Consider the following 115,343-nt stretch of genomic DNA (forward strand, 5'->3'; position numbering starts at 1 on the left):
AGAACCTGAGCCTGAGCCAGAGCCAGAACCAGAACCAGAACCAGAGCCAGAACCAGAACCAGAGCCAGAACCAGAGCCAGAACCAGAGCCAGAGCCAGAACCAGAGCCAGAGCCAGAGCCTGAGCCTGAGCCTGAGTCAGAACTTGAAGAAACGTCAGAGCCTGTGGCTAGTACTAGTCAAAGCCAAACGAAAAATGCGCCGTTAGATGCGAGTCCAGATGGCAATGCCAGTTCGACTCAAAGTAAGATGACGACAGGCATCGGGACGAATAGTTTTGCTGCAGGTGGCGGCGGTGGCGCTAAGGGAGAAGTCTCTTATGGCAGTCTAGTAAAGGCTAAAATAGCCAGTAAAAAAGTCTATCCTAGGGCATCTAAGAAACGAAACGAAACGGGTTTGGTATTGGTGCAAGTGACTATTTCATATACTGGTGAATTAGTAGAAGTGAAGATAGTAAAGAGTTCAGGGTTAAAACGTTTAGATAGGGCAACATTGAAAGCCGTAAAAAGAGCAGCTCCTTTCCCTGCGCCAACGCATCTAGCCTCAGGTCAGAACTATGTTAGTAGAATTCCAGTAGAGTTCTTATTAAGGTAGTAGAAGAGTTCTTTGGGTGTCTTTGAGCGTTCTAGAGGCAAAAAAGCACTTGTAAGTCATCACTTAACAAGTGCTTTTGGTAAAGGCTATTTTGAAGGTGACTCCTTCGTCTAGCACTTATGGTGAGTCATGGTTTGTCATGTCTTTTGGAATTAAGTCCATTTCAGTTAAGACTTCATTTGCCGCACGAAATGCCTGCTGTAAAGCCGGTGCGCCACAATACACGCCTGTGTGAAGTAGAGCTTCTTTAATTTCGATTAGGGTGCAGCCATTATTAATTGCACCACGAATATGACCTTTAAGCTCTTCTGGTGCTTTTAAAGCAACTAAGCAAGACAAGGTTAGTAGGCTTCGTGTTTTACGGTTAATGGCATTGCTTTGCCATACGCTTCCCCAGCAATGTTCATTGATATAGTTTTGCATGTCTTCAGTGAACAAGTTGCTTTGATCCATTGCTTTATCAACAAAAGCATCACCCATTACTTCACGACGTGTTTGTTCACCTGAATTCATCTTGGTCACCACTTATACATAATTAATTTCGTTCTGTTACAGTATTAATAGCATTAATGAAGCAGGTTTTAGTAATAGATAATGATGATACTTAAAATAAATATGATTCATGTGTTTGATAAGTGATCAGTCGTTTTTGTTATGTGAAATAAAACTGAAAGAAGTTAGATTAACTTTTTAGAAAGCGTGCTCTTTTAGCGGGTTAAAGCTGATAAAGGTATGGGTAAAGGTTGCAGCTAGAAAGGCCTCTTCTAAAGGGATAGAGACCTGATGTTTAGCGTTGAGTATTTAGTAAAGGATATTTGGAGCTTAAAGTCTGGGAGCGAACAATGTTTTGGCGCTTTTTCCAGGGATTTCCTTCGCTAATTTAGGCACTAGATAACCTGGTAACTTAGCGGCTACTTTTCCCATTAAGGTTTGAGCTTCATCCAAAGAAATATCAAAATGCGCAGCCCCTTCGACTGAGTCGAGAGTGAACATATAATAGGGCAGAATATCTGCATCAAATAAGGCTTCACTCAAGGCCACTTGGCTATCACAAGTATCATTAATGCCTTTTAAGATAACCCCTTGATTAAAGAGTTTTACTCCCGCTTTTACAAGCTTTGACGCAGCTTGGCTAACAGCATCATCAATTTCATTTGCATGATTTATATGCCATACCATCACGACTTTTAAACGGGTTTCGTCCACCCAATTTAATAACTCATCATTTATCCGAGAGGGAATAACAACGGGGAGTCTGGTATGGATACGAATACGTTTAATCTGCGGCAGGCTTTCCAATGTTTTTATCCGGCTAGCTAGCTGCTTATCTTTTATCATTAAAGGGTCACCGCCACTTAAAATGACCTCGTTAATTTCTGGATGAAGTTTTAGGTAATCAAGCAGTGAGCTCCACTCGTTTGATGATAGGTGATTATCTGCATAAGGAAAGTGACGACGAAAACAATAGCGGCAATTAATGGCGCAACTGCCAGAGGTAATAACAAGTATTCGACTTGAGTATTTGTGGACCAGTGCTTTTTGCGGGTTGTGCTCTTTTTCCGCAAGAGGGTCTTTTACGTAGCCGGGAAGCTTAAGCATCTCTTGCTCAAGAGGCAATATCTGCAACAATAAAGGGTCGCGTAAATTCGCTTTTTCAATTCTTTCTAAATAAGGCTTAGGTACCATTAAAGGAAAGCTTTGGTGGGCAGTTTGACCTTTTGTTAGCTCGGCTGAATCAAGTTCAAGGGCATAGGCTAAAGCATCAAAACTTTTAATTGCAGCTTTAATTTCTAATAACCAGTCTGGGGTGTCGTCTAAGGGTTTTAGGCTTATCTGATCTTGAGGCTGGTTAACTGGCTTGGCTTGATTGAGCATAAAAATAGAGAGCTAGTAGTTGAGTTGTCGGAATTATCTCTGTTGCATCTGGGTCTAAGCAAGTAGAACCCACTTTGCTTATTCAAAAAGTCGAAAAAAACATGGCAATCGGCCCAATTACTCGGTTTTTAGTTAAATTGGGCCTTCTTAGTGACCATGAAGGCGAGTTTTTCTCCGCTTTCCTAGGGTTATTATAGCCTTGCATCTAATGTATAATCGGCAGCAACTTGAATACGGCGTGCCTAGTTTTTGCTTTGGCTGTCTATCTAATATTAACCGTCAGCAGCTCAGGCTGGGTGATTGAAAGAAGAGAATCATAATGGGAATTTCTGCTAGTGATATGCGTAATGGTACTAAAGTCATGGTCGATGGAGATCCATGTGCAGTACTAGACAATGAGCACGTAAAACCAGGTAAGGGTCAAGCCTTTAACCGCTTGAAACTACGTAACCTTAAGTCTGGACGTGTTTGGGAGCGTACTTTTAAATCAGGTGATTCTTTAGACGCTGCTGATGTAATGGATACGGATATGGAGTATCTATATACAGATGGTGAGTTCTGGCACTTTATGGCAACAGATGGTTCTTTCGAGCAACATGCAGCAGATGAAACCGCAGTTGGCGAAAACGTTAAGTGGCTAAAAGAGCAAGAAAAGTATGTGGTTACTCTGTATAACGGCTCTCCACTTGCTATCGCACCGCCAAACTTTATTGAGCTTGAAGTAACTGAAACCGATCCTGGCCTTAAAGGCGATACAGCAAACGGTGGTTCTAAGCCTGCTTATCTATCTACAGGGGCTATGGTGCGTGTACCTTTATTTATCAATATTGGTGAAGTGCTAAGAGTTGATACACGTACTGGTGAATATGTGTCACGTGCTACAGGTAAGTAATATCTGTTAAGCGCCAAACAAAAAGAACGAGTGTCAATGCACTCGTTCTGGATGTTTAACCTAGTCTGGCTATTCAGTTATTATTGCTTTAACAGCCGAAACCATTAATACATCAATTTGTGTTATTCGTTTGTATGAGAGTCAGGTTTTTAGACTGACTTAAAGGCTAATATTTTTCTATATTAGGCTCTATATAAGCTTTTTGTTGGCAGGACCTATTTGTTTTCAAGTCTGTTAACAAGTCCCTTATGCATTAAGAGATCTCTTGCTCTTCACTCAGGCGTGCCAATTTAATCATTTTCTCTTGATCAAACCTCACTAATATCTTGCCATCATTGATGCTAACCAAACTCACCTTAAGTTTATTTGAATTAGCTGAGTAAACAGAAAATGAACAAGCTATTTTCTGTTGCTTCTTGAGGTGAGCGGCTTTGATCGTCTCACCGGATGCAAACAACATTAGCACGACTAGTTTGCATTAAAAGCAAATTCCAATCTCTAATCTGCTTTTCTAGGACGAGTTTAAAACCCTTATTAAAGATGGGTTTAAGGTGCTTTGCACCTATGCCTACAATCAGATTAACTTGTTGATAGGCATATTTTAAATGCACTTGATATGAACCACATTACTCCAAGTTGCGCATTTAAAAGAGAATAAATAGCAAAACTCTGACAGTGCCAGAGCTTCGCTGAGGGAAAAGCACAAAGCGGTCAATAGGCCATCGACCCTTGGTGCTTTTCATTACGCAAATTAATCTGCGCGTCTTTAGTATAGTGGATCAATCATGTCCTTTGTCAATAAATTTGTTACTTTTTTATCAAAGCGAGTTTTGCATAGGCTTAGGCTGGTATGGCTTAGGTCGTAATTAGTTTTTGTTTGCGGACATTAAAAAAAGAATGTTATAATTTTTTTCATTTTCACTCATGTTTAGTAAGACTTTATCTATGCCTCATACCGACTTATGGCAGCCCAATGCCAACATGCAAATGCTACAAAAAAGAGCACAATTGTTACGTAACATACGTGAGTTTTTTTGGCAAAGAGACGTTCTTGAAGTCGACACCCAAGCTTTGTCCTTAACGTCTATTAGTGACCCTTATATTGAGGTGCTCACCACAAAAGCTAAGTGCTTGGGCGAGGAGAAAACCTATTACCTGCAAACGTCTCCTGAATTTGCGATGAAACGCTTATTGGCTTCTGGGTCTGGTTGTATTTATCAGTTGTCTAAGGTGTTTAGGCAAGAGGAAGCCAGTAAGCGACATAGTGTAGAATTTACCTTATTAGAATGGTATCGAGTGGGTCTGGATGACAGACAACTTATGGCTGAAATTGAAGAGTTTTTAGTCAGTGTTAGCCTAAACCCAGAGCTTGTTTGTGATTATAAAAGTTACCAAGACGCTTTTTTAACTTATGCCAATCTTGATCCTTTCAAGGTGGAATTGTCAGAGTTACAAGCCTTAGCTCATAAGTGTACTGAGTATGGTTTAGAAGAAACCGACAGGGATGCACTGCTAGATCTCATTTTTAATGCCTTGATTGAACCTAAAATAGGGCAAGATAGGCCATGCTTCATTCATAGTTACCCCGCTTCTCAGGCAGCGTTAGCCAAGTTGAAGTTTGGCTTTGATGGTATTGAAACGGCGAAACGCTTTGAGCTTTACTGGAAGGGGATGGAGCTTGCTAATGGCTATCATGAATTGACCGATGCCCAAGAGCAGGCCAAGCGCTTTGACATGGACAATGAACAAAGAAAAGCACAAGGTAAGCCAGTTCGAGCGTTAGATACAAACCTATTAGCCGCTTTGGAGTCTGGTTTACCTAATTGTGCGGGTGTCGCCATTGGTATTGATCGTTTGCTTATGGTGCTGAGTCAAACTGACGACATCGAACAAGTCATGCCATTTGCCAAACAAAGGGTATAGCTAGAGAGGAAGGGAGTAAGTAGCTCCCTTCCTATTAGGGCTCATTCATATTTATCAAATGAAGGATGAGGCTCAGTATTAAACTTATTCCAAGCATCAATGTTGATAGGCTCGCTTAAATGGAAGCCCTGCAAATAATTAACTCCCATGTCGACTAAAATATCCTGAACAGCCTGATTATGAACAAATTCAGCTTGAGTTTTTATACCAAGAGAATGGGCTAAGCTATTGATGTGGCGAACTAATATTTGTAGTTTTGGATCCACATCTATGGTGCGAATAATACTACCATCTAGCTTAAGCACGTCCGGTTGTAATTCTATTAGCTTCTCTAGATTTGAATAACCCGAACCAAAGTCATCAATTGCTAACAAAGCGCCAGCCTCTCTAAACTCAGAGACAATTGAGCTGATCCATTGATAATCTTGTATGCTTTCAGATTCCGTTATTTCTAATATTATTCTGCCTTTTACGTCATTCTCTCTAAAAAACTGTCTTAGGGCTTTAAGGGTGTTGTAGTGCTTAAAGTCCATCACAGAGAGGTTGAGCGCTAGGTGGCTTGTAGGGTCTGTTTTCAGTAATTGGCCACAGGTTTCTAGCACCTTAATAGTGATTTTTGGATACAGCTGAGTTTGTTTAATCAGGTCTAAGAAGCTGGCTGGGCCTATGACTTTGCCATCAATTTCAGCTCTAATGAGTGCTTCACCACCAACACAACGGCCGGTTTTAGCATCAAAATAGGGTTGGATATAAGGGTAAACATTATCTTCATCCAAGGCCTGTTTAATTTTTACGATCCAATTAAGGTTATCTTTTTGTTTATCAACTTGATCTAAATCGCCATTCCAAAAGGTAAGGTGATTAGTTTCATGGGCATGGCGTCTGGCTTCATTCGCCTTGATAAGTAAGTGTTCTTTTTTACAGAGCAGTTTGCCTGTGCTTCCAAAAATAGAGGCAATGCCTACGGACAAACTCAAGTTGATTTCATCTGTGGCCTGACTGGTTGTAAAGAAGGGGTTGTTTTCCACATCTTCACTTAAACGGCCCATAAACTTATTCACTTTACGAGGAGGCATATCGGTTTGCAGAAGCACCGCTACCTCGTTGGCAGATACTCGATAACAAGAGAAATCCAAGGAAAGAAAGGTATCGCCCATTCTATTTTTTAAATAGAGGGATAACTGGGCGAGTAAGTCATCGGCCACATCATAACCATACTGTTCATTGATTAGGCGGAAATTACGAATTCTAAAGAGGGTTAAGTGTGCTTTATGATCACTTTCTTCTGACGATTGTAAGCGGCTGAGAAGAGCAAAGCGGTTCATTAGCCCTGTTTGTGAGTCATAGAGCCAATCTCTTGAGTCGGAGTCTGTGTGCTTAGCTAAATGCGTTAGGGCATCTTTTTCTTGAGATAAATCTTTAAAAACATTATTCATTAAATTGAAAATGGAAGCCAAAGAATTATCGATTTCTTGTGTTTTGATACAGCCATTTTGATGACGTGATTCGGCAGAGGTTTCACTCAAACCTATGTAGGTTAAGGCATGTTGCAGGCTTTTTGTTGACGCTTCTGAGCTGAAGAACTCACCAAAGCAAAAGGTACCATTGAGTTCTTTAACCTGACTTAACAGCGTGAGCTTGCTGTTATCATTAAGCACCTCTCCTTGGTCTCGGCTGATGCAATTAAATACAAAAAGGCTTTCTGGCGGCTGACGATAAAGCTGATTTAATTTATCTAGCGTGCCTTGTATTGAAGGCCAAGGGTGGAAGTAAACAAATTTTACCTGAGCACCTATCGGCAGAGGTTCACTCATTAAAATGCCGCCATTGTCGGTAAAATTAAGTGGAACAGAGTGCACTTCTCTATGGCTGGTTTTGTATTTTAGGGCGAACAGATTCATGACTTTAATGTCTGTACTGCTGCCATTGCCTAAATACCGATTAAATACTTGCTGTGCAGGTAAATGATCAATTTGCTGTAAAACGTTGCCCTTTATGGCTGTAATACGCATCTTCTTGCCGATATCTATGCTATCCACAAAGGCATCGTTATCGACATAGAGTTTATCTGACTCTAACGCAACCATAACGGCATGCTGCTGTAATAGTTGGTCTTGGTAGAGAACCCAGGTTTTTTCACTTTTAAATAGACCGGATAAACCACCGCAAAATTTAGTTTTGCTCATCCCTACCTTACTAAAGAGACTAGGGCTGGTGATAGATAAATCATCGGCAAGTACGATCGCCGCAGGAATGGCTTCGCCTTTATGTTCAAGAATGGGGGCAAAAAGCTTCTGACTAGCATCTTCGGCTTTATCTGGGTGTATGCAGGTATAATTATGTATGAGTTTTACATGATCAAAATAGCTGCAAATGAGAGTAACACCCTCTTGCTTAGGTTGACCTTGGTAAATTTGCTTTTCGCTGGACATACCAATGCGGCATGCATTCGGGCAATAATGAGTTAATAAATCAACCCAAACCCTCGTTTGAGCAATATCAGTATTTGCGTAAAACTGAATTAAATCAGGCTGTTTTAAATTAGCTAATACCGCTTCGAGTTCTTGAATTGAGTTACAATGAAAACTTTTACTATGCATGTTTTCTCTATTAGCTCATGGCGCAATTAAGTATTGGTGAATTTAAAGTCTATTTAATTGATTACAATATATTTATTAAAGCTAAAATAAATGACAAGCATTAAGTTGAACATGAATCTAGCCGAGTTGTCCATTTATGTCCTACCTCAATCATACTAATAAATCAGTTTATCTTTTACGTTGGTTATATATTGTACTCTTTAGCATGAGTTTAGTTCTTATGTGGAAAGGTGGGGAAATATTAAAGCAAAAGCAAATAGAAAATTTAAAGCAGTCTTCCAGTGCTGAATTAGCTCAATTAACCAAAGTCATTGTTAGTGCAATAGAAAAGTATCAGCACATGCCGACTTTGCTAGCGAGTAACAGCCGTGTGATTCGTGTATTAGAGCATGGTAGAGCATATGATATCAGGCAGCTTAATGCAGAATTAGAACAGATTAGCCGTATTACCGAAGCCTCAGAGAGTTATATTATTTCACCATCAGGTGTCACCATTGCTGCTTCAAATTATGATCAAGAAACCAGTTTTATTGGTAAAGATTTTTCCTTTAGGCCGTATTTTAAACAAGCCATGGCAGGGCTTTCAGGGCGTTATTATGCGTTAGGAACTACAACAAATAGACGCGGTTATTACTTTTCTTACCCAGTACGAAATGGCCACGAAATAATTGGTGTGGCTGTGGTAAAAGTGGATTTAAGCCAATTTGAATCTCGCCTTAAAAACAATAAATTTAATTTCTTATTGTTAGATCCTGACGGTATCGTATTTAGCAGTTCACGCCGTGAATGGTTATATAAAACCATTAATCAATTAACCCATGAAGAATTACAGCGCATTGTTCAAAGCCGCCGCTATAAAACGCAAGCTTTTGAAAAACTCCCTATCGTGGCAGAAGAGTCGTTTGATGAAGAGGCTAATTTACTGCAGTTATTGGAAGTTAGTAGCACTCTTAAGGGAGAGGAAAAGATAGACAGGATAAGTTACTTGCACTTATCCAGCTCGATTTATTCATTGGGCTTCAAGGTTGATTTATTAATTCCTATTACCTTGATTGAAGAAGAGGTCGCTCTTTGGCGTACCATCTTTATGGCCAGCTTGTTAATTTTGATTCTGGTACTCATTACCGCACGGTTAAGGCGTCGTATGCTAAGTGAGCGTTCACAAGCTTTAGAAATGAGCCGTCATAATCAAGCCTATATCAGAGAAATTATTACGAATACACAGGCGGGTCTTATTACGCTGGATGAAGAGCAAAAAATAGAATCCTACAACCCAGCAATGGAGACTTTAATAGATCATCCTTTGACTGAGCTAATAGGTATGCCTTTTAGTGATTTGTACACCCCAATTTCAGATGATCCAGAGGGTCAATCTAAAGCCTTATTTTCTGAAGTATCAGCTCCTTTTATCGTGACAGCCTCGGAAGGTTTTTTACATCTTAATAGCCAAAGCCCGCGACATAAGCAGCAAGTCGCAGTTGAGATGACCTTATGTAAAATGAACTTACCTAATAGCCTTAAATACTTGGTTACCTTCCATGATATGACAGAGCGTAAGCGGTATGAACAGGAATTGATGCATGCGAGAAATGCGCTCGAACACAGGGTAGTAGAACGTACCTCAGAATTAGAGCTGGCTAACCAAAGGTTAAGAGATGAAATTCAGCACCATAAGGAAACCCAGCAAGAGTTAATTCAAACAGCTAAGTTAGCCGTGTTGGGGCAATTAAGTGCGGGTATTAATCATGAGCTAAACCAGCCTTTAACAGCTATGCGCGCTTTTGCTGAAAACGGACTGACCTTTATAGAGCGTGAGAATATCACGCAAGCAAAAGGTAATTTAAACAAGATAGTGAATCTATGTGGTCATATGTCTGACATTATTTCACGTTTTAAGGTCTTTGCCAGAAAAGGGAATTTTCAACACTCTCCAGTCTCCTTAGATACTGTTATTCAAGGGGCTATGACCATCATGATGCAACGTATTAAAGATGCCGAGATAGAGTGCATTCTCCCTAAAATTAATACAGAGCAAGTGATTGGTGATGTGGTTTTGTTGGAGCAAGTTCTGGTTAACCTGATCGCCAACGCGATTGATGCCATTATGGAATCTGATCATAGCCAGAAACGGATTGAAATTAAAATAGAGCAGCCAGCTCATGATCTTGATAAACAAGACTCTTGGTTAACCATACGCGTTTTGGATTCAGGAAATGGTATGGATGATGTTGTTTTAGCGTCTTTGTTTGAGCCCTTCTTCACCTCTAAATCAGATAGTGTTGGGTTAGGTTTAGGGCTATCTATTAGCCAAAGAATTGTGGAATCCATGGGGGGCAGCATCAGTGCTGCCAATATCACTCAAGGTGAGCATTCTGAGTGCTATAAAGATGTTAATATAGGTGCTGAATTTAGCGTGACTTTAAAAGCCGTTTAATCGAATAGGAGGATGTCGCTTAACATGACTAGTGCAGGTAAGGTGTTATTGATTGATGATGAGTCTATGGTGCGTTCTGCCATTTCTCAAACATTAGAGTTAGAGTCCTTTGAGGTGCTGGAATATGCCAATGGCAAAGGGGTGATTGAAAATCTCTCGATAGACTGGCCTGGCATTATCGTAAGTGATATTAACCTTCCTGGTTTAAATGGTTTGGACCTTTTTGAACAAGTTAAACAGGTTGATGAGAGCATTCCTGTTATCTTTATTACAGGTCACGGTGATATCAGTATGGCGGTTAGTGCCATGCGAGATGGGGCCTATGACTTTATCGAAAAACCTTTCTCCAATGATGCTTTTCTGGATGTGGTGCGACATGCCATGGAGAAACGCAAACTTACCCTTGAAAACCGCCGACTAAGACAAGAGCTACAGGCGCAAAATGCCCCAGGCCCACGTATTATTGGTAATACTGCTGGGGTGAACCGTCTAAGACAAACACTTTTACACGTGGCAGATACGGCGGCAGATATTCTGATTAATGGTGAAACGGGCACAGGGAAAGAGCTGGTGGCACGCTATATACACGAGCACAGTGGTCGCCAAGGTAATCCTTTCGTTGCTATCAACTGTGGTGCTGTGCCTGAATCTATTATGGAAAGTGAGCTTTTTGGCCATGAAAAAGGCGCATTCACCGACGCTAAAACCCAACGTATTGGTAAGTTGGAACACTCCAATGGTGGCACACTCTTTTTAGATGAAATTGAAAGCATGCCCATGTCTATGCAAGTTCGTTTATTACGAGTGCTAGAAGAGCGAAAAGTGGAGCGTCTAGGCTCGAATAAAGGCATAGATCTCGACCTTAGAATTCTTGCTGCGACCAAGGTGGATTTAAAAGAGTTGAGTGAAACAGGAGTGTTTCGACAAGACCTTTATTACCGTCTCAATGTTGTCAGGGTGGATATTCCAAGCCTAAGGGATAGAACTGAAGACATCCCGCTTTTGTGGCAGCATTTTTGTCTGGTTGCTACCGCTCAATATAAGCGTGAATCTGAGCCAGTGACGGCCTCTCGCATGCATAGTTTGATTAGTTATGAATGGCCCGGCAATGTCAGAGAATTGCGAAATCTGGCAGAAAGGTATGTACTTATGGGGGAGGCATGTACTTTTGAGTTTGACCAAATTATCACGACAAATGAACATAACCCTGGTGTCATGACCTTGCCTGAACAAGTGGAGCGATTTGAGAAAACGCTTTTAGAGCAAGAACTAACTCATCAGAAAGGGTCAATAAAAGGCACTATGGATGCGCTTGGTTTACCGCGAAAGACCCTTTACGACAAGATGAGAAAATATGATTTAGATAAGGACTTTTATAAATAAATCATTGGGAGAAAAGATGGTTAGCATTGTAACTTTAGAAGATATTGCCACACTGAGGGAATCATCCGAAGTGGAATGTAAGCTTGCTCAAGGGCGAGATGGTAAGGGGCAATTACCCGATGATATTTGGGAGAGTTACAGTGCGTTTGCTAATACAGATGGTGGCGATATCTTGCTTGGTTTAAAAGAGTTAGATGATGAAACCTATCAATTAGCGGGTATTGAAAATACCGAAAAAGTGATCGACGAGTTATGGCAAGGGCTGAACAACAAGACGGTTACTAATATGAACTTGATCCCTAAAAACTGGATTAAGGTTGTGACTATCATGGGTAAGAATATGATTCACATCTTGGTACCTAAAGCCCCGCCAGAACAAAAGCCCATTTACATTAAAACTGATCCACTTAAAGGAACTTATGTACGTTTAGGTAGTGCGGATATGCAGCAAGATGCCATTACAGTAAGTCGATTATTAGCCGAACAGAAAAAAATACTGGAAGCACAAAGCTAAGCTTTTTTGCTAGAGGTTTAAGCCTTTAAGCTCAGTCATGTTTTAATCAATATAATTCTTTTCCCCTTAGCAGAGTAGACATTCGATGGATGTAACGGCATTTTTAGCTTGGTTCGAGTCATATTTTTTAGCAACTACCTCGCTTAATGTGTTTGTTATCTTGGTTGCTGTTGCCTGCTTTACGTCATTTACAACCGCCGTTTTTGGTGCTGGTGGTGGCGTCATGATGTTAGGTGCTATGGCTCAAGTTTTGCCACCTCAAGTGATTATTCCTTTACATGGAGTTGTACAGCTAGGCTCAAATACTGGCCGCGCTATCATGAGTTGGCGTTATATTGATTGGCGTTTAATTTCACGATTTTTACCCGGTGCTGTAGTGGGTATTTTGCTAGGTAGCTTGCTCTTGGTCAGCTTAACCCCATCGACCATATATCTCACCGTGGCCTTATTTATCTTGTACCTGTGTTGGGGGCCTAAGCTACCTAAGCTGGTATTGGGAACATTAGGCACAGGAATAGCCGCTGCCGTAACCAGCTTTTTAACTTTATTCGTGGGGGCTTCTGGCCCTTTAGTTGCCGCCTTTATCAAGCAAATGCATGCCTGCAAATTCACTACGATAGCGACTTTTGCTGTGGCCATGACAAGTCAGCATTTATTAAAAATTAGCGTATTTTATCAGGTCGGATTTCCACTATTGGACTGGCTGCCTCTGTTGGTATGCATGATCGTAAGTGGCGCCATAGGGACATTTGTTGGATTAAAGGTATTGAAATATGTCTCTGATAAGAGCTTTCACCGTACCTTTAATTTGATTCTAACTGGGTTAGCGTTACGTATGATGTGGCAGGCTTGGGATGCGCTTTAGTTATTTAAAAGAAAAAGTAGGCTTAGTTGCGTACTTTTTCTTTAACAACCAGCTTGATCACGAAATCAGGGCGAAACAGTATCATCCAATAGCTGAGTAATAAGCTTGTAAGACCTGTGATTACCATATGGTTTTGATAGGTTTGCCAGAAGATATATTGGCTAGAAGAGGGAGTATTAAAGCCAGTAAAAATCAGAATAAAAGGCAGAATACAGCAAGCGATAATAAGTAGAAGACTTTTGCTTTTGCAAATTCTTGTCGCCTTCTGCTGAGAGTTCAATGTATTGTGCATAAAATCAACCTTCTTAATCTGTCTTGTTCTGATGCTGTTCTGCTTTGCGTCCATCCTTTGGCAGCAGTAAAAATTTTAAGCCTATTATCTATAACGGCAGCTTATGTTTTTTCTTTATTCATTAGGTTGATATTTATAAATTAAAATAAAGGAGAAAAAATGAAGCCAATGTTGAATTAGGGTGATTTCACTTTTTCTCCATTTTTAACTAATCGGTGAACTCTATGCTGGCTAGCTCTCCATTTTCTTGTCTGACGATAACCGTAGAGAATTCAGGTGTGGCTGAGTAAATCACCATAAAGCGACCCGTAATATAGGCATCGGCGTGAATTGCCCAAGGTGCCATGTGAATGCCATAACCAAAAGGCACCTGAAAGGCGGAGACTTCATCAAGGCCCTCTTCATTGCGTTTACCAATAATAAGGTAACCCCCACAGGTTTCATCTAAAGGCATATGAAAATGAGGCCTATCATGGACTTCGAGGTAAGCGCCACCACCTAATTCTGGCTTCAGTAAATACTCTTGAGGGTAATCTTTACCTACTGAGGTGACGGTTAAAGGAAGGTTGCCGCTAGCATCAAACTTGATCGCATCGCCGATTTTAACTAGACGAGAATGATAATAAGCCAGATGCTCTGGTGTTGCCTCAGCAATGGCAATCTTCAGACTTGCCTCGCCCTTGTTTAATAAATATCGCCCGTTACCACCTAAAATATTGGCGTCGTCTATGGTTAGGTCGACTTTTGCCTGCCAATCTCCAGTAAGCTTACTTCTGGGTGGTGCGATGGGTTGAGGTAAAGGCGCAATGGTAAGATCTTCAGCTTCATACATGCCATCAAGTTGTAATTGATAAACCTTGTTAGGCTGCACATATCCAAGGTAATTCTCTGTTCGCATATAGGATTCAGGGCTAGCCCCTTGGCGATTTACCGTTAAAACAGGTACATCTTTTTGTAGGTCTTCAGGCAGTGATCTTAAACCTGACAAGACATCTTCTTGAACAGTCCAATGGGCTGCTTTCATATGGGGACTCCTTGGGGGTAAAGTGGCGCAATTAATGCGCCACCTGAATTAGATATTAAGCTTGAGAGTGTCGTTTTAGTTTGCCGCTTGTTTTAACTGGACATCATCTGTTTGCGTTTGGTTGTTATGCTCTGTGGTGCTGGTTTTAGCTCTGAATAGGGCAATGCCTAAATAAGCCAGCAGAATAGAAAGTAGCGGGTTAAACCAGTTAAGTAGGGCATAGGGTGCGTAATCTAAAACACTCACTCCTAAAGTTGAGGCAAAGAAAGCACCGCCTGTGGTCCAAGGAATCAAGGCCGTCGTTAAGGTTGCACCTTCTTCTAGAGAGCGTGACATCAGGCTTCTATCTAGCTTGTGTTTATCATAGGCGTCGCCGAATAATTGGCCGCCAAGAATGATAGACATATAAGCTTCACCCATACTCATGTTGCCAAGGAAGCAAGATAGAATCGTTGTGGCTACTAGGCTGGCAGCACGTTTAACTCGGCTTAGAATACTAGAGATAAGCACACGTAAAAATCCAAATTGGCTTAATATGCCACCTAACGCCAAGGCCATAAGGGCTAAAGATAAAGTCCACATCATGGAGGAGATACCGCCACGGCTAAACAACTTATCTAGTGTGCTAATGCCTGTTTCGAATGAACCACCAGAAAAGAGTGAATTGAGTACAGTGGTGAACTGAGCCCCTTGCATCAAGATAGCAATCAAAACAGCGACAACGGCTGCACTCATCATGGCAACTTCGGCGCTGATTTTTTTCAAGCTCATTACTAACATCACAACAAAAGGCAGTAGGCAAATTAGGTTAATGCTGTAGGTGTTTTCTATGCCAGCTAACATAGCATTAAGCTCTGACGCCGGTAGACCATGCTCGGCATAACTCATTCCCATGAAGGAAAAAACAACTAAGCAAACAAGATAGGCAGGGCCTGTGGTGTAGAGCATGCCTTTAATGTGAGTGTATAAATCTGTGCCAGAAGACATGGCAGCTAGATTGGTTGTATCAGAAACAGGTGACATCTTATCGCCAAAACAAGCACCAGAGACAACAACACCCGCCACTAGCGGTAATGGAATTCCCATGGCTTCACCTATTCCCATAAGCACCACACCAGCGGTGCCGACAGTGCCCCAGCTAGTGCCAGTCGCAACCGACATAAAGCTGCATAGAATCAGACCTGCGGGTAAAAAGAGGGCGGGAGATATGATCTCAAGACCATAGTAAATAAGTGCTGCGACTGTGCCGCTTTGAATAAAGGCCGCAATCAGAACACCGATAAGAATGAAAATATAGATGGCGGATAGGGCGCCTTGTATGCCTGAGTTCATGGCATTACGAATAGATTTAAAGCCATCTTGGCTGAGTTTAAGTGCGCTAATGCCTGCGATTAAAAGGCAGATAAGCATGAGGCTATGTAAGCTAGCCTTTAAATAAAACAAGCCTACACCTATGACACACACTATGGCGCCAAAGGTTAGAAAGGATTGCCTAAAACTTGGACTTTGTAGCTGGTTAGACATCTGGGTTCTCCCACTTTATTTTTATATTTAGAGAGCTAAGGCTAGCAAAAGAAAATTCTATCCCCTATCCTAATTTGCTAAACAACCTATTAGAAAAAACTAATGCTTTATGTTTATTTTACCTTCATTTCAATCCTTAAAGATATTCGAATCTGCCGCTAGGTTAGCCAGCTTTACTAAAGCGGCTGATGAGCTAGGAATCAGTCAGGGTGCGGTAAGTCAGCATATTAAGAACCTAGAAATTAGAGCAGGTTTTGACGTGTTTGAACGTACTGGGCGAAGGGTTATTCTCACCTCGTCTGGGCAAGTCTTATTAGATGCAGTAAAGCATGGATTAGGACACATTCAACATACAATTGAAGTTGAAAAACGAAAAAAGCAGGCAAATGAAATCGTTATATCAAGCCAACCAGGCTTTGCGATACGCTGGCTGCTACCGCGTATTATGGCTTTTAATCAGGCTCATCCTAAACTTAAAATCAGTGTAAATACGGTTACCAGCCCTCTGGATTTCTCTTTGTATCATGCTCAAGCTGGGCTCTATTATGGCTCGAAAGAGATTAAAGCAGGTGAGACGGAGAAGCTGTTTGATGAGCACCTGATTCCTGTTTGCTCAGCTAAGTTTGCAGAGCAGCATAAGTTACAGCCACCGTTGAATAAAAAACAACTTGAGAAGTTGGTTAACTTGCCGCTATTAGGTGATTTAAGCCCAGTACCACCGCCTTTTGACGATACTTGGTCCTATTGGGCTAAAGCAGTCGGAATCGATTTGTCGCTGGATCATATTGATCGACAATCCCAGTCTAATATCACTCTGCAACTGGCTGAGTTAGGTCATGGGATAGCGATAGGGCGAACCTCGTTAGTTATGGATGCGATTCAGGCTGGCAGTTTGATTGCTTTAACTCAGGCTGAGGTGAAGAACCCTTGTTATTACCAATTAGTCTCTAATCCCGCCATGCCAAAAAACAAAGCATTGAACACCTTTTCCGCTTGGCTTGAAGTGCAATCAAAAGAGATAAGTGAGTTTAAGTTACTGATTTAAAATAAAAAGTAAAAAACGCCATGACAGGGCAGTGTCATAGCGTTTTTTTATCTTCACTTGTTGGCTCCTTTTGTTAAGAAGCCATTAGTTAGATTGTTTAATGGGGCTAATTGATTAGCTCCGGCCCCATAATGCTGTAAGGCAAGTAAGTTGATAGCGCTGGAACATAAGTTACTATGATCAGGAATACCATTAGTACAGCAACGAATGGCATAGCCGCTCTTACGACTTGTGCCAGACTCATACCGGTAATACCTGAGGTCACAAAGAGGTTGAGGCCGATAGGCGGCGTGATCATACCTATTTCCATGTTCACTACCATGATAATACCTAGGTGGATTGGGTCTATGCCAAGTTGCATCGCAATTGGGAAGACAACGGGTGCCACGATCACTAATAGGCCAGATGGCTCCATGAACTGACCACCAATCAAGAGAAGTACGTTGACAGCAATCAAGAAGGTGAACCAGTTAAAACCAACACCTAGCATCCATTCAGTAATCATTTGCGGAATACGTTCAGAAGATAGGGTATGAGCAAATAATAGAGCGTTGGCAATAATGAACATCAGCATGATGGTGGTTTTTGTACCATCTAGCATTACCTTACGAGACTCACCACCAAACAAGGCAGGGAAAAAAGCGCGCCCCATTTGACCTAGATTACGTGCCCAGATAGGTAGGCCTGCTAACAAACATTTGAACAAAGGTGCATTAATCGCATGACCACGTTTGTAAATGTAGAAAATAGCGAGAGCGACACCCATGATTAGGCCCCAAATAGCACGATCACCAGAGGTAATAGTTTCGCTATCTGCAAGTGCGAAGAAGGATAGGATCTCCCATACTAAGAAGAAAGAGACACCATAAACACTACCATTAAAGCCAACACGGGCAATGGCAGAGTCTGATTCTTCTACCCAAGGGGTATTCTTAAGAGGCCCCATATCGCGGTAAACAAAAAGTGCGATAAAGATAGAGTAAACCGCAGCAACGACCGCGGCTTCTGTTGGTGTGAAAACACCACCATAAATACCACCCATGATGATAACGACTAGGAACAAGCCCCAACCCGCTTCTTTACCACCGCGTACAATATTGCCAAAACCTTTCCAAGGCTCTGCCGGCAGGCCTTTAATACGAGCAACCACATAGATAGCTAGCATCAACATACCGCCTGCTAATAGACCTGGGAAGACACCCGCTAGGAACATACGACCAACAGATACGTCAGTTGCAGCAGCGTACACTACCATTACGATAGAAGGTGGAATCAAAATACCCAAGGTACCTGCGTTGGCGATAACACCAGAGGCGAACTCTTTTGAGTAACCCACTTGGCGCATACCGGCAATAGCGATGGTACCGATAGCCACTACGGTTGCTGGCGATGAGCCTGATAAAGCAGCAAACATCATACAAGCGAGTACCGATGCCATTGCCAAGCCACCACGGAAGTGACCAACAGCGGCAATCGCAAAGTTGATCAAGCGTTTTGCCACACCACCTGTAGACATAAAAGACGATGCCAATATGAAAAACGGGATCGCAAGTAAGGTGTAATGCTGGCCTGCTCCAAATAAGGATAGGGCGATTGATGATAATGAATCGTGAGAGAAAAAGGTCACGAATAAGATAGAAGATAGACCTAAAGATATACCTACAGGTACCCCGATAAAGAGTAACCCTAGCACTAGGCCAAATAAAATTAATGATTCCACAACGAGCTCCTTAGCCGCAAGTTAGATAGGTTAGTCTTTTAAAACGTCTTTATTTTCTTCAACCAGATCTTGTGCTTCGTGACCACTGATCAGCATCTCTCTTTCGCCGTTATAAATGGCAATGAAAGCTTGAATCGAGCGGAAGCAAAGCATGGCTAAACTTATGGGTAAGATCACCAAGACTAACCAGCGGTGAACACGGGGTTTAATGTCTAATAACTCTTGTAGGAATACAGGGTATCTCAGTTCTTCAGAGCCAATGCCAATTTTGAACATCTTGCTCCAATATTCGATGGCGCCGCCTCTTACTTCAACATTCAGTAGAGTCAGCCAAGTAGAATCTAGCAGGATAAAACCATACATCATGGCTGCGAATGCACCAGTGAGGGATAGAAATTTGCGGGTTTTCGATGGCACCGCATTGAGGACAATATCCACACCTAGGTGTAAGCCGGTTTTAATACCATAACTCATGCCCAAAAGGATCAACCAAGAAAACGCGATCGTGGTAAATTCAAGTGCTGCATGCCAGCCAGTATTAAAGCCATAACGGGCAATAACCTGTCCAAACGAAACGAGCATGATGGAGGTAATAACCAAAACCATGAGGTTTTCTTCAGCCTTATCCACGGCGTTAGGATAGCGCTTCTCTAATCCCCAGAGAATCAGAATAAATAGTAATAGATAAAAGTGTGGCCAATATGCCATGACAGTCTCCAGACTCGTATTCAGATAGACGGTAACTTAAAACGGACCTTACCCCACGGATCGAGTCAGCATGGGATAGGGCCAAAAGGAGTGTACTCTCAGTGCTTTATGGAGATAAAACAGTACACAAAACTGGGCGATAGGCGGGAGATGAGGGCCCCACCTATCAGTAGCAGCTTAGGATTCAGCTGCGGCTTTGACTAGGTCTTTACCAATGTATTGGTCAAATTGAGACCAAACTGGCTTCATAGTATCAACCCATTCTTGACGCTGTGCTGGTGTAAGGGTGTTAATCTTACCGCCTGCCTTCAAGATGTTGGCACGGTTAGCCGCTTCTTTCGCTTTAACCGATTGGTTTGCTTCTTGAGTCACATCATTAGCAATTTGCATGAACTGAGCACGAGTACTGCTATCTAGGCTGTCTAGGAACTCAGAAGACGTCATGAACAAGTAAGCTAATAGCTGGTGGTTGGTTTCAGTCACACTGTCTTGTACTTCAAAGAATTTTTTAGTGTAAATGTTAGACCAGGTGTTTTCTTGACCGTCTACAACGCCTGTTTGTAGCGCGCCGTATACTTCAGAGAAAGACATCGCCTGTGGAGAAGCACCCATTGCAGAAATCATTTGTTTAGCAACATCAGAGGTTTGTACGCGGAATTTTAAACCTTCAGCATCACTTGGGACTTCTAGCTTTTTGTTAGCAGAGAAGTATTTCATGCCAGACATCCAGTAGCCTAGACCAACAAAGCCTGCATACTCATCCATCTCAGTTAGCAATTCTTTACCTTCTGCAGATTGAGTGAAACGAATCGCATGGTCCATATCTTTAAAGATGAAAGGTAGGTCGAAAACACCGTATTTATCTGTATAAGAACCGAATTTAGATAGAGATGGCGCTAATAATTGAACATCGCCAAGTAACAGTGCTTCAAGCTCTTTACTATCACCAAACAGCGTTGAGTTTGGATAAAGTTCTACACATAGTTTGCCGTTCATTTCTTTATTAACACGTTCAGCGAACTTGTTAGATGCAACCACTTTAGGGTGAGTTGTACCGCCCGTTACATGGCTAAATTTAACAACGCGTTCACCTGATTCACAGCTAGCTTGAGCGCCAGTGGCAGCAAGTGTTAGAACAGCGGCAGAAAGAGCAAGATTAAATTTTTTCATTTTTATTAGACTCCGACAGGGTACTTATTATTGTTTGTCTGTGTGACTTAACAGAGATTTATCGTCTCTTTTAAGTTGTTAATGCCTTAACTATGAGATTAATGGCATACAAGTTTCTATGTTACGGAGCTGATATAGCAGAAAGGGTGCCAACTTTTGTTTTTGTTTTTAACTTGTTGAATCTTAAGACTATTTTTGTTTTCTGTTAGAGGTGAGGAAAAGCATAGCTTTAGCTATTGGGGGTAATATGACTCATGGAAAAATACGTATGGGTGGAATTTCACCCATAACCATTATTTATCTTTATTCACCTTTTGTGGTGATAGTAAGCTCATGAAATATAAGAATAAAATCTAAATAAGCAAAGAGTTTCAGCTAATTTAATGTAAATGACATTCTTGATTTAGAGATTAAAATACTTGGTTTTTATCTCATTCTAAAAAAAGGGGTAATTCCACCCAAATGCTAATTAATTATTTAAAAACAAAAGGTTATCTTTAAATAAGCTAAGGTTGGAATGATAAAAGATAGAAAAGTGAGTTCTTATCAATAAAATGTGGTTTATTTACATAATTAAGTCATTTATCTTTAATAACTTATCTATAAATTAGCTATGCTAAATAAAATAAAAAATATTTATGATGGGTTTCCTATGAAAGCTCTTTCTGTATTATCTCATTTATTTTCTGGTTTTAAAAAATCTGGCCTGATACTAACTTTCCTTGTTTTTAGTCTCTCTACTCCTATTAAAGCTGCACCCTTGGTGTTTTTGGCAGATCATTTCCCTCCCTACGAATTTGCTAACCCTATGGGCAAGGCCTTGGGCTTTGATGTAGAAGTTATCGATAAAATTTTCAAAGATATAAATCTTGATGCTCAGTTTAAATTTGTACCTTGGAACCGTGTAATCAATACAGTTAAAAAGGGGGAGGCTGCTGGTTATTTCTCTTGTGCTTATAAACCTGAAAGAGAAGCCTATTCCTATTATTCAGATGTTTTAAGTACTGCCACACAAGGTATTATCGTAAAGCGTGGTTTTGATGTGTCTGGTATCCGTTATGTTTCTGATCTTAAAAGGTTGAAAATTGGATCTGTAGAAGGTTATGCCGCGAACCAGTATTTAAAAGATGCCGGGATAGCGTTTGAGAAGATAGGCCATATTAGTAATGCCTTTCCCATGTTATCGCGAGAAAGGTTCGATGCTTTATTTTTAAGTTTAGAAGCGGGTATGTTTCTCGCTTCTGAGGCTGGCTTGAGTGATAAACTGGCTTACATCCCTATGCAGGATATCCCAGTGAGAAAGTATTACCTCTGCTTTAGTAACCAGCTTGAAAACCATAAAGAAATCGCTGAGAAATTTAACAAAAAACTCGCTGAATTTAGAGAAGATGGTACTTATGAAATGATTCATGACAGATACCGTTAATCGAAATAGTTTTCTAGTTGTTAAATGATCGAGAAAGATAAAGTTGAACTTATAACAAATGTAGCGCCACGGACTGCCTAAGCGCCTTGTCTATGGCTTTTTTAGAGAGCAGCTTAAACTGAGCAAAGTTAGCTTCTTTAATGGGGTTTAATACTGCTTCATTTAATAGCGCTATTTCTTGGCTCTGCTCCATTTCTTTTTTTGCTATCACACTACGATACAACTGGGCCCTAATGGTTTCATAGGGTCTGTGGTGGTGAGCGAAGAGTTTAAGGTCATGTTGATCTTTTTCAGCTTCAATTGCTTTGAATGAGGCTGTTTCTATATAGTCTAACTGATCCTTATTGGGTCCTGTTTGCACTAGTGCTTGCGCGAGTTTCTGCTCAATATCTGGGTAGTCTCTGTCTAAATTTTGTTTAAGGTTTGATAAATAGAAGGCCTGATATAAACGCGCCTGCTTTTCAGCTTTGGCATTTAATGGCTTTAACATCATCACAGAGTAACAGCCGCTAGCTTGATCTCTTGCTGTCCCTAAACGAACGCAAATAAAACCATTTTTTTGCCAAAAACTTACCACATCAAAAGTGGCTGCAAAGCTGGTTGATAAAAAGTCGACTTTATCTTCTATTCCTGCCTCGCCTATTTTTGTCAGAAGCTGGCTGGCATAACCTTGTTTTTGTAAATGGCTTTGGCTGGCAATACGACTGATACGCCAATACCGATAGTCACCCGCATCTAAATGGCCTTCATGGGCGAGTAAGGATTGAGGTAATAGGTGGCCTCTTGGGCGTCTAGTGCCCTGTGCTACAGCCAAGGAAAGTGAAGAATCAAGTAAGCCTTCTTCACTAATGATGGCAGTAGAAATGAGCTGGTTATCAGCTTTCATTAGCCAGGTGCTCACGCTAGGGTCATCCAATATCCACCTTATATCATCAGGAGATGTTTGATAGTGGGCGCTCACTAATAGCGAAAAGTATTCGTCTAAAGTTTTCTCTTTATCTAGCCAGTTATCTTGTTTTATTTTTTCAATATTAAGCTTTTTATAGTGAGAAGAAGGTAGGCCTTTATCTGGTTTCCCTTTTAACAACAAAAGGTCACTGATAAAAGCCTCTAGCACATCACCTTTACGCCAGCGTATAGGCTCAGATAAGGTGAGGGTATTAAAGTGTTCGCTCTCTTGCTTTAAATAATCAATAAACTTAATGCCAAATCCTCGGCCAGAACCTTCGTAACCGTGATTTGTTGAGGAAAAAATTAAATGCTTATAAATACTGAATAAAGACGTCAGCATGGGGAGGGGCAAAGCGGCTGCTTCATCAACAATGAGGAAGTCTAGTTTTTTTGGACTATGTATCAAGCTATCGGGTGAAAAGAATAAGTTATGCGCTAAACTTTCTGTCTTTGGACTATTGTCTAATGTTTGAAAATAACTCTTCTCTAATTGCGCAATAGCGGCTTTATTTGGGCCTGTTATTGCAACACTCATCTCTGCTGATATTTGATTGAGTTGTGCTAGAGCAATGCCTAACGCTGTTGATTTTCCTCTTCCTCTATGGGCAAGGACGAAGCTAGCAGATTTATTCTCTAAGGGTGTTTTTCTCTGCTCATTGGCTTTTATCGCAAAGGTTTTTATGGCTTCGATAAGCTGGTTTTGCTCTTTGCTGGGGATAAGGTCTTTCGGGCCTTTTTGAATGCTAGCGAGAGCATGAGGTGCGCTAGTGAAAGTTCCAAGTTTAATATGCTGTATCTTGTTTAGTTTTAACTTGGCTAAAAAATATTCTTTAAAGTTAGGCTTTGCATCTTCGAAAGTAAGCGGCCAAGGCAGATAGCGGGCCTGCTCTTGATCTATGTTATTTAGCCAATGCTTTAAATCTCTTAAGGCAAGTACGAGAACGCCGCCACCTTTAATAGTGCCTGCGATAAGGCTTATGGCAGAAGCAGATAATCCTTCTTCTATATCTAGAAAAACCGCTTCATGGCTTTGTCCTAATACTTGCTTAAGTTTTTTATTAGGGATCGCTTTACAGGTTTCAACTTGAGGGTTTTTGATCGCATGAAATATATCAAGATCTGGTGCTGCTAATATTGGTTGACGTAAGTTTTCGCTTAGGTTGAAAAAATGGTCAAGACACGCATCAAGGTCACCTTCAAGCAGTACAAAATGACGGTGATGATGGGCAGGGTTAATATCAGACATAGACAGGTGTTAGTTGGTAAGCATAATCAAGATGTCTAATCATACTCGTCCATCTAGCTTGTGCTCAAGCAAGATAAAGCGCTAATTATAAAAAGGCCGAGTTCAATCATGAACTCGACCTTTTATACTGCTATTTCAGTTTGAAAGAGCTTAAATCTTGCTGCAACTGTTGGCTTAACGCCTTGATGTTTTGGCTGTGTTGGCCTGATATCTCAGCTTGAGAGAAGGTTTCGCTGGCGCTCGTTTTCATCTCAAGGCTACTGCTTCTTATCTGGCCAGATGCCGCACTCTGTTCTTCTGTCGATGCCGCAACGGAAGACATACGCGCTTCAACTGTGCTGATAGAAGCCTGTATTTGAGCTAGAAGCTCACCTGCTTTACCTGCTTTTTTCACACTATCAGCAACTTGCTGACTGCCAGACGCCATGCTGTTAACCGCTGATTGGCTGTTTTGTTGCAAGCTTTCAACAACCTTGCGAATCTCTTCGGTAGATTGCTGTGTTCTCTGGGCTAATACCCTAACTTCATCAGCAACAACGGCAAAACCACGGCCTTGCTCACCCGCTCTTGCTGCTTCAATGGCAGCATTTAGGGCTAACAGGTTTGTTTGCTCGGCAATAGAGTTGATGACATCAACCACATCACCAATGCTTTTACTGTTTGCTTCCACTTCTTCAATGACATTAGAGGCATGAGTAAAGGCGTTAGATAGCTCACCAACTGTGACTTCAACGTCCTTCATTGCATCATTACCATCATTGGTTACAACGCGTGCATTGACGGTTTCTTCAGACACTTCATTCGCGGTGTTTGCTACATGTTCAATGGAACTTGCTACCTGATCGATCGCAGATGCTACTTGTAAGCTTTCCATTTCGTTTTTACTGGATTGCTGTTTTAACTGGTTGTTAGCCTGATCAATAGAATGAGATGACTCAATTAATAGCTCACTTGAGTTACGTACTTGGGTGATAACCCCGATAAGGCCATCACGCATAGCGGTAATATCACGCTTTAACAGGTCCATTTCATTCTTGCTGTCACGACTATTTAGCGCTTTAAAGCGAAAATCTAGTTGGCCTTGGCCTAATAGTTCTAAGCCTTGGGTGATCTCTTTCATAGGCATAAGCGCACGTCGGATGATGAACCAAAGTAGCGCTGAAAGCAGGATAGCACCAAGAATAGATAGCATACCTAGGTTGATAATATTGCTAATAATAAGACCTTGGTATTCATCACGATAAAGCTTAATCGCAACGACCCAATCCCAACCCTCGATATGTTGGAACACAGCTTTAGAGTGCTCCGCTTGCTGATCACGACCAGCCACTTTGGCTTGATAAATGATGCTGCCTTGTTTGCTTTGATACATTTTTGCAAAGGTGCTTTTTAGCTCAGGGAACTCTTGATAAAGGTTTTTGCCTGTTAGAGTAGGGTGTAATAAGAGTTGGGCTTCGTTCTTACCTGTATCAGTAATATAGACGTAGCCAGATGAGCCGAAAGTCAGTTTGCCTAGAGAGTGATTGATCTCAGCTAGAATATCGTCATAGGCAACACCAATATACAAAATGGCAATGGTTTTACCTGATTTGGTCACAGGCACATACTTAGTCATGTAGTTTTTGCCAAATAGGAAAGCCTTACCCACATAAGCTTGGCCAGACATTAGCATTTGATAACCTGGGTGCTTATTGCCTAAGTAGGTACCAATCGCTCTAGCCCCGTTTTCTTTTTTAAGTGATGTTGTTGCTCTTAAAAAGTCGTTGCCATCACGTACAAAAATCGTCGCAGTCGCTCCAGTTGAACGAGTGAATTGATCAATTTTAGTGAAATTTAGGTTAAGTACTTCACCTTCTAAGGTCACTACAGGGCTATCGAATGCGCCTACCTTAATCGTTTCATTAGGATCAACGTCTAGCGCTTTAAATTCATCGTTTAATACATTTGATAAGGTATGAGTCATTTGCATAATCGAATCATACTGAGCTTCAAGTTGAGTGCTGATTAAGCTAACTTCTTTTACTTGGTTGGTATCTGAAATTTTATTGATCTCTTTATAGAACACCATAGAGACAACTAATAAAAATAGAGAGATTGCGAGTACGACGCTGATAAGCGCACTAATACTTAGCTGTCTTGGCAGTGACCAGCGAGAATAAAAATTGAACATTACCTATCCTTTGTAAGATGAATTTTAACTTCTAGTGAGAATGATTATCATTTGACAATAATTTATATTTATTTTGTTTACATGTAAATGACAATCAGTAACAAAAGTGAGCAATCTTACATTTTTGTTTGTTTTTTGCACTAGAAATTTAACTTAATTTTCTGCTTTTTCGCTTTAAGAACAATAAGGTATGTTTTTAGGTAAGATTTAAGAGGGAAATCGTGATTGATGTGTAAATACACGGAAAAGATCGTTAAGAGGAGCTAAAGGTTTGTATAGAAGACCTTTAGCCCCACATTTTTAGCTTAATTCGAATGTGCTTAGGTCATTTTGTAACTGATTTGTAAGCTGTTTTATTGTTTTAGTATGCTGTTGCGAGGATTCTGCCTGTAGGAAGGTTTCGCTAGCACTGCTTTTTAGTGAGTGCGTGCTGCTACGTATTTGTGAGCTTGCTACACTTTGTTCCTCTGTTGAAGCCGCAACAGATCCCATGCGAATTTCAACTTCACTAATGGATTGTTGAATTTGGGTGAGCAAGTGCCCAGCATCGGCAACCTTATCTATACTCTCTAAAACTTGCTGATTACCTTTCGCCATATTATCCACGGCCGCTTGTGTATTAGTTTGCAGCTTTTCAACCACTTGTCTTATTTGTTCGGTCGATGTTTGAGTCCGCTGAGCTAACACCCGTACCTCATCTGCAACCACAGCAAAACCACGACCTTGTTCGCCTGCTCGTGCTGCTTCTATCGCTGCGTTGAGAGCTAACAAGTTAGTTTGTTCGGCGATGCCATTAATCGTATCAACGACTTCACCTATCCCTTGGCTATTGGTTTCTACCTCTTTAATGATGCTAGAAGCTTGATGAAAGGCTTCTGATAACTGAGCAACAGTCGCCTCAACTGCCTGCATGGCAGAATTACCTTTGCTCGAAATCATGCTGGCATTGGTTGTTTCTTGTGAGACTTGATTAGAGTTATTAGCAACCTCTTCAATGGATTGTGCAACTTGTTCTATTGCAGAAGCCACATGCAAACTTTCTTGCTCACTTTGACTCGCTTGGCTCTTAAGCTGAGAGTTAGCACTATTAATAGACTCTGATGAGGCGATCAAGCTTTCACTTGAATTTCGTACTTGTGTAATGACATTAATTAACCCATCGCGCATGGCGGTAATATCGCGTTTTAATAGGTCGACTTCGTTACGACTTGTCCTAGGGTTTAACGATTTAAAACGGAACGATAGCTGCCCTTTACCCAGCTTAGAAAGGCCTTTGGTGATTTCTTTCATAGGTGCTAAGGCGTAGGCAATCTGCAAGCATAAAGCGAGGCTCAATAAAGCAGCCCCAATAATACTGATGATAATAATAGGCATGAGTTTATCTCTAATCACAGCAGCATATTCATCATCATAGGTTTTTAAAACGGCCACCCAGTTCCAGCCTTCAACATGATGAAAAAAGACTTTAGAAGCCCTCACATCATCGCCTTTGCCTTTAATCTGTAACGAGTAAACAGCGCTACCTTGCTTACTTTGATAAAGTTGTTCAAAGGTGCTTTTTATCTGTGGGAACAAGGTATATAGGCTTTTACCGACAAGACTTGGATGTATTGTAAGAACTGACTCATTTGCCCCAGTGTCTGTGACATAGATATAGCCTGATAGACCAATTTTTATCTCATTTATCTTATCTCTTATGTGAGTAAGTTGCTGGCTATAGTCATAATAGGTAGCTAGTAAAACAGGAGCTTCACCTTGATAGCGAATGACCTGATATTTAATGAGGTAGTCTGCGTTATTAAAACGCTGCTTTAGATAAAGATCCTGACCTTGAAAAAGTGAAGCAAAATCAGAGCTATTGACACTAATTTGCTTTAGGTTTGCAGGGATAGTCAAGCTAGTTAATGCTTCTTGATAGCCGCTGTTGCCATAGGTGTAAAGACTATATTGAACACCACTAAGTTGGGCCATTTTCACTAAATAGTCTGTATCTAATTGAACCCCAGATAGGCTTAGTTTTGTATGCTGAGCGGCTGTGCCACCTTGAGTTTGGGTCAAGGTCGAGAAGTGCTGCTTGCTTTGTTTTGCTTGCACATCAAGGCTCATTCTAATAGCCAGAAAGTCAGACTCTAACTGCTGTGCAATCAGTTTTACTTCTTGAGATTGATGATCCTGAGCTATCTCGTCAATGGCAGTATTAAATACTCGAGTGATAAGTAATAACAAGATCAGAATAAAAACAGACACAGAGAAAAGAGCACCTAAGCCTAATTGCTTAGGTAAAGACATCCTTTTTAACGAGATTTTCATAGGAACTTCCATAATTTAATGAGAATGAAATCTAGGGATGAAACGCCTGCTTAAATCCCTTCATCATTCGATTGAATTTAATTTGAGAACGTACAGCGTGACTATCATATTTATTAATTAGGTGTTTCTAATGCTTGGCTTTAGCTAGCTCATTTGCCGCATAAAAAGCCTAAAAATAAGCGCTTTTTGGTAAGGTTTAAAAGAGATAACTTTTCAAATTTCCTTAATAAATAGGCAGAAATATAAGTGTAATATTCCTTTAAATTGAGTACATCGAATATCGATTTTTTATCCTATTTGATTGATCTTAATCATAAAGGTTAATAGTTAACCTAACGCTAACTGTCTGCTTTTTAGCCTTGGTCATAAGTAACGGCTTTTTCGAGTTTGAGCTTTTTGAGAGGTGAGATGCATTAATGAGCGGCAATCACATAAAAATAATAAAGAGGGACGCATGTTTGAATTTCGCCTGCCAAGCGTTAATCAAGTTCTGAGTTATGTCATAAAAATCATGGGTATCATCACCCTAGGAATAGCATTAATACCTTCTGTATTAATGGCTGAAACACTTAAGCTAACCACAGGAGAGTTTCCACCTTATATCTCGTCTAACAGTAAGCAACTTGGTCCTTTATCCCAGATTGTAAGCTTGTCATTTGAAAGGTCTGGTTATCAAACGCTTATCGATATTAATCCTTGGAATAGGGCGTTAAAAATGGCGGATAAAGGGCGAGTCGATGCCACCTATGCTTGGTCGATTAAAGCGGAAAGACAGGCTGCTTTTTTGTATTCCAAACCTTTATTTATCTTTGAACAAAGGGCGTTTGCGATAAATGAGGCACAACTTGATGTTTCATCTACTGCAGACATTGGAAGTATCAGACTGTGTCGACCACAGGGCTATACCTTGCAGGGACACTCTCAGGTTTTGGTTGATTCTGGTGTAGCAAGTCATTTTAGCCCACCAGATGTGGCGTCCTGCTTTCATATGCTTAAAGCAAACCGAGTTGATATTGTTGTCGTAGATAAACTAGAAGGCTATAGCTATGTTGCTCAAGTTTTTGCCTCTAGCAATGATATACAGGTGCTAGATAAGGTCTTCTTTAAATACTCAAATCATTTATTAGTGTCTAAGCAACATCCCAAAGCAGAGAAATTGATACAAGACTTTAATCTAGGGTTAGATAATTTAATAGCAACAGGTGAATATCAAAGTATTTTGTCGAATGAGCTTGGTCTTTAGTTTATTTTTTGACCTTAAATGAATCTGAATAAGTTCTTATTCTGATAGCCCTTTAAGAGCAAGGTTAAAGACGCTAGAGTAGTAGGCATAGAAGCGCAAAACTCCTTCTTAATTTTGTTTAAATGGATTCAATAAATAGCGTTGTCTTTTGGAGAGTACTAAATGAAAAAGATTAAAAATGAGGCCCAGTTAGCTAAAAAAGCGATTGAAGTGGGTGAAAAGTATGCTCTAAAACGAGGTTATTCAGGCTTTCAAGCCACTATGTCGGCGAATGAAAAAGTAGAAGTTTTATATCGATTATTGGTACAAGATAAGCTCTTGGTTGCTTTACCACCGGATAAAGAAGACTTACCTAATATGAAACATAAACTCGCACTTTGGATCCAAAAAGTGCTACCCAAAGATGACCCATTACTTGCCTAGGGAAGCTGCGAGTAAGTTCTCCCGCCTCAGCGTGTGGATAAAAGCCGCTAGATTTATGGCGAGGAACGCAACTTAATAGTTATTCTATTGATAAGGTCCTCAGCGTAAAGATAGGGCTTTTAGACCACGCCCTTTGGGTCTTTAAATAATACCTACTTGGCATTCAGAAAAAGTAACACCCTGTGTTGTTACTTTTCGAAAGGTACCTACACTGACTTTCTATTAATAAACGCAAAGTAACGCCTTGAATGAAACTTTTTCCCCATACCTTAGAAGAACAGACTGAGAAGAGGTGACTTAATCTCAGGTTCCCTAATTCTTAAGATGATCTGAGTTGAACTCAGATCATCTTCTCTTCCTGCTCATTTCTTAATTCATTTCTGCTGCTATTTGATATTTATTAGGTGTTTATTCAATCTGGCATTTAATTTTTCTTGTATATCTGTTTTTTCATATATATGATTGTTCGTATATTCGAAAATACATATATAAGGAAACACATTTGGATGCCATCACATTATTAAAATGCCTAGGGGATTCAACTCGCTTACGCATCTTACTTTTGACGTTAGAAGAATCAGAATTATGTGTTTGTGAGTTTGTTGAAGCGCTAGATTTTAGCCAGCCTAAAATATCTAGACACCTTGCCTTAATGAAAACAGCTAACCTTTTAAACGATAGACGTCAGGGGCAGTGGATTCACTACCGCATAAATGAAGCCTTACCTCAGTGGGCATTAAACATCATTGATAACGCGGCTGAGGGTTATAAAGAAGTGTTGAAGCTGGATAAAGCGCGATTGGCGAAAATGGGTGATAGACCAGAGCGCGTCATAAAGTGCTGTAACAATGATTAAAAACTAAGTGAGAAAAGAGATGACGATTAAAGTAGGAATAAACGGTTTTGGACGCATGGGTCGCTTAGCATTACGTGCAGCTTGGGATTGGCCTGAATTGGACTTTGTTCAAATTAACGACCCAGCAGGTGACGCGACAACCTTGGCTCACTTGTTAAATTATGACTCTGTTCAAGGGACTTGGCAGCATACCGCTGAGGCCGAGGGTGATGAAATTCACATTGGCAGTAAGCTGATTAAAACTTCACAAAATAAAACGATTGCCGAAACTGACTGGTCTGCTTGTGACCTTGTCATTGAAGCATCCGGTAAGATGAATAAGAAAGCACGTCTTGAAGCTTATCTTGAACAGGGTGTGAAGCGTGTCGTTGTTACTGCACCGGTTAAAGAAGAGGGCGTACTCAATGTAGTAATGGGTGTAAATGATGAGGCCTATGACAAAGAAGTACATAAAATTGTCACAGCAGCGTCTTGTACTACCAACTGTCTTGCACCTGTAGTGAAAGTAATCCATGAGTCACTGGGTATTAAGCATGGCTCAATGACCACTATTCACGATATAACCAATACCCAAACTATTTTAGATGCACCTCATAAAGACTTACGTCGAGCTCGTGCCTGTGGCCAAAGTTTGATCCCGACAACAACAGGTTCTGCTACCGCTATTACTCACATCTTTCCTGAGTTAAAGGGCAAGCTGAATGGCCATGCTGTGCGTATTCCTTTGGCAAATGCGTCTTTGACAGATTGTGTTTTCGAAGTAAATAAGGCCACAAACCAAGCTGAAGTAAATCAATTATTACAAGCCGCAGCAGAAGGTGAGCTTAAAGGAATTCTTGGTTACGAAGAAAAACCATTAGTGTCAGTGGATTATAAAGGTGACCCACGTTCGGGCATAGTGGATGCCCTATCCACCATGGTTGTTAATGATACTCAGGTAAAAGTGTATGTTTGGTATGACAATGAGTGGGGCTATGCCAACCGAGCAGCTGAATTAGCCCTGAAAGTCGGCTTGTCTGATCAATCATAAGTGAGCTAACCCAGAGTCATTGACGATGCAGATGATAGAAAAATTTAAACAATTGCCTGAATTATTCAGGCAATACCTTTTAGTAACAACAAACTATTGGTGCTTTACCTTGACCGATGGTGCCTTACGTATGCTGGTGGTGCTCTATTTTTATCAGCTAGGTTATGGGGCATTAGAGATAGCACTTTTATTTGTTTTCTATGAGTTTTTCGGCGTAGTAACCAACCTCTTTGGAGGCTGGTTAGGAGCAAGAATTGGCTTAAACCGAACAATGAATATTGGTTTGTTTATACAGGTTCTGGCCCTTGCTATGTTGCTTGTACCGCAAGTGTATCTCACGGTTGCTTGGGTAATGGCAGCGCAGGCTTTATCAGGAATAGCTAAAGATCTGAATAAAATGAGTGCTAAGAGTGCCGTGAAATCTCTCGCTAACTTTAAGTTTGATGATAAGGGGCAAAACGCTCTCGCACTGAATGCCGCAGCAGAAGCGCGTTTGTTTAAATTGGTTGCTGTATTAACTGGCTCTAAGAATACCTTGAAAGGTGTGGGCTTTTTCCTTGGTGGCGTCTTATTGGCCTTATTAGGTTTTCAAGGTGCTGTTTTAGTCATGTTATTGCTCTTGGTCGCTATCTTGATTCTAAGCTTGGTACGTCTTAAGCAAGATCTAGGTAAAGCGAAAAACAAACCTAAATTTAAACAGATTTTTTCGAAAAGCCGCGCCATTAATATATTGTCTGCAGCCAGATTATTTTTGTTCTGCGCGCGAGATGTTTGGTTTGTGGTGGCTTTGCCTGTCTATCTTGCTTCAGAAATTGGCTGGGAGCATGAATGGGTTGGTGGCTTCTTAGCGACCTGGGTGATCATTTATGGGTTAGTGCAATCGGGCGCACCTAACTTGATTAACCGTTTTTCAGCAAAAGCGGCAAACGCTTCTAATAAAGAAGCCAAAATGGCTTGCTTCTGGGGCCTAGTGTTAACACTGATTACAGCCTTAATTGCATTAGGTTTAGTCAGCGAACTCTCTGCATTCTGGGTGTTGATGATTGGCTTAGCAGGCTTTGCGGTCGCCTTTGCGATTAATTCCTCTTTGCATAGTTTTTTGATCGTGCACTATGCCAGTGACGATGGTGTTTCGTTAGATGTTGGCTTTTATTATATGGCTAATGCTATGGGGCGCTTGCTCGGTACTTTAATGTCTGGCTACCTTTATCAAAGCTATGGTTTAGAAGCCTGTATTGGCTTTTCAGTCGGTCTGCTATTTGTAGCAAGCATGATAGCTATCGCGTTACCAAATCAAGAAACTAAAGCGAAGCAAACAGCTTAGTTTTTTTACTAAAAGCGGCTTTGATTGTGAATCAAAAGCCGCTTAACTCTTCCTGTAAAACTGTTCATTCTAGTGTTCAACTGAACACTCCTGAACAAGCTGAACACTGATTAGCTGTTCACTTCTCATCATACTTTTTTCATATTTAGTCGTTCGAAAATTAAAAAAATTCAATAAAAACATATGTTTATTTCATTTTTGTGACTTTTGGCACGCCCCTTGAATTAGTCCTAAGACACGTTTTACAAAGTGCAGTACTTTTTGCACACAGTGACAACAACAATAAATAAACTGGAAATACCATGTCTTTGACTCTTGATAAGATAACTAAGGTAGTTGATGGTGAACTGCACATTAATGATGTGAACCTCAACTTCGAACCTGGCTCCTTTAATGTTTTGCTTGGTCGTACACTGGCCGGTAAAACCACTTTAATGCGCTTGATGGCTGGTCTTGAAAAACCAACATCTGGCCGTGTCCTAATGAATGGTGCTGATATGACGGGCGTACCTGTACGTCAACGTAATGTCTCAATGGTGTATCAGCAATTTATCAATTACCCCAATTTAAGTGTCTATGACAATATCGCTTCGCCGTTACGTTTGGCTGGTGATGATAAACAAACCATAGATAGAAAGGTGCGAGAAACGGCAGAAATTCTTCGCATTGAAAACTTCTTAACTCGTATGCCATTAGAGCTATCCGGTGGTCAGCAACAACGTACCGCCATGGCACGCGCCTTGATTAAAGATGCGGACTTAATCTTATTTGATGAGCCCCTAGTTAACCTTGACTACAAGTTACGTGAAGAACTGCGCCAAGAAATGCGCGAGCTATTTAAGGTGCGTAATACCATCGCCGTGTATGCGACGACCGAACCAAACGAAGCGTTAGCTCTCGGTGGTACCACAACTGTGTTACATGAAGGTCGCGCTATTCAGTATGGTGAAACCGCCGAAGTTTATAACTTCCCAGATACGGTTGCCTGCGCAGAGCTTTTCTCCGAGCCACCATTAAATCTGACTAAAGGTGAGATTTCAGACAGTGAAGTGACCTTGGATCAAGCGACTCACTTCCCACTTAATGCTGATCTTGCAGGTCTAGGCCGTGGCAATTACATCTTTGGTGTACGTCCTAGCCATTTAGCACTTTTCCCTGTCAATGAAGACGACTTAGAAATTTCGGTACGTGTTGAACTGGCTGAAATCAGTGGATCAGAAACCTTCTTGCATGTGCGCAATAAGCACCTCTCTTTGGTGTTACATCTGACCGGTATTTACCAATACGAAGTGGATGCTCAAATTAAGGTGTATATGCCAACACACAAAATCTTTGTATTTGATGAAGATGGCAAGATTCTCAAGGTACCAACTCGGTTGCCCATAGTGAATCAGGCAGGCCAAGTTTCAGGAGGTGTTCAACATGGCTGAGATACATTTAAAACAATTGGCCCATAGTTATAGCGCCAATCCTCAAGGTCATAAGGATTATGCCATTCGTGAGATGGACCATGTATGGGAAAAAGGTGGTGCTTACGCATTACTTGGACCTTCTGGTTGTGGCAAATCGACGCTTTTGAACATTATTTCTGGTTTGGTAACACCATCAGAAGGACAGATCTTATTTGACGGCCATGAAGTGAATGCTTTAACGCCGCAAGAGAGAAATATTGCTCAGGTTTTCCAGTTTCCAGTGATTTACGACACCATGAGTGTGTACGACAACTTGGCATTCCCGCTACGTAATGTGGGTAAATCAGAAGCAGAAATCAGCGCTAAGGTAAAAGATATTTCCTACATGCTTGAGTTGGAAGATGTACTCAAGAAAAAAGCGAAAAACTTGACTGCGGATGAAAAGCAAAAGGTATCAATGGGGCGTGGTTTGGTACGTGACGATGTTTCTGCCATTTTGTTTGATGAACCACTAACTGTTATCGACCCTCATTTGAAGTGGAAGCTGCGTCGCAAGCTTAAGCAGATCCACGAGCAATTCAATATCACCATGGTGTATGTAACCCATGATCAGCTAGAAGCTTCCACTTTTGCTGACAAGATTGCCGTTATGTATGGCGGTCAGGTTGTGCAATTTGGTACCCCAAGAGAACTATTTGAAAAGCCTGAGCATACTTTTGTTGGTTACTTTATTGGTAGCCCAGGTATGAACTTCTTCGATGGCAGTTTTCAGCAGAATGAGCTTTATCTTGAAGGCCATAAGGTGGCGCTTGATGACGAGATGAAGAGCAAACTTGCGGTGACGCCTTACCACGAACTTAAGCTGGGTATTCGCCCTGAGTTTGTTGAAGTTTTAGAAGCCGACAGTCCTTTATTAAGCAACTTAGCTAAGAGCGATAAAGGAGCAGACACCTTATTAGAGAGCTGTGAAAACTGCTTTAAGTGTGAGGTTGTTACGGTCAGTGATCTAGGTACCTACAAGATAGTCTCGCTTAAATTAGGCAATACCGAATTTAAAGCACGCTTACCTGAAGAGCAATCAGTGCCTAGCGGTTCTGTGTATGTGCGCTTCCCAGGAAACTGGTTAAAGGTGTATGCGGACGAATACTTGGTTGATTAATCAGAGCATTAATCTCGTTACAACAATGACCTTGCAAAAACTGCTGAGACTTTTGAAATGAATAAAGTAGAAAATAATAAAGCCTGGTTTTTAGTGTTGCCAGTATTTTTACTGGTGGCCTTTAGTGCCGTCGTGCCACTGATGACAGTGGTTAACTATTCGGTACAAGACATATTTGATGCCTCTAACCGTTACTTTGTAGGGGTGGAGTGGTTTAAAGAAGTATTGCGTGACCCTAGGTTGCATGACTCTTTAATTCGTCAATTTATCTTCTCATTTTGTGTCCTACTGATCGAAGTACCTTTAGGTATTTGTGTCGCACTCATGATGCCTAAAGAAGGGCGCTGGTCAGCATTATGCTTGATCTTGCTTGCCATTCCTTTGCTTATTCCGTGGAACGTTGTCGGTACTATTTGGCAGATCTTTGGCCGAGCTGATATTGGTCTGATGGGTTATTCCCTTAATGCCATTGGTATTGATTATAACTATGCGGGTAACTCTGGTGATGCTTGGGCAACGGTTCTATTGATGGACGTTTGGCACTGGACTTCTTTGATTGCCTTACTTTGCTATTCAGGTTTGCGCGCCATTCCTGATGCTTACTATCAAGCTGCACGTATTGACCGCGCATCTGGCTGGGCCATCTTCCGTTATATCCAGCTACCTAAGCTACAAAGTGTATTGCTGATCGGTATTTTGTTGCGCTTTATGGATAGTTTCATGATTTACACCGAGCCCTTCGTATTAACAGGTGGTGGCCCAGGTAACTCAACAACCTTCTTGAGCCAGACTTTGACAACCATGGCGATTGGCCAATTCGACCTAGGTCGTGCCGGTGCATTCTCCCTTATTTACTTCCTAATCATCCTATTGGTGAGTTGGTTGTTATACACAGCAATGACACATGTAGAGAAAGGGGAATAATATGTCGACTAAAACCCTAAATAGCAGCACTAGTTTTGCTCAAGCAGCGCAGAAAAAGAGAGGCATAGCGCTACCTTTCACTAAAGGTCAGGTGGGCATGGTTTGCTACCTACTATTCGTACTTGTCCCTATTTATTGGTTGTTGAACATGTCGTTCAAAACCAACCAGGAAATTTTGGGTGGCTTATCGCTTTTCCCACAAAATTTCACCTTGGATAATTATCGCGTCATCTTTACTGACCCGACTTGGTATAACGGTTACTTAAACTCAATCTACTATGTGTCACTCAATACCGTGATCTCATTGTTGGTTGCCTTGCCAGCAGCTTATGCCTTCTCTCGTTATAAGTTTGTGGGTGATAAGCATTTGTTCTTCTGGTTACTGACTAACCGTATGTCACCGCCAGCGGTTTTCTTACTGCCATTCTTCCAGCTTTATTCAAGTGTGGGTCTATTTGATACCCATATCGCTGTGGCGTTAGCACATTGTTTGTTTAACGTGCCATTGGCGGTGTGGATCTTAGAAGGCTTTATGTCTGGTGTGCCAAAAGAAATTGATGAAACAGCTTATATCGATGGTTATAGCTTCCCGCATTTCTTCGGCAAGATCTTCCTGCCAATGATTCGCTCAGGCATAGGTGTGACGGCTTTCTTCTGCTTCATGTTTAGTTGGGTAGAGCTGTTATTAGCAAGAACTTTGACCTCGATTGATGCCAAGCCAATTGGTGCCGTTATGACGCGGACAATCACCGCCTCCGGGGTCGACTGGGGGGTCTTAGCCGCCGCCGGTTGTTTAACTATCGTGCCAGGTGTCTTGGTTATCTGGTTTGTTCGTAACCATGTAGCTAAGGGCTTCGCCCTTGGTCGAGTATAGGAGAAAGCATATGAACTGGATGGCTTGGACTTTACCTGTCGCAATCTTTTTCGCCTGTATCGCTGGCATTCTTGTACTCATGACGATCAATGAAATTCGTCATCCTGCGGTCGAGCGTAAAGGTTTCTTACCGATTATGACAACACCTGGAGACAGGTTGTTTATCGGTTTGTTAAGTAGTGCTTTTTTCCATCTATTTGTAGTGGGAGTAAGCGAAATCAGTATTTGGTATCCCTTTGGGATCTCAATTGTTTGGCTTTTGTTTGTACTGAAAAAGGGCTAAATCCTTGGCGTTAGCCAAAGCTTGAACCCAGTACATATACACCGCCTCTTATACCTTCTTAAGAGGCGCTAAAAATTTCAAACACAATGAAGCAAGTAGTACGTCAACTAGTGAGGATTATATGAAATACAATAAAAATAAAGTGTATAAATCGGTGCTAATCGCCAGCGCTATTGGAGCCTGCAGCGCGAGCTGGAACCTCTATGCAGACCAATATCAAGATGCAGCTAAACGCTGGATCAGTGACGAATTCACCGTCTCAACTTTATCGTCCGACCAACAAATGAGTGAGTTTGATTGGTTCACTAAAGCAGCAAAACCATACCGTGGTATGGAAATTAATGTTGCTTCTGAGACGATTGCGACACATGAATATGAAGCAAAAGTGTTAGCTAAAGCTTTCTATGAAATCACAGGGATTAAAGTTAACCATGACTTGATTCAAGAAGGTGATGTGGTTGAAAAACTGCAAACACAAATGCAGTCGGATCGTAATATCTATGATGCTTATGTGAATGACTCTGACTTGATCGGTACTCACTTCCGTTACGGTAAAGTGGTACCTATCAGTGATTTCATGGCAGGTGAAGGTGCGCAAGTAACCAACCCTGACTTGGACCTAGATGATTTCATCGGTATCAGCTTCACCACAGCGCCTGATGGTAAAATCTATCAACTACCTGATCAGCAATTCGCTAACCTTTACTGGTTCCGTGCTGACTGGTTTGAGCGTGAAGACTTAAAAGCTCAGTTCAAATCTATTTATGGTTATGAACTAGGTGTGCCACAAAACTGGTCTGCATACGAAGATATCGCTAAATTTTTCTCTGAAGATGTTGGCACAATCGACGGTAAGAAAGTTTACGGTCACATGGATTATGGTAAAAAAGACCCATCATTGGGCTGGCGTTTCACTGACGCTTGGTTCTCTATGGCGGGTGCTGGTGACAAAGGCATTCCAAACGGTCTACCTGTAGACGAATGGGGTATCCGTATGGAAGATTGCCGCCCTGTTGGTTCAAGTGTGGCTCGTGGTGGTGCGACTAACGGTCCTGCGGCTGTTTATGCAACCACTAAATATGTGGATTGGCTACGTAAGTATGCGCCACCAGAAGCTCAAGGTATGACCTTTGGTGAAGCAGGTCCAGTACCTGCACAAGGTAGCGTTGCTCAGCAAATCTTCTGGTATACAGCTTTCACAGCGGGTATGACCTCGCCTGATCTGCCTGTTGTTAACGAAGACGGTACACCAAAATGGCGTATGGCGCCTTCGCCAAAAGGGCCATATTGGGAAGAAGGTATGAAGTTGGGTTATCAAGACACAGGTTCTTGGACCTTGATGAAGAGTACACCTCTTGATCGTCGTCAAGCAGCTTGGTTGTATGCTCAGTTCACCGTATCTAAGTCTGTATCTTTGAAGAAAACGCTGGTTGGCCTAACACCTATCCGTGAGTCTGATATCAACTCTCCTGAGATGACAGCTGCAGCACCTAAACTAGGTGGTCTAGTTGAATTCTACCGTAGTCCAGCTCGTGTAATGTGGACACCGACTGGTGCGAACGTGCCAGACTATCCTAAGCTAGCTCAGCTATGGTGGCAGTACATTGCAGAAGCGGCTAACGGTGAAAAAACACCTCAAGAAGCTCTGAACGGTTTGGCTAAAGCACAAGATAAAGTACTACAACGTCTTGAGCGTGCTAAAGCGCAAAAAGTATGTGGACCTCAGTTGAACCCAATTAAAGATGAGTCTTATTGGTTAAATCAACCTGGTTCGCCTAAAGCGAAACTTTCTAACGAGAAGCCACAAGGTGTAACAGTGCCTTACAACGACTTGTTGAAAGCTTGGTCTGAAGGTCGTGCGAGCTAATCGACCTTCATAGAGATTGACTCTTTTAGAAGTAAAGGAAGGGACGTGCCTTCCTTAAACCTCCGTTGGCCCTCTTAGTTTTAAGAGGGCCTTTTTTATGGTTGAGTTTTACTCAACGACATCCAATCTTGAATTTCCTTCTATTTTAATTGGCTCAATTGCTTTTACTGTCGAGTTATCTGGCTTAAAGCCGAGCTTGGCATTGAGACAAAAACCCTCAGCGAGTACAATGAGCGGCTATCGACTCTCTCGTCATATGAAAATGCGCGTGAGTCTGACTTTATTTACTAATTCTCTATATAGGTGTGTTTAGAAATGCCAGCTAAAACAATGGATGAACTCGTCTCCCTTTGTAAACGTCGCGGATTTATTTTCCAAGGCAGTGAAATCTACGGTGGTATGCAAGGGGCTTACGATTATGGTCCGCTTGGTGTGGAATTAAAAAACAACCTTAAAAACGCTTGGTGGCGTGCCATGGTTTATGAGCGTGATGACGTTGAAGGTCTAGACGCGGCTATCGTACAAAACAAGCTTGTTTATAAGTATTCAGGTCATGAAGATACTTTCACTGACCCTATGGTTGACTGCCACGAATGTAAATCTCGTATGCGTGCAGACCATATGAAAGACATCAAGGTATGTGATAACTGTGGTTCTTCTGATGTAACAGAACCACGTGATTTCAACCTAATGTTTAAAACAAATGTGGGCCCTATGGTGGATGAGGAGTCTTACACTTACCTTCGTCCTGAAACCGCTCAAGGTATCTTTACCAACTTTAAAAATGTGGTTGATTCAACCTCTCGTGCATTACCTTTTGGTATCGCACAAATTGGTAAATCTTTCCGTAACGAAATCACACCACGTAACTTTATCTTCCGTGTACGTGAATTCGAACAAATGGAATTAGAATTCTTCTGCAAGCCAGGTGAAGACGAAAAATGGCACGAGACTTGGGTCGCTTTGCGTAAGCAATGGTGGTTGGATCAAGGTCTTGGCGAAGAAAATATCGAATTTGAATATGTAACAGGTGATGACCTATCTCACTACTCAAAATCAACTGTGGATATCTTGTACAAGTTTCCACATGGTTTTGAAGAGCTTGAAGGTGTTGCTAACCGTACTGATTACGACCTTGGTTCTCACACTAAAGCGCAAGCTGAGTTCGGTATCACAGCGAATGTGAAAGAGAACTCAGACTCTACAGCAAAACTTGCTGTACGTGATTTGGCTGAAAACAAATGGGAAGTGCCATTCTGTATCGAGCCTTCTGCTGGTCTTGATCGTGGTGTATTGGCTGTGATGACAGAAGCCTACACAGAAGAAGATCTAGGTGATGGTAAATCTCGTACTGTACTTAAGTTCAAGCCGCACCTAGCGCCAATCAAAGTTGCTATCATGCCGCTTAAAAAGAACAAGCCTGAGATTGTTGCCCTAGCGAAAGAGCTTAAGAACAAGCTACAGAAGCTAGGTCTAGGTCGTATTCTTTATGAAAACACAGGTAACGTAGGTAAAGGCTACCGTCGTCATGATGAAGTAGGAACACCTATTTGTGTGACTGTTGATTTCGATTCTATCGAAAAAGAAGGCGCACCTGTTACCGTTCGTGACCGTGATACCATGGAGCAAATCACAGTACCTGCTAATGAGTTAGCTGGCTATGTTGTGAACTACTTCATCAACCAAGACTAATTTAAAGCTTTTAAGTTAGCACTTAGTTGATAAAAAAACGCCGCTTAATGCGGCGTTTTTTTATGCTTTGAAGCTAGAGGTTAAAGCGAAATAAAATCTGTTTTCATAAGGAGAATATTGTTGAATACCTTAATTATATATTAAAATATTACAGCCTATTACATTGATGTATAAAGAAATTTCTCAGTAAATATGAGACTATTAAAATAAAAGTCGACAAGGATATTTAGGAATGAAAAAAAGTTTTATTGCTGCGGTAATTGTTGCTGCATCATCTCAAGCAGTAGCTGATAATGTTGTTTATATTGGTGCTGGTGGCCAGCTAGGGACATTTGAGCAAACAAATACTGCAAATTTTGATGGCGCAGACTTTACTGCACTTCAATTAACTTTAGGTGCTTATATTTATGGAAACCATGCACTTGAAGTCAGGTTTACGAATGGTATTAGCGGAGAAAAATTTACACATTCAGGTGATGAACAGACCATTGAAGTAAGTGATGCTACGTCTGTATTCTATCGATATGATATTGAATTAACAGAAAGTACAAAATTATATCCTTTAATTGGTTTCAGTGAAGCTGAGTTTGACGTTGAATATACAAATTCTAGTAATAATAACTATACAATCATAGATTCATCGGGCTTGTCTTATGGACTAGGTATAAATACTGAAATATCAGAAGATGTGAGGCTTTATGCTGAATATATTAGTTATTTTAGCGATGATAAAGAATCTGTAACAATAGACTATACAGGTTTGTCTGCTGGTATAATGGTGTCATTTAACTAATTCAAATGTTCAATGGAAAAAGGCTAGAGTCATCTAGTCTTTTTGATGTTTAAAACTAGGGTGCCACATACAGTTCGCCTAGCACTTCTTTTAGCTTCCCTGTACTTCTTAATGCTTCTAACCTTGTATTAAATCCTTTAATAAAGCCTGGTCCAACGCCACGACAGACAAGAGCATCATCATGAATTGCCACAGGTTGGTCCTTATCAAAATGAAAATGTTTTGGGTCGACTTCTTTAAATGCTTGATAGATATCTGGGGTATAGGCAATCATGGTATCGATTCTATGGATCATTAGCATTTTAAAATTCTGCAATAAACTATTGGTTACTGAAGGGATGAAGTCACCCGCAGCTACGGCTTTACCATAGTTCATTCCTCGTTCTAGACCGACTCTTTTCCCGACTAATTGAGTTAACTTGGTGTAAACCTCGTCTTTCGTCAGACTGAATATATAGGCCTTGGCTCTATTTAGCGGTTGGGTTGCTCTGACTTCGTTTCCAAATGAGTAAAAATCAGGGTTGAGGTTAGCAGGAGATACACAACAATTTGTACAGGTTTTAAACTTATTGCTTGCTCTGTGATTGGGAAGTACTTGCAGTGAAATAGAATGATTCTCTGGAGTAGCAAGCCTAATAACCTGATCGTAAACACCCTGCTTATCATACTGAAACAAGCCAGGAATAAACTGAACATACAGATTGATTGGCTCAGCTTTAATAGCGCTTGGCAAAAGTATAATGCAATACAGGCAGAGGCGTTTAAACATAGTATCCGTCTTTAAGCCGATGAACTTAGCTTTAATACTATGACCTAAAAGGTGAAGTTTCGAATTTCTTTTAGCTTTTTTGAGCGAGTAAAGTAAAGCTTGAGAGGTGACCCACTTTATAAAAAGATAAAGTGGGTCGTATGATGGGGCAATTAACTTGTCTTAAACTTTAAATTTAGTGACAAGTTGTTTTAGCTCATCCGCATGAAGTTCTAACTGCTGGCTAGTTTCATTTGAGTTAGTTGCACCTGTTGCTGTTTGAGTTGCAACCGAAGTGATGTTGTTCACATTAGTACTAATGCTATCTGTTACGCTTCTTTGTTGTTCAGCGGCACTGGAAACTTGAATGATAAGGTCATTTACTTCATCGATATTCTGGATGATGTTAACGAGTTTCTCATTAGCTTCTGTTGTCATTGCTTCGGACTCGTGTGCTCTTTCACTGCCCACTTCCATTGAGTTAACGGCTTCTAGCGCACTGGTTTGAAGGCGTTCAATTTTTTCTTGAATTTCAGCCGTTGAATCTTGAGTACGCTTAGCAAGTGAACGAACCTCATCGGCTACTACTGCAAAACCACGACCCTGCTCACCTGCTCGTGCCGCTTCAATCGCAGCATTAAGTGCAAGTAGGTTGGTTTGGTCTGCAATATCACGAATCACATCCATGACAGTGTGAATCTCTTTACTGTCATGGCTAACTCGGTTGATAACTTCACTGGAATGTTTAACGTCCTGGGCTAGCGCTTCAATCGAGCTATTTGCTTTATCCAATACTTTTTGGCCTTCAGCGGCAATGGCTTTCATTTGGCCTGTGGAGTCAGCGGCTGTAACTGTGTTGTCTGCTACGTTTTGAGCCGTTGCGCTAAGCTCGGTTACTGCTGACGCTAGCTGCATCACATCTTCTTGCTGTTGGCTTGCTCCTGTTAGGGTTTCCGCAGAAATTCGAGCTGACTGAGTTGCATTTCCTGTGATCTGGTCACTAGAGACAATAACCTGCTTTAGCAAAGGTTGAATCTGGTCAAGGAACTGATTACAAGCATCACTAAGTTGGCCTAGTTCATCAACTGATTTGTGCTCAAGTCTATGGGTAAAGTCACCTTGAGCCACTTGTTTCATAAAGCCTGTTAGCTTAACAACAGGTCGAGAAATTTGGCTAGATAGCCACCAGATAACGACGATAGAAATCAGCGTAATGAACAAGCCAACCAGAATAAAGCTGATGTTTTGTTCAAATTGCTCAGCTTGAGTCATTTCGTTTAGCTCAATAAAGTCAGCTAGAACAACGGCTTTAGGTACACTGATCCAAAGAGACCAGTTAGGAATGTTAGCCCCAACCTTGATACTAATCATGGCCTGGAAGTTATCATCTTCAGGGTCATTAATAAGCTCAAAGCTATCTTGGTTCATATTATTTATGATGTGGTTTGCTTTCTTAGGCAAGAAGTCCTTGATGTTATTACCAGTTTCTTCTCCTTCGCTGTCCGATGCTATGCCACCTCGATTACTTAAAATCAAAACACGGCTATGGCCATCATAAAGTTTGTCACTGAGTTGTTTTGAAATTGCTTCTAAGCTTTTGAGAGAGATATCTAGTCCAGTGATACCTACAAATCTTTGATTAATCAAAATAGGGGTTACCAAGGAGGTAAGTAAAGTATCAACACCACCTACTTCATAGATATAAGGCTCAAGTAGGCAGTTATTACGGCTGTCTTTAGAGCAAAGGTAGTATTCACCAACACGGTCAGTCCCATCAGGGCGGCTAGTATCTTCATAACCGACCAAGGGATCAACCTGAGGTTTACCTAGATTAGAACGAGTCCAGTAAGGAATAAAGCGACCGCTGGCATCATAGCCAAGATGGTTTTGATCTTGATACTTTTCATCTTGGTTATCTAATGCATTTGGTTCCCAAAGGGTATAAACCCCAAGAATTTCAGGACGATCTTTAAGCGCACTTTTTAAGATGCCATTAAAGTTATCACGAAGTTGATTCTGAGCCTCTGGCGTCTCTGCACCTTGTTTGAGACTGATAAAGCTGCGCGCTAGGTCTTCATTAATTAAAAAAGCGCTTTGTAATAGGTTAGTTATATGTTCGGCGCTATTTTCCAAGCGACCCTCTAGTTGATCTTCGAACAAATCGAAAAATACATCCTGAGTATTTTCTTGTACCTGCTCCTGTAATTGCTTTGTCGACAAAATAGAGAAAGCAGAAAGACAAAGTATGGCAATTAGTGTTGCAAGGCCAGTGAAGAGTGAGATTTTTAACTGAATTGATTTCATTAACAAAGCTCTCTTGTTTAAAGTTTAATCAATATTGTGTGGGGGAGTAAAAAAGCCTAAGCATTTCAACTGGTTATTGCTTTTATAACGGGACTGTATAAAACATCAATGTAAGTCATTGTTAAAAAGCGGTTGAATTGTAAACAAAATGTTATGCCTGTTCTAGGTTATTTTCCGTTATATGAGATAATTGTCGTTTTTATCTTTTTCGAAAATAAACCTATGTAGGACAACAAGTTGTCGTTTTTAAGCAAATAAAATCTAAGAAGGTGAAAATTAAGCTAAAGAAGTGAACCTGGCTTTTTAAAGAAGAAGAATTTTTGTTAATAAGGTAAATGCAAGGTAAATATATTAAGGATATTTCGTCATGTTAGTGTCTTATTTCTGATTTTTTTATTTATTTAGTGTTTTGGTTATGAGAGATATTACTTATCTAAAAGCGACATGGTTTATATAAAAAAACCATGTACCTAGGTACATGGTTTTTATTTATCAGGATAAACTTAACTGTGAAAGTTATAGGTTAAGTGTGATTTCCTTAGTTGTTACTGCGCCATCGTCGTCAGTGACAGTCAGGGTGATGACTTTCTCGCCTTTAGTTGGGAAAACGTGAAGAACAAAACGTCCTTTTTTCACCTTACCGTTTGGTAGAGTCCAAGTCGTAGAGACGATTTTGCCGTCTTCATCAGAACTCTTAGACTTCAGCATTACTAGACGGCCCAAGTGTTTCACTTTCGCTTTAGCAACAGGTGCGATATTGTCAGGTTCGGTTGGCTCTTCACCCTTAACATTTAGACGAATAATGGCATATTCGTTATTGCCTTCTTGCTCAACAATCTCAACAGACAAACCTTTCTCTGTTAATAAGCGGCCAGAATCTGGTGCTTGAGGAGAGCTGTAGTCTTGATCATCTGAGAAGTAGTGGTTGCCCTCAAGATTGCTATCAATCAATTGGTTACCATCACTTGCAGTTAGAGTGAAAGGTGTTTGTGTCTGCAAAGAGAAAGTCGCATCACGCATTTGATAACGGGTTTGCGCAATCGCATTATCGTTCGCCCAAAGTAGCGCATTTTGGTCTGCATCAACGACACCTAACCAACCTTCGCCAGGGTGATTGCCAACCCAGTTGTCAGAGCTTGAAAGGTCAACATACCAAACCAATAAGCCTGGTTGGAAGTCCATGATTTGATCCATACGCTTGATGTTAGCTAGACCTTCATCAACGCTGTTATGACTACGCCATTGTAGTAGGTAGTAATGTTCTGCCGTGTGGAAACCTTGGTTAATGTTATAGCCGTTATAGCTAAATACATTGTCAGTTTCAGCGTCAGAGATTGTCTCAATAGTGCCATCTGCTACAAACTGAAGGTTATCAAGGTAGAAACCTTCTTCTGTCAAACCGCCGTCAGTGACATACTCAAAGCTTAATGTGATGTCTTGACCTGCCCAAGCAGTAACATCAAATTCAGCATCAACCCAGCCATCAGAAGAACCTGATAGGGCAGGTACTAAACCTGTTCCATAAGGGTCATCCATGGTTGTAATGTTACCGGCAATGGCCTCACCGTTAATTAAGACACGAGCAAAGTCGTAATCCTTCTCGATTGTGAACCAAGCTTTAAATTGAAGGTGAACCTTGCCAGCCGTTGGCACAGTCAAATTTGCAGACATTGAAGAGTTTAGATCATCACCCTTATTTGAGTAATAATGGTTTTCACCTTCAAATGGGGCCACACCGTCAACTTGTTTAAGCGGCAAATCAACACGGACCAAGTTATCTTTACTGTTATCCGTGGTCTGGTGCAGGGTCACAAGTGTTGGGTTATCAGTTAGCTCTTCCAGAGTGAATCTTTGATCATTGATCCAGTTACCACCCATGTATTCTTGTAAGTAAACTTTCGCCCAAGCACTGAATGCACTAGGTTGAGTACCACCAATTTTACCTGCCCAGCTACCTGATGACATGATAGACCAATAAGATACTGGCTCACCTTGTCCTGTGTATTGAGTGTCATACTCATCCGGTAAGCCAAGGTCATGGCCATATTCGTGAGTACATACACCAGCCGCAGCATCGATAGGCTGCATTGTATAATCGTAAGCAACATATTCGCCGTTAAAACGATCAAGGCCACTTGATGTACCAGATAGGGCGTGAACATTACCCAAGTTGTATCTGTGAGACCAAATTGCATCGTCACCTAAGACACCACCACCGGCTTCTTCACCTACTGACGCATGGAAAACCATAAGGTGATCAATCATGCCATCAGGTTCACGGTAATTGCCGTCGCCATCATAATCGTATCTGTCTTCGATATCGAAATCTGCAAGGTTAATATTTGGATCTTTCGCTAGCTGATCAAGTGCCTCACGAACCAAACCTTGTGCATTTATATCATTGTCTGTAGTTGCAGAGTTGCCACCATAAGTTGCAGCTTTTTCACTCGCACGATACCAACCATACACAGCACCATCGACAGAATAGGTCTCACCTGATTCGTCTTCATAGTACTGACGCATAGAAATAAGGTTTTCATCATTCGGCCCTGTGTAGCCTGCAGGTGAGAACAGTAGGTCTTGATAATGATCTGTGCCATAAGTGTCATAAAGCATTTCCGTATGCTCAGATGTCAAACCATTATCGTCCCAAGGTAGATCAGGGAAGTCGATGAGTAGTGCTAGCACTTTATCCGTGCGCATTTCTGGCTCAGTTAAAGCGGCACTTCTTAGTTGTTTATGACCACGGTTTTTGCCAATGGCTTTCAATACACGAGAGCGTTGCTCAAGCATTTTTTTATCTGGATTGTGGCTATCGATTTGGCCACCTTTACGCTTACGTTCTAGTAGCGCTTGTACTGCAGCACGGCGTTCTTCGACGCTAGCATCAGCACTCAGTTCGCCTTTTTTGATAAGCATTTGAGCAAGTTTGTCTTCATTGGCGATGGCCAAATCGGCAACAGGTTGTGCTTGTGTCGGCATGCTAGATAATGCCACCGCCACAGAGGCTGCAATTAGGGTTGTTTTAACCGGAATCATTCGTTAGTCCTTTAGCTAAAATTGGCGTTTTTATTTGCAAAAAACGCCAGCTTGTTTACTGGAATCAGAAACTTAATTGAGTTTTTTGGGACTAACTTGTTCAGGCACTGGCTGACAAGCTGTTTTTGCTTGCGTGTCAGGGGCAGTTTTAGCAGGTTTGTTATGTGCTTTCTTTTGCATTTTCTTTTGTAGATAGTTCTGCAATGCTTGTTGCTGCTCAGATGGGCTTAATTCAGCACAAATGATACCTCTATCTATTAATGATTTGAGCAATCTTTCATCATTAATACTACTAGCGAAAAGTGAAAAAGATGGCTGTAGTAAGGCAACACAGACAAGCGTATAAAAAACATTTTTTTTAAACGTTTGATTCAACTGGCTTTTTGTTAAAGCCTTGAATAAGAAATCACCCATAACGAAACCTAACAAGTTGTTCACAATAAACTCCGCTCTATTACAGTTTTTCACGAGGACTTCGTCAATAAAGTGTAAGCCAGTGTACTATTTATAGACGCATGATATGGCTATAAAACACCCTTTATTTGATCTTGAACGACCGGACAAGATAAGAGATTGTTTTTAAAAAAGCGAATTTTTTTAGCTCCCTTCTTGTTAGGGCTCATCTTCTGGGCTAATGGATACCGTTTTTAAAGACTCGCTAGATAAAGTCAATAAAACGAAAAAATTGATCTAAAAAGACTAACAAAATCGCTTTTACGCGGTCTAATTGCATTTGCTATAACTTATTAATTATAGCTTTAATAATCCATGATTATGTCTCTGTCTAATTATTGAACAAAATATTATAGATTTATTTGGCTATTAAAAACCGTATTTCATTTCGCTTTTTGAGTTTCAAATGAGGTGTCCATTTCTAAGCTTGCGAGTCTGTTTTTGTACAGGCATGATGTTGGCAGACTTATGAAGGAGTGGGTGAGTGGATATTAATTTAGGGTTTGATTTAAAAGCACTTTCTGTCTTTGTATTAGTAGCGGAAACCGGCAATATGTCGCACGCTGCAGAGCGCCTTGGTACCACTCAATCATCCATTTCACAAACCTTATCTAGTCTAGAAGCGAACCTTAAAACTCAACTCATTGATCGCAGTGTTAGACCTTTGGTGATCACCTCTGCAGGTCGTTATTTTTACGATAGGGCCTCTTATTTATTAAAAGAAGCGGCTCAGACTAGCCGTGATATCAAGCAAGAAAATTATGAGCAATTAAGGCAAGTAAATATTGCTATTGTTGATTCTCTTGTGACAGCCGTGGGTGGTCCTATTCTAGATGCAGTAAAGCATAGAACCAGAGAGTGGAGTATTAAAACGGGTTCTTCTCATATGCATGCTCATGGGCTCTTATCTCACCAGCTAGATATCATCTTATCTGACGATGCGTTAGAAGATCACCCTGATCTATGCCGCTTTCCGATTTTACGTGAACCCTTCATCATTGCCTTGCCTAATGACTATAAGGTGAAGCAACTTGACCTAAATAGCTTGTGTCGAGATTTAGACTTTGTGCGCTATTCAGAACATTCTTTAATCGGTCAAACAATAGAAAGGTATTTAAGACGCATTCAATTAGAACCCGCCATGCGTCTCCAACTTGATAATTCCTATGCGATTGCCTCTATGGTATCAGCTGGTGCTGGCTGGACCATTACTAGCCCATTATGCCTGTTCCAATCTGGTATTAAGATGCATCAGGTTCAATGTTTACCATTGCCAGGAGAAAGCTTTGTTAGAGCTTTAACCTTGGTGGCAAGAAACAACGAACTACTTGACTTACCTAAGACGATTGCTAAGGACAGTCGTGCTATTTTAAAAGAGAAATTTCTACAGGAAGTAGGGGCACATTTGCCTTGGTTAGAAGGCCAAATTGTGATTGATTAAGTTTCCAATCGGAAATTTTTTCTCTGTTAGTGATTGTTTTTTAAAGAAATATTCTGACACTATTAATTTTTTTAATAGTACGTTTTTATTTCAAATGATGGTGTTTGCAGCCACTAAAAATAATCTCTTACTATCGAAAGGTATTCAGTTTTCAGCGCTGAATCGCTATTTGAAAATCAGAACAATCGCTTTATCCCGACAATAATTAGTAAAGGAATAGCAAGATGTCAGACAGTAATAGCGCAATGGGCTACGATTCAGTCGCCCAAGAATATCTTCAAAAAAGGCAACTCAAGCAAGGGGCCGCAGGATGGATTTTACTTGCGGGTCTTGGGGTGTCTTATGTTATCTCAGGTGACTTTGCCGGCTGGAACTTTGGTCTAGCGCAAGGGGGGTTTGGTGGCATGCTCATCGCCACTGTCATAATGGGGATCATGTATACCTGTATGGTTTTGTCATTAGCAGAGCTTTCATCGTCATTGCCTACTGCGGGTGGTGGTTATAGCTATGCCAGACGTGCATTAGGTCGTACAGGTGGCTTTTTAACTGGCACCGCCATACTACTTGAATACGCTATCGCACCGGCTGCGATCGCTGTTTTTATCGGTGGTTATTGTAATGAGCTATTTGGCTGGGATGGGGCAAGTGTCTATGCCGCCTTTTATGTGATTTTTATTGGTATTCATCTATTTGGTGCTGGTGAAGCGCTAAAGATTATGTTGGTTATCACCTCTATCGCTGCACTGGCCATTATTGCTTTTATTCTAGGCATGATCCCACACTTTGAAGTCGCCAACCTGATGGATATTTCTGTTGATGCCAGTGCTGTTGGTGCCAGCGCATTCTTACCTCAAGGTTATATTGGTATTTGGGCTGCCATTCCTTTTGCTATGTGGCTTTTTTTAGCGGTTGAAGGTGTGCCATTAGCAGCAGAAGAAGCAACAGACCCAGGCAAAGATCTACCTAGAGGTATTATCACCGCTATGGTGATTTTGTTGGTGTTCGGTGGCTTAGTTTTGGTCTTAGCCCCAGGTGGTTCTAGTGCGGAGTTGATGAAAAACCATGCAGCACCATTAGTTGGTGCACTACAGGCTGTCTATGGTGAAAACTCCATGGTAGCGACCTTTGTTAACCTAGTGGGCCTCGCTGGTTTGATTGCTAGCTTCTTCTCTATCATTTATGCCTATTCTCGTCAGGTGTTTGCCTTGTCTCGCGCTGGCTACTTACCACGCTTCTTGTCTTTGACTGGCAAGCGCAAGGTGCCAACCTTAGCGCTAATTATTCCTGGCATCCTAGGTTTCTTACTCTCTTTAACAGGTGAGGGTGATTTGATGATCACTATGGCCGTATTTGGGGCTACTTTGTCTTATGCCTTGATGACCTTGTCTCATATTATCTTGCGAGTGAAAGAGCCTGATCTTGAACGTCCTTATAAAACGCCGGGTGGTGTGTTCACTTCAGGTATCGCCTGCGTATTAGCGGTTATTGCCTTTATTTCAACCTTCCTAGTTAGCCGTGAAGCGGCGATGTGGTCGGCTGTTTTCTACGGAATCATGGTGGCTTACTTCTTCTTGTATAGCCGTCATCATCTTGTAGCACAGGCACCAGAAGAAGAGTTTGAAGCGATTGCAAATGCCGAAAAAGAGCTGAGTTAAGCGTTCAAAACCTAACAAATAAAGCGATTTTAATAAAAATATAAGCTAAGTCAGAAATATAAGGATGTAAAAAGAGTACTGGTTAAGAGAGCTTAGGATGAGTTCTCTTAACTCTTGAAAGAAGTTAAATGCGTCGCTCGCCCTCCAGTTTTGGTGAGCTGACACTTCATAAAAAGAATATTTCGAACAAGAGTACGACATTATGTTAAATGCAAAAGATGTGAAAACAATTGAAGATGCCAAGCGCATCGTCGATGAACGTAATTTGAGCCATGTGAAAGTCGGTTTATTTGATATCGATGGCATCATGCGCGGCAAGTACATGAGCAAGGAGAAGTTCTTTTCTTCATTGGACAGTGGTTTTGCATTTTGTGATGTTGTACTGGGCTGGGATTCAAAAGACCAGCTTTATGATAATGGTAAGGTAACAGGCTGGGAGACAGGCTATCCAGATGCCCCAGTGCGTATTTTACCTCATACCTGTCGCGACATTGTGGATGAGCCGGGCCAGCTTCTCTTTATTTCTGAATTTGTTGAAGAGGCTGAAAAGGTGTGTCCACGAGGCACCCTGCGTAAGGTCATTGAAAAGGGTAAAGCCATGGGCTTTGATGCTTTTGCGGCCCTAGAGTATGAATTCTTTATGTTTGATGAGACCCCAGATTCCATTCGAGAAAAGGGCTTTCGTAACCTAAAACCTATCACACCAGACTTCTTTGGTTATTCCGTCATTCGCAACTCAGTACACTCTGAGTTGTACCAGCAAATCATGGGGATGGGGGAGTTAATGGATTTCCCTATCGAAGGTCTGCACACAGAAACGGGTCCGGGTGTATTAGAAGCGGCACTTGCTGTAGATGATGCGACCAAAGCGGCAGACAAAGCGGCGCTCTTTAAAACCTTTATGAAGGTGCTAGCGCAGCGTAATAACATGATGGCGACCTTTATGGCTAAGTGGTCCGGAGAATACCCAGGACAAAGTGGCCATATTCATCTCTCTCTGACAAATAGCTCAGATGGTAGTTCAGCTTTTTACGATGCCAATAATAAACACAATATTAGTAAGATTCAGCGTCACTTTATTGCAGGCCAGCAGCGCCTTATGCCTGAATTACTGGCGATGTTTGCGCCAACCGTCAACAGCTATAGTCGCTTGATTCCAGGCTTTTGGGCACCGACTGATGCCACTTGGGGGGTAGAAAACAGAACTACGGCACTACGAGTTATCCCAGGTTCTCCTAAATCTCAAAGGGTGGAATACCGTTTAGGTTCGGCTGATGCTAACCCTTACCTTGCGCTAGCAGCCGCTTTAGGTGCTGGCCTATATGGCATAGAGCATGAACTAGAGCCAGAAGCGCAAGTCAAAGGTAACTCCTACGAACAAACCCATTCGCCAGAATTAGCACTACCTCGTACCCTCTGGGAATCAGCGCAAAGGCTGAAACACTCAGCCGCGGCTAAAGATTTATTCGGCGAAACTTTTGTTGAGCATTTTGCCGCTACCCGAGAATGGGAAGAGCGAGAGTTTCGCCGCCATATTACCGATTGGGAAATGGAGCGTTACTTCGAAATTATTTAGACAGCTTGAAATACCTATAGTTTGAATGAAGAGCATAACCGCTTTAAATACAGGAAATTAGAATGACAAACATGATCAAAACCATCTCACCGATTAATGGTGAGGTTTATGTAGAGCGTCCACTCGCTTCAGTGAATGAAATAGACGATGTCTTAATCAAGGCTAAATTAGCCCAACAAGCTTGGTCAGCAAAGAGCGTGGCTGAACGTGCACAAATCTGTACTGCTGCGGTTGATGCGTTTGTGGCTAACAAAGAAGTGATAGCTAAAGAGCTAACTTGGCAAATGGGGCGTCCTATTCGTTACAGCCAAGGGGAAGTGGGTGGTTATGAAGAGCGTGCCCGTTACATGATAGGCGCAGCAGAAGAGGCGCTAGCGCCGTTACAGCTTGAAGAGAAAGCAGGCTTTACCCGTTACATTAAACGTGAAGCTCTGGGTGTCGTGTTTGTGGTTGCCCCTTGGAACTTCCCTTTTATGACGGCAATTAATGCGGTTATGCCGGCACTAATGGCAGGCAATGCTGTGGTACTTAAGCATTCAGCGCAAACGCCTTTGTGTGCTGAGCGTATGGTTGAATCCTTTGAAAAAGCAGGTCTACCAGCGGGCGTATTCCAATATCTACACCTTTCCCATGCGGATACCGAAAATATTATTGCCTCAGATAAGGTGGATTATGTTGCCTTTACTGGCTCTGTGGCGGGTGGTGAAATGGTGGAGAAAGCCGCTGCTGGTACCTTTAAAGGCACAGGTCTTGAGCTAGGGGGGAAAGACCCAGCTTATGTGCGTTCTGATGCCAATATTGATCAAGCCGTGGATACTGCCATTGATGGGGCTTTCTTTAACTCAGGCCAGTCATGTTGTGGTATCGAGCGTATTTATGTGCACGAGTCTGTCTATGATGAGTTCGTTGAAAAGGCTGTGGCATTGGTAAATGGCTATGTACTTGGTCGCTCTGATGATGAAAGCACAACCTTAGGTCCAGTGGTTAAAGCAAGCTCTGCTGACTTTATTCAAGGCCAAATTGATGAAGCTGTAGCACAAGGTGCGGTGGCACATATTGATAGCAAAGCTTTTGCCATGGCAGAAAAAGGCACGCCTTATTTAGCGCCGCAAGTACTGACCAATGTGGATCATTCTATGCGTATTATGCAAGAAGAGTCCTTTGGCCCTGTGGTAGGTATCCAAAAAGTGACCGATGACGAAGCGGCGATCACCTTAATGAATGATAGTGAGTTTGGTTTAACTGCCAGTGTGTTTACCACAGATGTAGAAGCCGGTATTGCAGTGGGTGAACGTCTTGAAACAGGGACTTTCTTTATCAACCGTTGTGACTACCTAGACCCTGCGCTAGCTTGGACTGGGGTGAAAAACTCAGGTAAGGGCTGCACCTTATCGTCTTTAGGGTATGACTATCTTACTCGTCCAAAATCTTTCCACATCAAACTGCCTTAGTCGGAGCTTTTTATGACATATTCTCAATACACAATGAACTGGAATTATCCGACAGCGGTTCGCGCTGGTGTTGGCCGTATTAGCGAACTAGCCGATGCTTGCCAATCCTTAGGAATGAAAGCCCCACTTCTAGTAACAGACCCAGGCCTTGCGAGTTTGCCTATGGTGACAAATGCTATCGTAGCCTGTGTTGAAGCGGGTTTAGATTGCCGTTTGTTTAGCAATATCAAAGGTAACCCAACGGGTGAAAACGTCAATGATGGCGTAGTCGCTTTTCGTGAAGGTAAGCATGATGGTGTGATTGCATTTGGTGGCGGCTCTGGCCTTGATGCTGCCAAAGCCATAGCCTTTATGTCTGGTCAAACCGCCGATCTATGGTCTTTTGAAGATGTGGGTGATAACTGGAGTAAAGCGATTGAATCAGGTATCGCACCGATTGTTGCTGTTCCAACAACCTCAGGTACTGGTTCAGAAGTAGGACGCGCTTCTGTGATTACTGATGATGCTAACCATGTGAAGAAGATCATCTTCCATCCAAAAATGTTGCCAGAAGTGGTGATCTTGGACCCAGTATTAACCCAAGGTCTACCTGCCAAAATTACCGCCGCAACAGGTATGGATGCTTTATCTCACAACTTAGAAGCTTACTGCTCTCCATTTTATCACCCAATGGCAGAAGGGATTGCGATCGAAGGCATTCGTTTGGTGAAGGAGTACCTACCTCAAGCGGTTGCTAATGGGGATAACCTAGATGCCAGAATGCAGATGCTTGTGTCATCTTCTATGGGTGCGACCGCCTTTCAGCGAGGCTTGGGTGGCATGCACGCCTTAGCTCATCCTTTAGGGGCTTTATATGATGCTCACCATGGTTTATTGAATGCCATCTTGATGCCTTATGTCCTTAAAGCGAACCAAGACGTTATTGCAGAAAAATTGTCTCGTTTAGCCCTTTATATTGGCCTAGAAGGCAGCTTTGATGCCTTCTTACAATGGGTATTAGATCTACGTGAACAATTGGGTATTCCGCACACATTAGCTGCAATTGGCATAGATGAAGAAAAAGCAGAGCTAGTAGGGCGAATGGCCACAGAAGACCCTTCTGCTGGTGGTAACCCGATTAGCTTTACTGATGCTCAATACAGCCAATTATTTAAAAATGCGGTTCAAGGTGTGCTATAGCACCTTGTAAGCTGCAGCCATAAAGGATGCTTTAGATGAAGATTGGATTATTACAATGTGATTCCGTGATTGATGCGCTTCAAGGCAAGCATGGCAATTATCCAGCTATGTTCAGCGAACTGTTTACTCAGCTTGATAGTCGTATTGAATTAACGGTTTTCAACGTAATTGAAGGTGAGTATCCAGAAGATATTGATGCTTTTGATGGGTATGTCACCACAGGTAGTCGTTTTGGTGCCGAAGACGACTTACCTTGGATTACGGATCTGATTAGCTTTGTAAAAACGCTCTACCAAGCTAATAAAAAGCTAGTGGGTATTTGCTTTGGTCACCAAATCATTGCCAAAGCCCTAGGTGGTCAGGTGGTGAAATCGGATAAAGGTTGGGGAGTTGGGGTTTCTGTTAATAAAGTGCTGGAGAAAAGCCAAAATGAGGCTTGGATGCAACCTGCTAAAGCAGAAATGAAACTGATAGTGAGCCATCAGGACCAAGTGGTACAGCTGCCTAAAGACAGCCAAGTACTTGCTGCAAGTGACTTCTGTCCAGCGTACATGTATCGCGTGGGTGATTGCTTCTTATGTGTACAAGGCCACCCTGAGTTTTCAAAATCCTATTCCAATGACCTAATGGAGTCCCGTCGAGATCGCATCCCTCATGATGTGATAGAGGAAGGGCAGTCTTCATTAGAGCAAGATGTGGACGATATCTTGATGACCCAATGGATAGTAAACTTCTTGAAAGCTTAAGCCCTTGACGTTTTAAAGTAAGTGCATAAAAAAGCCCGAACAGCTTTATTGGTTCGGGCTTTTTTGTGCTGATCATTTATCAAGAGCATCTATTCAGAATATTCATCTAAAGGTAAGAGTGCAAAGCAGTATACTTAATGGGCCTCTTTATAATCCAAAATAGTTTGGATTCGCTCTTCAGGTGCTGGGTGAGTTGAAAGGTAATGTTCTAAACCTGATAAGGCCCCAGCTTCTTCGTCGCTATTCATTCTATTTACTTGAGTTAAACGACCCATAATCAAGGCAAAGTTTTCTACATTAATATTTGCAAGTGTAAGCTGTTCTAACGCAAATTGGTCAGCTTCACGTTCAAAGTCGCGTGAATAGGTAAGATCAGTTAATAGGGTTGGTAGGCCGGTGATGATATCAAGCGTATCAAGGTCACCTGTGACTAATAAAATAAAAGCGGTTAACAGGGAGGCCTGAATCGCACGGCGTAAAATATGCTTGTGTTTTAAGTGACCAATTTCATGAAATAAGACAGCAATGATCTCGTCATCGTTCTTGGTTAATTCAATAAACTCGTCAGTAAATACGATAGTACCACCGGGTAAAGCAAAGGCGTTTGCGCCAAAGCCAGAGCGAAACTCTATTTTGATATTTAAATTGTCGAAGCCCTGATAATAGGGCTTCATTAAATACCTAAGCTTGTTTTGTTCTTCTTGTGATAATTCACTCGGTTCTAAAAAGCTATTATCTAATACTGTGAGGCTTTGATCGAACTTAGCTTCAATGACTTCTGGTAAGCTTTGGGCAATAACACTTGTTAATTTAGGAATGCCATAAACAAGGCCAACATAAGATAAGGAAATTAAAGCGAAAGTCGCAATCAGTATGGTGCTTAAATTGGATTCAAGCCTGTGTAAAAAGGAGCCTTTATGGCGTTTTGGCGAAAGGGTATTAGCAAGTGCATCGACACCTTCATTATCATAACTAATAAAGAGTTGATCGTTTTCTAAGGTGATTTCACGAGCTGTATTAGCAACACGAGACTCGATTTGAATCGAGTCCGCATCAAACATAATGAGTTCGTGACCAATGTGCTCTGCACTCGGGCCGTAAAGGTATAGCTTGATACCTCTATGGCTGTTGAGTTCTAAACTAGCTTCATGGCGTTTTGATGATTTACCATCAAGGTAGTAACCCTTAATTCTCATTTATGGCTCTTCTCTAGGGCTAAAAATCTAAACACCGAAGTCAAATGCTTGACCCATTTCTTCACCTAAAGCGCCAACTTCTTGAGCGGGTGCTGCTCTAAAGTTTTCAAGGGAACCATTTACTTCTAGCGATACATTTTGTGCTAGGTATTTAATCATGCGAATTTTTGCCGCAGGAAGATAAAGGCCTAAAGTAACAATTGTTAAAAGTACATTAATTAGAATCACTTTAAATAAACCTGGCATGGTGAAGTTAGCATTAAAATTATGCTCATCAATATGTAGGTTTCTATAAAAGATGTTATTTACCGTTACGATAAAAAAGATAATAAGGAATAGATAAGCAGGTAGAACTATCACAGGTAGGAAGGCTGCAAAAGCAGGTACTGCACTAATAATTCCGAAACCAATTAAACCTAAAACAAGCATGATAGCAGCTGCTACTAATGCAGGCTTACCATAATCCCAAGCTTTGGCGCTAAATTGAAATTGGGTTTTACCGTAAGAAGAGTTGTTTACAAGATAAGCATTAATTTCTTTAAAAGCTTTTGGATATAAAATACCCATGGTGAATATACCCAGCAGCGGCCATAAAATTAAAGCTTTTACTGCTTGCCAATAAGTTGCGCTGAAGCGAAATTGAATATTGTTATAAGAGGTCATACGACGATCAAATGCTAAAGACTGGTTAACAAAGTAAGGAATCGCAATAAATAGTGCTATACCCAATATTGCACCTACAGTAGGCATAAACTGCAAGGCAGTCATGTAAATGATCAAGGCGACAATCGCAATGATACGCCCTTTTAGTATCTGCATTGGGGTCGCAAGATAGCGGAAGTGAGTATTGTTTAGATACAGATTTGCATGTAAATAGCGGTTGTTTCTAACCGTTGCCCAAGCCGAATAAATACCGAAAGTTAATACAGTGAGTAACGCGTTGACTACCCATAATTTGAAATATTCAAACCCCTGACCTCTAAACTCAAAGGGTAAAATATTTTTAGTTTGTGAGTCGTTAATAGGCGTGACGACTTCAGCTGTGACTGATTCAGACATCTAAGCTTTCCTTACTTATGTGATCCATTTTGGGGGGTATTTAATATAAGCCTAATATAGTGCCTTATATTGAGCATTTTTCATATCCCAAGAAAGAAAAATGACATCAAATTATTATATAAAGGATCAATTTTTATTAAAATAAGGTCTAAAGAATGAGTCTAATTGTAAAAAGTATCTAAATTAATTGATATTTATCTTATTAATCTAATTGTGAATATAGCTTCAAATTACTATTAAAAAATGCCGTCCTTGGCCAAAGGGATTTTTTATCCATTTTTCACTTAGCAAACAGGGTTTTTTATTTATAAAAATTATAGTTGTTCAAACTGTTTTAAGATTTTTTCATAGGTACCATTCGCCTGAATCATAATAAAACCTGCGTTAAAGTCATCACGAATTTTTTCAGCATCCTTTATATTTTTAGAAATCATTACATAAAGATCATTCTTTTCAATTGGAGGCTGCACCATGCTTAATTGGCTTGGATCAATGCCAATTTTTCCGGCAATACTTTTCACCACAGATAAGTTATCGGCATATAGATTAATATCGCCTTTAGCCAAGGCTCTTAAACCTTCTTCTGCGCCGTTATAACCCTGAATACTCTCAAAAGGGAAAGCATCAAAACTTTGGCTGATGACCGAGCCTTCCATCTTGCCAATCTTGTATTGGTTGAGCATTTCAAAAGAAGAGTAGAAATCCAGGTCTAGACCTTCTTGTTTGATCACACCGGTTAATACTGAATAGATAGGAATTGAGACGTGATAATCTTGTGCTCTATCTTCAGAATAGTAGGCGCCAACAAGCACATCTTTTTCTCCACTTTTAACCAGTCTCATTGCTTCTTTCCATTGGGTGAATTCAAGCTGGCTTTGATAACCTGATGCTTTAAATGATTCAGAGACTATGGTGGAAATAAAGCCACCTTGCTCTAATTCATTGCCATAAAATGGAGCCCAATTCGTGGTTGTCATAGAGACTTCTTGAGCCTGAGCGAGACTGGCAAAACTTACGGATAAAGCAAAAGCAGTATTGATTAAAGCTTTCATGAATAAACCTCATTTTTATTTTTTTATGTTTAAAAAGCAGTGTTAATACGCGGCGTTTTAAAAGGTGCGTTTTAAGTGTTTCGCAGCCTAACCTAAAAGTTTTTGAGGAATACAATAAAAAGCCAGCGAATGGCTTCGCTGGCTTTATGCGGGTCGTAATTGATTAAAAATTGAACGGGCGTTTAATAAAAAAGCATTTTTTAGAGTGAATAAAATAAGCTTTTGCTTAGACTTTAATCAGCCATATTTTAATTAATTGTGCCTTGGATTAAGTCTTTATCTTCGTTTAATGCATCCCAAAGAAAACGGGCGAAGACTTTTACTCTTTCTGTAGCAACTGAATCTGGGTGAGTAAGGATCCAAGCAGGAATAAACTGCATATCAATATCGGGTAGGCGCTTTAGTTGAGGGTCCTGATCGGCAGTGAAGCTAAACAAATAAGCAAATCCAAGCCCAGCTTTAACTGCTTGCTGTAACGCTAAAGGGTCAGCAATGCTGTGTTGAACTTGGCAGTAAGCATAAGGCGTTGTTTTGATCCAACGGGATAATAAACCATGTTGATTGGCCTTTTCCCAAGATAACCAGCGGGCGCTGGGATTTTTTCCGGTAAAGCTTTGCTCTGCTTCATAATTCAAACTGGCATATACGGCGAGCCCAAAATCAGGCAGTTTACGGCCGATTAAGTGCTCCTCTGGTTCTGCTTGAAAGCGAATAGCAATATCAGCGTTACGTCTGTCTAGGTCAACAATATTATTGTTGGCGTCAATCTCAATATGAATATCAGGGTAAAGAGCTGTGAATTTAACAATATGAGGGATAATCAAATGCTGAGCAATATGGGGCAGCATGGTGATACGAATTGGACCAGATAAAAGTGCATCACGGCCAAAGACTTCTCGCTCCATACTTAAAATTTCACTTTCGACCCTTTCTGCTCTTTCCACCATGGCTTCACCCATTTCGGTCAGAATAAAGCCTTCGTTATGACGAACAAATAGCTTTAAATCCAACTGGGATTCCATTGCTTGTAAGCGTCTAGAAATCGTTGAGTGGCTTACTCCCATTAGCTTTGATGCTGCGCGAACAGATCGCCCCCGATAAATCGCTAAAAAAACTCTTAAGTCATCCCACTCAAATACTTTCATTACTCACCCTAAACCTAGCTTTAATTGATCGCGTAACGCTGGTGCAAAAACGGAACGACGAGTTGCAATTATAGCTAGTTCTGTATTGAAAATGAATTCGTTATCTTAGCCTTCATGACGCAACCTGATCCCAAATCCTCTGCTATTTCACTCTCAGGGGATTTGGGATCCTTGCATGAAAACCATTTTTAACCATGACCTAGTTCATGGAGGGCACATGAGAGATAAGTTTTTTAATTTTGTTGTCAGGCACCCTGTTTGGGTGATTCTGGCATTTTTAGTGTTTGCTTTTGCTGCCGCTTCTGGGGCGCAAAAGTTAGTTTTCAAAAGTGATTATCGAATCTTTTTTGATGATGAAAACCCTCAGCTAGTGGCTTATGAGTCCATGCAGAAAATCTATAATAAAAGTGACAATGTGACTTTTATTATCGTGCCAAAAGGAGACACGGTATTTACCCCAGAGCATCTTAAAGGGCTCACAATGCTGACGAAAGCCAGCTGGCAAATACCTTATTCAACCAGAGTTAATTCATTGACTAACTTCCAGCATACCTATGCCGAAGAAGACGACATGATAGTGTCGAATCTAGTAAATAACCCTGAGTCTTTGACGCCTTTACAGCTAGAAAATATCAGAGAGATCGCACTTGCTGAGCCTCAACTGGTGAATAAGATAGTCTCTAACTCTGGGCATGTATCTGTGGTTGATGTATCGATCAAATTACCAGGGCTTGATCCGACTGCAGAGATTCCAGAAGTGGCTTCTCATGTACGTCAATTAAGAGATGGTTTTTTAGCGACTAACCCAGGAGCACAAGTTTATTTGTCTGGCATGGTGATGCTGAATAATGCATTTGCCGAAGCCTCTATGGAAGACAGTGCCACCTTAATCCCTCTAATGTTCTTAACCGTAATTGTGATTATTGGGGTTTTGCTACGCACTATTTCAGGCACCATAGCCACAGTACTGATTATCTTTATGAGTATTGTGACTGCCATGGGGCTAGCCGGTTGGATGGGCTTTTTCTTGTCTGGTGCATCTGCCTCAGCACCCACCATCATACTGACCTTAGCCGTCGCAGACTGTATTCACATACTCGCGTCTATGTTTTATGAGATGCGTAATGGCGCAGATAAACGTTCAGCTATTTTGACTAGCTTGAAAGTGAATCTACAGCCGATATTCCTCACCAGTATTACCACGGCAATTGGCTTTTTAAGCATGAACTTTTCTGAGATTCCACCTTATCGTGACCTAGGTAATATCGTTGCTATGGGTGGCATGCTGGCCTTTGTTTTCTCTGTGACTATTTTTCCTGCTTTGTTATTGGTGTTGCCGATTCGCGTCAAGGTGAACGCTCAGGCGAAGCAAGACAAGATGAGCAAGTTTGCGGACTTTGTTATTGCTAAACGTCGTCTTCTATTACCACTAGTGAGTGTGGTGGTTGTGGTACTAACGGTTTTTATTCCGAAAAACGTTATCAATGATGACTTTGTTAAATATTTTGATACGAGTGTGCCTTTTAGAGAAGCCACTGACTTTATGCAAGATAACCTATCGGGTATGACTGTCATGGAGTTATCGGTGAAATCTGGCGAGGCAAATGGCGTTAATAACCCGGCTTATTTAAAGCAAGTATCAGACTTTAGTGATTGGTTAAGAACACAGCCAGAAACGGACCATGTAAACACTTTGACTGATGTGCTCAAGCGCTTAAACATGAATATGCATGGAGATGATGAAAGCTGGTATCGCTTACCCGAATCACCTGAAATGTCGGCGCAATATTTGCTCTTGTATGAAATGTCTTTGCCTTATGGCCTAGATCTAAATACCCAACTGAATGTGGATAAATCATCTACCAAGTTGATTGTAACCTTCAAAAACCTAACCAGTGGTGAGTTGGTAGAGCTAGGGGAAAGAGTCGAAAACTGGTTTGCAGTCAATGCCAACCAATATGAATTAGATGTTGCCAGCCCAAGCTTTATGTTCGCTCACATAGGCCAGAAAAGTATTGTCAGCATGCTAGTTGGCACTTTGGTTGCGTTAGTTCTTATCTCTGTCTTGTTAGGTTTTGCACTTAAGAGCTGGCGTTATGGCTTGATTAGCTTGATTCCTAATTTACTTCCTGCAGCTGTGGCGTTTGGTATTTGGGGCATCATCAATGGTCAAATTGGTATGAGTATGTCCATGGTGATAGGGATGACGCTAGGCATAGTCGTCGATGATACCGTGCATTTCTTAAGTAAGTACCTCCACGCCAGACGTAATCATAAAGCGAATGCTATTGATGCTGTGCACTATGCCTTTGGCAATGTCGGCAGCGCCCTGTGGATTACCACCTTAGTGTTAGTCGCAGGCTTTACTGTGTTGGCTCAATCTAGCTTTAAATTAAATGGCGATATGGGGTTATTAACCGCCATCACCATACTTGTAGCTTTGCTCATCGACTTCCTACTGTTACCGCCTTTACTGATCCTTATGGATGAAAAGCGCAAAAACAGCCAGCAAGCAAATACACAATCAGATAGACAACAGACAGACTTAGCTGATCTGTCGAATGCCTAATGAAAATATTGGAGAATAAAATGTTTAAAACAAGTTACCTATTGGGCGCAGCGTTATCTATTAGCCTATTCAGTGCCCCAAGCTTTGCGACGACACAAGCAAGTGAGGAACTTGATCCTGCCTTGGCAGAAAAAGGCAGACAGATATTTATGGAAACGAAAAAAAGAGACGAAGGCTGGGTCGATTTTACCGCTGATATGCTGATGGTATTACGTAATGACCAAGGCCAAGAAAGTGTTCGCGAAGTGAAGATGAAGTCACTAGAGCAGCTTACTGACGGGGATAAAAGTCTGACCATCTTTAATAAGCCTAAAGATGTAAAAGGAACCGCCTTTTTAAGTTACTCCCATGTTGTGGGTGCAGATGACCAATGGTTGTTTTTACCTTCTATCAAACGAGTAAAGCGAATTTCATCCAGCAATAAATCGGGTCCATTTATGGGGTCTGAGTTTTCGTTTGAAGACTTAAGTTCCTTTGAAATCGACAAGTATCGTTATCAATATCTTGCTGATGAGAAAGTTGGTGATTTAGAAAGCTTTAAAGTAGAGCAATACCCTGTGGATGAAAACTCAGGTTATACACGTCGTATTGTATGGGTTGATAAAGATGAATATCGCATTATTAAAATCGATTTTTATGATAGAAAAAATGCTTTATTAAAAACCTTATCCTATAACAATTTCGAGCTTTACCTAGGCCAATACTGGCGTGCGTTAGAGTCTGAAATGTTTAATCATCAAACGGGTAAAAGTACTAGCTTGGTGTGGAATAACTATCAGTTTAAAACTGGCCTAAAAGAGAGTGACTTTAGCCGAAGTTCATTGAAACGTGCTAAATAACGTTTAGTTAATCGCAGGTTCCCTAGACAAATCACTCTTTTCACTTGTTGGAAAGGGTGATTTTGTAAGAAGTAGTTTGATGGTAGGCCATCCATGGCGGATTAGTGTTTTATCTGATTAGCTCTTATTAGCTTTGGTTAAACCTAGCCAAAATTTTATCGTAGGTGCCATTCACCTGAATTTGAATAAAACCTGCATTAAAAGCGTCTCTCAGTTTTTCTGCATCTGGTATTTTTTTAGAGACAAGAATGTAGAGATCATTTTCTTCAATTGGTGGTTGCACCATCTTGAGTGAAGCTGGGTCCATCCCTATATCCGCAGCCACTTGCTTAACAACAGCAAAGCTATCTACATAAAGGTCAATATTGCCTGAGTTGAGCGCTTTTAGGCCGTCATCCACCCCTTCATAGCCAGTTAAGCTTTTAAATGGGTAAGCATCAAAGCTTTTCCCAACAACGGATTGATCTATCTTGCCAATCTTGTATTCATCAAGCATTTCGAAAGAATTATAAAAATCTAACGGCAGCCCATCTTTTTTGATAATACCGGTTAATACCGAATAAATAGGGAGGGAGAAGTGGTAAAGCTTCTCTCTTTCTTCAGAGAAATAAGCACCCACAAGAATATCTTTCTCGCCTGTTTTGACTAACTCTAATGCATTGCCCCAACTGGTGAACTCTAAGTTGCTATCATAGCCAGCGGCTTTTAGAGATTCAGCGACAATAACAGAAATAAAACCGCCGTCATCTAGCTTAGAGCCATAAAAAGGTGCCCAATCTGTCGTCGTTAAACTGATTTCTTTTGCGTGAGTTAAGCCACTAAAACTCAGACTGAGAGTGGCGATTAAACTAATTAAAAGTTTCATCCTTTAGCTCCATAAAATTAAATTTATATCGGCTTATATGAAGATGAGAACTTACTAATCTATAAGCCAGCTAAAGATAAAAGATAGTCAAAAAAAGCGGTTTTATAAATGTGTTCATTTTTTATTGTTGGAATACAGAGAAGAGAGTTCACCTCAGCGATTGTATTTTAGGCTGAGGTGTGTGGTTTTTAACTTGTTACTTACCTAGCCTGCCTCGTTATCCATCTTTTTGCCCAAACGATAACAATCTAAAACAGTAACTAACCAAGTTGAAAATAAGAAAAGGGATAGGTACTCAATAAAGTTTGAGCCATAAAGAGAAGGGCCAGACATGAGCTTTTGGGTAATCAAAATAGGATCAAAGCTCATTTCACCCGCTAAAATTTCTTTAGATATGATATCGGCTTTGAACATAGCTTCTTTCATGATAATGACCAATGAAAGCAGGGTTACCAGCAGGGCCATGCCCCCATGCCAAGGTTTTTCTAAGATAAAATATCCCGCCCCAGGAAACACAGTGGTGCAAAGAAGAGGTGCTTTACGGGACTTTTTCATTTAATAACCTTTGAGTTTTTGTATAGCAATAGTGCTGCTTATTTTAACATCAGATTGAATGTATAAGCGTAAAAAAATTGGCTAGCGACGGCTTGCTAAAGGGGCTTGAAATTGCGCCTTACAATATAACAAGAAGAAGCTGAATGAGGGAAGGGAATGAAGAAGTGAGGTTGAATATTTGTCTTAAAATGATTAAATGCCATCCTTGGCTTATTCTAGAACTTATTCGTTGCTTCCCTAGATTTGGTTAAAGTCCTTCAAAATAGCTTCATAAGTCCCATTGGCTTGAATCTGAATAAAGCCAGCATTAAATGCATCTCTTAATTCGATCGCATTAGGAATATTTTTAGAGATAAGCACATATAAATCGTTTTCTTCTAAAGGTGGTTGTACTAGCTGTAGCTGTGATGAGTCCATCCCTAAATCGGTAGCAACCTGTTTAACAACCGCCACACTGTCTATGTACAAATCAATTTGACCTTGGTCTAGGGCTTTCAAACCATCTGCTACACCAGGGTAACCCGTTAGGCTATTAAAGGAGTACGCATCAAAGCTTTTTCCTACGACCGAACCATCAATTTTACCTAGTTTATATTTGTTCAACTCATCGAATGAATTCACAAAGTTAAGGGGGAATTCTTGTTTCTTGATGACGCCTGTCATTAAAGAATAAATAGGGATAGAAATATGAAAGTCTCTTGCTCTCTCCTCAGAGAAATAAGCGCCAACTAACATGTCTTTCTCGCCCACTTTGACCTTTTCAAAGGCTTCTGTCCAATCACTAAAAACAATATTACTTGTATAGCCAGATGCCTTTAGGGATTCCGCCACTATGGCAGAAACAAACCCACCACGATCCAAAGAGCTACCGTAAAAAGGGGCCCAATCGGTTGTTGTCAGAGAAATTTCTTGTGCTTGTGCAGTGCTAGAAACACTCAAACCAAGAACTAATCCAAGACTTAAACCTAACGTACTCACACCTAAGCCAATGGACCTAGATAGATTTTTTACTCGATCTTTAACACTTAATTTTTGCAACAAAATGATCACCTATTTTTAATTATTTTACTGCCGGTTTATCCGGTCAGTTTGGTGTTACGCCTGCTGCTCACCAGTCACGCAGCAGATGTTTTAATAAGCACTATCTAAGGTATAAAACCTCAGTTGTAACGCTTAAAAATAGCTTAAATAGCGAACACCTTAATTAATATAGAATCTTGATTTGAAATAACTATCGAATGATAAGTGGCTTTAGCGAGGCTGGTATCAAGATAACAAAAGCGCGTTTTTGAAATCTCGGTATATTCAAGGTAAGTTATTAATTTAAAGTAGAATTAGGGTTAAATAGCTTAATCAAAGATAAAGGGAGCGAGCGTTAATGAAGCATGTATTTTGGTTAATAGAAGGTAAGATAGCAGGGCGCTCGGGCCCTAATTTAGATGCTTGGAGCCTAGCAGAGCTTAAAGAACATGGCATTGCGGCTATCTTAAGTGTCAATTTTGCCGAATCGGTTGATAGTAATGAGATGGATAAAGTTGGGATAGTCCATGCCAATATCCCCATGTCGCCAAATGCGCCTGTGCAATTGGGTGATAAAGAAACTTGCTTAGCTAACTTGCCAAAAGCCATGGCTTTTATTGAGACACAAAAAGCGGCAGGCCCAGTGATAATTCATTGTCGTTCAGGCAAGGATAGAACAGGCTTGGTCATGGCAGCTTATCTGATTCAATTTGAAGGTATGACAGCTAAAGAAGCCATGGATAATGTGTTCAGTGTGAGGCCTATCGCCTTTAGCGCAGAGGGGTGGATACCTTTTGCATTGGATGTGTTGGAGAGTTTTGAAGCGTCTTTATAAATAAAGAAAAAGAGCGCTACTCACTTTTGAGTAACGCTCTACTGCGCTTGTAGGAATTTCCTAAAAGTGATTATTACTGAATTAACAAAGCGGTTCTTCACTGTTAACAAACTGGCTCTTCACTGCTAACAAAGCGCCTCTTCATTCCAAGGGGTATCCACTTTTAGAATCGATGCTAAAGTCGGTGCTATCTGAGAGGCTGTCGCAAATTCCACCTCTTGTTGTGGCACATCAGGCCCAACAAAAAGACAAAAACGATAGTCTTCACGAGAACCAGGGCGCATGCCGTGGTTAGATTGATATTTAGATTTTCCGCTAATCTGCCCTGTGCCTTTTAAGTCCCTTTCAAAGCTTGTTAGCGCCCCTTCTTTAGAGGTGAAAACTAAAAGCTCATCTTGCTGATGCTCAGGGATAAAGTCCTTGTTCCAAGTCTCTAAGCCAGCTTCTAGCAATATCTTGGTGACTTGTTCCGCTTCCGTTTGGGATCTAGGGGCGATAAGTAGCATGCCACCTTCACTAGACCAACGTACGCCTTCAGGCAGAATCTGGTCACAATAAATTGCCTCTGTCATCGCCGTATGGCCATGGTCACTCATGATGGCAAAGTTATACTCATCTAACTTGCCTGCTTGTCTTAGTCTTTCTAATAAGGTGCCGACTTGCGCATCAGCTGTGCGAAGCGAATGTTCCATCATAGGATCACCTGCTCCGTACTTATGCAGAAAGTAATCGGTCGCCGCAATTTCTAATAAGATAAGGTCTGGCGCATCATCCGAGCATGCAAGGCCAGCGCCTATGTCTAATAATTGCTGATCAGCCAACATGCCAAAGGTCATCGTCTCAGTCGTATTATAGTTTTGATACTTTGCGCCATTAGGGTTGATCACTCTAGCATCAACTCGGGCTTGATCAAGTTCAGCTAATCGCGCTTGAGTACGTTTACTTAATGCATCCTTTAAAGCTTGATTAGCTTGTGCTTTTTGCTGTTCTTCTATGGATGAGGAGTCATCAGTTCTCGCGCGATTTGTCGTCTCATCAGACCACCAAGGGTCAAGATAAAGGTCACAATCTTGGGTATTCACCATGCCATAACCTAGGCCTGCTACCTTCTTGTTAGCTTGCTTGGCATAGCCTGCCACTGTGGTGGTTAATACATCTTCAGGAATCGCCCAACGAAACTCAGTACCATCCCAAACCTTATTACCATACACTCCATGTTCGGCGGCGGTTTGTCCTGCAATCATAGAGGTACGGCCGGGAAAAGAGGTACCGCAGACTTCAGGTGTTAGGGCTTTCACATAGGTGCCTTGGCTCGCCAAAGCATGCAAGTTGGGTAACCAGGCTTTTGCTTGTACAAATAGGTCGGCGCTGATGCCATCTATCATAATGAGGATAAGCTTACTCATAGACAGAGCTCCTTATACTGACTTAAGCAGCAGGCTGAATTAACAGCTTCTGCATCATAGGAATGTAATGATTCAGGTCTGGTACAGTAAGAGAATCCTGTTTGCCAGCATCATCCCAGTAACGTACTTTTACAGCATCTTGATGATAAGGTTCGGCTTCAAATTGCGCCACTTCATCCGTATTCATTGGGCCGCCTTGTACCGCTAGCGACTCTTTCGATGCCTCAGAAAGCACCTCGTAATACTCAGGTTTTACCGCACATAAATAGCGTTTGCTCGCCACATGTAGACGAATCGCATCGAGTACTCTTTGTGGGAAGTGCCCAGCAAGAAAGTCCGCTGCACTGTCTTCGTGTTCGTTATCTATGCCTTTTTGCAGGCAATCTTCGGCATATTCGCTGGTGTAGTGGCCAATATCATGTAATAGGGCCGCTATGATAAGTTCGTCGTCGGCACCAGCTTGCATAGCAAAAAAGGCAGATTGCAGCATGTGCTCAGCCATGGTGACAGGTTCACCCATGTACCAGTCAGCACCATGGTCGTTAAAGAGCGCTTCTATCTTGGCTAGAATTGAGTTTTCGCTTGTCATTTTTACGTCTCCTTATCTGATTAGTTTGATGTCTTCTTAGCTGATGGGTTTGATGTGACTCGAGCGTCTGTTTCTGTCTGACGAGATAACACAGATTGCAAACTGTATAAGCTATCGACATCCGCATAAGCTCCTTGTAACCAACGGCTGCCAGAGGTCGAAAAAGCCTTTCTAGCGTGGAAAACACGGGTGTTATCAAACATCACAAGTTGGCCTTGTGTGAGCTTGAAATCAATCATGATGCTGGTGCGATTGAGTATCTCAGCATAGTGCTGATAGGCTTTATAGAAGGCTTTCATTTTATGTTTATCGATATTGATCGGGGCAATAGAGCGGTTGTTAAAGCGTACTTTGACCACCTGATCATTATCATTCACTTCAATCAAAGGCACCCGGGACTGAAGGTCAGTGTCTTTATCTTGAAAGCGAAAATTGATCCAAGTTTGGCTTAAAAGGTCAAAATCAGCTTGGCTTTCTTCTCTTAGAATACTGGCCGCTTTAAAGCCATCCCCAAGAATCGACTCGCCACCTTCTACCGTGTTTTCTAAGCAATGCAGTAATTGCACTGTTGGTACAGGGTCGCGATAAGGATTATCCGCATGTAGGCCTAAGCCTAAATTCGTAAAGGCGAGGTTGTTTGGTTCAACTTGCGTTTTCACTTCAAACAACTTGCCGTAGTTAGTGTCTCTGACATAACCAAAGGTGTCGATCACATCAAGAATTTGGCCTTCTTTACAAGGGACATTCTCTAAAATGGCAAAACCATAAAGGGCAAAGTGATCGAATAAAGCACGGCTAGTATCTTGGTTGTTAAGGTAGTCGTCATAGTCGAACACAGACTTATCTGTGCTAAAGCTTGAGTCCCATAACACCTTATTTTGTTCTGAGTAAATATCATTAGCGAGGTGTTTGTCATACGCATTTTGCTCAAGCCAGTCCAAGCTAAAGACACTGCGATGTAGTGGCGAGAAGATAATCTCAACATGCTGATTATCCAATGGCGTGATTGACTCTATACTCACATCTAAAGGAAAGTCAGTCACATTCATAAGGCGCTGGCCACTGTGGGCATCGCGACTCTCGGGCATTTGGCAATGGTCTCTTAACCAGACGGCGAGAAACTCGCTGTTATGACCATCATTCCATTCAATATTTAACTGAGTGCTATCGTGCGCTATTGAGAGCTTATGGCCATTTGCCATTGCAATACTCATGTTTCACTACCTCATTATATTTGCCTTACCACAAGTTAAGCATGCCTGTGATTTGTATGATTATGATGACAAACTAACAGGGATAAAAACATTGAGAATTTCCAAAGTGCTAGTATAGAAATTCTAAAGGCTTCAGTTTTTAATTATGTTAAAAATTGATCCGACACCATAAATATTGCATTTTGATGACGTTTTTATTGCCACAAGAGAATTTTATCTCATCTATGCTATAGAATTGCTAAAATCGAGACAGGATAAGAAAAGGAAGTAACCTCATGCCTCAAGCTCAAAGTTTACCGCCATTAAATGCCCTTCGCGCATTTGAAGCCGCAGCGCGATTACAGAACCTAGCCAAGGCCGCAGCCGAGCTACATGTCACCCAAGGGGCAGTGAGTCAGCAAATTAAATTGCTAGAACAATACCTTGATACCCAGCTTTTTTATCGCAGAGCAAAAGGGCTAGAACTAACTGACAGCGCCAAAGCTTATTTACCTGTTTTAACCCAAGCTTTTACCAATATGCAGGCAACCACCAACGAGCTGTTTGTGTCCGACTATCGTCCCACTATTAAAGTGGCTTGCGGTACCACTTTTGCCCAATGTTGGTTAATGCCAAGATTACCCAAGTTTTTTGCTAAGCATCCAGAGTATCGAGTGAGACTGCTAAGCTCGGCTTGGCCAACAGGTCAGGGTGTTAATGATGCCGATGTGGAAATTTGCCATGGGGAAGGGGGGTTTTCTGGTTATCGAGTACAACGCATTATTAAAGAAGACTGGATGGTGATCGCCAGCCCCAGCTTTATCGAAACGCACCTACCAGAGGGTGAAAACCAATTTAATGACCTAGACCAGATAAAAAGCCTCCCTCTTATTAGCACATTGGGCTTTAAGCTAGGTTGGCGTAACTGGTTTAGTGAGCTAGGTGAAGAAGGCTTTCAGCCAGAACCCTTGTTTGAAAGTAACCACACCTCTACCGCATTAGAAATGGCACAAGCAGGTGTTGGCTTATTACTGGGTTTGTCTTTTTGTTTTCGCATGGCGTTAGATGAAGGTAAGGTGGTTAAGGTGCACGATCACATAATGCCAGCAGAAGGTGGCCAGTATCTGATTCTATCAAATGCCACTATCACACCTAAAGTGGATGCTTTTTGTCGTTGGATGTTAGCAGAGCTAGCGGATCATCCTGATAGAGACAATTTAGAGTGGGGATAGAGATATGATCTGCTTAGGAATAAACTAGGTGTGATGCAGGTGTGAATATAAATAGTGAATACTCACACCTTATCTAGATATTGCTGTTGATTAAACTAACTCGCCTCTGGCAGGGTAGTCTTTTTGAATCGCAAAGTCTATCGCACCTAGTATTTCTTTAAAGTGCGGGCGCGCAAATGGCATAGTGCTGATATTGCTCCAATAAAGGGTATTATCAGGGCGAACAATAAAGATACCAGGTTCTGTAAACTCTTCTGGCTCTTCGATGCCTATGCTAGTTAAACCACGACCTTTCGATCTGTGTAAACCTAAGGCTTGAGATTGCTCAACGCTTAATCCATAACCTAGGTTTAGTCTTGGTAGCTTCCATTCATCAAAAGCAGTTTGTGCTCTTTCATGGGTATCACTACTAATTGTAAAAATATTAACGCCTCTGGCACTAAAATCTTCAGCTAAGCGATTAAGCTCAGTCAAATAGCTCTTACAAATAGGGCAATGTAGACCACGGTAAACCACTAACATGGTGAATTGAGCGGGTTCTTGTTCTGCCAAAGACCAATTATCTTGCAAGGAATGGAACTGCAAAGCAGGCATGGCTTGGCGAGGTTTTAAAACTGTCATAATAAGCTCCTAACTTTTTCAAGGTTGAGTTCAAGAGCAGTAAGACACCCATTCCATTTGGTGATTTTAACTTGATTACCTATTTTCATTCTCATGACTCACTGGCCCAACTAGTGTGGCACCAAAGACTGATTTGTCTAATAAATGATCATCTTTGATGTCTTAGTAGTAATCATAGGGGATCTTGTGTATTTTATTTGTATCAATTTAAATTAAATTTGTAGCAGATAGTACAAAATGGATAGATTAACCACTTTATTGACTCACTTTCGACCGCAAGTGAAATCCGTGTCCTTTTTGCAGCAGCATGAAGACATGCCCCATGAGAAAGATACTGACAAAGCCTTAGATGAGAAGCACCAAGCTTCACAAAAAAGAGTACACCTCTCTCCAGAATCCTCCTATTTACTGTGTGTCTGTCAGGGAAAACTCAGCTTTTTAGAGCAAGAGTTTATGCTAGGAGAGAACGCCGGTGAGTTTACCCAAGGCAGCATCCTCTGGTTAGCCGCAGGCACAGAACTCAAGCTACAAACCTTAGAACAAGAGCAAGACGCCGCCATTCTGGTATGTGAGTATGACTTTGGCTTGTCTAGTCTCAACCCTTTATTGGATACTCAATCCAAGCTGGTGGGCATTAATCAAGAAGATGATATCGCCCTAGCAATACAGCCTATTCTTGATGTACTACAACAAGAGCTAGCAAGGCTCTCATGCGGCTTCCAAGTAGTGAGCGAGCGTCTGGCCGAAGCCTTGCTGGTACAATTCCTACGTTTACTGATGCAGCAAAAGCGCCTGCCCTTTGGTTTATTAGCGGCTTTATCCGACGACAAACTGGCAAGAGCTATAGTAGTGATACACGATCAGCCCGAACAAGCTTGGACAGTAGAAAAGCTCGCCCAACAAGCCGGCATGTCCCGCACCGCCTTTAATAATGCCTTTCGTGACAAGCTAGGTTACACCCCACTTGAATATGTCACCCTTTGGCGCATGAGATTAGCCAACCAAAAACTCAGACAAGGCCAACATAACCTTGCCGCCCTGAGTTTGGAGTTAGGTTATCAAAGTGAAACTGCTTTTCGTCGTGCCTTTAAAAAGAATCTAGGCTTCGCCCCAGGGCAAGTACGCAAACTGCAAAAAGAGGAAAGACTACAACTGCCTTCAGCCTCATAAAAAGCCAGCTTTTCTTGCTAGTAGCAGATTTCATGAAAACTGAATGAAAACAATTGAATAGGGCTTTTTTAGCTGAGATTGAACAATAAATAAGCAAGACTTGGCTTATCTAATAAAAAGCTGAAATAAATAAAGAGAAAAGCCTAAACAAAGCTTGGCAGAAACTCATAAGCTAGATATAATGGCGGCCGTTTTAGGGCCTATAGCTCAGTTGGTTAGAGCATCCGACTCATAATCGGCAGGTCCCGTGTTCGAGTCACGGTAGGCCCACCATATATCAAAGCCTCAGCGGTTAGTGAAAGCTAACTTCTGGGGTTTTTTTATGTCTGTGCTACACCTGTGCTACATTTTATTCCTCCTCCTTCCCTCGTTATACATGAACGTTTTATACGGCTTTCTACAGGCCAAGCTTTTTTAAATAAATTTACTGACGAAGCGATTAGTTGATACGAGTATGAGTTCAGGTATGTCTTTACCTAGTTTGGTTTCAATATGTTTATTAAGCCTGAAGTAAACAATCGAAGAAAAAGACACTATTTAGTGATAAGAAATCGACTTGCATGAATTTGAAGAAAAATCTCTTAGATAAAGACAAATTACTGCAGTTAGCACCCAATGTAAGGGTATATAATGGGAAAAAATTGTAGAAGGAAAGTTATTGTGAAGAATTGAAAAACCAAGAAATAAAGTGATTAGAGTCACAAGACTTCTTGGTTTCCAAATGCCAAATACCTATGCGAGGTGCCTAGCTTAGTCAATTTTGCGGTCGACTAAGTCAATTTTATTCAAAGCCTACTTGATAAGCAATGAAAGTTTACACTAAACGTGCATTGCTCTCTTACTGCTCGTACTAAAAATGTGGCGTTTTGAATTGTTTCTATGCACCTCTTTTTTTATATCTTTGTATAAAAGAGGGCACTTCATGCCAAAAATTAAATCAGCACTAGCGCTGTTACCACTATTATTTGTACTGTCGATTCAAGTTGGCCAAATGTATGATTACGTTATGTTATCCCAAGCTTACGATACTGATTTTTTGATCGTATTAAGCCAAAAGGGAATGGTCATAAAAATTATGTTTAATCGCTTGCGGTATAAAATTAAAACTTTAATCTAATCAAGAAGCGAAAACCAAAGGTCTAGAGATTAGACCTTTGGTTTAGATTCATTCTTTAGTAAGTATTCTAAATTTATTCTGATGTTATTTTTGAAGATTGAGCATGCTATTCACTCATTCTTTTAATGATTTTTTTTATGTTACTCTCTTTTCCTTTCCTAGATTCTCCCTCTTTTAAGATCATGTGGCCTTCTTTTATTTCTGAGTCTACAATTTGTTTATAAGTCATCGTTTTCTTCTTTTCAAAATAACGCTCATCACGCTCTATAAACTTTGAATCAAGTTGTCGCTTTGAAAGTATTAAATCAGAAGCAATAGATAATATTGAAAAAAAGAAAAAAGGATGACGAGATCTTTCATATTGGTTGTCTAGGCATCCTTTCATATAACACTTGTCTATAAAGTCAGTTAGACTTTCAGATGAATAAATATGGTCTTTGACTGTATTATAAATTGGAGGGAAATAAATTTTTATATTATTATCTAACTTAGATTTTAAAATGTCGTTCCAGACGGGTCCTTCAGCATCTAAGATGACTTTGTGAAAACTTGAATCGATAGTAATATGAAAGCTATCTTTATTAATTTCAAAATTTGGATATGATTGACTAGACAGGACTATATCATTTTCAGAGTTATATTTTCGAAAACTAATGAAGTCTTTATATTGCTTTAATGCCTCATCGGAAAGGTTATCAAAAACTTTTCTTGCTTCTAAATATTTTTTGTCTTTATCTGTTTTATCTGCTCGATGTAGGTGACAAACAATATTCCCTTTGTTATGCCTAAAACAATAAGGACAAATCTTATTACCTTGATTATATAGTTTTTTGTGTAGATCCGTTAATACTATATATATGATATTTAAGTTGCTGTCCGTTTTTTTTATTTCTTCAGAACCCATGTCTCCAAAAATATGTTGAACAGTTTTTCTTACTTTTTCAATGTTATTAGTATGCTCGTTGATTTTCTCTTTTCCTAATGGTGAGTCTCCTGACACCCAAAACTCAGAACTCCAATTGGATTCCTCTCTAAAAAATGATAAAGCATCACCAATACCTGATAAATTTATTTTTTCTTTCTCTTCTTTATTTTCAAGTGAGTTAATCTCAAATTCTGGATAAGCAATCACCTCTTCATAAGCTCTAATTGTAGACTCTAATGAGCTAACGATAATATTTTTCAACCTAATCAAGAAGGGAGCTTGTTTATATCTTGCATATGATGAAACGGTAAATCTTGTATCAGTACAATACTCTATTAGCTCTTCTATAGAGCTAATAAGATTATTACTAGCATCATACTTTCTTGTATCAATGATGTTGCTTAAGTAGTTACTGATCTGATTTCCTAGGCTTTCTGAGCTATTTTTTAAATCCATTTTGTTGGTCACTTTTGTCATATTTTAATTGTGAGACTGTTTTAGCCATTTGTCATAATCTATTTTTCGTTCAACACAATCAATAGTTATCAAGTTATAGAGAGCTAAAATATGACGTATCCAAAAACATCAAAACCCCCTTTTCTAAATCGTGCACAAGCAGCTGAATACCTCAATGTTCAGCCGCAAACATTAAGTGTTTGGGCTTCAACTAAACGCTACCCATTGAAGTACATAAAAATTGGCAGTCGTGTTTTTTACAGCAAAACTCACTTAGATGAGTTTATTGAAATGAACACATTTGCAGGGGAGGAAGAGCAATGAGTAATGTCATTAAAGCGAGAGAGTTAGCTGGAATGATTGTTAATGAAAAGCAAGCTGACACAGTTTGGTCTGATGATTTTATGAGCGTTAGAAATACGGAAGAGTACAAAAAAGTTGAGAGTAAACTAATAAGTAAAAAATTAAGAATTCAATCATCAAAAAAATACTTGGGTGAGACAGACCCTAACGCACCTCGGTGTGCATCCTCATACTCGGAAGATTCTCGCCTAAAGCCTTGGTATATAAGGCTTAAAGAGCGTTTCTTCTAGAGCATCGAAGCGCTTTGTAAAAATCTAAAAAAATCTTACTTTTCAATTTATTAGGGTGTGAAATCAACGATTTCATGTCTAAGGGATTCTTATGTCTAAAAATAAACTAGATAAAGCAGTCACTGTTCGATTCTGTTTGAACGATTATAACAAGTTACTTCAACAGGCTGAACAAGAAAACGTAGCAACAGCGGAAATGATACGCATTGTTTGGGCAGAATACCAAAATCACACTAGCTTCACTTTTAAGCTACTTGAGTTAGAAGAAAGGTTATCAAAACGTAACTTTGAAATCGTATCTGCTGTAGCCAACTTAGATGAACAAGAAAAATACCTTGCAGAGCAAAGATTGAAAAACAACCTAAAAGGAGGCTCTTAGTATGTCTTCACCAAGTCGTTTTTACCAAGATTGGGCTTTCTTTTGGACTCTCTTTTGTATTTTTTTCTTTGTGACTTTCTGGTTTACAACATCATTAACATGGCTGATGGGAGAAGGTAATAATTGGGGGGATAAAGAGGCTCACTTCAACGCTTTTCTATCTCTTTTAAAAATGTGGTTGTTTGGAAAATCAGGCTATACATGGGAGAGGTATTGGGGGGTTATCGTTGATAATGAGTGGGTAGTGAAGTTAGCTCTTCATGTTCTTTTACCCGCTTTATTTTCACTTTTAATAGCTTCTTTTTTAGCCATTAAAATGGTTTTAAAGAAAGGTGGAATAGAAAGAGTTCAGCATTTAAATGGTCCAAAATTATATCGATTTAAAGATGTATTTAAGCACTCTAAGAAGATGTATAAAAAAGAAAGAAAGAGTAATAAGTACTTTGAAAAAGGTATAAATTTACACCCAAAAATACCAATTTCTATAATGAGAGAGCTGAATAATTTATTGGTGATCGGCACAACAGGCAGTGGGAAATCGACATTTATTAAATATATTCTAAATCAAGTAATTAAAAGAGGTGATCATGTTCTTATTTATGATGAGAAAAAAGAATATACATCTTTGTTTTATAGTGAAAGGTCTTTATTAATTGCACCATGGGACTCAAGAGGTATTGTTTGGAATATAGGAAAAGATATTTTATCGGAAGAAGACTCCATACTTGTTGCTAATAATCTTATTGCTAAAAGCAAATCAAATGATCCTGTTTGGGACAATGGTGCAAGGCTGATTTTTACAGGAATGTTAATTTACTTAATGAGAACAAAAGAAAATTGGAGTTGGACAGATTTAGCTAACATGCTAAAAACGCCACAAGGTGAGATGTTAGCTATTTTAGAAAAGTACTACCCGATTGCGCAAAGCTTTGTTGTTGAAAATAGCAAAACAACCCAAGGGTTTTATGTCAATTTGATATCTAACCTGAGATGGCTAAATACTTTGGCAAAAGCTTGGGGCAAACAAAGCTCTAACTCATTTTCTATTAAAGAATGGGTAGAGACTTCGCAAAACTCTAAAGCAATAAAGCCTGTATTAATTATTCAATCTGACCCGAGGTATGAGGAAATTGGAGCTCCTCTTTGTAATGCCATTATTTCATTAATGACACAGTTTTATTTGTCTAATGATAATCAAGCGAATCGTAAAACTTGGTTGTTTATTGATGAAATGGCGAATTTACCAGCAAACCCAAGCATTCAAAAATGGTTAGAACTAGCGAGGTCTAGAGGGGCTAGAAGCTGTGTTGGTTTTCAATCTAATAGTCAGGTTTATGAAAATTACGGCAAATATAATGCAGATACCATATTAAATTTGCTTTCAACTGTTATATCTATGCGGGTCGGTTCAGCGGGTGATGAAGCGAAAAATACTTCGCGTATGTTTGGTGAGAGAGAAGTACTGCGCCCAGTCAGTTTAGATAAAAGCGTGCCTTGGGCAAGCAGCAAGGAGCCGTTAGTCAGCGAAGAGGATCTTATACATTTAGAGCAAGCAAATAATAAAGGAGTGCATGGTTATCTAACTGTGCCCAGCTGGAACTCCGTCTATAAGGTCTGCTGGCCGCATTTCACCCAAAAAGCAAAAGCAGCTGAGCACGTGCCTGCAAAATGGTTAAGTGAAAAAACGGTAATAGAGGAGACTCCTCAGCCTAAAAACCGATTATTAAGAAGGGGCTAATATGCTAACTATTTGTCCTGTAAATAATCTTGATTATTACAGTAATCTAGCTGAGGAGGACTATTACTTGGGCTCGGGGGAGCCACCTAGCACTTGGTACGGCTTAGGAGCTAGGCACTTAAATATTCACAACGATATTGTAGACTCAAAGACATATCAAAACTTAATGATGGGGGGCGCGCCTGATGGCGCGCACCTTGTTCAAAATGCATTTGATGAGAAAAGACGAAAAGCATGGGATCTAACTTATAGTGCGCCAAAGAGCGTTAGCTTACTTTGGGCTAGAGCTGATGACAGTCTAAGAGCTGAGATACAAGAGGCTCATAAACAGGCCGTTAGAAGAGGAATAGATTTTATAGAAAGAAATGCGGCACTCACTAGGCGAGGAAAAGCGGGTGAAACATTAGAGCGAAGCGCAGGTCTTGTTGTAGCAACGTTTGATCATTGCACCTCAAGAGACCAAGACTTTCAGTTACATACCCATGCGCTAGTTTGTAATCTTGCTCCGAGGTTGGATGGATCTTGGGGAAGTATTGAGTCACGTAAACTGTATCAGTGGCATAAAGCTGCGGGTGCTATGTATCGAGCTGAACTTGCAAGCCAGATGAAAAGCTTAGGGTTTCAAATAGAAGCTGATAATGAATCTTTTCATGTAGTTGGTGTTGATAAGGGCCTGTGCCGCTATTACTCGAAGCGAACCCAAGCGATTGAAGAAGAGTTAGAGAAAAAGGGCTTAACAACCAGTGCAAGTAAGTCTGGTCAAGCAGTGAAACTTTCAACCAGAGCTCATAAAAAACCGATTAACCATAAAGAACTACTTGAAGGTTGGCAAACAGAGTTGACCAGTCTTGGTTGTGATCAAGAACTTATTAGCAGTATTCAATCCAAAGACCCTGTTAATAGGAAAAGATACCTAGAGACAGCCCCTATTATTGAATCTATCACAGATCAAAAAGCGATATTTAAACCTCAAGATGTCTTTTATAAAGTGGCCGTTGATTCGGTAACGTGTGGGCTCAATGCTAATGATTGTGAACAGCTAACAAGGCAGTCTTTAACAACTAATAGTGTTGTTGAGCTTCAAGCCGAAAGTGCTTACAGCCCACTATATACAACAGAAAAGGTGTTAAAAACTGAAGAGTCCATGCTGAAAATAGCAAAATCAATGTCAAAGCAGAGTTCAAAAAGACTAGATGAGAATCAGATTGATTCGGCAATTTTTAAAGCTGAAAACGAACTTGGTTTTAGATTTGATGATGAACAATTAGAAGCAGCTCATATGGCCCTGAATGGCCCTGATATATCTATCCTTCAAGGCAGTGCAGGCGCAGGGAAGACAACCTTAATGTTAGCGGCAAAACATGCTTACGACGCTCAAAACCTCAATGTGCTAGGTGCTAGTATTGCTAAGAAAGCAGCTGACAATCTAGAACAAGAAACGGGGATACCCTCGGTCACTATAGCCTCATTAATTAGTAAGATTGAAAAAGGGGGCAACCCTCTTACATCATCTGACGTCTTAGTGGTGGATGAAGCGGGTCAACTACCCTGTAACTACCTTCAACAAATTATGTATTGTGCTGATCAAGCTAAATGTAAGTTGATACTGAGTGGTGAAGACAAGCAGCTAGACGCGATTAATCGCGGTGGCTCTCTTAGGTATCTATCCAGCCCTGAAGTCATAGGCACCCAACGTATTGAAAATATACGTAGGCAAAGGTCTAGTTGGGCGAGGGAAGTAGTTGCAGATTTTCGGGATGGTAAAGCTGAAAGTGCTTTAAAGGTGCTTGAACAAAAGGACTGCCTTCATTACTCAAATGATAAGGAGGCAACTAAAGCTAATTTAGTGAAGCAATGGCATGACTATCAAAAAAGTCATCCATACAAAGAGTCTTTAGTCATTGCCCATAGGTGGGACGATGTAAAAGAGCTCAGTAATGCTATTCGAGACATTCATATATCTGAAGGGCGAGTAGGGCGGGAAAACATCTCTTTAGCCTGTAGTGTTGCCGATAAACGTTTTAATACTGAATTCTCAAAGGGCGATAGGGTCAAGTTTTGTCGAAATGACTATAAGTCGTTAGGTGTCTCAAACGGCACTCTAGGCACGATAGAAAGTATTCGAAGCTTAAAGAACAAAGATACTGAGTTTTCTATCAAGGTAGATGATGGCCGCAAGGTTAACTTTTTGGCTTCTGACTATGCTGATGAAAAGGGTACTCATTTATGTCTAGCTTATGCGCTTACTGTGTATAGTTCGCAGGGCACGACTATTGATGGCAATACATTTGTGTATTACACCAAGGGTATGGATAGAGCTAATACCTATGTAGCAGCCAGCCGACACAAGGATGAGTCTCATATCTTCTGTAATCGCCATGAAATAGAAGAGTGCATCCCTGATTCGAGCCGAGATATGTCAAAGCTAGCTCAGAAAAGGGAAGAAATGCTTGTCAGCATGATGTCTAAGGATAATCTAGCGAGTTTGGCTGTGGAAGTTCTTACAGTAGAATATGATAGAAGTTAATTAGAACACTTTGCTTATCTAATTGATCTAGTGATAAAATATTTTTTACTAGAGTTTTGCATAGAGCTTACGGATAAATTTTATAGGTTTTAAATTTTTGTAGGTAAGTCTTCGAGAAGCTAAAATCTAAATGATTAATTTTTACTGTTGGGTCACAAACAGATTGAAAAAGGATTTTAATGAATAATCTAGATCGCTACGAACTTTATTCAGATATTAAGTCATTATTTTTGAAAGATGACTTGGTTGTATTTTATGAAGTTATCAATAAATTTAATTTCTTATTAATAGAATTAAAATCTAACCCTTTCTCAATCTTTTCAGAATCGCATAATGTTCAGTCGAAAAGAAATGAAATTAAAAATAAGATAGCAAACACAACAAAAGAAATCATAAATTTAGGTTCTTTGGCCTTCTATAAAGAAATATTTTTTCTAGAGAGAGAAGTGGAGAAGGTTTCAAATAAAATTAAAACTAAGGAGAATTTATTTTCTGGGGTTTTAGATAAATTAAAGAGTTTTCAAGTTTCATATGATGTTTTTCTAACAGAAAATACGGAAGGGAATTTTCTTAATACTGCGATAATAGCTTCTGAACTGAAAGAAATGATAAATCAATTAAAAAATATCTCACCTGACTTACTTGGTTTAAAAGAAGATATTAATCCGTTAGAAAAGGATAGAAGTTTAAGTTTATATTTATCAAACGTAGAAACTTTAGATTCATTTGCAAAAAAGCTTCAATCTTTTTCAGATATATATAAAGAAGTATTACACCTTAATAATACTTCTGAAATTGATTGTCCGCTAAAATTAGAATACATTGAAAATGGTAGTCTAACACTAAAGGTCTTCTTTGGTAGTGTTGTAGTTACAAAACTAATGACATCATTAATTGATATAGGTGTTGATTATTATCATGATAATTATACGCTGGAAGGAAAGATTACAACAATACATCAGAGCTCTGCTGAGTTAGATAGAATTTTAAAGTTATCAGAACAACTAGAGAGATCTGGAATTGATACCATAGAGATAAAAGAAACTATTAATAAATCTTTAGTTAAAATAGCGAAGAATTTAGATGTTTTGATAAGTGATCAGCCTTTAGTGCTTTTAAATAATAATAAAAAAAATATTGATAAAAAAATGAAAGATTTGTTTATTGAGCAAACAAAAAAAATTGAAAAGTTATAATTTTATTATTAAATGTTTTTAGGTTTTAGTTATGGATGATATTCTAGAAAAATATTATAACAAAAGAAATTTGACTGATGTTTTTGAAAAGCGGCTTAAAAATAAAAGTGGAAAAGGTATTGATGGTGTTGACTCTATTTTGTTTTATAAAAATATTGAGTCGAATTGTGATAATTTAATAAAGAAAATAGCTTCGAATAACTATCGATATACTCCGTATTTGGAAATATTGAAATCTAAAGGTAGAGGCAGAGAACCAAGAGTTATTTCTAAACCAGCACTTAGAGATAAATTAGTATTATCAGTTTTGAAGGATATTTTACATAATACGTTTCCCAATTCAGTTTCTAAAAAACTTCCAAATGTTATTATTCGAGACATTGTTAAAACGATTTCTAAAAATGAAGATAAAGAAGTTTATTTTTTAAAAATCGATATAAAAACTTTTTTTGATAGTATTTGTAGAGACTTATTGCTTAATAATATTAAAACTAAAGTTTCTTCAGATAGCTTATTTTTGCTCTTGAGAAGAGCTATATATAATAAAACAGTACCTATAGATTATCGAAAGAAAGACTCTTCTAAATACCGAAGAGAAAAAGGAGTTCCTCAAGGTTTAGCCATATCAAATGTTCTTTCAAGTATATATTTAATGAATTTTGATGATTTTTTTTATGATAAAGGAATTTATTATGTTCGATATGTAGATGATATACTTATAATTTCGGAAAAAAATGATATTGACTATCTTCATGGAGAAGTAGATAGGCTTATGGGCGAGCTTTCATTAGAAACTCATTCAGACGAAAAAATAGATAAAGGAAAGATTACTAACTCATTCGACTTTTTGGGGTATTGTATAGAGTACCCCAAAGTTAAGGTTAGAAAAGCAACAGAAGAAAGGTTTATTGCTAGCTTAGCTGCATTATTCACAGATATGAAACATAATGCTATTTGGAGAGAAAAGAACTCTAATGGTTTAACTATGGATCAATTAAAAACTGCATTTATTTTTAAACTTAATGAAAAAATTACAGGTGCTATAAGTGATGATAAACGTTACGGATGGGTCTTTTATTTTTTAGAAATTAATGACTTTAGTCTCTTGTATAAAATTGATTTTATAATTAGAGATTTGTTTAAAAGGCTGAAGGTATTTGATTTTACTCCTCCATCAGAACTAAAAAGTTTGGTTAAATCATACTTTGAAGCAAAAAATAGCCCTTATAGTGGCTATATTCATAATTATAACATCTATAATACCAATGAAGAGAAGTTATCTTACTTGATTAAAATGGGTTATATAGTTGAGAAAAGTAATAAATCTTATACCCCTGAACAAATTGATAAACTATTTAATCAAGTTAAAGGTAAAAGTTTAGTGAATTTAGAAGCTGATCTTGGTAGTATGTCATAGCGCACTACCTACATACGATATGTCGTATGAAGGCTCCCATCTTAAGATGATGAGTTAATGTAACCTTCTTTTTGTTATACAATTTTTACTCTTAAGAGTAAAAAGTTAAACTTGTGAAATTATTAGGTAGTGCGTACCATTTTTCAATGGACTTTATTATGAGTGAATTTTTAGAAAAGTTAAAGCATAAAGTATGGAGAACTAAAGGTTGTAGGTTTAATGCTAATAGACGAATTTTAAGAAAACAAAGTATAGTTACTTTTGTTACAACATTCTCTTCTATACACTTACTTGCTATTTCAGTATTGCAACTAACTAACACCTTCGGAATAAGTACAGATAATTCTTCATACCTTTCATATGTTTCAATAATTTTAGCAATAATTATTTTATCATATGGATTACATGAAGGCGGAAAAAATTATGGCCTCCAGGCTGAAAAGCATCATTCTTGCGCTTTGGAAATTGATCAGTTTTATAATAAAATTTTATCTTTAGAATCGAATGTTAATGAGAAAAAATTATCTAAAAAATATGCTTCGTTGCTAGAAAAGTACTCTTTTAATCATCTTCCTATAGATGATAAATATTTTCAAACACAGCATCCGAAAGATTTTGGTTTTGATGATTTTCTAGGTTTTTTTAAAAAACAATTAATCATTTTTCAATATAAAATATTTGATGTTTTGTTTGCTATTCTTTTTTCTTTTCTTCCAGTTATGCTTACCTTTCTTATATTGGTTTGTGACTTTAATTATTAAATTAAATTGGAGTTTAAAGTGATATATTTAAATAATGATGAAGCAAATCAGGAGAAATATTTTTCCTTTATCAACGATGTTGTTGGGATTTTAGCAATAACTCTTTCAGCTACAGCCTTGCAATTTAAGCATCCTCAGCCTTTTGCATATTTTTTTATATTTGTTTTGTTTTTATGGACTGTTTCAAAAATAAAAAACTATTCTGCGTTTGCTAGAATCAATCGTAAAAAGTATAAAGGCTTTATAGGTGGTTCTTTTTTAATTTGGAAAATGAAAATATACTTGTTAGGTTTTATATCGCTTACTCTTATTGCATCAGGGCATTTATCAACAGAAAGTATTTATACCGTTCTAAATTTAAAATGATTTAGAAAGACTTAATTAAAGCGAGCTTTTCTTCTGGGCTCATCTGACTTAACAGCTCTCTAATATCAACTTCAGCGTTTTTTTCCTTATCCCTCTTTGGTCCATTGAGCAAGCTGTCCTCAATCGCTTGAGAGGGTTCTCTCAGTTCTTCAGCCGTTAATACTGTATAGCCTGCGGTAACATCATTTCTTTGGGTCTTGTGGTTCAGTAGCCTCTTTATAGTGTATGTCCCGACTCTTAATAGCTCTGCGGTACTGGTAAAGGTTCTACGCAGGTCATGCAGAGTGAATTGAATACCTGTTTCATTCACTATCCTTGCAATACACTTTTTCGGCTCTCTGATATAACCGTGTTCATTGTCAGCTTGAAAGACGTACTCATTGTTAGTCTCAGCTTGTCTGCGTTTAAAGATGCTTAAAAGATGGTCTGATATAGGAAGTTCTAGCGGACTTCCGTTTTTAGTTTCTTCAACATAAAAAGAGCGTTCTTTAAGGCTCACTGTTTTCCATTGAAGGGATAGTAGCTCAGTCTTTCTTAATCCTGTAAAAAGCGCCATTTCAACAAAATCACAAACAGCCCTCATAAAACAATCTGATTCAGAACGTATTTTATCTAGTCCCGTTAATAGAGGCTTAATCTGACTCTTAGTGATGCGAGTTTGTTTTCTGGCAACGTGGTTCCATTGCTTCCTGTGGCTCAGAATTTCAACAGGGTTGTATAGAAAGATAGGTCTGTCTTGCGCGTTTTTATATTCAAACTTGGCAAAGTTAAATAGTGCTCTTAGAACCCGCATACAATAATCCGCTTGAGCCTTACTGCTTTCAGTAAGAAACGCGTGCCTATCTTTGATTTGTGTTTCAGTAATGTCAGCGATAGGTTTGCTTTTCCAATCGTCTAGATAAGTTCGCATGATTTGATCATAACCACGCAAACTTGAAGTGGTGAGCTCCTTTTGTGAGATGTAATCTTGATAGACTTCTAATAAAGTGATTTTTGATTTGGCTTCAATTCGTGCCTGAACATTTGGGTTGATGCCATGAGCTAATTTATCAAGTACAGCTAATGCTTTTTTACGGGCATTCTCAATACTAACGGCAGGGAACTGACCAAGGGTGACACTTACAGGTGCGTTTTTACCTTTTACTCTTTTGTAGACACGAAATGACTTTCGACCAGAGGGTAGAACTTCAATTAATAGTCCATCAATTTTGGTGTCTTTTACACGAATTCGCTTATCAATTGCTTCTAGTGAATTGATGGCTTCTTTGGTGAATTTAACGTCCATTTTGATCTCCTGATTTTGTTTCTGTGCTACATCTGTGCTACAAAATCTATCAAAACAGGTAGACGTCTACAATCCTTTATCAAAAAATAATTTCTATAAGTGTTTGAAAATAAAGATAAAATATACGTTTATCAACTTCCGTATAACTGCGTCAATGAGTCAAAATAGAAACTCATAATCGGCAGGTCCCGTGTTCGAGTCACGGTAGGCCCACCATATTAAAAACCGCAGTTGATTTATCAGCTGCGGTTTTTTTTATGTCTGTTTTCTAATTCGTAGATAACTTCTTATTCTCCTTCTTCCCATGTTATTAAGAAAAGGCTGGTTATTCTTCTTACTGGTTTTTACTCTCTTGAGATACTTTTATTGAGCTGGAGCTCAATGGTATACATTACCACGCAGAGCATGGTAACGAGGTGGTTCACTTGCTTAAAAATTGGGTTGAGGCACCTAATTCACTAGGTCTTTTCTTATTTTTTTATCTACTATGATTCTGCCTGCGATAAAGTACCCAATAGAGCTGTAAATATACGGCTCTATTGGGTTTTTAAGGTTAATTTAATCACTCGTTTTTTTAGGTTTTTCTAGCGATAAATTTTTAGCTATATTTTCTCTGAGATGAGTTTACGCTACTTTTCTTGTTTGATTTCTTGCTTGAGTAACAGGCTATCGACGTACATGGCTTTGCACATGGCAATCATCATTAAGCCTAGGATCATAGCAAAGGGCAGTGCGCCTATTATCATGGCATTTCTTAGTGCTTCCATAGGGTTGTTATCGCCTGCGGCTAAAAGCAGAGTACCAATGACGGCAGTGAGGATGGCTCCCCAAACAATGCGATGCTTAATGCCTGCATCTTGATCGCCACCTGACATGATTGTATTCATAACAAGAATACCCGAATCAGCCGAAGTGATTAGGAATGTGAGAACCAAAATGACGCACATAATATTAACCAGTGCTAAAAACTCACCTTCTAATAAGTAGCCTAACGTTATAAATAATTTATTTGTATTTGAAGCGTCAATAATTGATCCATCTGCAACGCCACTTAATTCAAGGTCAATCGCTGTCGCACCTAATATTGTCATCCAAGCAAAGCAAACCAAAGAGGGTGCGATGACACAGCCTAAAATGAATTCACGAATCGTCCTACCTTTTGAAATTCGAGCAAGGAATAAGCCGACAAAAGGCGCATATGCCACCATCCAAGCCCAATAAAAGGTTGTCCAGCCTGCTTGCCATGCAAATTGACGGCCTTCATTTCCTGCTATATAGGCTTGTTTAAGAGTACTTTCATCAAGTGCTGCTGCATTATCGGATAAGCTTGATAAGAAGCTTTGATAACTTCCCCAAGCATTCGTTGAGTTAGCGAATAGTTCGCTTGAAAATGCTTTTGCAGATTCAGGGATGAGATCTAAATATTGAGATTCATTCATTGGTAAATAGGCATTAAATGATAGAGAAATATAATGCAAAATATAATCAACAAACGCAGTGCCATAGGTGGTCATCGCAAAGAAAAATGAACCAAAGAAAACGAATATTAATAACAAGAATATAGATAAAATTAAATTAAGGTTAGAAAGGTATTTAACCCCTCTTCCGACACCTGATACAGCAGAAACAATTGATAAAATCATGATTAATGCTAAGCCAGCGATTAACCCTGCATTACTGGGTGTTGGTATATCGCCACTGATATTCATGATCCATTCAATGCCAGTAATAGTATAAATACCATCAATTAACTGGCTCACACCAAAACCAATTGTTGTTGATACAGCCAGAATAGTGGCAACAACACCTAATATATCAACGATATGTCCCAATACACCATTTGCATATTTACCGATTAAAGGTGCTAAAGTCGATCTTAATGTTAGAGGCATTCCTCGGGTATATGAACAATAGGCTAATGCTAAACCGACAATGACAAACACGCCCCAAGTATGAAATCCATAATGAGCAAAGGTATAACGATAGGTAGGTAAGAGAGCCTCAGCCGTATTGGCCTCAACTTCTTGAGCTAATATTGCGGGGTTAGATGCCCAAAGGCCTAAGGGTTCAGCGGTCGAAAAAACCATTAAGCCAACACCTAAACCGGCCCCAAACATCATTGAAAACCATGAGAAGGTTGAGAATTCTGGCTTATCACCGGGCAAGCCCATTACGCGTTTTCCTATTGAAGGAACAAGCGCAATAAAAATGAGAAAGCATGAAAAAAGGCCAAATAAGATGATATAGAAGGCATTAAAGTTTTCGAGTAGGGACCACTTTATGCTCCCAAGTAAGTTGTTAGTTGACTCTGGCCACAAGAGGGCCCAAAGCGCTAGGGCAATAATAATACTCTTACTTCCTAGGGCGATTGGAACACTATAGTTTTGATAAAACCCCGTGTCAGACTTTTTTATAACAACATCAGTAAACTCTGGTTTTATCATATATTTCTCTCATTATTTTATTTATTAGAATTAAAAAACTAAACAGACAAGAGTAATTATACAAAGACGTAAAAGTTATTAAATTTCGCGAATTTAAAGTAAATTGAAACTAGTTTAAGCGAGTTTATGCTCTTAAAGCGAAGGTTAGAATGTATATGTTTTGATTAGATCTAAATACTTCTATAAGTACATTAATAAAAAATATTGATTGATAAGTTTATCTTAAGAAAAGATTAAAAACTGTATTTTATAAGGTTTAACTCAGGCTTTTTATTCGCTTAATACAGATATTATTGTGGTTTATTCTTTCAGAGTTGTCGAATCTGACCGTCTAGATCGAGATACCTAATTTGGTGCTGGTCTTGGCTTTACCATCAATGTTTTAAAATAAATATAAGCCGTACCAGCGAGGCAGATACACGCCATGGCGATCATCAATAATATGAGGTAGTTAACGCTAGGTTCATACTCAGAAGAGATGGCCGAGCCTATGACGATATAAGATGAGGTTAAGGTGCCGTAGATGGCGGCAGAGTAGCCTGTTTTCGACTTATCTACCTTCATGAAGGCATAAACAAGGGCATAGCAGTGGACGACACTTAGGGCAAAAATAAAGGCTGAGTAGCTTAGAGAAAAGAGAAGGATAAACGCCATACCTTGGGTTAAGGTACTTAGGTAGCTAATCAATGCCGCCAGAATAGACAAAGAGCTCCATTTAAATAGCCCCTGCATTACATTTGTTTCTCTTAAAAACCTTAGGTAGTAAAGCCTCGCGAACACAGATACCAATATTAATAAAAAGCAGATGATGCCAAAGTTTAACGAGCTGAGCTGTGCCTCTTCTATGAAGATGAAAGAGGCGATTTGATAAAAAATTACCATGGCAACCACGGCGCTAATGCTGATAAAAGAGCTGATGGTAAATACTAAGTTTGTCAGCATGGCTTTGTAGTTTGTGTATGAGGTTTTTACAAAGTAGGCAAAGCGCATTTTTGTTACGGCTTTATCGGTTTGTTTAGCCGTTTGGGGGAATAAAAAGTAGGTCGAAACAAAGAGGATAAAACCAATAAAGGCCATGCTGCTAAACACTTGATGCCATTGGCCAAACTGGATGATAAGGCCGCCCACTATAGGAGAAAGAGCAGACATGAGAGTAAAACCCAGTGAAGAGAGTGGCATGATGGTTTTGAGTCTGTCTTCTGATACCAGCTCCCTCGCTGTTGCAAAGCCAATAACATACATGGAGGCACAGCAAGCCCCTTGAATAAAGCGATATACATATAAGGTTTCTATCGCATTGGTGCTGACTATGGCGAGGCTTGTTAGGCTAAACACGGCACTCGTGGCTAATAAAACTTTACGCTTATCATAATGGGAAATGAGCGCCCCAAAGAAGAGTTGGCAGCTCCAAAAGCCAATGGCAAATAAGGTGATGGTTAACTGAACTTGGTAAAACGGTGCTTGAAAAAGGCTTTTAATTTGCGGTAAAGAAGGGGCGTATAAATCAAGCGCAAAAAAGTACATGGACACTGTAATGACAAGAAAATAGATAGATTTCTTTTCTAGCAAAGAGAAGGGCTTGTTGTTTTCCATTCAAATAAAATCCAATACCTGGGTGTGTTTCTCTTCTGTCTTAATTGGCTTAAGTAATCGGTTCGAGTCATTGGCTTAAATGCTTGTGCTTTCTTTCATGAAGCCTTTGCTGATTCTATCCTACTCTATTCCTGTCAAAGAGTAAGCCTGTGCTTCTGATGATTATCTTGAATATGATATGTGTGATGAGCGAGTTGTGAGCATGGATAACACAGAAGAAAGTATCTGGCTCCCAAAATATTTCTGGGTGAGCCTGAATCAAAATTATATTTTTGCTTTAACGTCATTAAGTTAGAACGATAAAAAGTGTACTATTATTCAATTAACTGATGTGTCTTTAAATATCAGTACCTAGTTACTAACGTCTTGTTACTAAATAGGTAAATTGAGCTGAATCCGACTATGGACCCAATGAGAGATGAATAAACAGAATTTTGCCGATAACCTTAGATTACTCTGCAATTATAAAAAATCTATCTCAGAAGTGTGCCGCGAGTTGGAGATTAACCGCCAACAATTCAATAAATACTTAAGTGCTAAAACCACGCCTTCTGGCAATAATTTACGCCGTATCTGTGACTACTTTGGCTTAGAAGAGCACGAGATTTATCTGCCCCATGAAGAGTTTGAAGAGATCATCAGGGTTAGACCAGTTCATGAGTTGAATCTCGCTTCCATGAATCGCCCTGAGTTGCATATTATTGACCAGCTGATGACAAGTTCGACCATGGATTTGTCCAAGTACGAAGGCAGCTATCACATTTATTATTACTCCACCTCTTTTCCGACCCAGATCCTCAAGGGTTACGGCATGATATTCAAAGAAGATGGGCGCTATTTTATTAAGTGGATAGAGCGCCTTTCGCAAAAAGACAAATCTAGTCATAACGATTTTATTTATAAGATTAAAGGCATGGTGACAGGCTTAGGTAACCGTATTTTTATCAGTGGTTACGAAGAGCTACTGCAAAACGAAATGATACATGTGACCTTGTTTCCGACTTATAAGAATAAGGTGTCTCTGTTATCGGGTTTGATGTTAGGTGTATCAGGAACAGATGCTAGAGAACCTGTGAGCCAAAGGGTGATTCTGTCCTATTTAGGAAAAAACTGTAATCACAAGGAAGCCTTAAAAGCATGCGGCATTTTTGAAGAAGATTCCGGTGAGATAGAAGAACAGATTCGTAAACATATAAGTAATGATCTCGACCCTGAAGAGAAGGTGTTTTACGCAAGGCCACTCTAGTTTCTCGTTCAATTTCAATCTATAAAGCCCCTTATCAATGACTTGATAAGGGGCTTTTTAATGTTGTTATTTCTCGCTTATTTATTTTCTGAGCTACGCACTGGCAAAACATCATAATCGGCTAAGGTATCACGTCGATAAGGAATCTCTTTTCGTACCTTGCTGATCACCTCTCTGTCGACTTCAACAAGATGGAAAGCTTCCTCTTGCCCAAAGATGAGTGGTTGTACTTTATTATCCACCCAAGGCGGGCAAATAATGGATTGGCCAAAATGATCGCCACTTTGGTTGATGCTCATAAAATAAACCTGATTCTCTAGGGCGCGGCTCACCACAAATTGCTTCCAAGTATGGAAGGACAAGTCTTGGGCGAAGGCCACAGGATGCAAGATGACATCGACTGAGAACTCACCACACAGACGTCTGATGAGTTCTGGAAAACGCATGTCATAACAAATGATAATGCCAGCACGCACGCCATCCACTTCAAATACAGATAAGTGGTTGCCACGCTTAAAGTATTTAAGCTCAGCCGCATCACCGTATTCGGCTGTGTGTATCTTGTCATAATGGGTGAGATACTCACCATTACGGCCTAAAGTCACTTGGCTAATATAGGCATCACCGTCTTCTTTACGAGGCATGCCATAACAAATAGCCACCTTATTTCTGCGACAAAAACTGGAGAACTTGTCATAGGTTTCACCATAGAGCTCTTCACTAAAGGTGTCTATGTTCTGAAAGTTTTCAGCCGAATACTCCATGGTGGAAAGCTCGGGCAAAACGACCAAATCCACGCTTTTATCTTTCAACTCTGTCTCTAATTTAGTGATAACAGTGTCGATGTGTTGTAGTTGTTTTTCTCGGCTATCTATCGCCGGAATATGAATCTGACAAGCTAATATACGCATACCAGAATGACTCCATTAGGTTTATTTAATAAAGCGTGTTTATTAAAAATTGCTTGATAAAAAGAATTTCAAATCTTAGTGACTAGCCTAAAAGCAGCTCAGGTAAAAAGAGTGATAATTCTGGAATAAAGGTGGTTAGCATAAGTGTGGGTAACCAGGCGAAAACGATAAAAATCAAGGTTGGTTTCATCATCTTATTAACCGGAACTTGTGTCACTCTGGCGCCTAAATAGAGCAAAGGAGCAGTAGGAGGCGTAATGTTTGCCATACCTAGGTTAACGCCAAGCACGGCGGCAAAGTGAATGGGGTCCATGCCCACACCGGTGACAATTGGCAGTAACAAAGGTGTTGAGAGTAGCAAGCCACTGATGTCATCCATCAGCATGCCGATTAAGATCATCACCAGATTCACCATCAAGAGAATCACAATCGGGTTATCCGAGACAGAATAAACCAACTCTTGGGCAATGCTTGGGATGTCTTCAAAGACTAAAAAGCGGCTAACAATCAGCACCATAAAGATCATCACCATGACCACACCAACAGTGACACCAGCATTACGCATGGTGTCTAAAAAGGTGCGCCAAGTTAGGCCTTTATAAACATAAATACCGATCGGAATGGCATAGATAACCGCTACTCCTGCCGCTTCTACTGGGGTCATGATACCGCCGTAAATGCCGCCCAAAATGATGGCTGGCATCATAAGCGCAGGAAAGGCTTTAAAGGAGCGAGTTCGGAACATAAGGCCGAAATTATCGACTTTTTGCCCTAGGTTTAGTTGCAAGTCTTTCTGACGACGTAGGCAAATGTAGTTAACGATAATCAGCAGTGTGATCAGAATAATGCCTGGAATAACCGTTGATAAAAATGCTTTCAGTACCGATTGCTGCGCTGCCCAAGCATAAAGAATATGGGACGAGCTTGGTGGAATCAGTAAGCCTAGCGGGCTGGCGCTGACAATAAGCGCTGCCGATAATCCTTTAGGGTAATTGGCCTTTCTTAAATGGGGCATCATGATGCCACCAATACAAGTCAGGGTCGCGTTGGCGCTGCCTGAGATGGAACCAAAGATACCACTGGCAATCACTGCTGCAGCGGATAAACCACCTCTTAAGTGGCCAACAAACATCTCCGCCAGACTCACCAAGGGCGCGGCAATTCTGCCTTTCTCCATAACCGCACCCGCAATGATAAACAAAGGGATAGCCAATAGGACTAAGGAGTTCATTTTCCAGTGGCCAGTCGGGAGATAACCTGACACTTCGTGGCCACCCATGGAAGCCAAAAACATGAGTACACCGCCAAAGGCAATGGGCACACTCACACCAATTAGCAAAAGCATGCAAAGAATAAAAAGAGTACCTGCAATAATCATTATAGAGCGTCCTGTAATGCTGGCTGTTGTTGTGTTTTAGGGCCATTGCTTAACAGCAGATAAAGGTGAAGCGCGGTATAGATAGCCATCATTAGAAAACCAAGGAAAATACCAATACGAGGCACCAGAAATGGGATTTTTAAAGCGATAGTCGATTGCCAGTTTGGGTAAGTATTAAACTCTTCCTGGCACATTAAGAAGCCCCAGTAAGCCACAACGACGACTATGCATAACTCTATGACCTCAACGAGGATAGAGCGCCACCAAATAAGCTTGGGGTCTTTAATTAGGGTGCCAAGAATATCGGCATTAATATGGGCTCTATCATGGCTGGCGACAGCACTTGCCATAAAAAACATCCAGAAGGCGATTGTCATCAGCCATTCTTCATAAGCAAACAAGTCCGCCCTAAAGCCATATCTAAAAATCACCACAAAGAAAAAAGTGAGCGCCATGATGGTGCCTGACGCGATAATGATGCCGTTCATTAACTTCATCAATAAGTCCAGTGGTATCCGCAGCCCGGAGGGGAGTTGATTCGTATAATTTGCCATGAAATGAGCCTTACTTTAGTGAACAGATAACTTGAAAGCAGAGTATGGGTGGGAGGCTCCCATACTCTGAATAGGACTGATTAGTGAGAATCAGCCTTGATGCGATCAAGTGTGTCCTTACCGACAGTGGGTTCAATCTGAGGCCAGATTTCAGCTTTTACTTTCTCTTTCAGAGCAAGTTTTTGAGCATCAGTAGGCACAAGGACTTCATAACCTTTATCGACTAATTTAGCGCGATAGATTTCGTCATTCTTCTTATTCATATCGAACAATTGATCCGCCGCTTTGGTGAAGGCTTTAGACACAACAGTACGTTGCTCTATGGTCATCTTGTTCCAAGTTTTCTGTGAAATATAGTAAGAAGAGATATCGATAATGGCATCGTTAGCAATAAAGTATTTACCCACATCACTGACAGCGAAGATGGTGTAAGTTGCTTGGCTAGTACAGCAAATCGCGCCATCGACTATGCCTGATTGCAATGCAGGGAAAATATCGCCCCAAGCCATAGTTGTTGAGCGATAACCCATCATTTCAACGAGGTTTTTCACTACGTTAGAAGACCAAACACGTATGTTCATGCCTTTCTCGCCGACACCTTCCCAGTTCTTTGGCTTTTTGTTTGCCACAATACCGGTGAAGCCTTCAGGAATGTTTTCCATTAGGTGAATGCCAAGCTTGTCTAAACGCTCGCGCATGATCTGGTTGTAGGCAGAATTTTTGTTACGTACCACGCTGTCCATTTCAGCCCAAGAACTAGCAAGATAAGGCAGTGAGTTGATCTCAAGTACAGGGTCTTTATGTGAGTAAATAAAGCCTGCCACCATATCAATGTTGCCACGGATACTGTCTTCAAACAGTTCTTCACCAGAACCTAATTGGTTCGCTGGGAAAACAGAAACTTTTAGACCAACATCCGCTGATTCAATGTCCTTCTCAATTTGCTTCATCATCTTGGTGCCTGGATGATCTAAAGGCAGTGTGCCTGCAAACTTTAATCTAAGGTCTGCTGCTGAGGCCGACATAGCAGTGGTAAGTGCGATTAAGGTAGCACCAGTGCAGAGTGTTCTTTGCACATTTTTGCTTAGGGTGTTGAGGTTAAACATCTAGATTCTCCAGGAATTGTTGTTATTAAGTTTGGCATAATCTGGCTACTTCACTTGATTTACCTAACTCTCTGATTAAAAAGAAAAGTTAGAAATTCGTGAGTACTAAAGAAGTAAAAATAAGGTATCTAGCATTGATGCTAGATTAGAAAGTTCATTATTATTACAAGAGAGGTATAAGGCTTAACCTTGTTATCTTTTCTTGTAGTAAGCCTGCTGGCATTACCTTTAATCTTGAAGTGTTTCTATCTGTTTTATTCTCTACTTCAGAAGAGTTTGTTTGGGTGTGTTGCCCTTAACTAACTCTGTTTCCACTATAGGCTTGGAGTGAGTTGGGGTTCAATTTCGCCCTCTATGGTTACCTGACGCAAGTTTGAGCCTTTGGTGCGTCGATTTGCTCACCTTGTTAATGGTTACCTCGAGCGATTAAAAGGGCTAAAAAGACTCGTTTTTGCTTTTCTCATTTAATCGGATAGGCGTTGCACTTTAATGGTGCCTTTATTGTGAGTGCGCTGGTATGAATGACAGGCTAGGTGTGAGTGATTTGGCGCTGAATGAGCGTCAACTTGCGTCAGTTTTTGACTGATTGCGAAATTGTCGAGCCACCAAGCAGAGTCCTATAGTTTATCTAACAATTAAAAAAATAACGCTGTGGGTAATCTTGTATGTCAGGATTGAATGAAACATTAAGCAAGTTGACGCTCTCTTTTAGGCTAAAGGCCTTAAAAAGGGGCTTGCTCTTATCCTTGCCTCAGCGCTTATTCTCACCTTTAAAGGCCTCTACTCAAGGACTGTCACTGATAAAGGGAATGGTATTTCTGTTATCTGTGTTTCAGCTTAAGTTGCCTATCTTGATGCGGCCTGGCCATTGGAGCCGTCGCGGTAATACCGACTAGTTCCTCTCGTTTTTTATTAAGCCTAAATCCCATCCTACTTTTGCCTTACCTTTTCCAAATAGGGCGAGAGGGGTTGCTTTGATTCAAAAATGCGAGATAACCATGAAGTTTGAAACCCTAATTTATAACAAAGCAGCGAATTATGTAGAGATTCGCTTTAACCGCCCACACAGGCTAAATGCTGTGGTGGAACTATTTTACCAAGAGTTAATTGCTGCCCTTGCTCATGCTGAAGCGGATGAAGAGGTACGTGCGGTATTACTGACAGGTGAAGGCCGCGCCTTTTGTGTCGGTGCGGATATGAAAGAGCATGGGGCAGGTGAACGTAGTTTGTTTGATCGTCGCCAATATCTACAGCTCGGTAATGATGTGTGTGAAACCATCTTTGAATTAGATAAGCCAGTTGTGGCTGCGGTAAATGGCTATGCCTTAGGCGCAGGTGCTGAAATGGCATGTGCTTGTGACTTTGTCATCATGGCGGAAGAGGCCAAAATAGGTTTCCCTGAAATCAGCATAGGCACATGTGTTGGCGGCGGTGTGACTCAGTTTTTACCTCGTCTGGTGGGGTTAGCAAAAGCCCGCGAGTTGATCTTTTTAGGTAACAAGACTGATGGCAAAGAAGCGGCTCGTATTGGTTTAGTGACTAAGGCCGTAGGGACAGATGAACTTGCGAAAAGCGCCCAAGATTTTATCTCTGAGCTGGCAAGCAAAGCACCTGTTTCCATGAGGTCTGCGAAAAAGCTGTTAAATCAAGCCTCTTATAACAATCTAGATGCCCAGCTCATCCATGAGTTAGATGCGGTGTTTGTGTGTACAACCACGCAAGATTGGCAAGAAGGTGTGGATGCGTTTGCACAAAAACGCGCACCTAAGTTTAAGGGGTGTTAAGCATGAGCACACAATTTAACACCCAATTTAACACCCAATCCTTTTCTTCATTAGAGCAGGTGCTTGCGCCAGATTCGATTGCCATAGTAGGGGCATCGAATGACCCAACCAAACGTGGTTATAAGGCCATGATGGGTCTAATAGACGGCGGTTACCAAGGGGATATTTACCCAGTTAATCCAAAAGCCGACACCATTTTAGGTAAACCTGCTTATGCTTCTGTGAACCTGATTCCTGAAGGTGTGCATATGGCGCTGATTTGTACGCCAGCAAGTACCATCCCTTCTTTGATCAAAGAGTGTGGTGACGTCGGGGTTAAAGGCGCGATTATTCTTGCCAGTGGTTTTGGTGAGGTGAATGAAGCCGGTGCTAAGCTAGAGCAAGCAGTGTTAGAGGCTGCAAAAAAGGCTGGGGTTCGTGTTATCGGGCCGAATACATCTGGTCTTTTTAATCTGCATAAAAAGGTGAACTTACTAGCATTAGATAATGTTAGAGCCGGTGATATCGGCATCATTTCTCAGTCTGGCAACATGCTGTTATCCCTTGCATTAGAAGCGCAATCGAATGGTCATATTGGCTTTAGTACCTATGTGGGCCCAGGTAATCAAACGGATGTTGGCTTTGCTGATTATCTGGCTTACCTAGGGAGTGATAAGCATACAGGAGTGGCGACCTTCTATGTGGAAGGCTTTAAAGGTGGCCGTGCCTTTTTAGACGAAGCAAAACGAACTAGCCAGTTAAAACCGGTTGTTGTCTATAAATCTGGCAGTACAGAAGCAGGTCAGAAAGCGGCGAGTTCTCATACGGGGGCACTTGCCGGTAGTTATCAGATGACAGTGGATCTTCTTCAGCAAGCGGGTGTCAGCGTGGTGGCAAATTCCGATGAAATTCTGCCTGTTGCCGAAGGTTTAGGTTTGATGCGACACGCTTCGGGCAAGCGTGTCGCCGTGCTTGCCGATGGTGGTGGACAAGCAACCATTGCCTCGGATCGTATCTCTGAAGCTGGCCTTGAACTGGCTGAACTTGAGCCTGCGACACGCCTAGCTTTAAGCCAAATTCTCTTTCCTCAAGCCTCCTTGGTGAATCCCATTGATGTGGCGGGTAGTACAGATGCGGCGCCAGGTCTGTTATCCAAATGCATGGAGATACTTGTCGCCGATAAGAACGTTGACATGGTCTTTTTGGTTGGCATGTTTGGTGGGTACGGTATTCGTTTTGCCAAGGAGTTAATCGAAGAAGAGCTACAATGTGCGGATGAGATGATAGCCCTTGCGAAAAAGACAGATAAGCCTCTGATTATCGACAGTCTTTATGCTCATATAAAACCTGAGCCACTTGAGAAACTACGCCAAGCTGGCCTGCCTGTGTATGCCTCTATCGAACATGCGGTCAAGATCATGTCAGCCCTAGGTGAGCGTGGCGCTTATCTTAAAAACAATCAGCGTCAAGCACGAAAAGCCCCTTTAACGATCAATCAAGCCTGTGCCGATAGTCTAGCCAATGCCAAGAACCAAGGGCGAGACTTGTTTGAGTATGAAGCGAAAAACTTGCTGAGTGCTTACGGACTTGAGGTGGCAAAAGAAATTATCGTGCGTAATGAAAGTGAGTTAGAGGGCGTTTTTGCTGAGTTTGGTGATATCCCGCTGGTGATGAAGGTGGTGTCCAAAGACATACTGCATAAATCCGATGCGGGTGGAGTGAAACTCAACTTAGTTGGAAAAAACGCGCTTTATACCGCCAGAGAATCCATCTTGGCTTCCTGTCTTGCCTATAACGACGATGCAGATATTGAAGGTGTTTTGATAACCCCAATGGCCCGCAAAGGAACAGAGGTCATTATCGGCATGAGCCAAGACCCAATCTTTGGCCCAGTGCTCATGTTTGGGCTAGGTGGCATCTTTGTCGAGATATTAAAAGATGTGTCCTTTAGAGCCATTCCCCTTAGTCGTTATGACGCCATTTCCATGATAGATCAGATCAAAGCTAGCAAGGTGTTTGACGGTGTTCGAGGAGAATTACCTCTAGACAAAGATGCCTTAGTTGACCTCTTGTTAACCGTCTCAGCCATTGTGGAAAACCACCCAGACATTAGCGAATTAGACCTTAACCCTGTGATCGCCTACGACAAAGCTTATGCCATTGTCGATGCCAGAATCATTGTTTCTCAGGAGAAATAAAGATGACACAAAACTATCAAATCCCGCAATTAAAAGACGCTAAGTTAACCCTTGAAGAGGGGGTGGCGATATTAACTTTTGATCGTCATGATCTGCGCAACGCACTGACTGGCTCTCACTTGATTGATGACATAGTGACAACGGCTAGCTGGGTGAATCAAGAAAAAGCCGTGTCAGTGCTGGTGATGACAGGCGCAGGGTCAGCTTTTAGCGCTGGCGGCAATATTTTGGATATGGCGGAACGTGCTGGCGATTTTGCGGGCGATGTGGCCGAGTGTGAAGAGCGTTATCGTCGGGGTATTCAGCGTATTCCGTTGGCCTTGCAAGAAGTGGAAGTACCTATCATAGCGGCGGTTAATGGACCTGCTATAGGCGCAGGCTTTGATTTAGCCAATATGGCGGATATGCGGATCGCCTCTGAAAAAGCCAAGTTTGGCGAGACCTTCTTAAACCTTGGTATTATCCCTGGGGATGGCGGCGCTTGGTTTATGCAGCGCTTGATTGGCTATCAAAAAGCATTTGAACTCACCCTCACTGGCCGTGTAATTGATGCCAACGAAGCCAAAGCCCTAGGTATTGTTTTGGATGTGGTCGCTCCCGATCAGTTAATGCCAGCCGCTTTAGTTTTGGCTGAGCGTATTGCTAGCCAACCACCTAAAGCCACACGTCTCACTAAGCGTTTGATGAAAATGGCACAACGCACGGAATTAAAAGACTTTTTAGATGTGTGCGCTAGCTACCAAGGTATGTGTCATAACGAGCCAGAACACCTTGAAGCCGTGAATTGTATGTTGCTCTCTATGAATAAAAAGCCATGAGCCAATCACCATGCACAACAGAGTGCTTATAAATTTCAAATTTCGGTCTTAGTAACCCTTTTAGCCCTTCTCGTTCCCTTAGCTTAATACGAGAAGGCCTTGGTTACAGGGAGCATGGCGTTATGCCATGCGCCTTTTTTAATTCTCAATGTTCTTGGTAAGGCTTCTCTCATAAAGAGTGAATAAAGAGCGAGCAATTGCTAAGAAATCGGTAAGGAATAACGCATGAACATTCAACAAATTGGGGTAGTGGGTGCAGGACAAATGGGGGCAGGTATTGCCCAAGTCTGTGCTCAGGCTGGCTATCAAGTCATCATGTTTGACTTAAACGGCGAAGCCCTCGAAAAGGCCTTATCTGGCATAGCGACCAGCCTGCAAAGATTGATCAAAAAAGAAAAGCTCACTATAGATGAGATGCAAGGCTGCTTGGCGAATATCTCAGCCTCAACAGAGCTTAGCTCAATGGCACAAGCGGATTTAGTGATAGAAGCTGCCAGCGAACAAGAGAGCATTAAACAAAGTATTTTTCGACAGTTAGATGATATCTGCCATCCAGATGCCATTTTAGCCACCAACACGTCTTCCATTTCTATTACGCGTCTTGCGGCTGTGACTAAGCGCCCTTCAAACGTAGTAGGGATGCACTTTATGAACCCAGTATCTGTGATGGCGCTGGTGGAAGTTATACGCGGTTTGCAAACTCAAGATGCGGTGTTTGATCAGGTCACCCAAGTGGCAAAAGAAATCGGAAAAACACCGGTGGATGTGAAGGATTCACCGGGTTTTGTGGCCAATCGAATTCTGCTGCCCATGATCAACGAAGGCATTTTTTGCCTGCATGAAGGCTTGGCCAAAGCAGAGGATATTGATGAGGTGATGAAGCTTGGTATGAGCCACCCCATGGGACCTTTGGCGCTTGCAGACCTGATTGGTTTAGATACCTGTTTGAGCATAATGCAGGTGTTATATACCAGCTTTAATGATAGCAAATATCGTCCTTGTCCCTTGCTTGTGCAAATGGTAGATGCGGGCTATTTAGGCCGTAAAACTGGCCGTGGTTTTTATACTTATTAGGAGCAAGTAATGCGTTACCAACATATTTTACTTGAGCCGATCGAAGCTGGTGTTGTGCGTCTGACGATTAATCGCCCCAAGGTGTTAAATGCGCTTAACAGGGCAACCTTAGAAGAGATAAGTCAGGCTTTAGATCTGCTGGAAGCAGATAAGAATACACGCTTGTTATTAATCACAGGTGCTGGCGATAAAGCCTTTGTTGCTGGGGCGGATATCGAAGAAATGCGCCAATTCAGCGCCCTTGAAGCTAAGGCTTTCTCTGCCTTTGGGCTAGGTGTATTGAGACGCTTAGAAAATGCACCTTTCCCTGTGATCGCTCTGGTGAACGGCTTTGCTTTAGGGGGCGGCTGTGAATTAGCCATGAGCTGTGACCTGATTTTAGCCTCAGACAATGCCAAATTTGGTCAGCCTGAAATTAACTTGGGTATTACCCCAGGCTTTGGTGGCAGCCAGAGATTAACTCGTCTTGTTGGCCGGCCAATGACCTTAGAGCTGCTTTATACAGGGCGTATTTTTGGGGTGGAAGAAGCCCAACGCTTTGGCTTGGTAAATCATATCTTTCCTCAAGAGTCCTTGATGACAAAAGGGATGGAAATGGCATTAGACATAGTGAGTAAAAGTCGGACTTCCCTGCAACTTATTAAACAACTTGTACAAAGAGGACAGGATTTACCTCTAGATAACGCCTGCATCATGGAAAGTGATCAGTTTGGTTTGAGCTTCTCAAGCCCTGATCAAGTAGAAGGCATGGCCGCTTTTTTAGAAAAAAGAGCGCCAAACTTTAATTTAAAATAAGCAATTTATTCAATGTGATAAATGCAGGAGAAACCCATGATGTTATTTCACTTAAGTTTAAAACATAAACTCTACACAGTTATCACCTTAGCACTGATGGGTTTCTCCTTGTTGCTAGTACTCTCATCCAATGTGTTAAGCACGTTAGCAATCGCCTCAAAACGAGTTGATGATATTAGCTATGATGCGAACCTACTCAAAGACCTGCAAATTGAAGTGCTGCAAATTAATCAGAATACCGATGAAGGCAGACTCAGAGCCTTGCCTGAAATTTATAAAGACCAGCTAGATCAAATTGTACAAAAGGCGCCTATCGAGCAAGCGCAAATCGTCAGCGATATTCAATTATCACTTGGGGCTTTTACTGTTAGTCGAATGCTTTGGCTTGTTCAGAATCAAAAAGTTGGAGCCAGTGCCGAAGACGGTTTAAGAGCGAAAATGCAAACAAGCTTTAGCGCCTTAGAAGAAAACTTATTTGCCAATTTTCGTAAGCCTTTTGCCGAGCTCAAGCAAAGCTTTACAGGCTTTATGGATCAGAGAAATGAGGTTGAATATCAAAAGATGAAGCTTGCCCTAACAGTGTTTAAAACACTGACCTATGAGATGGAGTTTGAGGAATTATATGGCGCTAATATCAGCGAAATTGAGGGCCTGTTAACCGAACTTGCAACCGCTGTGTTTAGTATGAATGAGCAAGCAGTAAAGGCCAAAAAAGCCTATCACACCCTGGCTAAAGGCGTGCTCTTGTCTAATGCCTATTTTGGCGAACAACTTACTCTGGCAAAGCAGGATGCTAGCTTGGTGAGTGACCAAGCTCAGACACAAATTTTTAGTGTCGCGATTGCTGTAGCCTTGTTGGTGGTCGGTTTATTAATTGCGACGAGCCGAAGTTTGGTAGGCAGTTTGGGGCGTATGTCAGGGGTGATGTACCAACTTGCTGAGGGTGATTTAACTCAGAAGCTGGTGGTAAATCAGGACCGTAAAGATGAGCTCGACAAGGTGGGTATAGCGGTTAATGAAATGACATCCTCACTTAACCAAATTCTCAATCGGGTGACTTCTACCAGCCAAAGCCTTGACCTTGGGGCCAGTGACTTATCCTCTAAGTTGCAACACATGCTAGAAAAGAGCACCAAGACTAACGAGCAAGCGGGATCTGTAGCGGTCGCAACCGAAGAGATCAGTTCCACCATTGCTAATATGGCAAGTGCGACGAATCTGGCTCAACAAAAGACACAGCAAGCCCATGAGTCTGCTGAACAAGGGGGTGAGGTGATTACCAATGCCATTGGCAGTTTAGGTCAATTAGCCCAAGTTTTTGAGCATCTTAATGAGCAAGTAAGCGAACTTGAAGGCACCTATCGCAAGGTAGATGGGGTGACCGAAATGATCAATGGTTTGGCTGAGCAAACTAATCTACTTGCCTTGAATGCTGCGATAGAAGCCGCCCGTGCGGGTGATGCTGGCCGTGGCTTCTCTGTGGTGGCAGATGAGGTAAGAAGCCTTGCCGAGAAAACCGTCAACGCCACACAAAACATCAATGACATTATCGGTGCCATGCATACGAGTATTCAGTCCTTGTTAAAAGTCATGCAAGAGGGCAGCGATCATGTGGATAATGGCAAACTGCGAGGTGATGAAGCTGCAACCGCTGTTGGGCAAATCAAAGGCTTGGTTTTTGATGTGAACGAGCGTAATCAAGAGCTTGCCATCAGCATAGATGAAGCGTCAAAAGCGACCCAGATGATAGCCGAAAACATGGACCAAGTGGCCTCAAACGTCTCCAGCAATAAGGAACAAAGCCAAGAGGTATTGGATTACGTTGAGCAGGTAAGTGAGCAAGCTAAAGACTTGTTAACCATGACGGATAAGTTTAAGTGTGAGTAATGGATAAGACTTGGTGCTTTTTACTTCTTTACTCGTTAAAAAATATATCAGCCCCAATCAAAGGAATGACTCGCATGAGAACTTCGTCCATGACTTCTGTTTCAGCTTGAGCAACAAACTTAGCTTTTCTATCTTTCCAAGATAGGGTTTGAATTAGACTAGCAGCGACAACAGAGGGTTTATCTAGGTTATTGACAGGGACTTCTGTTGCACCACCACGAATGCTTGTACTAATCGGACAGCAAATTAGTAACCCTGTTGATTTGTTATAGGCAAGGCTGGAAAGCACGAGAGCGGGACGATATTTGCCAATTTCTTTGCCTTTAACCGGCTCAAAATCGATAAAAATAATATCATTACGCTTGGGGATGTAGTTACTCATTCATCCCCCATTTCTTTATATGAGACATGGGCAACTTCATCAGCATGAGCTGAATAAGGGGTCAAATCTTTTAAAAGCTCAGATTCAGTAAATTTAAGCTGCCTCTTTTTTGGCTTAATTGGCTCAATAACAATGCGCCCTTCATCTAATTTTATATCTACCTCAGAGCCTTTTATAAGGTTAAGTTCGCGAATATAAGCGGCTGGAATGATTGCTCCAATGCTATTACCTAAACTTTTAAGTTGAACCTTCATAAGAAGTACCTCATTAATTTTATATAGTTATAACCTTGTTATAACTAATTGGCAATGAATTAAGTGTTTTATTGTTGTAACAAAGTTATAACTTCTATGAATCGAATTAAACATTTGCTCTTAAGTTATTATATTTTAATATTTCTAAAAGTATTGAAATATTATATATCTTGATCCATACTGCCAATATGAATCAAGACAACGCTACTAATATTTTATGTGAGTTAGGCCACTCAACTCGGTTTTCTGTCTTTCGCTTGTTAGTCAAAGCGGGAGATAAAGGACTAGTCGTGGGTGATATTCAACAACATTTGGATATCTCGGGACCAACACTCTCGCACCATATTCGAAGGCTTACTTCTGTGGGTTTGGTTAAACAAAACAGAGAAGGGCGCAGCTTATATTGTGTGGCTCAATTGGATGCTTTTCGTGAAGTGATGAGCTACCTGGAAGATGAGTGTTGTACCTTGTAAGGGGCTAAATTAGCTGCTTATAGGTTTCAGATAATAGATATCGATAACAAAAAAATGGCCTAACGCTTAGAAGTCGTTGGTCATTTTTTTTAAAATTATATTTCGATATTTTTAAAAATATTTAAGTGTTTTCGAAAGATAAACTTTAAACAAAAAGATTTACGAGAAGGTGATTATGATTGATCTATCTAGTTTGGGCCTAACAAGTGACATGCAGGCAATGCTTATGGATTCCCTGCACATGTTTATCAACTTATTCGTTGAGCTAACCTTACTCTTTCTTGCTATTAGTTATCTGGTTTCTGTGATTAACCAAAAGCTGCCAGCAGATAAGATTCAGGCGTTATTGGGTGGTAAAAAAGGCCGTGGTTATATCACTGCTGCAGGCTTAGGAGCGATTACGCCTTTTTGCAGTTGCTCGACTATCCCTATGTTAATCGGCTTATTAAAAGCCAGAGCAGGCTTTGGGCCGACCATTACTTTTCTATTTACTTCGCCTTTATTGAACCCCATTGTGATTGCGTTATTTGTGCCAATTTTAGGGTTTAAGATAACGCTTTTATATGCGTCTCTGGCCTTGGTTGTGTCTGTACTTGCAGGGGTTCTATTACAGACACTGGGCTTTGACCGTTTTATCAAACAAGAAATGTTATTACCAAGTACTAAGGCAAGTAGTTGTGCTGGCTCAGATTGCTCTGCTAGTAAAAAAGCCCCAAACATTTGGCAAACGGCTTGGAAAGAGACCTGGCCTTTATTCCTATCTATGCTGCCTTATATGGTTATTGCCATGATGATTGGCTCCTTGGTTCACGGTTTTGTACCGGCTGAGTTTTTCTCTCAAGTAGCGAATGCAGATAACCCAGCGGCAGTACCAACCGCTGCTTTAATTGGTATTCCGCTTTATATTCGAGTCTCTACCTTATTGCCTTTGGTAGGTTCTTTCTTAGCTAAAGGGGTGAGTATTGGCGCTGTTATGGCTTTGGTAATTGGTAGTGGTGGCGCAAGTTTACCTGAACTGATTTTGCTAAAACGCCTTTTCCATTGGCCTATGCTAGTCGCCTTTTTAGTGGTTATTTTTAGTATGGCGGTTTTCGCAGGCTTCACCTTTAATATCCTGTTTGCTTAAGGAATGCCCTTGTTAAGTCTTGAATGAATGGCTTAACAAGGGCTTAGCAAGAGGCGGTTTAAAGCATAAGAGATACCTTTATTAGCTGAATCCCTTTAAGATTATCGGTGTAAGTTTTAAGTGGACCCCAGTTGATGACCTTCAAATATCTAATTGCCTTTTTTATGACCAGCCTGTTAATACTGCCTTTGCCAGCAGCTGCAATGGATCAAACAGATGAGTCAGGGGAAAAGGCCGAACATAGTCGTTTCAATGTCATCACAGAAGTCATTAATACCCTTCGTTTCCTGCAAAGCACGCAAGATTATGGGCTAGCTTATGGCGCGGTGGAGCAATTGGATTTTGCCATGGACGATATCATCGCCCAAGGTTATGGCAAGCTAGGTGAAGATTACTTTAAAGCGCAAACGCTCAAATCTGCCCTTGAGATTATTTTTCTTGAGAAAAAGCTGGATCTGGATGGCTGTTATAGCGCTAGGCTGGGTTTCCAAGTGGACTTTGCATTACACACCAACGATGCTTTAGAGCTGTCTCCTTATGATTATCCTGCCATGGTAAAAGAAGCCTATTTTATCTTGGATAAACTGTGTCAGCTCTATTAAAAAACAGTGTCTTTTAAATAGCGTCTTGAGAATATCCCTGTAATCAATAGGTTATTGGTAATCTATCTAGCTTGGTGGCGAGTAAAATGCAGGTCTCTGTTGAGATCACTTCTGGGTGTTGAAGTATCTTAGCAAGTAACTTATCTAGCCTCTCTGAGCTTTCTGCCTCAAGCATGATATTGGCGTCAAACCTGCCAGCAAGGCTATGTATAGTATTAACTTCGGGAAAGCTTTTTAAAAAGCCTAATAAACCTTGGTTTAGGTTGGTTTTCACCTCAACAAGTACATGGGCACGGAATTCTTCTGTCTCATAATTAGCCCCAGTACGTACTGTGTAACCTCGAATGACATCTTGCTCTTCTAGACTCTTAATTCTTTTTTGTATGGTTAAGCGAGAAAGGCCTAATACCTCGGCAATCAAGGTGACAGGTTTGCGTGCGTCTTCTCTGAGAATCTGAATAATCTGTCTATCAATCGTGTCCACTTTGATGCCTTTATATACAAGTTGTTTGTTTCGATTATCACTATGTTTATTTTGTTAAACAAGTTGATCAGCTTGTTTATTGTGAGCAGAGCCTGGCTTTTTTAGACTTTTAAGTGCTCTTTTTAGTTTTGAAATTTTAGATGAGGAAGCAAGGTGAAGGATTCTATACAAGCACCAAAGACAGTGTTAATGGTAAGGCCCAGTGCTTTTTACCCTAATCCCGATACTCAAACCTGTAATGCTTTTCAATCAAAAGCTTTACCAGAGGCAAGATATGCGAAGCTCTTGTTAAGTGCTCAGGCAGAGTTTGATCACACAGTGAAGGCTCTAACCGAGGTTGGGGTTGAGGTTAATCTGCTTCAAGATGAGGCAATACCTGCTAAACCTGATGCCATCTTCCCCAATAATTGGTTTTCAACTCACGGCAGTGGAGCAAGTGTTATTTATCCTATGTTTTCACCTGCTCGACGCACGGAAAAAGCGGCTTACTCTAAAATAGAGGCGCTATTGTCTGCCAGATTTCAGATCAATCAGCAGATTGATTTATCCCATTATGAGCAGGAAGGTCGCTTCTTAGAAGGCACAGGTGTTTTGTGTATTGATCATATCAATCATCTAGCTTATGTTGGCTTGTCTAATCGTGCTGATGCGGGCTTGATTCACGAGGCATGTCATTTGTTGGGTTTAACACCAGTGATTTTTGAGACAAATACTGAAGCCAAGCAGTCGGTTTATCATACCAATGTCATGTTAAGTATCGGCACTGATTTTGCCTTATTGGGTGCGGATCTGATCGCCTCAGAACAAGCGCGAAACCATGTTATTCACTCGTTAAAAGCCAGTGGTAAAAAGCTTATTTTATTGAGTAATCAGCAAGTGGCTGAATTTGCGGGTAATGCCATTGAATTAACAGGCTCGCAAGGGCGTTATTTAGCCATGTCGCAAAGGGGTTTAGATTGCCTCACCTCAGAGCAGGTTTTAGCCATTGAGAAACATGCTTCTTTATTAAGTGTGCCGTTAACCACGGTCGAACTTTCAGGTGGAAGCATGCGTTGCATGATAGCTGGCATTCATTTGCCAAAGAGAGCCTAATGTCTCAAATCTGCTTAGCTGTTCTCTATTCACCTCGGGCAAAAAAGAGTGGGTCCTCTGGGTTTTTATCGTTATTGATGGCGTCTAAAATAGCGGCATCAATGTCTTCTTTTTGATAAAGCCCACATTCTCTAAAAGCCTGCCTGAAGTTGATCTTTTTACCGATAAAGTCATATAACACCCGAGTACAAGCAGGGGACCTGTGGCTACGTGATGACACCCCAAGTTTAAGCCCATGTAGATGTTTTATTTGGCTGCGATAAGAGGGAAAGAGAATGGTTTGTGTGATCTCATTTTCTGTTAAAGACTCCACATCCAATAGAAAAATTCGGTCACATAAATTAATGGCGATGCCATCATATAAGCAATGGGTGACCTTCTCATGGGATTGGTCATGGTTAATGAGTCTTTCATAACGCTTATAGGTTAGACCTGTGGCGTCTTGACGAATTTCAATTAGAGATTGAAACACTTGTCCTGGATAACCTAGGGAAAAATAATACTCATAATACCAACCCAGATAACGGGTCAGTGTGGCAGATGAGGCACTTTTTAAAAGCTTAGCTTTTTCAAAAAATGCGGATAAATCATTTTCTTGCCTAGGGTCTGACTTACTAGGCAGTACCTGCTGTCTGAACTGATCATGGGGCATCATGATTTCAAATTCTTCCACCCCAAAAAAATCGCAAATAATACGAATATTGGATTTGGAAGGATGAACTTGTGCATTCAGGTATTTATTAAATTGAGTACGGTTGATACCAATTTTTCGACACACTTCTGCGATGGATGAATAGTGAGTGCAGAGTAATTTTAAGTTTTCGACAAAATCCAAAAGTCATTTCCTGTGATTCATCAAATTGATGGCTAAGAACTGAATCTAACTATACTCCTCAAGCGCAATAAAAACATGACGCATTAGTAGCATAGGGGCGACGCACCTGATGCATCTTGCTGATCTTTATGCGAAATGGGCAGCAGTATATTGCTTTGCTCTAATGTCTGGCAGCCACCACGAACTAGCAGGTAGCACTATCTGCTAGGGCGACATTAAACAACAATAAAGGTACACGCTATGACATATAAACCATTCAAAACCCTGTCAGGTCTGACACTTACTGCTTCATTACTTTTGTCTTCTATGTCGGCTTATTCGGTCGAAAAGATGCGATTGTCTGCGATTGAGCCACCAACCTCTACGGTTGTTCAATTTGCTAACTCTTTTGCCGAAAGAGTTCAAACAGCCAGCCAAGATGAAATTCAGATTCGAGTTTATCCATCAAGCCAATTAGGTGATTGGGTTGAGGTACATGAACAAGTCATGGAAGGTACGATTGATTTGGCTATCCAGCCTCTAACCAATGGCTTTAACGATGTGCTGGCACTTCAGTGGTTTCCATATGCGGCGTTAGATTTTGAATCAGGCCAGAAGGCGTTTTCAGAAGGTGGTGTGATTTATGAAACTATCAACCAAGCCCTTGCTCACCAAGATATTAAAATTTTAGGTGCTTTTGTATCTGGCATGGGCGGCATTGTTTATACCAAGGCCGCGCCTAAGCCAAGAGACCCTAATGCTGATCAAGGTCTTAAGATTCGTGTTTGGCCCGGTGGCACAACACACCAAGCCCTATTAGACAGACTAGGTTATCAGACTGCCCCAATTCCATGGTCTGACTTGTACACGGCTATGCAAACAGGCGTGGTAGATGGCGCAATTGGCGCAACACCAGAGCTTGCAATGAACAACTTTGCCGATATCGCCAAAATGTGGGTACAGAACAATGACCACTTTGAGGTGTCTTTTATCGCCGTGAATAAATCACGATTTGAAAACCTATCTAGCAAGCAACAAGACATCATTTCAGAGATTGCCTCTGATCTATCAGCAGAGCGTTTTGCCGTAGCTGAGCAAGAGCATGAAAAATACCTACAGCAAATGCGAGATAAAGGTATCGAAGTTGTTGAGTTGACAGATGCAGAGTTAGCCGAAGTGGCTAATGCTGTAAGACGTGATGTTTGGCCAAAAATCCAAGATGAAATTGGCGCGGAGAACATGGCTAAATTGAAAGAGAGCTTAGGGATTAAATAAGTTTAAGCACTTGGGTGCATCCTGCCTCATCGCCTCGCTTGAGTAGGGTGCATCATTTTTTAACGGTTATTTTCAGTGCTTTGTCTGAGTGCTTTTTTAGTTCTTAGCTTGAGTCATTAGGCGCCATTAGGTTGGGTTTTTGCCTTTTGACTCAGCTCTTTGGAGTCTTTTATGACAGGATTCTCCCTGCAAAAAATTCATCTGGCATTACTTGTGTTGCAACGATTCATAATGGGAGTGAGCACCACTATCATCTCTCTGCTTATCTTCGTACAGGTATTCATTCGCTACTTTCTTGATATTCCACTTTATGGCGTTGAAGAAATCGCCGCTTACCTTGCTGTTTGGCTGTATTTTATCGGCTCTGGTTATGGTGTGTATAAGGGCAATCATATCTCGGCAAGTGTGATGGATCTTATCCTCCCGAGCCAAAGCTTGAAGGATAAGTTTCAGTGCTTTGTTGCCATTATCACCTTGTGTTTGGTCTGCTGGATCTTGCTACTTTGCTGGGAGTATTTCCAGTGGAGTGTGAAGCGAGTTCCCAAATCTCCAGAACTTAGATTACCCCTTTATTATGTCCATTTTGCCATGGTGGCAGGCCTAGGTTTGATGGTGTTTTACGCCATGATAGAAGTCATTAGGCGCGTCATTTTTATTCTCAAAAAAGAAGATTATGTCGCCCTAGTCACACTAGATGAAAAGCCGAACAACACGCCTGATCCGAGTAAATAATCATGAGTATAGAAATCTTAATAGATGCCCTGATATTGGTTGTCTTATTGTTTATTGGTGTGCCTGCGCCTTTATGTTTTGCCGCAGCCGCTTTGTTCCTCTTTGTTATGGGAGACTTTAATAAGGCTAACTTTTTAATCTCAGCAGGTTTTACTAAATTATCTTCACTTATTTTGTTGGCGATTCCGCTATACATTTTTGCCGGTGGTTTAATGACAGAAGGCAAGATAGCGACTCGCTTAATTGATCTTGCTGAAAGTATGATGGCACGAGTGAAGGGCGGGCTAGGCATTGTTGTTGTCTTCTCAACAGCAATCTTTGGCGCTATCTCTGGTATGTCGACTGCGGCTGTGGCGGCTATTGGTTCCATCATGATTCCTAAAATGGTGGAAAGAGGTTATGACAGAGGCTATGCCACGGCACTGGTGGCGGCATCATCGGTTTTGGCTCTGCTGATTCCCCCTAGTTCTTCCATGATCCTTTATGGCTGGGTGACTAATACGTCCATCACCGCCATGTTTTTAGCGCCGATTATTCCTGCTTTATTGTTGATTACTTGCTTCAGTGTTTTGAATTACTTTCTGACTCGTAGAATGCCGTTAATTGAATTGCCTCCACCAAGCCTAAAAGAAGGGGCCTTGGATGTTTGGTTTAAAACCAAGCGTGCCGCCTTTGGTTTGGCTATGCCGATTATTATTCTTGGTTGCATTTATGGTGGTATCACCACACCGACTGAAGCGGCGGCGATTGCCGTGGTGTATTCGATTCCCGTTGCGATTTTTATCTATCGTGGGTTGGACTTAAAAGGCTTTTCAGAAGTGGCTTGGAAAACTGGCCAAATTGCTGCGGTATTAATGATACTAGTGTTTTTCTCTTCCATGCTTGCAAGGGTGTGGACCATGGAAAATGTGCCTCAAACTGTACTTGAATTCATGCTTGGCATTAGTGATAACAAGATTGTTTTGTTACTACTGATTAATCTGTTTTTACTTGTGATTGGTATGTTCCTTGATGATATCAGTGGTGTGTTATTAGCCTCTCCCATGTTGTTACCTGTCGCCATGAGTTTAGGCATAGACCCAGTGCATTTTGGTGCCATTGTTGGGGTTAATCTAGGTATGGGGCTGATTACACCACCTACAGCCCCCATTTTATATTTTGCGGGTTTGATCGGTAATACCACACTGCCAAAAATGGTGGGCTACACCATGATATTGATCTGTTTTGGTTATATTCCAGTGCTCATTCTCACGACCTTTATTCCTTCTTTATCGCTTTTCCTACCCGAACTGGTTTTAGGCTATCAGCCAATATCCAAGTAACAAATTAAGGGTCTGATAAAGCAAATTTACTTATTTTAAATGGAACAATCGAATGACAACAAAGCCAGTTATTGGAATCACATTAGACATTGAAAACGAACCCTCTTACGCCCATGAGCCTTGGTATGCATTAAGGGAGAACTATTGTTCTGCGGTGACACAAGCAGGTGGTTTGCCCATGTGTCTACCGCACGAAGTGACGGCAGTGAATGACTATTTAGATCAGCTCGATGGGCTCATCATTAGTGGTGGCATGTATGACATTCACCCAGAGTTTTATGGGGAGGACAAAATAGAGGGTGAGCTGGTAACCAAAGACACCCGTACCGAGTTTGAACTGGCATTAGCTAAAGAGGCATTAGCCCGCAATATCCCTGTGATAGGCATATGTGGCGGCATGCAAATTCTTGCTGTCATTAAGGGCGCTAAGCTGATTCAAGATATTCGACTAGAGGTAGAAGGCAGTCAAGAACACATGCAGCCTTTGCCACATAATGTACCGGCTCATACGGTGAATTTTATTCCTGGTACTAAGGCGTATCATTTATTTGGTAAAGAAAAGGTCAGCGTTAATAGTGTGCATCACCAAGCAGTGAAGGATTTGTCTCCTGAGATAATGGTCAGTGCCATGTCAGAAGATAACATTATTGAAGCGATAGAAATCCCAAGCCAACGCTTTTGTTTGGGCTTTCAATGGCATCCTGAATATCAAATAAGCGAAGGGGAGAAAAAGGTGTATTTAGCCTTTATTGAAGCGGCTAAAAAGACACGTGCCCAAGTGAAAAGCTAAGTCTCTTTTTAGCCACTAAGCTAGGGTCAGTAACATGTCTTCATCTTGTCTTAATAGATCAATAAAGGCTTTGATTTTAGGCATGTTATACATGTCCCTATGAACGAGTACCCAGATGGACACTTGCCAGTCATCTGGGGTAGGGACTTCAACAAGATCTGGAATTTGTTCAAGGCTGTGCTTTGGCATAGCGCCAATGCCGCCACCTTTACTGATAACCTGGGCGAGAACTTGGTGGTTAGCGCTTTTAAAAATGATGTTTTCATCGGCGATATTCTGATAAATCCATTCATTCCAAACAAGGTGATTCGGTCTATCTTTTAGAGCGACAAATCGATGTTGTGAGAGTGTCTCTAGGCTGGGTAGACCATGTTTTTCGATATAGGATTTATGGGCTGCAAACGTGAGTGAGACTTGAATTAAAGGCAGAACGATATTATCGGGTGTGGTGGGCTTTTTGCCTGCGCGAATGGCAATGTCCGCTTCACCATATTCGAGTTTAAAGTTTCGAATATCATCGAGATAATCTATCCGCATCTTAGGGTATTTTTGCTGATATCTCAGTATGCTAGGCATTATCATGCTGGCAATGTCAGCGATACTGGTAATGCTTAAACTGCCTTCTAAGGCTTCATCATTTTGCTTTAACTTATTGGGTAATTGGGCGAAGTGAGTTTCTGTAATTTCACCCAAACGCATAATATCTAAGCCAGCTTCTGTGGCGATATAGCCCTTATCATTACGCTGAAAAAGAGTAACGCCGAGAGCCTCTTCTAGGCTATCAATATGTCGCATCACAGTGGATCTATGAACGCCCATATCTTGTGCCGTGGCACTTAAGGTTTTGAGTTTAGCTAGCTTGTAAGCGGTTCTGATTTCGTTTCATTTATCCATGCTGAATGACTCCTTAAGGCCAATATTTAGGTGTCATATTTATGCACACCTAATGCGTATAATCGCTCATTTACAGCAAAAATGTAACATCTTA

Annotated in this window: 98 protein-coding genes and 1 tRNA gene; 58 read left to right on the top strand and 41 right to left on the bottom strand. The window is 40.8% G+C overall.

Annotated elements, in window-relative coordinates; all coding sequences use genetic code 11:
• Nucleotides 1-592, top strand: a 592-nt coding sequence (locus tag TW85_RS16055; RefSeq protein ID WP_046018154.1) for an energy transducer TonB, incomplete at its 5' end; no start/stop codon positions are given.
• Nucleotides 593-709: 117 nt separating this feature from the next.
• Here the strand turns inward: TW85_RS16055 and TW85_RS16060 are convergent.
• Complete coding sequence (locus TW85_RS16060; RefSeq protein WP_046018155.1) at nucleotides 710-1,105, bottom strand: carboxymuconolactone decarboxylase family protein; 396 nt, start codon at nucleotides 1,103-1,105, stop codon at nucleotides 710-712.
• A gap of 309 nt (nucleotides 1,106-1,414) precedes the next feature.
• The gene (gene epmB, locus TW85_RS16065; RefSeq protein ID WP_046018156.1) at nucleotides 1,415-2,467 is read right to left on the bottom strand and encodes an EF-P beta-lysylation protein EpmB; all 1,053 of its coding nucleotides are present in this window, start codon (nucleotides 2,465-2,467) and stop codon (nucleotides 1,415-1,417) included.
• 316 nt (nucleotides 2,468-2,783) lie between these two features.
• On the opposite strand from epmB, the gene efp reads away from it, so the two are divergent.
• Entirely contained in the window at nucleotides 2,784-3,359 is a 576-nt protein-coding gene (gene efp, locus TW85_RS16070) for an elongation factor P (RefSeq protein ID WP_157196964.1), read from the top strand.
• A 253-nt stretch (nucleotides 3,360-3,612) separates the two neighbouring features.
• On the opposite strand, the gene TW85_RS16075 is transcribed toward efp, so the two are convergent.
• The gene (locus TW85_RS16075) at nucleotides 3,613-3,819 is read right to left on the bottom strand and encodes a hypothetical protein (RefSeq protein ID WP_046018158.1); all 207 of its coding nucleotides are present in this window, start codon (nucleotides 3,817-3,819) and stop codon (nucleotides 3,613-3,615) included.
• Between the two features lie 485 nt (nucleotides 3,820-4,304).
• On the opposite strand from TW85_RS16075, the gene epmA reads away from it, so the two are divergent.
• Nucleotides 4,305-5,282, top strand: a complete 978-nt coding sequence (epmA, locus tag TW85_RS16080; protein ID WP_046018159.1) for an EF-P lysine aminoacylase EpmA — start codon at nucleotides 4,305-4,307, stop codon at nucleotides 5,280-5,282.
• Nucleotides 5,283-5,323: 41 nt separating this feature from the next.
• Here the strand turns inward: epmA and TW85_RS16085 are convergent, their stop codons facing one another.
• Nucleotides 5,324-7,882: an EAL domain-containing protein gene (locus tag TW85_RS16085; RefSeq protein ID WP_046018160.1), complete on the bottom strand. Its 2,559-nt coding sequence runs from the start codon at nucleotides 7,880-7,882 to the stop codon at nucleotides 5,324-5,326.
• Nucleotides 7,883-8,087: 205 nt separating this feature from the next.
• Here TW85_RS16085 and TW85_RS16090 point away from each other — a divergent pair, with 205 nt between their 5' ends.
• From TW85_RS16090 to TW85_RS16105, 4 genes are all read left to right on the top strand, one after another.
• Nucleotides 8,088-10,316, top strand: coding sequence for an ATP-binding protein (locus tag TW85_RS16090; protein ID WP_238326234.1), 2,229 nt, complete (start codon nucleotides 8,088-8,090; stop codon nucleotides 10,314-10,316).
• A 24-nt stretch (nucleotides 10,317-10,340) separates the two neighbouring features.
• A complete protein-coding gene (locus TW85_RS16095; RefSeq protein ID WP_046018162.1) occupies nucleotides 10,341-11,699 on the top strand; it encodes a sigma-54 dependent transcriptional regulator in 1,359 nt (452 codons plus the stop codon).
• 16 nt (nucleotides 11,700-11,715) lie between these two features.
• A complete protein-coding gene (locus TW85_RS16100) occupies nucleotides 11,716-12,213 on the top strand; it encodes an ATP-binding protein (RefSeq protein WP_046018163.1) in 498 nt (165 codons plus the stop codon).
• A gap of 85 nt (nucleotides 12,214-12,298) precedes the next feature.
• Complete coding sequence (locus TW85_RS16105; protein ID WP_046018164.1) at nucleotides 12,299-13,078, top strand: sulfite exporter TauE/SafE family protein; 780 nt, start codon at nucleotides 12,299-12,301, stop codon at nucleotides 13,076-13,078.
• A gap of 22 nt (nucleotides 13,079-13,100) precedes the next feature.
• On the opposite strand, the gene TW85_RS16110 is transcribed toward TW85_RS16105, so the two are convergent.
• From TW85_RS16110 to nhaC, 3 genes are all read right to left on the bottom strand, one after another.
• A complete protein-coding gene (locus TW85_RS16110; RefSeq protein ID WP_046018165.1) occupies nucleotides 13,101-13,370 on the bottom strand; it encodes a hypothetical protein in 270 nt (89 codons plus the stop codon).
• Nucleotides 13,371-13,578: 208 nt separating this feature from the next.
• Complete coding sequence (locus tag TW85_RS16115; RefSeq protein ID WP_046018166.1) at nucleotides 13,579-14,394, bottom strand: hypothetical protein; 816 nt, start codon at nucleotides 14,392-14,394, stop codon at nucleotides 13,579-13,581.
• A 75-nt stretch (nucleotides 14,395-14,469) separates the two neighbouring features.
• Nucleotides 14,470-15,918: a Na+/H+ antiporter NhaC gene (gene nhaC / locus TW85_RS16120; RefSeq protein ID WP_046018167.1), complete on the bottom strand. Its 1,449-nt coding sequence runs from the start codon at nucleotides 15,916-15,918 to the stop codon at nucleotides 14,470-14,472.
• Between the two features lie 109 nt (nucleotides 15,919-16,027).
• Here nhaC and TW85_RS16125 point away from each other — a divergent pair, with 109 nt between their 5' ends.
• Complete coding sequence (locus TW85_RS16125) at nucleotides 16,028-16,963, top strand: LysR family transcriptional regulator (protein ID WP_046018168.1); 936 nt, start codon at nucleotides 16,028-16,030, stop codon at nucleotides 16,961-16,963.
• Nucleotides 16,964-17,069: 106 nt separating this feature from the next.
• On the opposite strand, the gene TW85_RS16130 is transcribed toward TW85_RS16125, so the two are convergent.
• The 3 genes from TW85_RS16130 to TW85_RS16140 form a co-directional block, all read right to left on the bottom strand.
• Complete coding sequence (locus TW85_RS16130; RefSeq protein ID WP_046018169.1) at nucleotides 17,070-18,683, bottom strand: TRAP transporter large permease; 1,614 nt, start codon at nucleotides 18,681-18,683, stop codon at nucleotides 17,070-17,072.
• A 30-nt stretch (nucleotides 18,684-18,713) separates the two neighbouring features.
• Nucleotides 18,714-19,391, bottom strand: coding sequence for a TRAP transporter small permease (locus TW85_RS16135; protein WP_046018170.1), 678 nt, complete (start codon nucleotides 19,389-19,391; stop codon nucleotides 18,714-18,716).
• A gap of 177 nt (nucleotides 19,392-19,568) precedes the next feature.
• Entirely contained in the window at nucleotides 19,569-20,561 is a 993-nt protein-coding gene (locus TW85_RS16140) for a TRAP transporter substrate-binding protein (RefSeq protein ID WP_046018171.1), read from the bottom strand.
• A gap of 652 nt (nucleotides 20,562-21,213) precedes the next feature.
• Between TW85_RS16140 and TW85_RS16145 the strand changes: the two genes are divergently transcribed.
• Nucleotides 21,214-21,987, top strand: a complete 774-nt coding sequence (locus TW85_RS16145) for a transporter substrate-binding domain-containing protein (RefSeq protein WP_046018172.1) — start codon at nucleotides 21,214-21,216, stop codon at nucleotides 21,985-21,987.
• Between the two features lie 49 nt (nucleotides 21,988-22,036).
• Here TW85_RS16145 and TW85_RS16150 read toward each other — a convergent pair whose 3' ends face one another.
• The 3 genes from TW85_RS16150 to TW85_RS16160 form a co-directional block, all read right to left on the bottom strand.
• On the bottom strand, nucleotides 22,037-24,184 hold the full coding sequence (locus tag TW85_RS16150; RefSeq protein WP_046018173.1) for a GNAT family N-acetyltransferase: 2,148 nt from the start codon (nucleotides 24,182-24,184) through the stop codon (nucleotides 22,037-22,039).
• A 130-nt stretch (nucleotides 24,185-24,314) separates the two neighbouring features.
• On the bottom strand, nucleotides 24,315-26,354 hold the full coding sequence (locus tag TW85_RS16155) for a methyl-accepting chemotaxis protein (RefSeq protein WP_046018174.1): 2,040 nt from the start codon (nucleotides 26,352-26,354) through the stop codon (nucleotides 24,315-24,317).
• 300 nt (nucleotides 26,355-26,654) lie between these two features.
• On the bottom strand, nucleotides 26,655-28,664 hold the full coding sequence (locus tag TW85_RS16160) for a methyl-accepting chemotaxis protein (protein ID WP_046018175.1): 2,010 nt from the start codon (nucleotides 28,662-28,664) through the stop codon (nucleotides 26,655-26,657).
• Nucleotides 28,665-29,118: 454 nt separating this feature from the next.
• Here TW85_RS16160 and TW85_RS16165 point away from each other — a divergent pair, with 454 nt between their 5' ends.
• The 13 genes from TW85_RS16165 (at nucleotide 29,119) to TW85_RS16230 (ending at nucleotide 42,544) form a co-directional block, all read left to right on the top strand.
• Complete coding sequence (locus TW85_RS16165) at nucleotides 29,119-29,907, top strand: transporter substrate-binding domain-containing protein (protein ID WP_046018176.1); 789 nt, start codon at nucleotides 29,119-29,121, stop codon at nucleotides 29,905-29,907.
• 162 nt (nucleotides 29,908-30,069) lie between these two features.
• The gene (locus TW85_RS16170; RefSeq protein WP_046018177.1) at nucleotides 30,070-30,330 is read left to right on the top strand and encodes a DUF5062 family protein; all 261 of its coding nucleotides are present in this window, start codon (nucleotides 30,070-30,072) and stop codon (nucleotides 30,328-30,330) included.
• A gap of 502 nt (nucleotides 30,331-30,832) precedes the next feature.
• Complete coding sequence (locus TW85_RS16175; protein ID WP_084616371.1) at nucleotides 30,833-31,186, top strand: metalloregulator ArsR/SmtB family transcription factor; 354 nt, start codon at nucleotides 30,833-30,835, stop codon at nucleotides 31,184-31,186.
• 19 nt (nucleotides 31,187-31,205) lie between these two features.
• Nucleotides 31,206-32,216, top strand: coding sequence for an ArsJ-associated glyceraldehyde-3-phosphate dehydrogenase (locus TW85_RS16180; protein WP_046018179.1), 1,011 nt, complete (start codon nucleotides 31,206-31,208; stop codon nucleotides 32,214-32,216).
• Nucleotides 32,217-32,241: 25 nt separating this feature from the next.
• The gene (gene arsJ / locus TW85_RS16185) at nucleotides 32,242-33,540 is read left to right on the top strand and encodes an organoarsenical effux MFS transporter ArsJ (protein ID WP_238326235.1); all 1,299 of its coding nucleotides are present in this window, start codon (nucleotides 32,242-32,244) and stop codon (nucleotides 33,538-33,540) included.
• 302 nt (nucleotides 33,541-33,842) lie between these two features.
• Entirely contained in the window at nucleotides 33,843-34,970 is a 1,128-nt protein-coding gene (locus tag TW85_RS16190; protein WP_046018180.1) for an ABC transporter ATP-binding protein, read from the top strand.
• The gene (locus TW85_RS16195) at nucleotides 34,963-36,111 is read left to right on the top strand and encodes an ABC transporter ATP-binding protein (protein ID WP_046018181.1); all 1,149 of its coding nucleotides are present in this window, start codon (nucleotides 34,963-34,965) and stop codon (nucleotides 36,109-36,111) included. The genes TW85_RS16190 and TW85_RS16195 overlap by 8 nt, the downstream gene beginning before the upstream one ends.
• A gap of 57 nt (nucleotides 36,112-36,168) precedes the next feature.
• Nucleotides 36,169-37,035 carry a sugar ABC transporter permease gene (locus tag TW85_RS16200; RefSeq protein ID WP_046018182.1) on the top strand — a complete coding sequence of 289 codons (867 nt, stop codon included), beginning with the start codon at nucleotides 36,169-36,171 and terminating at the stop codon, nucleotides 37,033-37,035.
• A 97-nt stretch (nucleotides 37,036-37,132) separates the two neighbouring features.
• Entirely contained in the window at nucleotides 37,133-37,909 is a 777-nt protein-coding gene (locus TW85_RS16205; protein WP_046018256.1) for a carbohydrate ABC transporter permease, read from the top strand.
• Nucleotides 37,910-37,919: 10 nt separating this feature from the next.
• Nucleotides 37,920-38,192 carry a DUF2160 domain-containing protein gene (locus tag TW85_RS16210; RefSeq protein ID WP_009832728.1) on the top strand — a complete coding sequence of 91 codons (273 nt, stop codon included), beginning with the start codon at nucleotides 37,920-37,922 and terminating at the stop codon, nucleotides 38,190-38,192.
• Between the two features lie 121 nt (nucleotides 38,193-38,313).
• On the top strand, nucleotides 38,314-40,059 hold the full coding sequence (locus TW85_RS16215) for an ABC transporter substrate-binding protein (RefSeq protein WP_046018183.1): 1,746 nt from the start codon (nucleotides 38,314-38,316) through the stop codon (nucleotides 40,057-40,059).
• Nucleotides 40,060-40,374: 315 nt separating this feature from the next.
• Entirely contained in the window at nucleotides 40,375-41,751 is a 1,377-nt protein-coding gene (locus tag TW85_RS16225) for a glycine--tRNA ligase (RefSeq protein ID WP_046018185.1), read from the top strand.
• A gap of 232 nt (nucleotides 41,752-41,983) precedes the next feature.
• Nucleotides 41,984-42,544, top strand: coding sequence for an outer membrane beta-barrel protein (locus tag TW85_RS16230; protein ID WP_046018186.1), 561 nt, complete (start codon nucleotides 41,984-41,986; stop codon nucleotides 42,542-42,544).
• 55 nt (nucleotides 42,545-42,599) lie between these two features.
• Here TW85_RS16230 and TW85_RS16235 read toward each other — a convergent pair whose 3' ends face one another.
• The 4 genes from TW85_RS16235 to TW85_RS16250 form a co-directional block, all read right to left on the bottom strand.
• On the bottom strand, nucleotides 42,600-43,313 hold the full coding sequence (locus tag TW85_RS16235) for a transporter substrate-binding domain-containing protein (RefSeq protein WP_046018187.1): 714 nt from the start codon (nucleotides 43,311-43,313) through the stop codon (nucleotides 42,600-42,602).
• A gap of 162 nt (nucleotides 43,314-43,475) precedes the next feature.
• The gene (locus tag TW85_RS16240; protein WP_046018188.1) at nucleotides 43,476-45,596 is read right to left on the bottom strand and encodes a methyl-accepting chemotaxis protein; all 2,121 of its coding nucleotides are present in this window, start codon (nucleotides 45,594-45,596) and stop codon (nucleotides 43,476-43,478) included.
• Nucleotides 45,597-46,112: 516 nt separating this feature from the next.
• A complete protein-coding gene (locus TW85_RS16245) occupies nucleotides 46,113-48,635 on the bottom strand; it encodes an immune inhibitor A domain-containing protein (RefSeq protein ID WP_046018189.1) in 2,523 nt (840 codons plus the stop codon).
• Between the two features lie 72 nt (nucleotides 48,636-48,707).
• Nucleotides 48,708-49,073, bottom strand: a complete 366-nt coding sequence (locus tag TW85_RS16250; RefSeq protein WP_157196965.1) for a hypothetical protein — start codon at nucleotides 49,071-49,073, stop codon at nucleotides 48,708-48,710.
• 499 nt (nucleotides 49,074-49,572) lie between these two features.
• On the opposite strand from TW85_RS16250, the gene TW85_RS16255 reads away from it, so the two are divergent.
• From TW85_RS16255 to TW85_RS16280, 6 genes are all read left to right on the top strand, one after another.
• The gene (locus tag TW85_RS16255) at nucleotides 49,573-50,529 is read left to right on the top strand and encodes a LysR family transcriptional regulator (protein WP_052702254.1); all 957 of its coding nucleotides are present in this window, start codon (nucleotides 49,573-49,575) and stop codon (nucleotides 50,527-50,529) included.
• 224 nt (nucleotides 50,530-50,753) lie between these two features.
• Complete coding sequence (eat, locus tag TW85_RS16260) at nucleotides 50,754-52,184, top strand: ethanolamine permease (protein WP_046018190.1); 1,431 nt, start codon at nucleotides 50,754-50,756, stop codon at nucleotides 52,182-52,184.
• Nucleotides 52,185-52,386: 202 nt separating this feature from the next.
• Entirely contained in the window at nucleotides 52,387-53,760 is a 1,374-nt protein-coding gene (locus TW85_RS16265; protein ID WP_046018191.1) for a glutamine synthetase, read from the top strand.
• Between the two features lie 62 nt (nucleotides 53,761-53,822).
• Nucleotides 53,823-55,211 (top strand): aldehyde dehydrogenase family protein, encoded by a 1,389-nt coding sequence (locus TW85_RS16270; RefSeq protein ID WP_046018192.1) that lies wholly within the window; start codon nucleotides 53,823-53,825, stop codon nucleotides 55,209-55,211.
• A gap of 12 nt (nucleotides 55,212-55,223) precedes the next feature.
• Nucleotides 55,224-56,390, top strand: coding sequence for an iron-containing alcohol dehydrogenase (locus TW85_RS16275; RefSeq protein ID WP_046018193.1), 1,167 nt, complete (start codon nucleotides 55,224-55,226; stop codon nucleotides 56,388-56,390).
• 35 nt (nucleotides 56,391-56,425) lie between these two features.
• Nucleotides 56,426-57,136, top strand: coding sequence for a glutamine amidotransferase (locus TW85_RS16280; RefSeq protein WP_046018194.1), 711 nt, complete (start codon nucleotides 56,426-56,428; stop codon nucleotides 57,134-57,136).
• A gap of 134 nt (nucleotides 57,137-57,270) precedes the next feature.
• On the opposite strand, the gene TW85_RS16285 is transcribed toward TW85_RS16280, so the two are convergent.
• From TW85_RS16285 to TW85_RS16300, 4 genes are all read right to left on the bottom strand, one after another.
• Nucleotides 57,271-58,332 carry a M48 family metallopeptidase gene (locus TW85_RS16285; protein ID WP_046018195.1) on the bottom strand — a complete coding sequence of 354 codons (1,062 nt, stop codon included), beginning with the start codon at nucleotides 58,330-58,332 and terminating at the stop codon, nucleotides 57,271-57,273.
• 27 nt (nucleotides 58,333-58,359) lie between these two features.
• On the bottom strand, nucleotides 58,360-59,391 hold the full coding sequence (locus tag TW85_RS16290; protein ID WP_046018196.1) for a YjgN family protein: 1,032 nt from the start codon (nucleotides 59,389-59,391) through the stop codon (nucleotides 58,360-58,362).
• 314 nt (nucleotides 59,392-59,705) lie between these two features.
• On the bottom strand, nucleotides 59,706-60,443 hold the full coding sequence (locus TW85_RS16295) for a transporter substrate-binding domain-containing protein (RefSeq protein ID WP_046018197.1): 738 nt from the start codon (nucleotides 60,441-60,443) through the stop codon (nucleotides 59,706-59,708).
• A 248-nt stretch (nucleotides 60,444-60,691) separates the two neighbouring features.
• The gene (locus TW85_RS16300) at nucleotides 60,692-61,588 is read right to left on the bottom strand and encodes a LysR family transcriptional regulator (RefSeq protein ID WP_046018198.1); all 897 of its coding nucleotides are present in this window, start codon (nucleotides 61,586-61,588) and stop codon (nucleotides 60,692-60,694) included.
• A gap of 217 nt (nucleotides 61,589-61,805) precedes the next feature.
• Between TW85_RS16300 and TW85_RS16305 the strand changes: the two genes are divergently transcribed.
• A complete protein-coding gene (locus TW85_RS16305; protein WP_046018259.1) occupies nucleotides 61,806-64,157 on the top strand; it encodes an MMPL family transporter in 2,352 nt (783 codons plus the stop codon).
• A 20-nt stretch (nucleotides 64,158-64,177) separates the two neighbouring features.
• A complete protein-coding gene (locus TW85_RS16310; RefSeq protein WP_157196966.1) occupies nucleotides 64,178-64,996 on the top strand; it encodes an outer membrane lipoprotein-sorting protein in 819 nt (272 codons plus the stop codon).
• Nucleotides 64,997-65,123: 127 nt separating this feature from the next.
• Here TW85_RS16310 and TW85_RS16315 read toward each other — a convergent pair whose 3' ends face one another.
• From TW85_RS16315 to TW85_RS16325, 3 genes are all read right to left on the bottom strand, one after another.
• Nucleotides 65,124-65,861 carry a transporter substrate-binding domain-containing protein gene (locus TW85_RS16315; protein ID WP_046018200.1) on the bottom strand — a complete coding sequence of 246 codons (738 nt, stop codon included), beginning with the start codon at nucleotides 65,859-65,861 and terminating at the stop codon, nucleotides 65,124-65,126.
• A gap of 204 nt (nucleotides 65,862-66,065) precedes the next feature.
• Nucleotides 66,066-66,416: a hypothetical protein gene (locus TW85_RS16320; protein ID WP_046018201.1), complete on the bottom strand. Its 351-nt coding sequence runs from the start codon at nucleotides 66,414-66,416 to the stop codon at nucleotides 66,066-66,068.
• Between the two features lie 237 nt (nucleotides 66,417-66,653).
• Entirely contained in the window at nucleotides 66,654-67,466 is an 813-nt protein-coding gene (locus TW85_RS16325) for a transporter substrate-binding domain-containing protein (RefSeq protein WP_084616373.1), read from the bottom strand.
• 328 nt (nucleotides 67,467-67,794) lie between these two features.
• Here TW85_RS16325 and TW85_RS16330 point away from each other — a divergent pair, with 328 nt between their 5' ends.
• A complete protein-coding gene (locus TW85_RS16330) occupies nucleotides 67,795-68,271 on the top strand; it encodes a dual specificity protein phosphatase family protein (protein WP_046018202.1) in 477 nt (158 codons plus the stop codon).
• A gap of 125 nt (nucleotides 68,272-68,396) precedes the next feature.
• On the opposite strand, the gene TW85_RS16335 is transcribed toward TW85_RS16330, so the two are convergent.
• From TW85_RS16335 to TW85_RS16345, 3 genes are read right to left on the bottom strand one after another with little or no spacing between them, the layout of a single operon-like run.
• Nucleotides 68,397-69,677 (bottom strand): alkaline phosphatase family protein, encoded by a 1,281-nt coding sequence (locus tag TW85_RS16335; protein WP_046018203.1) that lies wholly within the window; start codon nucleotides 69,675-69,677, stop codon nucleotides 68,397-68,399.
• A gap of 22 nt (nucleotides 69,678-69,699) precedes the next feature.
• A complete protein-coding gene (locus tag TW85_RS16340; RefSeq protein ID WP_046018204.1) occupies nucleotides 69,700-70,266 on the bottom strand; it encodes a phosphonate degradation HD-domain oxygenase in 567 nt (188 codons plus the stop codon).
• 20 nt (nucleotides 70,267-70,286) lie between these two features.
• Nucleotides 70,287-71,480: a TauD/TfdA family dioxygenase gene (locus tag TW85_RS16345; RefSeq protein ID WP_046018205.1), complete on the bottom strand. Its 1,194-nt coding sequence runs from the start codon at nucleotides 71,478-71,480 to the stop codon at nucleotides 70,287-70,289.
• A 275-nt stretch (nucleotides 71,481-71,755) separates the two neighbouring features.
• Between TW85_RS16345 and TW85_RS16350 the strand changes: the two genes are divergently transcribed.
• Nucleotides 71,756-72,691 (top strand): LysR substrate-binding domain-containing protein, encoded by a 936-nt coding sequence (locus TW85_RS16350; RefSeq protein WP_046018206.1) that lies wholly within the window; start codon nucleotides 71,756-71,758, stop codon nucleotides 72,689-72,691.
• A 90-nt stretch (nucleotides 72,692-72,781) separates the two neighbouring features.
• Here the strand turns inward: TW85_RS16350 and TW85_RS16355 are convergent, their stop codons facing one another.
• Nucleotides 72,782-73,312 carry a peroxiredoxin-like family protein gene (locus TW85_RS16355; RefSeq protein WP_046018207.1) on the bottom strand — a complete coding sequence of 177 codons (531 nt, stop codon included), beginning with the start codon at nucleotides 73,310-73,312 and terminating at the stop codon, nucleotides 72,782-72,784.
• A gap of 237 nt (nucleotides 73,313-73,549) precedes the next feature.
• Here TW85_RS16355 and TW85_RS25600 point away from each other — a divergent pair, with 237 nt between their 5' ends.
• The gene (locus tag TW85_RS25600) at nucleotides 73,550-74,482 is read left to right on the top strand and encodes an AraC family transcriptional regulator (protein WP_084616375.1); all 933 of its coding nucleotides are present in this window, start codon (nucleotides 73,550-73,552) and stop codon (nucleotides 74,480-74,482) included.
• A 196-nt stretch (nucleotides 74,483-74,678) separates the two neighbouring features.
• Nucleotides 74,679-74,755, top strand: a tRNA-Ile gene (locus tag TW85_RS16365).
• 950 nt (nucleotides 74,756-75,705) lie between these two features.
• On the opposite strand, the gene TW85_RS16375 is transcribed toward TW85_RS16365, so the two are convergent.
• A complete protein-coding gene (locus TW85_RS16375; RefSeq protein ID WP_046018209.1) occupies nucleotides 75,706-76,980 on the bottom strand; it encodes a hypothetical protein in 1,275 nt (424 codons plus the stop codon).
• A 111-nt stretch (nucleotides 76,981-77,091) separates the two neighbouring features.
• Here TW85_RS16375 and TW85_RS16380 point away from each other — a divergent pair, with 111 nt between their 5' ends.
• From TW85_RS16380 to TW85_RS16420, 9 genes are all read left to right on the top strand, one after another.
• On the top strand, nucleotides 77,092-77,304 hold the full coding sequence (locus TW85_RS16380) for a helix-turn-helix domain-containing protein (RefSeq protein WP_046018210.1): 213 nt from the start codon (nucleotides 77,092-77,094) through the stop codon (nucleotides 77,302-77,304).
• A complete protein-coding gene (locus tag TW85_RS16385; protein ID WP_046018211.1) occupies nucleotides 77,301-77,573 on the top strand; it encodes a hypothetical protein in 273 nt (90 codons plus the stop codon). The genes TW85_RS16380 and TW85_RS16385 overlap by 4 nt, the downstream gene beginning before the upstream one ends.
• Nucleotides 77,574-77,664: 91 nt before the next feature.
• On the top strand, nucleotides 77,665-77,952 hold the full coding sequence (locus TW85_RS16390; protein ID WP_046018212.1) for a hypothetical protein: 288 nt from the start codon (nucleotides 77,665-77,667) through the stop codon (nucleotides 77,950-77,952).
• Nucleotide 77,953: 1 nt separating this feature from the next.
• Complete coding sequence (locus tag TW85_RS16395; RefSeq protein ID WP_052702256.1) at nucleotides 77,954-79,690, top strand: type IV secretion system DNA-binding domain-containing protein; 1,737 nt, start codon at nucleotides 77,954-77,956, stop codon at nucleotides 79,688-79,690.
• Nucleotide 79,691: 1 nt separating this feature from the next.
• Nucleotides 79,692-82,217, top strand: coding sequence for a MobF family relaxase (gene mobF, locus TW85_RS16400; protein ID WP_046018213.1), 2,526 nt, complete (start codon nucleotides 79,692-79,694; stop codon nucleotides 82,215-82,217).
• A 179-nt stretch (nucleotides 82,218-82,396) separates the two neighbouring features.
• The gene (locus TW85_RS16405) at nucleotides 82,397-83,413 is read left to right on the top strand and encodes a hypothetical protein (RefSeq protein ID WP_046018214.1); all 1,017 of its coding nucleotides are present in this window, start codon (nucleotides 82,397-82,399) and stop codon (nucleotides 83,411-83,413) included.
• Between the two features lie 31 nt (nucleotides 83,414-83,444).
• Entirely contained in the window at nucleotides 83,445-84,830 is a 1,386-nt protein-coding gene (locus tag TW85_RS16410) for a reverse transcriptase domain-containing protein (RefSeq protein WP_046018215.1), read from the top strand.
• Nucleotides 84,831-84,988: 158 nt separating this feature from the next.
• Entirely contained in the window at nucleotides 84,989-85,591 is a 603-nt protein-coding gene (locus TW85_RS16415; RefSeq protein ID WP_046018216.1) for an SLATT domain-containing protein, read from the top strand.
• A gap of 18 nt (nucleotides 85,592-85,609) precedes the next feature.
• The gene (locus tag TW85_RS16420) at nucleotides 85,610-85,957 is read left to right on the top strand and encodes a hypothetical protein (RefSeq protein WP_046018217.1); all 348 of its coding nucleotides are present in this window, start codon (nucleotides 85,610-85,612) and stop codon (nucleotides 85,955-85,957) included.
• Nucleotide 85,958: 1 nt separating this feature from the next.
• Here TW85_RS16420 and TW85_RS16425 read toward each other — a convergent pair whose 3' ends face one another.
• From TW85_RS16425 to TW85_RS16435, 3 genes are all read right to left on the bottom strand, one after another.
• A complete protein-coding gene (locus TW85_RS16425) occupies nucleotides 85,959-87,242 on the bottom strand; it encodes an integrase family protein (RefSeq protein ID WP_046018218.1) in 1,284 nt (427 codons plus the stop codon).
• A 629-nt stretch (nucleotides 87,243-87,871) separates the two neighbouring features.
• Complete coding sequence (locus TW85_RS16430; protein ID WP_046018219.1) at nucleotides 87,872-89,686, bottom strand: BCCT family transporter; 1,815 nt, start codon at nucleotides 89,684-89,686, stop codon at nucleotides 87,872-87,874.
• 345 nt (nucleotides 89,687-90,031) lie between these two features.
• On the bottom strand, nucleotides 90,032-91,279 hold the full coding sequence (locus tag TW85_RS16435; RefSeq protein WP_046018220.1) for an MFS transporter: 1,248 nt from the start codon (nucleotides 91,277-91,279) through the stop codon (nucleotides 90,032-90,034).
• A gap of 418 nt (nucleotides 91,280-91,697) precedes the next feature.
• Between TW85_RS16435 and TW85_RS16440 the strand changes: the two genes are divergently transcribed.
• Nucleotides 91,698-92,525, top strand: coding sequence for a helix-turn-helix transcriptional regulator (locus TW85_RS16440; RefSeq protein WP_046018221.1), 828 nt, complete (start codon nucleotides 91,698-91,700; stop codon nucleotides 92,523-92,525).
• A 77-nt stretch (nucleotides 92,526-92,602) separates the two neighbouring features.
• On the opposite strand, the gene TW85_RS16445 is transcribed toward TW85_RS16440, so the two are convergent.
• The 4 genes from TW85_RS16445 to dctP (TW85_RS16460) form a co-directional block, all read right to left on the bottom strand.
• Nucleotides 92,603-93,436: a carbon-nitrogen hydrolase family protein gene (locus TW85_RS16445; RefSeq protein WP_046018222.1), complete on the bottom strand. Its 834-nt coding sequence runs from the start codon at nucleotides 93,434-93,436 to the stop codon at nucleotides 92,603-92,605.
• Between the two features lie 82 nt (nucleotides 93,437-93,518).
• Nucleotides 93,519-94,814, bottom strand: a complete 1,296-nt coding sequence (locus tag TW85_RS16450; protein WP_046018223.1) for a TRAP transporter large permease — start codon at nucleotides 94,812-94,814, stop codon at nucleotides 93,519-93,521.
• Nucleotides 94,814-95,311 carry a TRAP transporter small permease subunit gene (locus TW85_RS16455; protein WP_238326236.1) on the bottom strand — a complete coding sequence of 166 codons (498 nt, stop codon included), beginning with the start codon at nucleotides 95,309-95,311 and terminating at the stop codon, nucleotides 94,814-94,816. Before TW85_RS16455 ends, TW85_RS16450 begins: the two co-directional genes overlap by 1 nt.
• Before the next feature lie 137 nt (nucleotides 95,312-95,448).
• Nucleotides 95,449-96,474, bottom strand: coding sequence for a TRAP transporter substrate-binding protein DctP (gene dctP / locus TW85_RS16460; protein ID WP_046018225.1), 1,026 nt, complete (start codon nucleotides 96,472-96,474; stop codon nucleotides 95,449-95,451).
• A gap of 998 nt (nucleotides 96,475-97,472) precedes the next feature.
• On the opposite strand from dctP (TW85_RS16460), the gene TW85_RS16465 reads away from it, so the two are divergent.
• From TW85_RS16465 to TW85_RS16490, 6 genes are all read left to right on the top strand, one after another.
• A complete protein-coding gene (locus TW85_RS16465; protein WP_046018226.1) occupies nucleotides 97,473-98,258 on the top strand; it encodes an enoyl-CoA hydratase/isomerase family protein in 786 nt (261 codons plus the stop codon).
• A 2-nt stretch (nucleotides 98,259-98,260) separates the two neighbouring features.
• The gene (locus TW85_RS16470) at nucleotides 98,261-100,435 is read left to right on the top strand and encodes an acetate--CoA ligase (RefSeq protein ID WP_046018227.1); all 2,175 of its coding nucleotides are present in this window, start codon (nucleotides 98,261-98,263) and stop codon (nucleotides 100,433-100,435) included.
• A gap of 2 nt (nucleotides 100,436-100,437) precedes the next feature.
• Nucleotides 100,438-101,253 carry an enoyl-CoA hydratase-related protein gene (locus TW85_RS16475; protein WP_046018228.1) on the top strand — a complete coding sequence of 272 codons (816 nt, stop codon included), beginning with the start codon at nucleotides 100,438-100,440 and terminating at the stop codon, nucleotides 101,251-101,253.
• Nucleotides 101,254-101,478: 225 nt separating this feature from the next.
• Entirely contained in the window at nucleotides 101,479-102,327 is an 849-nt protein-coding gene (locus tag TW85_RS16480) for a 3-hydroxybutyryl-CoA dehydrogenase (RefSeq protein WP_046018229.1), read from the top strand.
• A gap of 9 nt (nucleotides 102,328-102,336) precedes the next feature.
• Entirely contained in the window at nucleotides 102,337-103,122 is a 786-nt protein-coding gene (locus tag TW85_RS16485; RefSeq protein WP_046018230.1) for an enoyl-CoA hydratase-related protein, read from the top strand.
• 36 nt (nucleotides 103,123-103,158) lie between these two features.
• Nucleotides 103,159-105,009, top strand: coding sequence for a methyl-accepting chemotaxis protein (locus TW85_RS16490; RefSeq protein WP_046018231.1), 1,851 nt, complete (start codon nucleotides 103,159-103,161; stop codon nucleotides 105,007-105,009).
• Nucleotides 105,010-105,037: 28 nt separating this feature from the next.
• On the opposite strand, the gene TW85_RS16495 is transcribed toward TW85_RS16490, so the two are convergent.
• Together TW85_RS16495 and TW85_RS16500 are read right to left on the bottom strand one after the other, a co-directional pair.
• On the bottom strand, nucleotides 105,038-105,391 hold the full coding sequence (locus TW85_RS16495; protein ID WP_046018232.1) for a type II toxin-antitoxin system PemK/MazF family toxin: 354 nt from the start codon (nucleotides 105,389-105,391) through the stop codon (nucleotides 105,038-105,040).
• A complete protein-coding gene (locus TW85_RS16500; RefSeq protein ID WP_046018233.1) occupies nucleotides 105,388-105,645 on the bottom strand; it encodes an AbrB/MazE/SpoVT family DNA-binding domain-containing protein in 258 nt (85 codons plus the stop codon). Before TW85_RS16500 ends, TW85_RS16495 begins: the two co-directional genes overlap by 4 nt.
• Nucleotides 105,646-105,833: 188 nt before the next feature.
• Between TW85_RS16500 and TW85_RS16505 the strand changes: the two genes are divergently transcribed.
• The 3 genes from TW85_RS16505 (at nucleotide 105,834) to TW85_RS16515 (ending at nucleotide 107,846) form a co-directional block, all read left to right on the top strand.
• Nucleotides 105,834-106,118, top strand: coding sequence for a metalloregulator ArsR/SmtB family transcription factor (locus tag TW85_RS16505; protein ID WP_046018234.1), 285 nt, complete (start codon nucleotides 105,834-105,836; stop codon nucleotides 106,116-106,118).
• A 175-nt stretch (nucleotides 106,119-106,293) separates the two neighbouring features.
• Nucleotides 106,294-107,244 carry a permease gene (locus TW85_RS16510; protein WP_046018235.1) on the top strand — a complete coding sequence of 317 codons (951 nt, stop codon included), beginning with the start codon at nucleotides 106,294-106,296 and terminating at the stop codon, nucleotides 107,242-107,244.
• 134 nt (nucleotides 107,245-107,378) lie between these two features.
• The gene (locus TW85_RS16515) at nucleotides 107,379-107,846 is read left to right on the top strand and encodes a hypothetical protein (RefSeq protein WP_046018236.1); all 468 of its coding nucleotides are present in this window, start codon (nucleotides 107,379-107,381) and stop codon (nucleotides 107,844-107,846) included.
• A 43-nt stretch (nucleotides 107,847-107,889) separates the two neighbouring features.
• On the opposite strand, the gene TW85_RS16520 is transcribed toward TW85_RS16515, so the two are convergent.
• Nucleotides 107,890-108,330, bottom strand: coding sequence for an Lrp/AsnC family transcriptional regulator (locus TW85_RS16520; RefSeq protein WP_052702257.1), 441 nt, complete (start codon nucleotides 108,328-108,330; stop codon nucleotides 107,890-107,892).
• Between the two features lie 153 nt (nucleotides 108,331-108,483).
• On the opposite strand from TW85_RS16520, the gene TW85_RS16525 reads away from it, so the two are divergent.
• Entirely contained in the window at nucleotides 108,484-109,422 is a 939-nt protein-coding gene (locus TW85_RS16525) for an arginine deiminase-related protein (protein WP_084616379.1), read from the top strand.
• Between the two features lie 25 nt (nucleotides 109,423-109,447).
• On the opposite strand, the gene TW85_RS16530 is transcribed toward TW85_RS16525, so the two are convergent.
• Nucleotides 109,448-110,257 carry a helix-turn-helix transcriptional regulator gene (locus TW85_RS16530; RefSeq protein WP_046018238.1) on the bottom strand — a complete coding sequence of 270 codons (810 nt, stop codon included), beginning with the start codon at nucleotides 110,255-110,257 and terminating at the stop codon, nucleotides 109,448-109,450.
• Between the two features lie 240 nt (nucleotides 110,258-110,497).
• Between TW85_RS16530 and dctP (TW85_RS16535) the strand changes: the two genes are divergently transcribed.
• From dctP (TW85_RS16535) to TW85_RS16550, 4 genes are all read left to right on the top strand, one after another.
• Nucleotides 110,498-111,511 carry a TRAP transporter substrate-binding protein DctP gene (gene dctP, locus TW85_RS16535; protein WP_046018239.1) on the top strand — a complete coding sequence of 338 codons (1,014 nt, stop codon included), beginning with the start codon at nucleotides 110,498-110,500 and terminating at the stop codon, nucleotides 111,509-111,511.
• A gap of 171 nt (nucleotides 111,512-111,682) precedes the next feature.
• Nucleotides 111,683-112,243 carry a TRAP transporter small permease subunit gene (locus TW85_RS16540; RefSeq protein ID WP_046018240.1) on the top strand — a complete coding sequence of 187 codons (561 nt, stop codon included), beginning with the start codon at nucleotides 111,683-111,685 and terminating at the stop codon, nucleotides 112,241-112,243.
• Nucleotides 112,244-112,245: 2 nt separating this feature from the next.
• Nucleotides 112,246-113,565: a TRAP transporter large permease gene (locus TW85_RS16545; protein WP_046018241.1), complete on the top strand. Its 1,320-nt coding sequence runs from the start codon at nucleotides 112,246-112,248 to the stop codon at nucleotides 113,563-113,565.
• Nucleotides 113,566-113,617: 52 nt separating this feature from the next.
• Nucleotides 113,618-114,355, top strand: a complete 738-nt coding sequence (locus TW85_RS16550) for a gamma-glutamyl-gamma-aminobutyrate hydrolase family protein (RefSeq protein ID WP_046018242.1) — start codon at nucleotides 113,618-113,620, stop codon at nucleotides 114,353-114,355.
• Between the two features lie 15 nt (nucleotides 114,356-114,370).
• On the opposite strand, the gene TW85_RS16555 is transcribed toward TW85_RS16550, so the two are convergent.
• On the bottom strand, nucleotides 114,371-115,231 hold the full coding sequence (locus TW85_RS16555; protein ID WP_272947170.1) for a LysR family transcriptional regulator: 861 nt from the start codon (nucleotides 115,229-115,231) through the stop codon (nucleotides 114,371-114,373).
• Nucleotides 115,232-115,343 lie beyond the last annotated feature (112 nt).

The sequence above is a fragment of the Marinomonas sp. S3726 genome (assembly GCF_000967665.1).
Taxonomy (GTDB): Bacteria; Pseudomonadota; Gammaproteobacteria; order Pseudomonadales; family Marinomonadaceae; genus Marinomonas.

Excerpts from the sequence above, each read along its gene's own strand:
- TW85_RS16430 (WP_046018219.1), bottom strand. The coding sequence starts at position 89,686 with ATGATAAAACCAGAGTTTACTGATGTTGTTATAAAAAAGTCTGACACG.
- TW85_RS16090 (WP_238326234.1), top strand. The coding sequence starts at position 8,088 with ATGAGTTTAGTTCTTATGTGGAAAGGTGGGGAAATATTAAAGCAAAAG.
- epmB (WP_046018156.1), bottom strand. The coding sequence starts at position 2,467 with ATGCTCAATCAAGCCAAGCCAGTTAACCAGCCTCAAGATCAGATAAGC.
- TW85_RS16150 (WP_046018173.1), bottom strand. The coding sequence starts at position 24,184 with ATGTCTGATATTAACCCTGCCCATCATCACCGTCATTTTGTACTGCTT.
- TW85_RS16435 (WP_046018220.1), bottom strand. The coding sequence starts at position 91,279 with ATGGAAAACAACAAGCCCTTCTCTTTGCTAGAAAAGAAATCTATCTAT.
- TW85_RS16100 (WP_046018163.1), top strand. The coding sequence starts at position 11,716 with ATGGTTAGCATTGTAACTTTAGAAGATATTGCCACACTGAGGGAATCA.
- TW85_RS16415 (WP_046018216.1), top strand. The coding sequence starts at position 84,989 with ATGAGTGAATTTTTAGAAAAGTTAAAGCATAAAGTATGGAGAACTAAA.
- TW85_RS16480 (WP_046018229.1), top strand. The coding sequence starts at position 101,479 with ATGAACATTCAACAAATTGGGGTAGTGGGTGCAGGACAAATGGGGGCA.
- TW85_RS16235 (WP_046018187.1), bottom strand. The coding sequence starts at position 43,313 with ATGTTTAAACGCCTCTGCCTGTATTGCATTATACTTTTGCCAAGCGCT.
- TW85_RS16305 (WP_046018259.1), top strand. The coding sequence starts at position 61,806 with ATGAGAGATAAGTTTTTTAATTTTGTTGTCAGGCACCCTGTTTGGGTG.
- nhaC (WP_046018167.1), bottom strand. The coding sequence starts at position 15,918 with ATGTCTAACCAGCTACAAAGTCCAAGTTTTAGGCAATCCTTTCTAACC.
- TW85_RS16280 (WP_046018194.1), top strand. The coding sequence starts at position 56,426 with ATGAAGATTGGATTATTACAATGTGATTCCGTGATTGATGCGCTTCAA.
- TW85_RS16240 (WP_046018188.1), bottom strand. The coding sequence starts at position 45,596 with ATGAAATCAATTCAGTTAAAAATCTCACTCTTCACTGGCCTTGCAACA.
- TW85_RS16285 (WP_046018195.1), bottom strand. The coding sequence starts at position 58,332 with ATGAGAATTAAGGGTTACTACCTTGATGGTAAATCATCAAAACGCCAT.
- epmA (WP_046018159.1), top strand. The coding sequence starts at position 4,305 with ATGCCTCATACCGACTTATGGCAGCCCAATGCCAACATGCAAATGCTA.
- TW85_RS16275 (WP_046018193.1), top strand. The coding sequence starts at position 55,224 with ATGACATATTCTCAATACACAATGAACTGGAATTATCCGACAGCGGTT.
- TW85_RS16385 (WP_046018211.1), top strand. The coding sequence starts at position 77,301 with ATGAGTAATGTCATTAAAGCGAGAGAGTTAGCTGGAATGATTGTTAAT.
- TW85_RS16145 (WP_046018172.1), top strand. The coding sequence starts at position 21,214 with ATGAAAGCTCTTTCTGTATTATCTCATTTATTTTCTGGTTTTAAAAAA.
- TW85_RS16135 (WP_046018170.1), bottom strand. The coding sequence starts at position 19,391 with ATGGCATATTGGCCACACTTTTATCTATTACTATTTATTCTGATTCTC.
- TW85_RS16335 (WP_046018203.1), bottom strand. The coding sequence starts at position 69,677 with ATGAGTAAGCTTATCCTCATTATGATAGATGGCATCAGCGCCGACCTA.
- TW85_RS16200 (WP_046018182.1), top strand. The coding sequence starts at position 36,169 with ATGAATAAAGTAGAAAATAATAAAGCCTGGTTTTTAGTGTTGCCAGTA.
- TW85_RS16445 (WP_046018222.1), bottom strand. The coding sequence starts at position 93,436 with ATGCGTATATTAGCTTGTCAGATTCATATTCCGGCGATAGATAGCCGA.
- TW85_RS16155 (WP_046018174.1), bottom strand. The coding sequence starts at position 26,354 with ATGTTCAATTTTTATTCTCGCTGGTCACTGCCAAGACAGCTAAGTATT.
- TW85_RS16060 (WP_046018155.1), bottom strand. The coding sequence starts at position 1,105 with ATGAATTCAGGTGAACAAACACGTCGTGAAGTAATGGGTGATGCTTTT.
- TW85_RS16375 (WP_046018209.1), bottom strand. The coding sequence starts at position 76,980 with ATGGATTTAAAAAATAGCTCAGAAAGCCTAGGAAATCAGATCAGTAAC.
- TW85_RS16075 (WP_046018158.1), bottom strand. The coding sequence starts at position 3,819 with ATGTTGTTTGCATCCGGTGAGACGATCAAAGCCGCTCACCTCAAGAAG.
- TW85_RS16380 (WP_046018210.1), top strand. The coding sequence starts at position 77,092 with ATGACGTATCCAAAAACATCAAAACCCCCTTTTCTAAATCGTGCACAA.
- TW85_RS16405 (WP_046018214.1), top strand. The coding sequence starts at position 82,397 with ATGAATAATCTAGATCGCTACGAACTTTATTCAGATATTAAGTCATTA.
- TW85_RS16085 (WP_046018160.1), bottom strand. The coding sequence starts at position 7,882 with ATGCATAGTAAAAGTTTTCATTGTAACTCAATTCAAGAACTCGAAGCG.
- mobF (WP_046018213.1), top strand. The coding sequence starts at position 79,692 with ATGCTAACTATTTGTCCTGTAAATAATCTTGATTATTACAGTAATCTA.
- TW85_RS16485 (WP_046018230.1), top strand. The coding sequence starts at position 102,337 with ATGCGTTACCAACATATTTTACTTGAGCCGATCGAAGCTGGTGTTGTG.
- TW85_RS16550 (WP_046018242.1), top strand. The coding sequence starts at position 113,618 with ATGACAACAAAGCCAGTTATTGGAATCACATTAGACATTGAAAACGAA.
- TW85_RS16210 (WP_009832728.1), top strand. The coding sequence starts at position 37,920 with ATGAACTGGATGGCTTGGACTTTACCTGTCGCAATCTTTTTCGCCTGT.
- TW85_RS16440 (WP_046018221.1), top strand. The coding sequence starts at position 91,698 with ATGAATAAACAGAATTTTGCCGATAACCTTAGATTACTCTGCAATTAT.
- TW85_RS16105 (WP_046018164.1), top strand. The coding sequence starts at position 12,299 with ATGGATGTAACGGCATTTTTAGCTTGGTTCGAGTCATATTTTTTAGCA.
- TW85_RS16215 (WP_046018183.1), top strand. The coding sequence starts at position 38,314 with ATGAAATACAATAAAAATAAAGTGTATAAATCGGTGCTAATCGCCAGC.
- TW85_RS16205 (WP_046018256.1), top strand. The coding sequence starts at position 37,133 with ATGGTTTGCTACCTACTATTCGTACTTGTCCCTATTTATTGGTTGTTG.
- TW85_RS16265 (WP_046018191.1), top strand. The coding sequence starts at position 52,387 with ATGTTAAATGCAAAAGATGTGAAAACAATTGAAGATGCCAAGCGCATC.
- TW85_RS25600 (WP_084616375.1), top strand. The coding sequence starts at position 73,550 with ATGGATAGATTAACCACTTTATTGACTCACTTTCGACCGCAAGTGAAA.
- eat (WP_046018190.1), top strand. The coding sequence starts at position 50,754 with ATGTCAGACAGTAATAGCGCAATGGGCTACGATTCAGTCGCCCAAGAA.
- TW85_RS16165 (WP_046018176.1), top strand. The coding sequence starts at position 29,119 with ATGTTTGAATTTCGCCTGCCAAGCGTTAATCAAGTTCTGAGTTATGTC.
- TW85_RS16545 (WP_046018241.1), top strand. The coding sequence starts at position 112,246 with ATGAGTATAGAAATCTTAATAGATGCCCTGATATTGGTTGTCTTATTG.
- TW85_RS16125 (WP_046018168.1), top strand. The coding sequence starts at position 16,028 with ATGTTTATTTTACCTTCATTTCAATCCTTAAAGATATTCGAATCTGCC.
- TW85_RS16315 (WP_046018200.1), bottom strand. The coding sequence starts at position 65,861 with ATGAAACTTTTAATTAGTTTAATCGCCACTCTCAGTCTGAGTTTTAGT.
- TW85_RS16475 (WP_046018228.1), top strand. The coding sequence starts at position 100,438 with ATGACACAAAACTATCAAATCCCGCAATTAAAAGACGCTAAGTTAACC.
- TW85_RS16465 (WP_046018226.1), top strand. The coding sequence starts at position 97,473 with ATGAAGTTTGAAACCCTAATTTATAACAAAGCAGCGAATTATGTAGAG.
- TW85_RS16295 (WP_046018197.1), bottom strand. The coding sequence starts at position 60,443 with ATGAAAGCTTTAATCAATACTGCTTTTGCTTTATCCGTAAGTTTTGCC.
- TW85_RS16490 (WP_046018231.1), top strand. The coding sequence starts at position 103,159 with ATGATGTTATTTCACTTAAGTTTAAAACATAAACTCTACACAGTTATC.
- TW85_RS16495 (WP_046018232.1), bottom strand. The coding sequence starts at position 105,391 with ATGAGTAACTACATCCCCAAGCGTAATGATATTATTTTTATCGATTTT.
- TW85_RS16110 (WP_046018165.1), bottom strand. The coding sequence starts at position 13,370 with ATGCACAATACATTGAACTCTCAGCAGAAGGCGACAAGAATTTGCAAA.
- TW85_RS16115 (WP_046018166.1), bottom strand. The coding sequence starts at position 14,394 with ATGAAAGCAGCCCATTGGACTGTTCAAGAAGATGTCTTGTCAGGTTTA.
- TW85_RS16340 (WP_046018204.1), bottom strand. The coding sequence starts at position 70,266 with ATGACAAGCGAAAACTCAATTCTAGCCAAGATAGAAGCGCTCTTTAAC.
- TW85_RS16515 (WP_046018236.1), top strand. The coding sequence starts at position 107,379 with ATGACCTTCAAATATCTAATTGCCTTTTTTATGACCAGCCTGTTAATA.
- TW85_RS16410 (WP_046018215.1), top strand. The coding sequence starts at position 83,445 with ATGGATGATATTCTAGAAAAATATTATAACAAAAGAAATTTGACTGAT.
- TW85_RS16180 (WP_046018179.1), top strand. The coding sequence starts at position 31,206 with ATGACGATTAAAGTAGGAATAAACGGTTTTGGACGCATGGGTCGCTTA.
- TW85_RS16450 (WP_046018223.1), bottom strand. The coding sequence starts at position 94,814 with ATGATTATTGCAGGTACTCTTTTTATTCTTTGCATGCTTTTGCTAATT.
- TW85_RS16330 (WP_046018202.1), top strand. The coding sequence starts at position 67,795 with ATGAAGCATGTATTTTGGTTAATAGAAGGTAAGATAGCAGGGCGCTCG.
- TW85_RS16425 (WP_046018218.1), bottom strand. The coding sequence starts at position 87,242 with ATGGACGTTAAATTCACCAAAGAAGCCATCAATTCACTAGAAGCAATT.
- TW85_RS16500 (WP_046018233.1), bottom strand. The coding sequence starts at position 105,645 with ATGAAGGTTCAACTTAAAAGTTTAGGTAATAGCATTGGAGCAATCATT.
- TW85_RS16230 (WP_046018186.1), top strand. The coding sequence starts at position 41,984 with ATGAAAAAAAGTTTTATTGCTGCGGTAATTGTTGCTGCATCATCTCAA.
- TW85_RS16395 (WP_052702256.1), top strand. The coding sequence starts at position 77,954 with ATGTCTTCACCAAGTCGTTTTTACCAAGATTGGGCTTTCTTTTGGACT.
- dctP (WP_046018225.1), bottom strand. The coding sequence starts at position 96,474 with ATGTTTAACCTCAACACCCTAAGCAAAAATGTGCAAAGAACACTCTGC.
- TW85_RS16245 (WP_046018189.1), bottom strand. The coding sequence starts at position 48,635 with ATGATTCCGGTTAAAACAACCCTAATTGCAGCCTCTGTGGCGGTGGCA.
- TW85_RS16290 (WP_046018196.1), bottom strand. The coding sequence starts at position 59,391 with ATGTCTGAATCAGTCACAGCTGAAGTCGTCACGCCTATTAACGACTCA.
- TW85_RS16355 (WP_046018207.1), bottom strand. The coding sequence starts at position 73,312 with ATGACAGTTTTAAAACCTCGCCAAGCCATGCCTGCTTTGCAGTTCCAT.
- TW85_RS16345 (WP_046018205.1), bottom strand. The coding sequence starts at position 71,480 with ATGAGTATTGCAATGGCAAATGGCCATAAGCTCTCAATAGCGCACGAT.
- TW85_RS16195 (WP_046018181.1), top strand. The coding sequence starts at position 34,963 with ATGGCTGAGATACATTTAAAACAATTGGCCCATAGTTATAGCGCCAAT.
- TW85_RS16300 (WP_046018198.1), bottom strand. The coding sequence starts at position 61,588 with ATGAAAGTATTTGAGTGGGATGACTTAAGAGTTTTTTTAGCGATTTAT.
- TW85_RS16350 (WP_046018206.1), top strand. The coding sequence starts at position 71,756 with ATGCCTCAAGCTCAAAGTTTACCGCCATTAAATGCCCTTCGCGCATTT.
- TW85_RS16470 (WP_046018227.1), top strand. The coding sequence starts at position 98,261 with ATGAGCACACAATTTAACACCCAATTTAACACCCAATCCTTTTCTTCA.
- TW85_RS16320 (WP_046018201.1), bottom strand. The coding sequence starts at position 66,416 with ATGAAAAAGTCCCGTAAAGCACCTCTTCTTTGCACCACTGTGTTTCCT.
- TW85_RS16190 (WP_046018180.1), top strand. The coding sequence starts at position 33,843 with ATGTCTTTGACTCTTGATAAGATAACTAAGGTAGTTGATGGTGAACTG.
- TW85_RS16505 (WP_046018234.1), top strand. The coding sequence starts at position 105,834 with ATGAATCAAGACAACGCTACTAATATTTTATGTGAGTTAGGCCACTCA.
- arsJ (WP_238326235.1), top strand. The coding sequence starts at position 32,242 with ATGCAGATGATAGAAAAATTTAAACAATTGCCTGAATTATTCAGGCAA.
- TW85_RS16225 (WP_046018185.1), top strand. The coding sequence starts at position 40,375 with ATGCCAGCTAAAACAATGGATGAACTCGTCTCCCTTTGTAAACGTCGC.
- TW85_RS16160 (WP_046018175.1), bottom strand. The coding sequence starts at position 28,664 with ATGAAAATCTCGTTAAAAAGGATGTCTTTACCTAAGCAATTAGGCTTA.
- TW85_RS16390 (WP_046018212.1), top strand. The coding sequence starts at position 77,665 with ATGTCTAAAAATAAACTAGATAAAGCAGTCACTGTTCGATTCTGTTTG.
- TW85_RS16310 (WP_157196966.1), top strand. The coding sequence starts at position 64,178 with ATGTTTAAAACAAGTTACCTATTGGGCGCAGCGTTATCTATTAGCCTA.
- TW85_RS16140 (WP_046018171.1), bottom strand. The coding sequence starts at position 20,561 with ATGAAAAAATTTAATCTTGCTCTTTCTGCCGCTGTTCTAACACTTGCT.
- dctP (WP_046018239.1), top strand. The coding sequence starts at position 110,498 with ATGACATATAAACCATTCAAAACCCTGTCAGGTCTGACACTTACTGCT.
- TW85_RS16270 (WP_046018192.1), top strand. The coding sequence starts at position 53,823 with ATGACAAACATGATCAAAACCATCTCACCGATTAATGGTGAGGTTTAT.
- TW85_RS16455 (WP_238326236.1), bottom strand. The coding sequence starts at position 95,311 with ATGAAGTTAATGAACGGCATCATTATCGCGTCAGGCACCATCATGGCG.
- TW85_RS16095 (WP_046018162.1), top strand. The coding sequence starts at position 10,341 with ATGACTAGTGCAGGTAAGGTGTTATTGATTGATGATGAGTCTATGGTG.
- TW85_RS16170 (WP_046018177.1), top strand. The coding sequence starts at position 30,070 with ATGAAAAAGATTAAAAATGAGGCCCAGTTAGCTAAAAAAGCGATTGAA.
- TW85_RS16510 (WP_046018235.1), top strand. The coding sequence starts at position 106,294 with ATGATTGATCTATCTAGTTTGGGCCTAACAAGTGACATGCAGGCAATG.
- TW85_RS16540 (WP_046018240.1), top strand. The coding sequence starts at position 111,683 with ATGACAGGATTCTCCCTGCAAAAAATTCATCTGGCATTACTTGTGTTG.